Genomic DNA, 111803 nt, shown 5'->3' with positions numbered 1-111803 from the left:
AAGCTCTCCACCGCGAACTTGCGCGCCTTGCTGACCTCTTCCTCGGCGCGGCGGCGCGCGTTTTCCGCCTCGGCCTTGGCGCGCAGGAACTGATCGGCCAGGTCGGTGTTCTGTGCCTTGAGCGTGGCGAGCTCCTGGGTCAGGGCTGCCAGGGCGTCGGCCTCATTGGCCGCTTCGGCCGCCAGGGTCTCCTCCGGGCTGGCGGGCGTGTTCGGGTCGGGCGGGTTGTTGTGGTCAGGCGTCTGGCTCATGGGTAGTTGAAGTACGTGAAAACAAGGGCCAGCGGAGGCCATGCGCGACAGTTGGGGCCTGTGGCTGCGGATTCAAGGGGGTGGGTGGCGATTGACCACCAGGGAGGTGCCGGCGCTGTGAGCGGCGATCGGCCCGGAGCGGGGCAGGTGGGCCCCGGGGGGTGATTCTAAGTCCCGGCGGGGCGCGGGCTCGGCTGGCCGGCTGCCACGCGCGCCTGCTGGTGCGACCACTTGCCCGCGAACTGCTGCACTTCGGCCAGGCGGCGCGCCAGCTCGGCGCCCTGGGTGGTCAGGCGGTAGCCCTGGCCGCCGTGGTCGACCAGACGGGCCGCGCGCAGCTCCTTGATGCGGGTGTTCAGGGTATTGGGCGTGACGCCGCCCACGCTGTCCTGCAGCAGGCGGAAGGTCTGGGGGTGGCCGTCGCTCAGGGCCCAGATCACGCGCATGGCGTAGCGCGATTCCAGCAGGTCGAAGAGCTGCATCACGGCGGCATTGTCCTTGGCACTCATGCGCTGTCTCCTGGGTCGGCCCTGTTCCGGGCATTTCCACTATAGGCAGGAACGTCGCGCGCTACCAGTTTGCTAGCTGCGTGCATTGCAGCAATGTGGCGCAAAGACCAAGGCTACGGATTTACCCGGATTGCCGGGGCGGCCCGGGCGGCCTACGGGCGGTACACCTTGCGCAGCAGCCCGATGAGGACCTGCAGCTCCTCGGGCGAGAGCCGGCCCGAGACCTCGTGTTCGAGCATGGTGGCGGTGGCCTGGGCCTCACGGTACAGGCGCTGGCCGGCGGCCGAGAGGTGCAGGCCTTGCGCGCGCCGGTCGGTGGGGTGGGGCTTGCGCAGCACCAGGCCGCGTTTGTGCAGGCCCTTGACCAGGCCCACCAGGTTGGGTGGCAGGATGTCGAGCGCGGCGCAGATCTGGCGCGATGTGATGCCCGGGTTGTGCGCCACCACCGAGAGCACGGAGAAGTCAACAGGGCGCAGGCCGAAGGGCTCCATGCGGCGCAGGAACACGGTGATGACCGACAGCGCCGCACGCCGCGCGTTGTAGCCCAGCAGGGTTTCCAGGTAGGCGGTGTCGACCTCGGGCGCACCGCTGGTGGCGCCAGAGGAAGTGTCGGCGCCGTCGTTCTTGCGGGCCGCGCGCGGGCGGCGCAGGGCGTTGGCGGTCGAGGTCTCGGGCATGTTCAGAGCATAGCGTGGCGGTTCAGGCGGTTGCCAGGGTGCCGGCCATCATGGCCATGCGCATGTCGAACTCGGGCCAGACCCAGCGCCAGAAGGCGGCTTCGGCGGTGGCGTCGCCACCAGGTGCGGCCGCGATGCGCGACCAGGCCCAGGCCATGAGCAGCAGCGCCGTGGCGCGCAGGAAGTCGTCGGCCAGCCAGAACGGTCGCCCGGGCGGCGCGCCTTCGGTGGCGGCCTGCGGCAGCAGTTCGTCGCGCAGGAAGTTCTGAAGGCGCGCGATCGCGGCCCGCGTCCGACCGGCGCCGGGCAGGGCGGCCAGGTCGGTACCGAGTTCGCCCAGCAGCGCCAGCAGCGCGGCACCGCCATCGGGCAGGGTCTTGCGCAGCAGCAGGTCGATCGCCTGGATCTCGTTCGTGCCTTCGTAGATCATGGCCACGCGCGCGTCGCGCACGTGCTGCTCGATGCCCCACTCGCGCACGTAGCCGTGGCCGCCGAACACCTGCAGGCAGGCGCTGGCGCCGCTGAAGGCCTGTTCGGTCCAGGCGGCCTTGAGCACCGGCGTGACCAGGCTGCACCAGCGCGCGGCCGATTCGCGCCGTGAGGCTTCCGGGTGGTGTTTCTGGGCGTCGAGTTCGAGCGCGGTGCGGTAGGCGAGCACGCGCCCGGCGTCGATCCAGGCGCGCTGGGTCTGCAGGATGCGCTGCATCGCCGGGTGCAGGGCAATCGCGTCAGGTTCGCCGGCTTTGCTCGCGCTGCCGGGCGCGCGCATCTGGCGCCGTTCCTGCGCGTAGGCGTTGGCCTTCTGCCAGGCAGCGTCGAGCAGGCCGATGCCCTGCAGGCCGACCAGCAGGCGCGCGGCGTTCATCATCACGAACATGGCGTTGAGGCCCTTGCCGGGTTCGCCCACGATGTCGGCCCTGGCTTCGTCGAAGCGCATCACGCAGGTGGGGCTGGCGTGGATGCCCATCTTCTCTTCGATGCGCTCGCAGTGCACCGCGCTGCGCGTGCCGTCCTCGTGGAACTTGGGCACGAGGAACAGCGAGAGGCCCTTGGGGCCGGGGGGCGCATCGGGCAGGCGCGCCAGCACCAGGTGCACGATGTTGTCGCTCAGGTCGTGTTCGCCGCCCGAGATGAAGATCTTGGTGCCACTGAGCGCGAAGCGGCCGTCGGGCAAGGGCACGGCCTTCGTGCGCGCCAGGCCCAGGTCGCTGCCCGCGTGCGGCTCGGTCAGGCACATGGTGGCGAGCCATTCGCCGCTGGCCAGCTTCTCCAGGTAGCGCGCCTTCAGGGTGTCGCTGCCGTGGTGGCGAATGCATTCGTAGGCGCCATGCAGCAGGCCGGGTGCCATGGTCCAGCCGTGGTTGGCGGCGTTGAGCTGCTCGTGCAGCACCGCTTCCACCACGGTGGGCAGGCCCTGGCCACCGTCTTCCACCGCGCAGGCGAGCGAGGGCCAGCCGGCCTGCCAGAAGGCCTGGTACGACTCGCGAAAGCCCGGTGGCATGGTGACGACCCCGTCCTTCCACTGCGCGCCGGTTTCGTCGCCGTCGCGGTTGAGGGGCGCCACCACCTCGCCGACGAACCTGCCCGCCTCTTCGATCACCTGCGTGAGCAGGGCGGTGTCGGCGTGCTCGGCCAGCGCGGGCAGTTCGGCCAGGCGCTCGTGCGCGCGCAGCACGCCGAACAGGATGTGGGCGTGGCGTTCGGGCTGGGGCAGGTAGGCGTTCATCGGCGGGATCGGTGCTGATCAGCGGCAGCTGAAGCTGGTGGCGGATTCGACCGGGCCGCTGCCGTTGTAGCGCGCCACGCTAGGGTAGGCGCACAGTGGCCGGGTGCGGTCGGGCGCCCATGTGGCCGGCAGTTCGGCGTTGGCGCCGCCCGGGTTGCCCGCGCCGCGCGCGCTGGCCGTCACGGCTTGCGGGGCCACACCTTGTTCGACCCATTTCACCAGCGGCGTGAGCAGGTCGAACTGGTCGGTGGCCAGGCCGTCTCTGCAGTGGTTCATGCCGGGCACCGGGAAGTAGCGCGCGAAGTCGGGCTGGTTGACGCGTTCGACCCACTGGCGTGTGTCCTCGGCCGAGAAGATCGCGTCGCTCACGCCGTGGTACAGCACCATCTTCGCGCCGCGCGCGCGCAGCGGCAGCAGGCTGCCGGCCTGGTCGTGGCCGGGCGGGCTCATGAGCGAGAGGCCTGATTCGCGGTAGGTGTCGGTTGTGGCTGAGACCGCAGCCAGCAGCGCATCGATGTGGGCCGTGGCCGGGTTCACCGGCGCGGCCGGTGGTGCGGTGAACACCGTGCCGACCGAGAGCGGGTCCAGCGCCACCGAGTTGACGAACTTCCAGGTCGCCCAGTTGCTGCCGGCGATGCCCGCGTCGTACGGGAAGGCGCTGTAGATGGGCTGGCCGTTGGCGGCCTTGCCACCGGCCTGCACCTGGGCCAGCGTGCTCTTCTGCGCGGGGGTGAGGCAGCTGCCGTCGCGCGTGCCACCGCAGCTGGGCACGTCGCGCACCACGTCGAAAGCGGCCTGGCAGGCCTGGGTGGCCTGCACCATGCCGTCGCTCAGGCCGTCGAGCGCGTCGCAGCGGTTGAGGACGGCGCGTGCCACGGTCTGGCGCTCGGCGGCGGTGAGGGCGCTGGCCAGGTCGGGAATGTTGGCACTGGGGTTGAGCGGATGCTTCACCGTCGCGCCGGGCGTGGCCAGCGGCATCCAGCGCTGCGCGCCCCACAGTTGTGCCAGCGCCGCGTTGGGCAGGCGGTAGCCGGGTGCGCCGATCAGGTAGCCGTCGTACTGTTCACCCAGGCGAGCGGCCGCCACCATGGCGTGGCGCCCACCGTTGGAGCAGCCGCCGATGTAGGAGCGGTCCGGCGCCTTGCCGTAGGCGCTGGCGATCAGGGCCTTGGCCATGGGCGTGAGCTTGGCCACGGCCTGGTAGCCGTAGTCCAGCCGGGCCTGGGGCTCCAGGCCGAAGACGGTGGTCTGCGCGCCGGTGTGGCCGGCATCGGAGCTGATGACTGCGAAACCTTGCGCCAGCGCGCCGGTGAGCGGGCCGCCGCCGAGCGCGCCCTCGGCCGGGCGCACGGCACCGTCCAGGCCGCCGTTGCCCTGGTAGTAGAAGCGGCCATTCCAGGCCTGGGGCAGGCGCATCTCGAAGCCGATCGCGTAGTCGCGGCCGTCGCTGCCCTTGCGCTTGTGCATCTGGCCCTTGACCAGGCAGTGCGCCGCCACCGGCTGGCCGGCCTGCACGAGGCCGCCCGCGGCCACGGGCGCCGCGGAGTCGATCGCCGTCTGGTCGAAGCGGAACTGCGCCGGCAGCGTCTCGCACTGCCGCAGGCTCGCGCCCACGGCGGGCTTGAGCGAGGCCGGGGGCGACGAGCCCGGGGCGGTGGCGCAGGCGGCGAGCGCCAGGCCGAGCGCGGCGGGCAGCGTCGCGCGCAGGGCGGATGCGGGGGTCTTCATGGTGTGTCTCCTGGGGGGCTGTTGTGAACGGGATCCAATCAGGCGCTCTGGCGCGCGGTGCCGAGGTAGGTCTCGATCACGCGCGGGTCGCTGGCGAGTTCGCTGGCCGGGCCCTGGGCGCTGAGTTCGCCCATTTCCAGCACGTAGCCGTGGTCGGCCACCTGCAGCGCGGCGCGCGCGTTCTGCTCCACCAGCACGATGGTCACGCCGGTCTGGCGCAGGCGTTCGATGATGGCGAAGATCTCGCGCACGATCAGCGGCGCCAGGCCCAGGCTGGGCTCGTCGAGCATGAGCAGGTCGGGCGCGGACATGAGGGCACGGCCCACGGCCAGCATCTGGCGCTCGCCGCCCGAGAGCGTGCCGGCGAGCTGGGTGCGGCGCTCCTGCAGGCGCGGGAAGATGCCGTAGACGTCGTCGAGCCGGCTGCGCCATTTCGCATTGCCCAGGCGCATCTGGCGAAAGCCGCCGAGCAGCAGGTTGTCCTCCACCGGCATGGTGCCGAAGAGTTCGCGTTTCTCGGGCACCAGCGCCATGCCGTTCATCACGCGTTCCTCCAGCGTGAGGGTGGTGATGTCCTGCCCGCGGAACTCGATCGTTCCCTGGCCGGGCAGGATGCCCATGAGCGTGTTGAGCAGCGTGGACTTGCCTGCGCCGTTGGGGCCGATGACGGTGATCACGCCGCCGGGCTGGGCCTCGACGTCGATGCCGTGCAGCACCTCGGCGCGGCCGTAGCCGGCGCGCAGGCCCTTGACCTGAAGAATGGGTGGGGTGCTCATGTCAGTGTTCCGTTCCCAGATAGGCGGCGCGGACCTTCGGGTCCTGCTGCACCTGCGCGGGCGGCCCCTGGGTGAGCAGGGTGCCGAATTCCATCACCACCAGGTGGTCGCAGATCTGCATCACCAGGTCCATGTCGTGTTCCACGAGCAGGATGCTCATGCCTTCGCCTCTGAGCTGGCGCAGCACATCGGCCAGGTCCTGCTTCTCCTTGTGGCGCAGGCCGGCGGCGGGTTCGTCGAGCAGCAGCAGGGTGGGGTCGGCGCAGAGAGCGCGCGCGATTTCCATCAGGCGCTGCGGACCCATGGCCAGGTTGCCGGCCTGCTCGTGCAGGTGCTCACCCATGCCGATGCGCTCCAGCTGCCGTTGCGCCTCGCGGAACAGCTGCCGCTCCTCCGCGCGGTTGGCGCGCAGCATGGCCGGCAGCACGCCCTTGCGCCCGCGTGTGTGCGCGCCCAGGGCCACGTTCTCCAGCACCGTCATGTCCGGGATCATCTTGACGTGCTGGAAGGTGCGTGCCATGCCCAGGCGCGCGATCTCGCGCGAAGGCTTGCCCACGACGTTGCCACCCTGGAAGTGCACCGCGCCGCTGGTGGCCGGCAGCACGCCGGTGACCAGGTTGAAGGTGGTGGACTTGCCCGCGCCATTGGGGCCGATGAGGCCGACGATCTGGCCGGCATGGACCTGGAAGCTGATGTCGTTCACCGCCACCAGGCCGCCGAACTGCATGCGTGCGTCGCGCACGTCGAGCACCAGCGCTCCGGTGGCGGGCCGGGCGCGTTCGGGCAAGGCCGCGGCGTCCTGCCAGTCGACCTTGCGCGGCGGCTTCGGCACGAAGCGTGCGACCAGCGACCACAGACCGTCGGGCAGGTACTTGAGCACCACCACCAGCGCGATGCCGAACACGATCACTTCGTAGCTGCCACTGGTGCCCATCAGGCGGGGCAACAGCACCTGCAGCTGGTCCTCCAGCACGCGGATCAGGCCCGCGCCGACGATGGCGCCCCAGACGTGGCCCACGCCACCGATGACCGCCATGAACAGGTATTCGATGCCCATCTTCAGGCCGAAGGCCGAGGGGTTGACCGTGCGCTGGAAGTGCGCCAGCAGCCAGCCCGCGACCGAGGCGAACAGCGCGGCCAGCACGAAGATGGTGACCTTGTAGCGGAAGGTGCTGATGCCCATGGCCTCGGCCATCTGCGAGCCACCCTTGAGCGAGCGGATCGCGCGGCCCGCGCGCGAGTCCAGCAGGTGCAGCAGGGCGGCGGCGAAGGCCAGCAGGATGAACCAGGTGAGCACGAAGAAGGCGCGGCCCTGGCCGATGTCGAAGCCACCGATGGACAGGCTCTGGATGCCCAGCAGGCCGTCGTACTTGCCCAGGGCGTCGAGGTTGCCCATGAGGTAGTACAGCGACAGGCCCCAGGCGATGGTGGCCAGCGGCAGGTAGTGGCCCGACATGCGCAGCGTGATCAGGCCCACCAGCAGCGCGCTGCCGGCCGTGAGGCCCAGGCCGATGAACAGCGTGATCCAGGGCGACATGCCGAGGTTGAGCGTGAGCCAGGCGGTGGTGTAGGCGCCAATGCCGACGAACGCGGCCTGGCCGAACGAGGTCAGGCCGCCCACGCCGGTGAGCAGCACCAGGCCCATCACCGTCATGCTGTACATGCCGATGTAGTTGAGCTGCGCGATCCAGAAGTCGGGCAGCGGCAGCACCGCGACCAGCGGGATCGCGAGGGCCAGGATCAGCAGGCCGAGGTTGTGCAGCTTCGGCATGTCAGTGGTCCTCGTCGGCATGTTTGCTGCGCAGGGATCTGAACAGCAGGACGGGAAGAATCAGCGTGAACACGATCACTTCCTTGAAGGCGCTGGCCCAGAACGAACCGAAGGCCTCGATCACGCCGACGAACAGCGCGGCGATGAGCGCGCCGGGATAGCTGGAGAGACCGGCGGCGACGGCGGCGACGAAGCCCTTGAGGCCGATCAGGAAGCCCGAGTCGTAGAACACCGTGGTGGTGGGGCCGATCAGCAGGCCCGAGAGCGCACCGATGAAGGCGGCCATGGTCATGGTGAGCTGACCCGACGCCTGCGAGGAAATGCCCATGAGGCGTGCGCCGGTGCGGTTGACGGCGGTGGCGCGCAGCGCCTTGCCGCGCAGCGAGCGCTCGAAGTACAGCCACAGCAGCACGATCAGCGCCAGCGTGGCCGCGCCGGTGATGATGGCCTGGCCCGAGAGCATGACCGGACCGATGGTGTAGCGCTCGTCCCAGAAGGCGGGGTTGCGGAAGCCCTCGGCGCCGAAGAACACCAGGCCCAGGCCGGTCATGGCGAAGTGCACACCGACCGAGACGATCAGCAACACCAGCGGCGTGGCGCTCTCCAGCGACTGGTAGGCCACGCGGTAGACCAGCGGGCCATAGACGGTGACCACGGCCACGCTGAGCGCGGCCTGCGCGATCAGCGGGAACTGGCGCGGAGCGGCCCAGATGGCCAGCGCCGAGACCAGCAGCGGCAGCGCCAGCGTGCGCAGCGCCGCCTTGAAGGCAGGCAGGGCGCTGCGCTGGTGCCGCCAGCGTTCGGCCAGGTCCATGAGGGCCGCGAGGCCGGCCAGGAGCAGCAGCAACCACACGGTGCCGGGCACCTTGCCGGTCTGGAAGATGGCCAGGGTGAGCGCGCCGTACGCGACGAACTCGCCCTGGGGAATGAAGATGATGCGGGTGACGGTGAACACCAGCACCGTGGCCAGACCCAGAAGCGCATACACCGCGCCGTTGGTCAGGCCGTCGAGCAACAGAATGCTGGCAATGGAGAAGTCCATAAATAGCCTAACGAGAAAAGACAGCGCAGAAAAAACCTCAACCGGCGACGCACAAGATCTTCCGAAGAAAGACCCCCTTTGCGCCTGCCCCTCACCCTCCTTCGACAAGCTCAGGACAGGCCAAGCCTCTCCCCGAAGGGGCGAGGGAGCCAGAAGACCTCGTCACGCGTGACGTGCCTCCCTCCAGAGGCATCAAGGGTCCGGCTGCGCCGGCCCGAGATGCCGTCCCTCCTCGAAGCGCCGAAGGCGCGCCACAGAGGGGGGAAGCCGCGTCAGCGGCGCAGGGGGGAGCTCTCGATCATTCAACTTTGAACTTGCCGTCGACCACTTTCAGCATCACGCCGGTTTCCATCGTGTAGCCCCAGTGGTCGGTGGGCGTCCAGTTCATCACGCCATGCGAGAAGACGGTGCGGCCCATGGTTTCCATGCTGTCGCGCAGCGCGGCGCGGAATTCCGGCGTGCCGGGCTTGGCCTTTTTCAGCGCCATCGGGATCACTTTTTCCAGCACGATCTGCGCGTCGTACGAGTGGCCGGCGAACTGGTTGCGCAGGCCCACGCCCACGGCCTTCTCGTACTTCTGCACGAAGTCGATGGCGACCTTCTTGGACGGGTGGCTGTCGGGCAACTGCTCGGCGATCACGGCCGGGCCGGAGACCACGTAGGCGCCTTCGACGGCCTTGCCGCCCACGCGCATCAGGTCCTGCGTGGCCGCGGCATGCGTCTGGTAGATCTTGCCTTTGTAGCCGCGGTCGACCATGGCCATGTGCGGCATGGCCGCGCCGGAACCCGAAGCCACGATCAGCACCGCGTCCGGGTTGGCAGCGGTGATCTTGAGGGCCTGCGGCGTCACGCTGGTGTCGGTGCGCGCGAAGCGCTCGGTGGCGATCACCTTGATGCCGGCTTTCTCCAGCAGCGGCGCGCTTTCCTTGAGCCACTGCTCGCCATAGGCGTCGGTGTAGCCCAGGAAGCCGATGGTCTTGATGCCCTGCTTCTTCATGTGCTCGACCACGGCGTGACCCATCACGGTGTTGGACTGTGGCAGGCGGAACACCCACTTGTCCTTGCCGGGCGGCAGGCCCACGGGCGAACCGGTGAGCTGCACCGTGCCGGCCTCGGTGGCGATGTCGCTCATGGCGGCGGCCACGGCGGTGATGCTCGAACCGATGATCATGTCGACCTTGTCCTCGGTCACGAAGCGGCGCGCGTTGGCGGCACCCTTGCCCGGGTCGGTCGCGTCGTCGAGGATGATGAGGTTGACCTTCTCGCCGGCGATGGTCGGCGGGAACAGCTTGAACTGGTTCTGCATCGGGATGCCCAGGCCGGAGCCGGGGCCGGTGAGCGAGAGGCTCACGCCGATGTTGATGTCGGCCAGCGCGGCGGTGCCGGTCAGGGCCGTGATGGCGATGGTCACCAGCGTCTTTGCAATTTTCATGGAATGTCTCCTTCTGGGGTGGTTGGGGGGAACGGGGTCAGGAACAGGGTCAGGAACAGAGGGCCTTGATGTCCTCGGGCACGGGAATGGCCTTGATGCGCTCGGGTGCCTCGGGCGGGTGGATCACGAAGGCGCGCGTCTCGGTGCCCTCGCACAGCAGCTCGTCGCCGCGTTTCACCACATGCCTGTGCATGAACACCTTCTCGCGCCATTCGGTCACGCTGGTGTGGATCTGGATGCGCTCGCCATACGTGGCTGGGCGCACGAACTTGGTGTGGATCTCCAGCAGCGGCGTGCCGACGATGCCGCGCGTCTTCACCAGTTCGCGCCAGGGCGGCACGCCGCACTTGACGAAAAAGTTCAGCGAGGACGCGTCCATCCACTTCGAGAAATTCGGAAAGAACACGATGCCGGCCGGGTCGCAGTCGCCGAACATCACTTCCACTTCGTAGATCACGGTTTTTGTCATGAGAAGAATGGCTTTCGGCTCGGGGTGTCTGGTCGGGAGATACCGCAGAACCGGCTTTGCCGGGCTGCAGGTATCGCCCCCTTGAGGGGGTGACGCACCGAAGGTGCGGCGCGGGGGTGGTCCATTACCGGGGGGCCATGCGCAGGGCGCCGTCCAGGCGGATCACTTCACCATTGAGGTGCGTGTTGGTCACGATGTGCGCGGCCAGTTGCGCGAACTCCTCGGGCTTGCCCAGGCGCGACGGAAACGGGATGCTTGCCGCCAGCGAGGCCTGCACCGGCTCGGGCAACTGCTTCATCAGCGGCGTGCTGAACAGGCCGGGCGCGACGGTGCAGACGCGGATGCCGTGCTGCGCCAGGTCGCGCGCCATCGGCAGCGTCATGCCCACCAGACCACCCTTGGAAGCGCTGTAGGCCTGCTGGCCCACCTGGCCGTCGAAGGCGGCCACGCTGGCGGTGAACATCATCACGCCGCGCTCGCCGTCTTCCAGCGGATCGAGCTTTGCGCAGGCCGCGGCGAACAGGCGGCTGGCGTTGTAGGTGCCGATCAGGTTGACGTTGATGACTTTCGCAAAGTCTTCCAGCGGCGCGGGGTTGCCGTCCTTGCCGACCACGCGCTTGGCGGTGCCGATGCCGGCGATGTTCATCAGGATGCGCGCGGGGCCGTGCGCGGCGGCGGCCTGGGCCAGCGCGTTCTGCAGGCTGTCGGTGTCGGTGATGTCGCACTGGCACGCCACGCCGCCGATGTCGACCGCCACACGTTTCGCGTTGTCCAGGTTCACGTCGAGCACCGCGACCTTGGCGCCCAGCCGGGCCAGTTCGCGCGCGGTGGCCTCGCCGAGGCCCGAGCCGCCGCCGGTGACGAGGGCGGCGTGTCCTTGAATGTTCATGGTCCGATCCTTTCCTGTTTCAAGCCGATGTGTTTTCAATGAGCAGTGCCATGCCCTGGCCACCGCCCACGCAGGCGCTGGAGATGCCCCAGCGCTGGCCGCCGCGCTGCAGCTCGCGCGCCAGCGTGAGCGTCAGGCGCACGCCGGTGGCGGCCAGCGGGTGGCCCAGCGCGATGGCGCCGCCGTTGACGTTGAGCTTTGCGAGGTCCATGCCCAGTTCGCGCGCCACTGCCAGCGTTTGCGCGCCCTGCGCCTCGTTCACTTCGAAGCGGGCGATGTCGTTCATCGAGAGGCCGGTGCGCTCCAGCAGCAGGCGGATCGCCGGCGCCGGGCCGATGCCCATGATCTCGGGCGGCACACCCACCGCGGCGGCAGCGACCACGCGCGCCAGCGGCTGCTTGCCGTGCGCCTTCGCGTAGGCGCCCGAAGCCACCACGCAGGCCGCTGCCGCGTCCACCAGCGCCGAGCTGTTGCCACCGGTCTGCACGCCGCCCTCGAACACGGGCCTGAGCTTGGCCAGCACCTCCACCGGCGAGAGCCGTGGATGCGTGTCGGCAGCCACCTCCGTGAGCTTGCCCTGCAGCCGGATGCCGCGCGCCTTGTAGCCGGAGAGCTCGAACTTCTCGCTGACCACGGGAACGATCTCGCCGGCGAGAAAGCCGCTCTCCTGCGCGGCCACGGCCTTCGCGAACGAGGCCGAGGCGAAGGCGTCCACTTCTTCGCGGGTGATGCCGTATTGCTTCGCCAGGTTCTCCGCGGTCTGGATCATGTTGATGCCGGGCGCCGGGTCCTTCAGCGCCTCCCACATGTAGTCCTTGAAGCCCACCGGCGCGCCGAGCTTGAAGCCGGTGCGGTGGTCGAAGGCCGCAATGGGGTTGCGCGTCATGCTCTCGGTGCCCACCACCAGCGCCGCGTCGCAGGCGCCGCCCTGGATGTGCTCGCCGGCCTGGCGGAAGAGCTCGAAGCCGGTGCCGCAGATGCGCTGCGCCATGATGGCCGGCACCTCCACCGGCACGCCGGCGTACAGGCCGATGTGGCGCGGCAGGAAGAACTGGTCGAAGTCGCCGGGTGCCATGTTGCCGGTGACGACCGAGCCGATGTGATCGCCCGGCACGCCGGCGCGCTGCAGCGCTTCACGGGCGGCCTTGATGCCCAGGTCGGTGGGCGAGATGTGGCCGAGCGCCCCACAGTAGTCGACCATGGGCGTGCGCACGCCGGCCAGCAGCCAGACGTCGTCGAAGGCGTTGAAGAATCCGCGGGATGCCATGTTGTTTCTCTTTACTCGGGCTTGAGGATCGCGTGCAGCGTGTCGCTGTGCAGCTGCGCCACGGTTTCGGCGCGGTGCGTGAGCACGGCGCGCTGGTTGATCGAGCCCTTGTCGGTGATCTCGCCGCGGTCGATGGTGGGTGGGTCGGCCAGCAGGCACAGGCGCGCGATGCGGCTGGCGCTGCCGGTGGCGTTCTTCGCCAGCTCGTTGACCACGCGCTGGAAGTGTGCGAGCACCGGCGCGGCGTTGAGCACCTCGTGCATGGGCGCGTCGGCGCCCAGGCCGCTGAGCGCGCGAACCGCTGGTGTAGGGAACACCATGGCACCCACTTCCTTCATGTTCAGGCCGGTGAGCACCACGTCCTGGATGTAGGGCGCGCCGGCGGCGATCACCTTGGCGCGCAGCGGGCCCACGCTCACGAAGGTGCCGGTGGCGAGCTTGAAGTCCTCGGCAATGCGGCCGTCGAACTTCAGGCCCAGGTGGATGTCGGTCTCGTCGATCCACTTCACCGCGTCGCCGGTCTTGAAGAAACCTTCCTCGTCGAAGGAGTCGGCCGTCTCGGCCGGCATGCGCCAGTAGCCCGGCGTGATGTTCGGGCCCTTGTAGCGCACTTCCGTTTTCCCGTCGGTGTCGACGAGCTTGAGCTCCAGCCCGGGCGTGGGCAGGCCCAGGTCGCCGGCCTTCACGTCGGGGCTGGTGACGAAGATGCCGAAGGGGCTGGACTCGGTCATGCCCAGGCCGGTGCCCATGACGATGCGCTCGCCGATCTCGGCCTCCTGCACCGCGTGCAGGGCGTCCCACACCGGCTGCGCCAGTGCGGCGCCAGCGTAGAAAAACATGCGCACGCGCGAGAGCAGGGTCTTGCGCAGCGCCTCGTCGGTCTTCATCGCGTTGGCGATGGCCTCGAAGCCGGTGGGCACGTTGAAGTACACCGTGGGGGCGATCTCGCGCAGGTTGCGCAGCGTCTCGCCCATCAGCGCGGGCGTGGGCTTGCCGTCGTCGATGTAGAGCGTGCCGCCGTGGAACAGCACCATGCCGAAGTTGTGGTTGCCGCCGAAGGTGTGGTTCCAGGGCAGCCAGTCCACCAGCACCAGCGGGCTCTCGGCCAGCACCGGCATGGACTCGCTCATCTGCTGCTGGTTGGCGCACCACATGCGCTGGGTGTTGATCACGGCCTTGGGCATCTTGGTCGAGCCCGAGGTGAACAGGAACTTGACGATGGTGTCCGGGCCCGTGGCGGCCATGGCCGCGTCGACCGCTGGTGTGGGTTCGGTGGCCAGCAGCGCCGCGAACGAGGTGGTGGCGCGCCCGGGCACCGTGCCCTCGGTGGTGACGAGTTCCACGCCTTCGGCCACGGTGGCCAGCATGGCGCGGCCGTAGCGGCTCGCGTCGCTCGCGAACACCAGGCCGGGCGTGAGCGTCTTGACCACATGGTGCAGCTTGTCGAAGTCCTGGCTGACCAGCGAGTAGGGCGGGGAGGTGGGGCAGTAGGCCACGCCGGCATACAGGCAGCCCAGCGCCAGCAGCGCATGTTCGAGGTCGTTTTCGCTCAGGATCAGCACCGGGCGCTCGGCCGAGAGGCCGCGGTCGAGCAGGCCCTGGCCGATGCGCCGCGCGGCATCCAGCGCCTGCGCGAACGTGATGTGCCGCCAGTCGCCGGCGCTGCCATCAGGGTTCTTCACGCGGCGCGCGAACACCGTCTGCTCGGGGCGGGTTTTCGCCCAGTGCACCAGCCGGTCGGTGATGCGCACGGGGAAGGCGGGCAGGTCCTGCGCCGCGCGCAGGTAATGCACGCCGGGCGCGCCGTCGCGCAGGGTGGCGCGGGTGACACCGAACTTCAGGGGGCGGTACTTGGCTGCGGTCATGTTGTCTCTGGCGTGTTGTCGGTATGGATCCATGAAAGGGCTGGTCGGCGCGCGTGTCCTGGTCAAGAGATGCCGCGGAACTGGCTCTGCCATGCCGCAGGCATCGCCCCTGGGGGTGACGCCGAAGGCGGCGCGGGGGGAGCAGCGACCCTCAGTCGCGTTTCACCTTGTCTGCGCGCCCTTCGAGGAAGGCGCGCACGCGCTCCTTGGCCTCGGGCGCGTTCTGCACGATCGCGGCCATCAGCGCCTCGGTGAAGAAGCCGTGGTCGGCCGGTTGTTCGGCGATGCGCGGCAGTGCGTGCATCAGCGCGTAGTTGGTCAGCGGTGCGTTGCCCGCGATGCGCGTGGCCAGTTCCAGGGCCTTCTCGAAGGCCGTGCCCTGAGGCACCAGGTACTGCGCCAGGCCGATGCGCTCGCCTTCGGCGGCCTTGTAGACGCGGCCGGTAAGCATCATGTCGGTCATGCGCGCGGCGCCGATCAGGCGCGGAATGCGCACCGAGCCGCCACCGCCCACGAAGATGCCGCGCGAGCCTTCGGGCAGGGCGAAGAAGCTCGATTCGTCGGCCACGCGGATGTGGCAGGCGCTGGCCAGCTCCAGACCACCTCCCACAACGGCGCCGTGCAGCGCGGCCACCACCGGCACCGGGCCGGACTGCACGCACTCGAGCGCGGCGTGCCACATGCGCGAGTGGTGCAAGCCTTCGCCGGCGTCGCGTTCGGCCAGTTCGGACAGGTCCAGGCCGGCGCAGAAGTGCTCGCCCGAGCCGCAGATCACGGCGGCGCGCACGCCGTGCGGCATGCCCTGGAAGATGTCGCGCAGGGCGAGGATGAGACCGTCGTTGAGCGCATTGCGCTTGGCGGGCCGGTTCAGCGTGATCACGGCGACTTCGGACGATTCGCCTTGCAGTGTCAGGCTGATGTCGGTGGAATGGATGGGCATGGAGGTTCTCGGCTGTGCTCCGGGATGATCGGATTCCCGTGCTTGTTGGAAGCCGCCATTATTGTTATAAACAATAACCAAAACAAGCGTGCCGGTCAAAAACAGACCCCCGTGTTTACCCTAGGGTGCCAACGCACCCCGGCCTCATCCGGAGACATCCATGGACCACCAGAACCTCATCGCGATCGACATCCACACCCACGCCGAAGTGAGTTGTCGCAACCCCTTCGACAACTACGGCGAGGAGTACGACCGCGCGGCCGACAAGTACTTCGGCAGCAACCGCCGGCCCACCATCGCCGAGACCATTGCCTACTACCGCGAACGCAAGATCGGCCTGGTGATGTTCACCGTGGACAGCGAATCGAAACTGGGCCGGCGCCGCATTCCGAACGAGGAGATCGCGCAGGCGGCGCGCGAGAACAGCGACATGATGATTGCCTTCGCCAGCATCGACCCGCACAAGGGCAAGATGGGCGCGCGCGAGGCCGAGCGGCTCATCAAGGAGGAGGGCGTCAAGGGCTTCAAGTTCCACCCCACGGTGCAGGGCTACCACCCTTACGACAAGATGGCCTGGCCGCTCTACGAGGTGATCAACGCGCACAAGCTGCCCACGATCTTTCACACCGGTCACAGCGGCATCGGATCGGGCATGCGCTGCGGCGGTGGCCTGCGGCTGGAGTACAGCAACCCCATGCACCTGGACGACGTGGCCATCGACTTCCCGGACATGCAGATCGTGATGGCGCACCCCAGCTTTCCCTGGCAGGACGAAGCCCTGAGCGTGGCCACGCACAAGCCCAACGTGTGGATCGACCTCAGCGGCTGGAGCCCGAAGTACTTCCCCAAGCAACTGGTGCAGTACGCGAACACGCTGCTGAAAGACCGCATCCTGTTCGGCAGCGACTACCCGCTGATCACGCCCGAGCGCTGGATGAAGGACTTCGAGGTCGCCGGTTTCAAGCCCGAGGTGATGCCCGGCATCCTCAAGGGCAATGCGGTGCGCCTGCTGGGGCTGGACGTCGCCTGAGGCCAGGACTTCATGGACATGCAGGCTTTCGCCACCCTCGCCGACATCGAGCGCCTGGAGCAGAACGCGCGCGCCGTGGTGGCGCCCGAGCGCAGCCCGTATGCGCTGATCCGTGCCGCTGCCCTGCGCTTTCCCGCGCGCGAGGCACTCACCTTCCTGCCGGATGCGGGCCTGGACACCGCGCCGCGCCACGTGACCTACCGCGCGCTGCTGGCAGGCATCCACCGGGCGGCCAACCTGTTCCGCGCGATGGGTGTGGGCCCGGATGACACGGTTGCGCTGCTCGCGCCCAACACGCCCGAGGCGCACGTGGTGCTGTGGGGTGCCCAGCTCGCCGGGCGTGTGTGCCCCATCAACTACCTGCTGCAGCCCGAGCACATCGCGGCGCTGCTCAAGGCGTCGAACGCCACGGTGCTGGTGGCGCTGGGGCCCAGCGATGAACTGGCGGTCTGGCCGGTGGCCGAGCAGGTGGTGCGGCACCACCCGCTGCCGCTGATCCAGATCCGCGCGGGCGCGCACACCGAGCCCGGCGTCCCCGTGCTGCAGGACCTGCTAGCCACGCACGCCGATGATCTGGCGTTCGATCCCGATCTGCATCCCGACCGCGTGGTGGCACTGTTCCACACCGGGGGCACCACCGGCGCGCCCAAGCTCGCGCAGCACACGGCTGGCAACGAGGCGCACACGGCATGGTTCGCGCACGCCTTCTACGACATGGACGAAAACGCGGTCGAGATCAACGGCTTCCCGCTGTTCCACGTGGCCGGTGCTTTTGTCTACGGCCTGGCACTGCTGGCCATTGGTGCGCGCCAGGTTCTGCCTACGCTCACTGGCATGCGCAACACGGGCTTCGTGCGCCAGTACTGGGCATTCTGCGAGCGCGAGCGCGTGACCCACCTGGCCTGCGTGCCCACGGTGCTGGCCACGCTGCTGGGCGTGCCCATCGACGCCGACGTGTCCAGCGTGCGCGCCGCCTACACCGGCGGCTCACCGCTGCCCTCCGAGCTCGCACAGCGCTTCGAGGCCGGCACCGGCATCCCGGTGCGCAACATCCTGGGCATGACCGAATGCGCCGGGCTGGTCAGCATCGAGCCGCTGCATGGGCCGCGCACACCGGGATCTGCCGGCCTGCGCCTGCCGTACACCGAGGTGCACGCCGTGCCCTGGCGCGACGGCGAAGCGAAGCTGGACGAACGCTGCGCGCCGGGCGAGACCGGCGTGCTGGTGCTGCGCGGCCCGCACGTGAGCCCGGGCTACACCGATGCGGCGCGCAACGCCGGCCTGTTCGAGCAGGGCTGGATCGTCACCGGCGACCTGGGGCATATCGACGGCGCCGGTCGCATCCACATCACCGGCCGCGCCAAGGACGTGATCATTCGTGGCTCGCACAACATCGACCCCGGCCTGGTGGAGGAGGCGTTCCTGGCGCACCCGGCGGTGGGGCTGTGCGCAGTGGTGGCCGAGCCCGATGCCTATGCCGGCGAGGTGCCTGTGGCCTTCGTGACGCTCAAGCCTGGTGGGACCATCACTGCAGAAGACCTGCTCGCGGCGGTCGCGCCGCAGGTGTACGAGCGCCCGGCCGTGCCCAGACGCGTGGTGCTGCTCGACGCCCTGCCCATGACCGCGATCGGCAAGGTGTTCAAGCCCGAGCTGCGCCTGCGCGCGATCGAGATCAAGCTGTCCGAGACGCTGCGCGACTGGGCACCAGGTGTGCCGGCCACCGTGCAGGCGCGCGACGACGCGGGGCGCCAGCGCGTGCGCATCGCGTTCGCCGCACCTGCGGATGAGGCCCTGCGCGAGACCGTGCTCAAGGGCCTGGCGGCGATGGCTTTCGAGGTCGAGATCGTGTTTGCCTGAATCCGGGGCTCACCAGCCGCCGCGCGTGAGCCAGCGCTCGAGCTGATCCAGCTTGTCCACGCCCCAGAACAGCTCGCCGTCCACCACCACGGTGGGCGAGCCGAACACGCCGGCCTGGAGCGCGGCGTCCACTTCGCTGCGCAGCAGGGCAGCGGCTTCGTCGCTCGCGGCGGCCTCGGCGATGGTTGCGCCCACCAGCGGCAGCAGCGAGCCGGCCGTGGACAGGTCCAGCCCCTGGCCCCAGTACGCGGCGTAGAGGGCGTGCGCCACCTCGGCCGCGCGCTGCGGCTGGTGGCGGTTCACCCAGGCCATCGCGCGTGCGCAGGGCAGCGGGTTCATCACCGTGTCCATCGGGTGGCGCTGCAAGGCAATGCCGTGTTCACGCGCATGGCGCAGCACGTCGCGTTCGGTGTAGGGGCCCTTGAGCGGTGTCTCCATCAGGGGCTTGAGGCCCATCACCTTCATCACCGAGACGCCCAGCAGCATCGGGTGCCAGGCCACGCCCCGCCCGTGTCGCGCCGCGAGGTCTTCGATGCGCAGCGAGGCGAAGTAGCCGTAGGGCGAGATGAAGTCGAAGTAAAAGTGCAGCGGTGCGGCCATGCGGGGATGGTAACCAGCGGCCTTTCTTTTCGAGGTGCTGGGCCTTGAGCGGATTTCTCGCCTGCTTTGTGGGGAGGTCGGGTGGTCCGGTCATGCTGGCGCCGGCCGCTCGCGGACGTGTACCCGGGCGCGCTGCGACTGCTTCATCAACGCCGCGTGGGCGCACCGTCTTTTGTGGCAACCGCGAATTGGGCCAGCGCCGCCACCGGCCGGGCGCGAGGTCAAGGCGAGAAACGCAATGAGCGAGAAGGCCTCAACCCCAGACTTCCTGCGCCGTCTCCACCACCAGCGCCAGCTTCTTGCGCTGGTCTTCCACCGCGATGTTGTTGCCGTGCACGGTGGAGGAGAAACCGCACTGCGGCGACAGGCACATCTGGTCCAGCGGGGCGTACTTCGCGGCTTCCTCGATGCGGCGCTTGAGCGCGTCCTTGCTTTCCAGCTGGCCGAACTTGGTCGTCACCAGACCCAGCACCACGATCTTGTCTTTCGACAGGTAGCGCAGCGGGCGGAAGTCGCCCGAGCGCTCGTCGTCGTATTCGAGGAAGAAGGCGTCGAGCTTCATCTCGGCCAGCAGCGCCTCGGCCACCGGCTCGTAGTTGCCGGCCGCCGCGTGCGTGCTCTTGAAGTTGCCGCGGCACAGGTGCATGGCCAGCGTCATGCCCTTGGGCTTGTGCGCCACCACCTTGTTGATGAAACCGGCGTAGCGGTGCGGCAGTTCGTTCGGGTCGTCGCCGCGCTGGCGCGCGGCTTCGCGCATGCGCTCGTCGCACAGGTAGGCCATGTTGGTGTCGTCCATCTGCACATAGGTGCAGCCCGCGTCCGCCAGGCTCTGCAACTCGTCGCCATAGGCCTTGGCCACGTCGTCGTAGAACACCGGGTCGAGTTCGGGGTAGGCCTCCTTGCTGATGCCGGCGCGCCCGCCGCGGAAATGCAGCATGGTGGGCGAGGGGATCGTCACCTTGGGCGTGAGGCCCGGTCGGCCCAGGGCTTCGACCTGCGCCTTGAGGTACTGGAAGTCGGCCAGCTGGATGTTCTTCGCGTGGCGCACCTTGTCGATCACGCGGATCACCGGGGGCGCTAGTTCCTCGGTGCCGTCGGGCTTGCGGATGGTGACCGGGATGTCGGTCTTGACGCCACCGAGCTGTTCCAGGAAATCGATGTGGAAGTAGGTGCGACGGAATTCCCCGTCGGTGATCGAGCTCAGGCCCACGTCGGCCTGGAACTTGACGATCTCGGTGATGGCGCGGTCCTCGACCTTGCGCAGCTGCTCGGCCGTGATGCTCTTCTGGTTGAAGAACTGGTCGCGCGCTTCGAGCAGGTAGGCCGGTCGCAGAAAGCTGCCGACGTGGTCGGCGCGGAACGGGGGATGGGCGCGCAAGCTCATGGAAAGTCCTGTGGTGGTGGGCTGAAAAGAATGGGAATGCGCACTTTGCCAGCCTTTCATGAATACATGAACCTATGGAAAACCCCAATAAATGGTCAAATTCTCTTGAAAATGCCGGGTTTCTGTATACATTGCGTATCCATGAATACGACGCCATCCCATTTTCCGCTCAACGCCTGGTACGCCGCCGCCTACGACGTGGAAGTCGGCCGCAGCCTGCTGGCGCGCACCATCTGCAACCAGAAACTGGTGCTGTACCGCCAGATCGATGGCACGCCGGTGGCGCTGGAGGACGCCTGCTGGCACCGCCTGCTGCCGCTGTCCATGGGGCGGCTCGAAGGCGATGAACTGGTCTGTGGTTACCACGGCCTGGTGTTCAACGCCGAAGGCCGCTGCACCCACATGCCGAGCCAGGAGACGCTCAACCCCTCGGCCTGCGTGCGCTCTTTCCCGGTGGTCGAGCAGCACCGCTTCCTCTGGATCTGGCCGGGCGATCCGTCGCTGGCCGACCCGGCGCTGGTGCCCGACCTGCACTGGAACCAAGACCCCGAATGGGCAGGTGACGGCAAGATGATTCGTGTGCAGTGCGACTACCGGCTGGTGGTCGACAACCTGATGGACCTGACGCACGAGACCTTCGTGCACGGCAGCAGCATCGGCAACCGCGCCGTGGCCGAAGCGCCTTTCGTGGCCACGCACGGCGAGCGCACCGCCACCGTGACACGCTGGATGGAGAACATCGAGGCGCCGCCGTTCTGGGCCGGGCAGATCCAGCACGCACGGGGCCACGTGGGCCCGGTGGATCGCTGGCAGATCATCCGCTTCGAGGCGCCGTGCACGGTGACGATCGACGTCGGCGTGGCGCCCGCGGGCAGCGGCGCGGTGCCGCGCGGCGAGAACCCGGGCGATCGCAGCCAGGGCGTCAACGGCTACGTGCTCAACACCATCACGCCCGAGACCGGCAACACCTGCCTGTATTTCTGGGCCTTCGCGCGCAACTACTGCCTGGACGAGCAGCGCCTCACGCACCAGTTGCGCGAGGGCGTGGCCACCATCTTCCGCGAGGACGAGTTCGTGCTCGAGGCGCAGCAGAAGGCCATCGAGGAGCACCCGGACCACAAGTTCTACAACCTCAACATCGACGCCGGCGCCATGTGGGCACGCCGCCTGATCGACCGCATGGTGGACGCCGAGCGCAGCGACGCGCCGGGCGCCGGACCGACCGTGATCCCGATCCGGCGGGCGGGCTGAATATGGCGGCCGTCACGTCCAGCGCGGTGGAAGCCGCGCGCCCCGAAACCGGCACCGAAAGTGCCCAGGTGCGCGCGCTGCTGCAGCTGCGCGAACTCATCCTCTCGGGCGAGCTGGCGGGTGGCTCGCGCATCGCCGAGCTGGCCATCGTCGAGCGCCTGGGCGTCTCGCGCACGCCGATCCGCGCCGCACTGATGCGGCTGGAGCAGGAAGGCCTGCTCGAGGCCCTGCCCAACGGTGGCTACGTGGTGCAGACCTTCTCCGAGCGCGACATCGCCGACGCGATCGAACTGCGCGGCACCCTCGAGGGCCTGCTGGCGCGGCTGGCAGCCGAACGCGGCGCGCCCGGCGTGGTGCTGGGCGAGGCACGCCGCTGCCTCAACCGCATCGACGAGGTGCTGGCCGCGCCCGCGCTCAACGACGACGGCTTCTCCGACTACGTGGCGCTCAACAGCGAGTTCCACGCGCTGATCTGGGAGATGGCCGACAGCCCGACCATCCTGCGCCAGCTGGAAAAGGTGTTGAGTCTGCCGTTCGCCTCGCCCTCGGGCTTTGTCGTGATGCAGGCACATTCGCAGCGCGCGCGCGACATGCTGGTGGTGGCGCAGGACCAGCATCGCCAGGTGCTCGAAGCCATCGAGCAGCGCGAAGGCACGCGCGCCGAGGCCATCATGCGCGAGCACTCTCGACTGGCCCAGCGCAACCTGCGCGAGGTGCTCTCGGGTCACGCCACGGTGCATTCGCCAGCCTCCATGCCCGCCATCAAACTCATACGCCGCCGTTGATACCGACATGAAAAGCAACCCGAACTGGCAATCCGCGCGCATCCACGCCCTGCGCGACCTCACCCCCACCGTGCGCGAGTTCGTCATCGCACCGATCGAAGGCGCACCCGAGCGCTGGGCGCCCGGCGCCCACCTGCTGGTGCAGGTGATCCTGGGCGGGCGGCCGCAGACGCGCTCGTATTCGCTGGTCGGCCTGCCGGGCGAGGTGCCGGGCTACCGCATCGCGGTCAAGCGGCTCGACGATGGTCACGGCGGCTCGCGCGCCATGTGGCAACTGGCCGAGGGCGATGCGATCGAGATCGGCGCGCCGCAGAACCATTTCCCGCTCGGCCTGCAGGCACCGGCCACGCTGCTGGTGGCGGGCGGCATCGGCATCACCCCCATGGTCTCGATGGCGCAGGCGCTGGTGCGCCGCGGTCAGCCGGTGCGCCTGCTCTATGCCGCACGCAGCGAGGCCGAACTGGCGTACGGCGAGTCGTTGCGCGCGCTGCTGGGCGACGGACTGGTGGCTTGCGTCTCGGAGCGCGGCGAGCGCCTGGACCTGGCGGGCGAGATCGCCACGCTGGCACCGGGCGCGCAGGCGTATGTCTGCGGGCCGGCGGGCCTGCTGGGCGATCTGCGCGGCCTGTGGGCCGCCGCCGGGCGGCCTTTGCCCAGCCTGCGCTTCGAGACCTTCGGCAGCGGCGGGCGGTTGCAGAGCGCCAGCTTCCGGGTGGAGGTGCCGCGGCACAAGGCCCGCCTGGAGGTGCGGCCGGATCAGGCGCTGATCGACGTGCTCGAAGACGCCGGCATCGAGGTCATGAGCGATTGCCGGCGCGGTGAATGCGGCCTGTGCGCGATGGACGTGCTGGCGCTGGACGGCGAGATCGACCACCGCGATGTGTTCCTCAGCGAACACGAAAAGCAGGAAAACAAGCGCATCTGCGCCTGCGTCTCGCGGGTGGTGGGCCGCATCACGCTGGACACGGCCTGGCGGCCCGAAACGGTTTCATAAGATAACGGCATAACTGAAAGTCGGTTATTTGACTGGCAGAGTGGCCGGTGGACATGCACAGTGTGGGTTTCATCGAGTTCAAGCCCTGCCGGACCGGAGTGCGCCCACACGCTCCCGGCCCGGTGCATCACAACGGAACGGAGACAACCATGACTATCTTCAAACGCCGCACCGCCTTGCTGGCCCTGGGTGCCGTGGCTGCTGCCACGATGGCCGGGCAGGCCATGGCCCAGCAGGTCACCCTGCGCCTGCACCAGATGCTGCCGCCGCAAGCCACCATTCCCGCGCGCGCCATCGTGCCCTGGGCCCAGAAAGTGGAGGCCGAGTCGGGCGGCAAGATCAAGGTGCAGTTGTTCCATGCCATGCAGCTTGGCGGCGCACCCCCGCAGCTGTTCGACCAGGCCCGTGACGGCGTGGTCGACATCACCTGGACGGTGCTGGGCTATACCCCGGGCCGCTTCAACAAGGCAGAGGTGTTCGAGCTGCCCTTCATGAGCGGCTCGGCCGAAGCGTCGTCGCGCGCGTTCCAGGAGTACGTGGAGAAGCACGCCGCTGACGAGTTCAAGGACGTCAAGCTGCTTGCGGTGCACACCCACGGGCCCGGCCTGTTCCACACCAAGACGCCGGTGACCGGGCTGGAGAGCCTGCGCGGCATGAAGATCCGTGGTGGTTCGCGCATCATCAACAACATGCTGGTCAAGCTCGGCGCCACCCCGGTGGGCATGCCCGTGCCGGCCGTGACCGAAGCCCTGTCCAAGGGCGTCATCGACGGCACCACCATCCCGTGGGAGGTGACGCCCGCGCTCAAGGTGAGCGAGCTGGTGAAGAACCACACCACCTTCGCCGGCTCGACCGGCCTGTACACGCAGACCTTCGCGTTTTCGATGAACAAGGGTTCCTACGAGAAGCTGCCGGCGGACCTGAAGAAGGTGATCGACGCCAACTCGGGCATCGAGACCGCGGCCCTGTTCGGCCGCGCGATGGACGAAGGCGACAAGGCCGGGCGCGCAATCGCCGAGAAGGCGGGCAACAACATCATCGCGCTCGACGCAGCCGAGACGCAGCGCTGGCGCCGCACCGCCGCCACGGTGGAGACCGACTGGGTCAACGAGATGAAGGGCAAGAACATCGACGGCACCAGGCTCGCTTCCGAGGCCCGTGCCCTGATCGCGAAATACAGCAAGTGATTCCTTGCGCGTTCGCAAGGCCGCCCTCCGGGGCGGTTTTTTTTAGGGAGCGCCTTCGGTGCATCGCGATCAGAGTTCAACATGGGTAAATCGATTTACGTATACGAAACGATGAGCTATATTGCACGGTTTTTGCCGCGCAGGCCATGGGAGCAGCTTCTCTTGATGGCGGACAATCGCTCACCAGGGGCAGGCAGACACTTCTCGACGATGAAAGAGCGCTGAATGATTGGATTCATCTACCGGCTGGCCAAGTGGTCTGCCATCCTGGGCGGCATCACCCTGTGTGCGCTGACCCTCATGATCGTGGTGAGCGTGAGCGGACGTGCGCTCATCGACGTGGGCCTGGGACCGGTGCCCGGTGATTTCGAGCTCGTCGAGGTCGGCACCGCGATCGCGGTGTTCTTCTTCCTGCCCTGGTGCTACCTGCGCGGCGGCCACGCCACGGTGGACCTGCTCTACATGCACCTGCCCAAGTGGGCGCAGAAGACGGTGGAGCTCGTCAGCGACCTGCTGATGCTCGCGGTGTGGCTGGTGCTGACCTGGAAGCTCTGGGAGGGCATGCTGGAGAAGCGCCAGTACCTGGAGACCACCTTCATCCTGCAGATGCCGATCTGGTGGGCCTATGCCCTGTGCATGGTGGGCGCCGTGATTGGCTGCCTGAGCTACATCGCCAGGACCGCCACCCAGCTCGGGCTGGCCAGGGAGCCTGCCGGCTGGACCGTTGAATCGACTGGGGGACATTGATGTCAGGTATCGAACTCGCGGCCTGGTCGTTCCCGGTCCTGCTGCTGCTGATCTTCATCCGCATACCCATCGGGCTGGCCATGCTGCTGTGCGGCCTGGGCGGCGCCTGGGTGATCTACGGCAGCGCCGACCCCATCCTCAACCAGCTCAAGCAGGTGACCTACAGCACCTTCTCGAACTACAACCTCTCGGTCATCCCGCTGTTCCTGCTGATGGGCCAGTTCGCGGCGCTCGGAGGCCTTTCGCAGGCGCTGTTCAAGGCCGCCGAGGCCTGGATCGGCCACCGCAAGGGCGGTGTGGCCATGGCGGCGGTGGGAGCCTGCGCCGGCTTCGGCGCGATCTGCGGCTCTTCGCTGGCCACGGCGGCCACCATGGGCCAGGTGGCGCTGCCCGAACTCAAGCGCGCGGGCTACGCCGGCGGCATCTCCACCGCGGCGCTCGCTGCCGGGGGCACGCTGGGCATCCTGATCCCGCCCTCGGTGGTGCTGGTGATCTACGCCATTCTGACCGAGCAGAACATTGCCAAGCTGTTCCTGGCCGCCTTCGTGCCTGGCCTTCTGGCGGCCCTGGGCTACATGATCGTGATCGCGATCTACGCCCGCCTGCGGCCCAACGAAGTGGGCTCCATGCCGCCCATGCCGATGAAGGAGCGCTGGAGCGCCACCGCCAAGGTGTGGCCGGTGCTGGTGATCTTCGTGGCGGTGGTGGGTGGCATCTACACCGGCCTGTTCACGCCGACCGAGGGTGCGGCCATCGGTGCCTTCGGCACCGGCCTGGCGGCCTGGTTCGCTGGCGGCCTGAACCGCAAGACGCTGCTGGGCGCGGTGCTGGGCACGGCCATGGCGACCGGCATGATCTTCATGATCGTGCTCGGCGCGGGCCTCTACAACACCTTCCTGGCGCTGTCGCAGCTGCCGCAGGAAACCGCGCAGCTGGTGGCGGGCTCCGGCCTGAGCCCCTGGCTCGTGCTGGTCGGCATCCTGGTGATCTACGTGGTGCTGGGCTGCTTCATGGACTCGCTGTCCATGATCCTGCTGACCATTCCGGTGTTCTTCCCCATCGTCACCGTGCTGGACTTCGGCCTGACGCCCGAGGAGTTCGCGATCTGGTTCGGCATCCTGGTGCTGATCGTGGTGGAGGTCGGGCTGATCACGCCACCAGTGGGCATGAACCTGTTCGTCATCAACTCCATGGCCAAGGACATTCCGATCATGCACACCTACCGCGCGGTGCTGCCCTTCGTGGCCAGCGACATGATCCGCACGGCCATCCTGGTGGCGTTTCCCGCCATCACACTGTTCCTGTTGCGAATCTGACCCGCGCAGCTATCCTGTGCCAACCTAACTGAAAGGGCCTGCAAGGCATTGCAGGCCCTTTTGCACGGAACGACAGTTCGCGCCCCCTGATTGCTTCCGATCCAGCCGGAGGAAACCCTTGAACAATCCGCTCCTTGTCCCGCGTCGCGCACTGCTTGGCGTTGCCCTGTCCCTGGCCGCGCTGGCCACCATGCCGGCCCATGCCCAGCCTGCTGCGTTTCCCTCGAAAGGTCTGCGCGTCGTGGTGCCTTTCGGACCGGGCGGCGTGGGCGACCTCACCGCGCGCATCGTGGCCGAAAAACTCGGCAGCCAGCTCGGCCAGGCGGTGGTGGTCGAGAACCGGCCTGGCGCCGGTGGCGTGGTGGCGGCCGACTCGGTGGTCCGCTCCGAGCCCGATGGCCACACCATGTTCCTGATGTCCAACGGCACGGCCGTCACCGCTGGCCTGTTCAAGAGCCTGCCGTTCGACACCGTCAGGGATTTCACCCCGGTGTCCACGCTGGGCTACTTCGACATCGCCGTGATCGTGCCCGCGAACTCGCCGCACAAGTCCCTGCAGGAGCTGATTGCGTTCGCCAAGGCCAACCCGGGGAAGCTCAACGTGGGCAGCATCAACATCGGCAGCACGCAGAACCTGGCGGCCGAGCTGTTCAAGAGCACGGCCGGCATCGACGCGCAGGTCGTGCCCTTCAACGGCACGCCCGCGCTGGTTGGGGCCATCCGTGGCCAGCAGGTCGACGTGGCGGTTGAAATCCTCTCGCCCATGCTCACGCACATCAAGGCCGGCGCCTTGCGCGCGCTGGCCGTCACCGGCGAGAAGCGCTCCATCGTGCTGCCCGAGGTGCCCACCGCCGTCGAGTCGGGCGTGAAGGAGTTCGTCGCGTCGTCGTGGAACGCCCTGGCCGTGCCGTCGAAGACGCCGCGCGCGGCAGTGGACCGTCTGCAACGCGAAATCGCAGCCGCCCTGGCCGACGCCGGCGTGCGCGAGAAGCTGCGCAACCTGAACATCGACGCGCGCTCCAGCACGCCCGAGCAGACCGCCGCGCTGCTGGCATTCGACATCAAGCGCTGGAGCGACGTGATCGAGCGCGCAGGGATTCCCAAGCAGTAAGCACCCCCCGCCGCGCTGCACGCGTCCCCCTTGGAAAGGGGGCGCACCCTGGGACCGGCGGAGCCGGATCCTCGGGTGCCCTGGAAGGGCTGCGTGCGTCGGACCCTTTTCTTTTTCGTTTCTCTTCTTCGGGGCGCTCTCTTGCTCGACATCCTGGCCATCACCGGGCCGATCTACCTGTGCATCGCGCTGGGCTTTGCCGCCGTGCGCTGGCGTGTGTTCACGCCCGGCGACATGCGGGTGCTGGGCAGGTTCGTCATCCAGTTCGCGTTGCCGGCGCTGTTGTTCAGTGCCCTGGCTTCGCGCCCCATCGGTGACTTGCTGCAGCCGGCGTACCTGCTGGCGTTTGGTGTGGGATCGGTGATGTGGCTGCTGATCGCGCTGTGGAGCGCGCGGCGCCTGCAGCGGCGCGGCCTGAGCGAGAGCGCGTACATGGCCATGGGCATGACATGCAGCAACAGCACCTACATCGGCTACCCGGTGGTGCTGCTGGCGATCGGGCCGCTGGCGGGTGTGGCGCTGGCCATGAACCTGCTGGTGGAAAACCTGCTCAAGCTGCCCCTGCTCATGACGCTGGCCGACGTGGGCGCCTCGGGCGCGGCGCGCCTGTCGTGGAAAGACGCGCTGCGCCAGACGCTGGGTCGCCTGGTGCGCAACCCGATGATCGTCGCCATCGTGCTGGGTTTCGGGGTGGCGCTGGCGGGCTGGCAATTGCCGGCCGTGCTCGCACGCACCGTCAACCTGTTCGGCGCGGCCAGTGGCGGCCTGGCCCTGTTCATCATCGGCGGCACGCTGGTGGGCCTGCAGGTGCGTGGCCTGCGCCGGCAGGTGGCCCAGGTGGCCGCGGGCAAGCTGCTGCTGCACCCGGCCGCGGTGTGGGTGGCGGTCACGCTGCTGCCGCTGCTGGGTCTGCCCGCCCTCGATGGCGAACTGCGCGTGGCCGCCGTGCTGTCGGCCGCCATGCCCATGCTCGGCATCTACCCCCTGCTCGCGCAGCGCCACGGCTTCGAGGGCTTCACCGCCGCGTCCCTGCTGGCCACCACGGTGGCGTCGTTCTTCACCCTCAGCGCCATCCTCTGGATGCTCAAGGGCTGAGACCCCCCGCCGCGCGCAGCGCGGCGGGGGGTCAGTTCAATACCTGCCGGATCAGGTCCAGCGCGGCCTGCTGCGTGAGCGTGGCCGGGCGCTGCGAACTGGTGGCCAGGCACAGGCGGGTGCGCAGCGGTGGCTCGCTCACCGGTCGCATGCGGTAGGCCGAGGGCCGGATCGAACTGGCTACCGCGTTGCGCGAGAGCAGGGCGGCGCCCACGCCATCGGCCACCAGATCGAGGATGGCGGAGACACCATCGATCTCCAGCGCCACGTTGAGCCGGCAGCCGATGTTGGCCATCTCGGTCTCCACATGCATGCGGATGGCGTTGGGCCGGCTCGGGATCACCAGTGGCAGGGCGGCCACCTCGCGCAGGGGTATGGCCGCGGGTGGCGGGTCTTCGGGCAGGCCCGGCGGGCGCAGTTCCACCAGCATGAGTTCCTCGTCCTTCAACGGCTGGATTTCCAGGTCGGGTGAGGGCTGCGCGTTGTAGAGCACGGCGATGTCCAGCCGCCCGGTGCTGAGCCATTCCTGCATCGCGACCGACAGCCCCTCGCTGATCGACAGGCTGGCTTGCGGCAGTTGCTGGCGGAAAGCCCGCGTGAGCGGCACTGTGAGCACGCGCGCCAGACTCGGCGGCAGGCCGATGGCCACGCGCCCGGCGAGCGCGCCGCGCACGCGCCCGAGCTCCTCGCGCGCGCGCTCCACCTGGTGCAGGATGCCGCGCCCGTGTGCGAGCAGCAGCTTGCCGGCTTCGGTGGGCGTGGCGCCGCGGCCGTTGCGCACCAGCAGGTTCTGGCGCAGTTCCACCTCGAGCAGGCGCACCTGGCGTGAGAGCGCCGGTTGCGCCACGTTGAGCGCGGTGGCCGCGCGCGTGAAGCTGCCAAGTTCGGCCACGCGCACGAAGTATTCGAGTTGTTTCAGATCCATCGAAAGGCCCGGGTGGAAGCCATGATCATAGTTATGTAATTTTGTTCTAGCTGCTAGCGGTGGCTGCCGCTTTTCTTGAAGGGTGGTGGGGTCCACAATGCCAGGTCCTTCACGCATTCCCCCATGAGCACCGAGACAACCCCCACCCTCCGCGGCATTTCGTCCATGGCCACCCGACAGGTGCTGAACGAGCTGGGCAGCGCGTTCGGGCAGCGCTCCGGTTGTGCGGTGGCGATCGAATCGGTCGGTGGTGTCGACGCCGCAAAGCGCGTGGCGGCGGGCGAGGCCTTCGACGTGGTGGTGCTGGGCTCGGATGCGATCGACAAGCTGATCGCTGCCGGCCACCTTCACGCGGGCAGCCGCGTCGACCTCGTGCGCTCCAGCGTGGCGATCGCAGTGCGCGCGGGGGCTCCGGTGCCCGACATCGCCTCGGAGGACGCGCTCAGGCGCGCCGTGCTGGCCGCCAGGCACATCAGCTATTCCACCGGCCCCAGCGGTGTGGCGCTGGCCGCGCTGTTCGAGCGCTGGGGCATTGCCGACGCGGTGCGCGAGCGCACCGTGCAGGCCCCGCCGGGCGTGCCCGTGGGCACACTCGTGGCGCGCGGCGAGGTCGAGCTGGGCTTCCAGCAGCTCAGCGAACTGATCCATGTCGAGGGCATCACCCTGGTCGGTGGCATGCCGCCCGGCGTCGAGATCACCACCATCTTCTCCGCTGGCGTGCCCGTGGCGGCGGCACCCGGCTCGCCGCAGGCCACCCTGGTGCGCGCCCTGCTCGATTTCATGACGTCGCCCGAGGCGGAGGCAGCCAAGCGCCGCCAGGGCATGGAACCCGCCTGAACACCCGAACCACAGAGGAGAAAGAAGCACATGAGCCTGATCATCGATTGCCACGGCCACTACACCACCGCCCCCAAGGCGCTGGAGGCCTGGCGCAACCAGCAGATCGCAGGCATCAAGGACCCGGCGGTGATGCCGAAAGTCGCGGACCTGAAGATCAGCGACGACGAACTGCGCGAGTCCATCGAGACCAACCAGCTCAAATTGATGAAGGAACGCGGCAGCGACATCACGCTGTTCTCGCCGCGCGCGAGTTTCATGGCGCACCACATCGGCGATTTCAAGGTCTCCAGCACCTGGGCGGCGATCTGCAACGAACTCTGCTTTCGCGTCTCCACGCTGTTCCCCGATCACTTCGTGCCCGTGGCCATGCTGCCGCAGTCGCCCGGCGTGGATCCGGCGACCTGCATTCCCGAGCTGGAGAAGTGCGTCAAGGAATACGGCGCGGTCGGCATCAACCTCAACCCCGATCCTTCGGGGGGTCACTGGACCAGCCCGCCGCTGACCGACAGGCACTGGTACCCCATCTACGAGAAGATGGCCGAGTACGACCTGCCGGCCATGATCCACGTGAGCACGAGCTGCAACGCCTGCTTCCACACCACGGGCGCGCATTACCTCAACGCCGACACCACCGCCTTCATGCAGCTGATCCAGGGCGATCTGTTCAAGGATTTCCCGACGCTGAAGTTCCTGATCCCGCACGGCGGTGGCGCCGTGCCTTACCACTGGGGCCGCTTCCGCGGCCTGGCGCAGGAGATGAAGAAGCCCCTGCTGGACACGCACCTGATGAACAACGTGTTCTTCGACACCTGCGTGTACCACCAGCCGGGCATCGACCTGCTCAATACCGTGATCCCGGTCAAGAACGTTTTGTTTGCGTCGGAGATGATCGGTGCGGTGCGCGGCATCGACCCGACCACGGGCAACTACTACGACGACACCAAGCGCTACATCGAAGCGTCGAAGATCCTGAGTGCGGACGACAAGCACCAGATCTACGAAGGCAACGTGCGCCGCGTGTTCCCGCGTCTCGACGCGCGCCTCAAATCCAAGGGACTCTGACATGTACGAACTGGGCGTTGTCTACCGCAACATCACCCGCGCCGACCGCGCGACCGCCGACGGCCTGGCCGCGCTGGGCTCGGCCACCGTGCACGAGGCCATGGGCCGCGTGGGCCTGCTCAAGCCTTACATGCGCCCCATCTACCCGGGTCAGCAGGTCAGCGGAACGGCGGTGACGGTGCTGCTGCAGCCGGGCGACAACTGGATGATGCACGTGGCCGCCGAACAGATCCAGCCGGGCGACATCGTGGTGGCTGCGGTCACCGCCGAGTGCACCGACGGTTACTTTGGCGACCTGCTGGCCACCAGCTTCCAGGCACGCGGTGCGCGCGCGCTGGTCATCGACGCCGGCGTGCGAGACGTGAAGGAGCTGCAGAAGATGGGCTTCCCCGTCTGGAGCAAGGCCATCAGCAGCAAGGGCACCATCAAGGCCACGCTGGGCTCGGTGAACATCCCCATCGTCTGCGCCGGCATGCTGGTGACGCCGGGTGACGTGATCGTGGCCGACGACGACGGCGTGGTCTGCGTGCCCGCCGCGCGCGCCGCCGCCACGCTCGAAGCCGCGCGCAAGCGCGAAAGCTTCGAAGGCGAGAAGCGCGCCAGGCTGGCCAGCGGTGTGCTGGGGCTGGACATGTACAAGATGCGCGAGCCGCTTGAGAAGGCTGGCCTGAAATACATCGACTGAGAGCGACGCATGAGCAAACCAACTTCCGGCGGATTCACCAAGACCGACACCTGGCTCGACTGGTACGACGGCCCGAGCAAGCCACGCTTCCAGCTGCCTCCCGGCAGCGTGGACGCCCACTGCCACGTGTTCGGCCCGGGTGCCGAGTTTCCCTACGCGCCCGAGCGCAAGTACACGCCTTGCGACGCGAGCAAGGCGCAGCTGTATGCGCTGCGTGATCACCTGGGCTTCTCGCGCAACGTGGTGGTGCAGGCCACCTGCCACGGGGCGGACAACAGCGCGATGGTCGATGCCTGTGTCTCCAGCGGGGGCCGGGCGCGCGGCGTGGCCACGGTCCGGCGCAGCGTGAGCGATGAAGAGCTCCAGCGCCTGCATGCCGCGGGTGTGCGCGGCGTGCGCTTCAACTTCGTCAAGCGCCTGGTGGACTTCACGCCCAAGGAGGAGCTGCTGGAGATCGCGTCCCGCATCCATTTGCTGGGCTGGCACGTGGTCATCTACTTCGAAGCGGTGGACCTGCCCGAGCTCTGGGACTTCTTCACCGCGCTGCCCACCACCGTGGTGGTGGACCACATGGGCACGCCCGACGTGAGCAAACTGGTGGACGGCCCCGAGTTCGAACTCTTCCTCAAGTTCATGCGCGAGCACCCCAACGTGTGGAGCAAGGTGACCTGCCCCGAACGCCTCTCCGTCACCGGCCCCAGGGCGCTCGATGGTGAGCAGGCCGCCTACCAGGACGTGGTGCCGTTCGCGCGCCGGGTGGTCAGCGAATTTCCCGACCGTGTGTTGTGGGGGACGGACTGGCCGCACCCCAACCTCAGGAAGCACATGCCCGACGACGGCCTGCTGGTCGACTTCATCCCGCAGATCGCGCCCACGGCCGAGTTGCAGAAGAAGTTGCTGGTGGACAACCCCATGCGCCTTTACTGGCCCGAGGAGCACTGAACATGGCACTCGACAAACCCTACCTGGACGTGCCCGGCACGACCATCTTCGACGCCGAGCAGAGCCGCAAGGGCTACTGGCTCAACCAGTTCTGCATGAGCCTGATGAAGGCCGAGAACCGCGAGCGCTTCAAGAAGGACGAGCGCGCCTATCTCGACGAATGGGCCATGACGGAAGAGCAGAAGCAGGCCGTGCTGGCGCGCGACCTGAACTGGTGCATCCGCCTGGGCGGCAACATCTACTTCCTGGCCAAGATCGGCGCGACCGATGGCAAGAGCTTCCAGCAGATGGCCGGCTCGATGACCGGGATGACGGAAGAGGAGTACCGCAACATGATGGTCGCCGGCGGCCGCTCGGCCCAGGGCAACCGCGTGATCGGTGAAGACGGCGACGCCCAGGCCCACCGCCAACCGCAAGGCTCCGCAGGCCAGAAAGTGAACTGAAGAACATGGCACGCATCACCGCATCCGTCTACACCTCGCACGTGCCCGCCATTGGCGCCGCACTCGACCTCGGCAAGACGCAGGAGCCTTACTGGCAACCGGTCTTCCAGGGCTACGAGTTCGGCAAGCAGTGGATGAAGGACCACAAGCCCGACGTCATCTTTCTCGTCTTCAATGACCATGCCACGGCCTTCAGCCTGGACATGATTCCGACCTTTGCCATCGGCACCGCCGCCGAGTACCAGCCGGCCGACGAGGGCTGGGGCCCGCGCCCGGTGCCCGTGGTGAAGGGCCATCCGGAGCTGGCCTCGCACATCGCGCAGTCGGTGATCCAGCAGGACTTCGACCTCACCATCGTCAACAAGATGGACGTGGACCACGGCCTGACCGTGCCGCTGTCGCTCATGTGCGGCCAGCAGGACCCGGTGAAGGGGGCATGGCCCTGCCCGGTGATTCCCTTCGCGGTCAACGTGGTGCAATACCCCGTGCCCAGCGGGCGGCGCTGCTACAACCTGGGCAAGGCCATCGCCAAGGCCGTGGCGAGTTATGACGAGGACATCAACGTGCACATCTGGGGCACGGGTGGCATGAGCCACCAGCTGCAGGGGCCGCGCGCGGGCCTGATCAACAAGGACTTCGACAACGCCTTCCTGGACAAACTCATCGACGACCCCGAAGCGGCGGCGAACATTCCGCACATCGACTACGTGCGCGACGCCGGCAGCGAGGGCATCGAACTCGTGATGTGGCTGATCGCGCGCGGCGCGATGGCCGATGCGGCCGGTGGTCCCCGCCCGAAGGCCGTGCAACGCTTCTACCATGTGCCCGCGTCGAACACGGCGGTGGGCCACCTGATTCTGGAAAACCAATAACCTTGCGGGACAGACCGCCGCCGCTAAGCGGCAAGCTCTGTCCCCAACTGGAGTAAAGACATGAGCAAAACCATCAAAGTGGCGCTGGCCGGCGCCGGCGCGTTCGGCATCAAGCACCTGGACGGCATCAAGAACATCGACGGCGTCGAAGTGATCTCGCTGATCAGCCGCGACCTGGAGAAGACGAAGGAAGTGGCCGCCAAGTACGGCATCGGCCACGTCACCACCGACCTGTCCGAGTCGCTCGCGCTCAAGGAACTGGACGCCGTCATCCTCTGCACGCCCACGCAGATGCACGCCGAGCAGACAATGGCCTGCCTCAAGGCCGGCAAGCACGTGCAGGTGGAGATTCCCCTGGCCGACAGCCTCAAGGGCGCGCAGGACGTGATCGCGCTGCAGAAGCAGACCGGCCTGGTCGCCATGTGCGGCCACACGCGCCGCTTCAACCCCAGCCACCAGTACGTACACAAGGAAATCCAGGCCGGCAAGTTCAACATCCAGCAGATGGATGTGCAGACCTATTTCTTCCGCCGCACCAACACCAATGCGCTGGGCCAGCCGCGCAGCTGGACCGACCACCTGCTGTGGCACCACGCCGCGCACACGGTGGACCTGTTTGCCTACCAGGCCAACAGCCCGATCGTGCAGGCCAACGCCATCCAGGGCCCGATCCACCCGGTGCTGGGCATCGCCATGGACATGAGCATCCAGCTCAAGACCGCCAGCGGCGCGATCTGCACGCTCTCGCTCTCGTTCAACAACGACGGCCCGCTGGGCACCTTCTTCCGTTACATCGGCGACACCGCGACCTACATCGCGCGCTACGACGATCTGTTCAACGGCAAGGAAGAAAAGATCGACGTCTCGAAGGTCGACGTCAGCATGAACGGCATCGAGCTGCAGGACCGCGAGTTCTTCGCTGCAATCAAGGAAGGCCGCGAGCCCAATTCCAGCGTGGCGCGCGTGTTCGCCTGCTACGAGGTGCTGCACCAGCTCGAACAGCAGCTGAACGCGAACAGCTGAACGAACCGCACGCCAGATGCGCCTGGAAGTAACGGCGTGCCAGGCCGCCAACACCAAAGTATGGTTATACTGGCGTAACCATGAAAATAGTTCTGGACACCAGTGTGCTGGTCGCAGCGACGCGTTCGCGGCGTGGTGCCAGTTTTGAATTGCTGTCGCTGCTGCCCGATCCGCGTTTCCAGATAGCTCTTAGCGTGTCGCTTTATTGCGAGTGGCAAGACGTGCTGAGTCGACCTGAACACCTGCCGCCGGGCATGGAATCGGAGGATGCGAGGGGCTTCTTGCGCTACCTGGCGTCGATTGCTCATCTGCAGGACGTGTATTACCTTTGGCGCCCCTTTCTTCGCGATCCGAACGATGACATGGTGCTGGAGTGTGCGGTGGCTTCGGGAAGCCGCTTCCTGATCACGCACAACTTGCGCGATTTCCGCAGAATCACGGATCTGGGCGTCGAGCCGCTGACGCCCGCCGATTTTTTGACCCGCTTGAGGAGCACGCCATGACCGCCTTGACCATTCGCCTGCCGAATTCGCTGCACGCCAGGATTCGCGAACTGGCCGCGCGCGACGACATGTCAGTGAACCAGTTCATTGCCAGCGCTGCGGGTGAAAAGCTGGCTTCACTTCTCACCGTGGACTACCTCCGTGAAGAAGCAGCGAAGGGCCACCGTGTGGACTTCGATCGCTTCATGAAGGCTGTGCCTGATGTGGCAGATGAGGCCGACAAGGCCTGACTTTCCTTATCTCTGTTCTCAGAAGGCATCAACATGCAACAGCGCCAGCTCGGCCCCTTCACCGTCTCGGCCATCGGCCTGGGCTGCATGAACATCTGCCATGCCTATGGCGCGCCCGCGTCGAAGGAGCAGGCCGAGCGTGTATTGCTCACGGCGTTCGACGAGGGCGTGACGCATTTCGACACCGCGGCTCTCTACGGCTTCGGCGCCAGCGAAACCCATGTGGGCAATGTGCTCTCGAAGCACCGTAGCCAGTTCACGCTGGCCAGCAAGGGCGGGATGGCCGGCGTGCAGTTCGACGACGGCGTCAAGCGCGTGATCGACGGCCGGCCCGAGGCGATCCGGCGCAACTGCGAGGACAGCCTGCGCCGCCTCAAGACCGATGTGATCGACCTCTACTACCTGCACCGCTGGGACAAGCAGGTGCCGGTGGAAGACAGCGTGGGTGCGATGAGCGACCTGGTGCGCGCGGGCAAGGTGCGCACGCTGGGCCTGTCCGAAGTATCGGCCGCCACGGTGCGCAAGGCGCACGCGGTGCACCCGATCACCGCCGTGCAGACCGAGTACTCGCTGTGGACGCGCAACCCCGAGATCGCGGTGCTGGCCACCTGCCGCGAGCTGGGCATCACCTTCGTGGCCTTCAGCCCGGTGGCGCGCGGCTTCCTCTGCGGCGCCGACCTGGACGTGAGCAGCTTCGACGCCAAGGACATCCGCCGCGCCATGCCGCGCTTCACGCCCGAGCACTTCGCGGCCAACCTCAAACTGCTGCCGCCGTACCGGGCGATCGCCGACCGGGTGGGCTGCACGCCCGCCCAGCTCGCGCTGGCCTGGCTGCTGCACCAGGGGCCGGACATCCTGCCGATCCCCGGTACCGCGCGCGTGGAGCACCTGCGCGACAACCTGGGCGCGTCCGGTGTGAAGCTGGACGCCGCCACGCTGGCAGAGCTCGACGCGCTGATCAACCAGCAGACGGTGAGCGGCAACCGCTACAACGAGCAGTCGAGCCGCGAAGTCGATACGGAAGCGTACTGACGCACACTCAGGCGCCGCCACGGAACAGCGAAAAGCCCCAGGCCGTGAACTTGAACGGCAGGTGGTAGTGCTGCGACACGTCGGCGATGTGGAAACGGTAGGGCACCATTTCCAGGAAGGCGGGGTCGGGTACCGCCTTGCCCTGGCGGCGGTAGAAGTCGCCCACCTCGAAACGCACCTCGTAGCCACCGGCCGTGATGGCCTCGCCCATCAGCGCAGGGTGCTGCAGCACGCCGTTGCCACCGACGCGGCCTTCGGCCAGCACGGGCCCCGTCGGTTCGCCGTCCGGGCCCAGGCGCCTGAGCGACACCCGCAGTCCTTCGGCGACGCAGCCACTGGCCACGTCCACGCAATGAATGGAAAGTCCGGCTCCCATGGCGTTCAGTTCAGTCGCGCGCCGGACGCCTTCACCGCGGGCGTCCAGTCGCGCACCTGGTCGGTGACGAACTGGGTGAATTGCGCCGCGCTCATGGGCAGGGAGTCCACGCCGAGGTCGGAGAGGCGCTTGCTCACATCGGGCCGCGCCACCACCTCGCTCACGGCCTTGTTGATCTTGTCCACCACGTCGGCCGGCGTGCCCGCGGGCGCGGACACGCCCAGGAAGTTGTCGGCCACCAGTTTCGGGTATCCCGCTTCCACCACGGAGGGCACGTCGGGGGACATCGACGCGCGGGTGCGCGAGGTCACCGCCAGCCCGACCAGCTTGCCGTCCTTCATGTAGGGCACGTTCTGCGTCAGGGTGTCCACCGCGAATTGCAGCGTGCCACCCAGCAGGTCGTTGTGCATGGGCGACGAACCCTTGTAGGGCACGTGTTCCATGTTCAGCTTGTACTGCTGCTTGAACATCTCGCCGACGATGTGGCCGATGGAGCCCACGCCGCCCGAACCGTAGTTCACGGGTTTGGGTTGCGCGTTGATCCACTTCACGAGATCGGGCAGGGTGCGCGCCGGCACCGAGGGGTGCACCACGAACACATTGGGCACGGAGCCGATGTAGGCCACGTGGCTGAAGCTCCTGACCGGGTCGTAGGGCGCCTTGTCCATCATGAAGGGCGAGATGCTGATGGGTGCGGTGTTGGACAGCAGCAGCGTGTAGCCGTCCGGCGCGGCCCGGGCCACTTCGTTGGCGCCAATGGTGCTGCCCGCGCCCGGCTTGTTCTCCACGATCACCACCTGGCCCAGCTTCTCCTGCAGGCCGGGCTGCAGCAACCGAGCCACGATGTCGGAGGAGCCGCCGGGCGCGAAGGTCACGACGATCCTGATGGGCTTTTGCGGCCAGGCCTGGGCGTGCAGCGCCGGCACGGCCAAGCCCAGCAGGGCGCTGGCCAGCAGGACGCGGCGAAGTGGGTGGTGTTTCATGATGGGCTCTCCGATGGGGTTGATGTGAGCGTGTGGACGGCAGGGGAAGGGAAAGGGGTGACCGCGTTCGCAAGCCGGCCGCGCATCACTTCGCAGACCTGCTGCAAGGCGGTGCGCAACTCGGTCGTCTCGTCGTGCGCCATGCGCTGCTCGCCGTCCAGGAACACCGACGCCAGGGACGTGTGCAGCCGCAGGGCCACCACGAAGGGGTAGCCGAAGCGCTCCCGGTAGCGCCGGTTGATGGTTTCGATGCGAGCGACGGTGAGCGCATCCAGCGCCAGCAGGCCCAGGCGTCCCTGCTCACCCTGGGAGTCGGTGGTCATGCTGCCCGCGCGCGCTTCCTGGCCCGCCAGCTCGGGATGGCCGCGCAACAGCGCCAGCTGCCGCGGCGTGTCCGCGCCGTGGATGGCCAGTGCCAGGGCCTGGTAGAGCGCGTCCCAGTGCGCGAACGGCCGTGCCGACCACGCCGTTGCGGCCACCCAGGGCGCGTACTCGACCACCGTTCCCAGGCGCGCGACAAAGCCGGCTTCGTCCAATTCCTTGAGGGCGTTCCAGGGCAGGGGAGTGACGGAAAGTGCGTTCATGCTGGCTGCAGTCTGAGCCGCCGTTGCATTGCTGTCCATCGCATAATTCGGCATGTTGCATTCCAATTTTCAGAACGCATGAATCCCGCCAACCACATGCTGCATCCCAAGGCTCTGCGTTACGTGGCGGCGGTCGCCCAACTGGGCTCGGTGCAGGCCGCGGCGCGCGAGGTCTCCATCTCGGCCTCCGCGATCGACCGCCACATCCTGCTGCTGGAGGAAGACCTCGGCGTGCCCCTGTTCGAGCGACAGCCGCGTGGCATGCGGCTGACCGCGGCCGGCGAATTGCTGCTGGCGCTGGCCCAGCGCTGGAAGGCCGACCTCAACCGCACGCTCTCCGACATCAAGCACCTGCAGGGCGTGAGCCAGGGCCAGCTGCGGCTGGCCGCGATGGACAGCCACGTCAACGGCTTCCTGCCGGAATTCGTGCTCGCGGTGGCGCGCGAGCACCCCGGCATCGTGCTGGAAGTGGACATCGTCAGCCCGGACGAGGCGGTGCAGCGGCTGCGGGCGGGCGATGTGGACCTTGCGGTGGCCTTCAACCTCAAGCCCGGGCGGGACCTGCACCTGGTGGCCAGCGCTGAGCTGCCCCTGGGCTGCGTGGTGGCCCCCGGGCACCCCCTGGCCTCGCAGGCCCAGGCGTCGTTCAAGGAGGTGGTCGCCTGGCCCCTGGCCGCGCAGAGCCGCGCGCTGGCCATCCGCCGCTACCTGGAGCGGCGGCACAACTGGCTGCTGCAGGAAGCCCGTCCGCCGCTGGTGACCAACTCGCTGCAGCTGGTCAAGAGCCTGGTGCGCAGCGGCAGCCACGTGGCCCTGACGTCCGAGCTCGATGCCGGCCCGGAAATCCTCGCTGGCCAGTTGCGTTTCGTGCCATTGAAAGACAAGAACGCGCAGCCCCAGACCGTGGGCGTGGCCATCAGCGCGGGGCGCGCGTTGCCGCACATCGCGCGCATGGTGGCCGAGCGCCTGGGGGTGCATGTGGGCGACTACCTGGCCCGTGTGCGTGCGGCGGGCGCTGAAACAAAGCGAAAAAAACCGAAACCGCGCTGAGACCCCCGCCGCGACGCCGGGCGGCACCATGGCGGTCATGTTCAACAGTCCCATTGAAAGGACACCGTCATGAAACCCTGGATCAAGCGCTCGCTCATGGCCTTCACCGGCATCTCCATCGCCATCGGCGGCCTGGCCGCCTGCGGCTCGCGCGGCCACCACGCGCACGAACCCATGAGCGCCGAGAGGATGGCCGAGGTGCGCGGCAAGGTGATCAGCCGTGTCACCAGCAAGCTCGACCTCAACGCCGAGCAGCAGCAGAAGCTCAACGTGCTGGCCGACAAGATGCAGGCGCAGCGCGCGGCCTTCATCGGCCAGACCGCGGACCCGCGCGCCGAGCTGCGCGCACTGGTGGCGGGCGAGAAGTTCGACCGAGCCCGTGCGCTGAACCTGCTCGACGAGAAGACCCGCGTGGTGCAGGTGAGCAGCCCGGAGGTGATCAACGCCCTGGCGGACTTCTATGACAGCCTGAACCCGACGCAGCAGGCCGAGGTGCGCGAGCGCATGCAGAAACGCAAGGGCTGGTTCTCGCGCGGTTGAGCCGGGTCACTTCCATGTCACCCACGATTGCACCAATCGCCCAGCGCCTGCGCGACCACGGGCCGGCGTTGCTGGCCGGGGTGGACGATCCGCACGACGAGCTGCTCGCCCTGGTATGGGGTCCGCGCTTCGACCGCGAGCACGCGCTGGGCCTGTGGGCCCGGCTCTCGCGCCGCCAGCCCACCGAGGCGCTGCTCACGCTGCCGGCCATCCTCTCGGTGGCCGATCGATTCGACGGCCTGGACAGCGGCGGCCAGCAGCGCCTGCGCCGCCTCATCGAGCGCCACCGTGCCCTGAGCGCAATGTGACAATGCCGCATGCACCGCGCACTGCTCATTGACGACGACGAACAGCTCGGCCCGCCGCTGGCGACGTACTTCCAGCGCTTCGAGCTGGCGCTGACGCACGCGTTCAAGCCCAGCGAAGGGCTTGCGCGCTTGCGCAGCGGTGTGTTCGACGTCGCCATTCTCGACGTGATGCTGCCCGAGATGGACGGCTTCGAACTCTGCCGCACCATCCGCAAGGAAAGCGACATCCCCATCGTCATGCTCACCGCGCGCGGCGACGTGATGGACCGCGTGGTCGGTCTCGAGCTGGGTGCCGACGCCTACCTGCCCAAGCCCTTCGAGCCGCGCGAGCTGGTCGCGCACATCCAGACCGTGCTGCGGCGGCGCAACGGCGGCAATGGGCCGGCCGTGCAGGCCACCACCCCGCCAGGCCAGGACATGCTGCTGTTCGAGGGCCTCACCATCGACCCGGCGCGCCGCAGCGTGCTGCGCCAGGGCGAGACGGTGGACCTCACCAGCACCGAGTTCGACCTGCTGCACCTGCTCGCGCGCGAGAGCGGGCGCGTGTTCAGCCGCGACGACATCCTCAACCAGCTGCGCGGCCACGAGGCCGACCTCTACACCCGCGCGGTGGACATCGTGGTCAGCCGCCTGCGCAAGAAGCTCGAGCCGCTGGACTGCATCAAGACGCTTCGCAACGCCGGCTATTCGCTCGCGTTGCGCCGGCTCGCACCATGAGCACCGCCGCCACCTCGACGCCCGCGCCCTGGTACCGCCGCGCGCTGCATGCGCTGCGCTGCTCGCTCAAGTTGCGCATGGTGCTGGTGTTCCTGCTGCTGGCCACGGCCATGTCCTTCACCTTCATCAGCGGCGCGCAGAAGGCGTTTTCGGTCGGCTGGCGCGAGGCGGCGCGCCCCCTGCTCATGGACTATGTGGACCGGCTGGCGCACGAGGTGTCGGCCGGTGGTGGCGTGCCGAGCACCGAGCGCGCCCGGGCCATCACGCAGCGCCTGCCAATCACCATCGACATCATCGGCCCGCAGGTCAAATGGCGCTCGCACCCCGACCAGGAGCGCCCCCGCTGGCTGCGCGACCGACCGCAGGGCTTCGGTCGAGATGGCCCTGGCGATGACGCCGGCTGGGGCGACGACCAGGACTGGCAACAGCTGCTGCAGCGCACGACGGCCGACGGCCACCGCATCGAGTTCGGCCTGAACGAGGCCGCGTTCGAGCGCCGCCCCAAGCTCATTGGCTACACCCTCACCGCGCTGCTCGTCCTCACGCTGCTGGCCTACCTGTACGTGCGCCGCCTGCTGCGCCCGCTGGACGACATCCGCCAGGGCGCGCTGCGCTTCGGTGCCGGCGAGTTCGGCCAGCCCATTCCCGTGCGCCACCCCAGGGGCCCGGACGAACTGGGCGAACTGGCCGCCACCATCAACACCATGGGCCAGGACATCAACCAGATGCTCGAAGCCCAGCGCGCGCTGCTGCTGGCCATCAGCCACGAGCTGCGCAGCCCGCTCACACGCGCGCGGCTCAACACCGAACTGCTGCCCGAGACCGACGAGATCGCGCCGCAGCGCGAAGCCCTGCTGCGCGACCTGAGCGAGATGGCCCGCCTCATCAGCGACCTGCTGGAGAGCGAGCGCCTGGCCGGCCGCCACGCCGCGCTGCACCGCGAGCCCACCGACGCGGCCGCGCTCGCGCGCGAAGTGATCGACGAGCTGGCTGCCACCCAGCCCGCGGCGCGGCAGGGCATCGTCCTGCACGCGACCAGCGGCCTGCCCGCGCTGGCGCTCGACCGCATCCGCGTGCGCCTGCTGTTGCGCAACCTGCTGGGCAACGCCCTGCGGCACGGCGGCGGCGCGGCGCAGCCGGTGGAACTGCATGTGCGCCCATGGGCGGCGGGGCAGGGTGTCGAGCTCGAAGTGCGCGACCACGGCCCCGGCGTGCCCGACGACCAGTTGCCGCACCTGGGCCAGGCCTTCTTCCGCCCCGACACCGCCCGCACCCGCAGCGCCGGCGGCGTGGGTTTGGGCCTGTACCTCTGCCGCCTGGTGGCTCAGGCGCATGGGGGGACGTTTGCGGTGCGCAATGCGCGGCCGGGGCTGGCGGTGACGGTGGTGCTGCCAGGGGCTTGAGCGCGGCGGAGGTGTCTGTACCAGGCTCGCGGCCTTCAGGACGCCAGACCGCACGGCACGCCTGACGATCCGGACAAAGAAGAAGGGGGAGCCACTGGCTCCCCCTTCTTCTTTGATGCGACCGACAGCGGCCCGCTTACAGTGTGTCGATGAAGCTGCGCAGCTTGTCCGAGCGGCTCGGGTGCTTGAGCTTGCGCACCGCCTTGCTCTCAATCTGGCGGATGCGTTCGCGCGTCACGTCGAACTGCTTGCCCACTTCTTCCAGCGTGTGGTCGGTGGACATCTCGATGCCGAAGCGCATGCGCAGCACCTTGGCTTCGCGCGGGGTGAGGCTGTCGAGGATTTCCTTGACCACTTCGCGCAGGCCGGCCTGCATCGCGGCCTCGATGGGCGCGGTGTTGGCCTGATCCTCGATGAAGTCGCCCAGGTGCGAATCGTCGTCGTCGCCGATGGGGGTTTCCATCGAGATCGGCTCTTTCGCGATCTTCATGATCTTGCGGATCTTGTCCTCGGGCATCTCCATCTTCTCGGCCAGGATGGACGCGTCGGGCTCGAAGCCGAACTCCTGCAGGTGCTGGCGGCTGATGCGGTTCATCTTGTTGATGGTCTCGATCATGTGCACCGGGATGCGGATGGTGCGCGCCTGGTCGGCGATCGAGCGGGTGATGGCCTGGCGGATCCACCACGTCGCGTAGGTCGAGAACTTGTAGCCGCGGCGGTATTCGAACTTGTCCACCGCCTTCATCAGGCCGATGTTGCCTTCCTGGATCAGGTCCAGGAACTGCAGGCCGCGGTTGGTGTACTTCTTGGCGATGGAGATCACCAGGCGCAGGTTGGCCTCGATCATTTCCTTCTTCGCGTCGCGCGAGGTGGCTTCGCCCTCGTTCATCCGCTTGTGGATGTCCTTGAGGTGCGCCAGCGGCACGACCACGCTGCTCTGGATGTTGATCAGGCCCTGCTGCAGCTCCTGCACCGGCGGGATGTTGCGCTCGAGCACGACGCTCCAGGGCTTGCCGGCGGCGGCCTGCTTCTCGACCCACTTGAGATTGAGCAGGTTGGGCGGAAAGTCCTTGATGAAGGTTTCCTGCGGCATGCCGCACTTGTCCACGATGATGCGGCGCAGCTCGCGCTCTTTCTTGCGTACGTCATCGACCTGGCTGCGCATGGTGCCGCAGAGCTTCTCGATCGCCTTGGCGGTGAAGCGGATCGACATCAGCGTCTCGGTGATGGACTTCTGCGTCTTCAGGTAGGCCGGCGTGCCGTAGCCTTCCTTGTCGTAGGTCTTGTGCAGCTTCTCGAACAGCGCGCGCATGGCGTCGAAGCGGTCGAGCGCCTCGCGCTTGAGTTCTTCCAGCTTGCGGGTGAGCGCCTTGGAGCCGCCCTTGCCGTCGTCATCGTCGGCTTCGTCGTAGTCGTCGAAGTCTTCTTCGGCCACGTAGTCGTCGGCCTCGTCGGCGTCGGCGAATCCGTCGACCACGGTGGAGATGACGACCTTGCCTTCGCGGATGTCCTCGGCCATCACCAGGATCTCGGCGATGGTGGCGGGACTTTCGCTGATGGCGGCCATCATGTCGTTGAGGCCGCCCTCGATGCGCTTGGCGATCTCGATTTCGCCTTCGCGCGTGAGCAGCTCGACCGTGCCCATCTCGCGCATGTACATGCGCACCGGGTCGGTGGTGCGGCCGAATTCGCTGTCCACCGTGGACAGCGCGGCTTCGGCTTCTTCCTCGGCTTCCTCTTCGGTCGCGGCCGTGGGCCCGGTGTTGTTCAGCAGCAGGGTCTCTGCGTCGGGCGTCTGTTCGTAGACGGCCACGCCCATGTCGTTGAGCAGCGAGACCACCACTTCCAGCGTTTCGGCCTCGACCAGCTTGTCGGGCAGGTGGTCATTGATTTCACCGTGCGTGAGGTAGCCGCGCGTCTTGCCCAGCTTGATCAGGGTCTTGAGGCGTTCGCGGCGGTTGCGCGCTTCCTCTTCGGACAGGACGGTTTCATCCAGGCCGAATTCCTTCATCAGCGCACGTTCCTTGGCCTTGCTGATCTTCATGCGCAGCGGCTTGACCTTCTCGGTCGTCTGCGCGGTGGTGTCGACCACTTCGGCTTCGGTGTCGCCGGCCAGATCGTCTTCGATATCGCTCAGGTCGGTGTCGTCCAGGTCTGCGCCCGGCTTGCCCTTGGCCTTGGTGTCGGCCTTGGGCTTGCGGCCGCGCTTGGCGGCGGGCTTGTCTGCCGCAGCGGTCTTGGCGGGCGCGACTTTCTTCTTGCCTGCAGGCACTTCAAGCAGTTCGGTTTCCGCCTTGGCGGTGGACTTCTTGGCGGGGGCAGCTTTTGCGGGGGTCTTCTGGGTCACAGCGGTGGCTTTCTTCGGGGGCGAAGCCGGGGTGGAGGCACGGGCGCTGGCCTTCGGGGCGGTTTTGGTGCGGGACACGACGGGCGTACTGGATTTCTTCGCGGGCATGGGGACCTCAAAAAAATATCGAACTGGAACCGGCAGAACACACAAAAACCGCCTGAAGGCCGCCGCTGACGGCCAACCCCGGTGATTTTGTTGGGCACAACGCCTGCCTTTCGCCGGAAAGGGCAGGCCTGCAAGCTGTCGGGGCGAACATTTGGTGTGCAGCCCTTGCGGGGTTCCGTCAGGACCGGGCGGGTCGCTGAGGTGGCCAGGAAGGTGTTCCATCTAGCCCCGATGCGTGGGGGCCGGGCCGGTGCCGGAGGTGCTGCTGTCGCGCTTGCGGTGCAAAGCCTTGGATTATACCGCTGGTGCTGAATATTTGTCAGGTCAGGGTGTGGCGCTGGCAACGATGAGCGCCTGCAACTGCTCGCGCACGCGCTTGTAGTCGTCCATGGCGCCGCTGTCCCCCGCGGCAACGCGCTCGGCCAGTTGGCGGGCCTGTTCTTCCAGGCCGTCGCGGCGCAGCCGGTTCATTACGTCGGCCAGTTCGGAGAGTTCGGTGGCGGGGTCCGCGCCCAGGGTGACCTGCTCGGCCTGCGCGCAGGCAAAGGCCTCGTGCTCGTGTCCGCGCAAGGCTTCGCGCAGCGCGGCCCAGGGCTGGTGGCCGTGTTCGTGCAACTGGGCTTCGAGCCAGCCGAACAATGCACCGTGCGGCGCATCGAGATGGGCAAGCAGGGCGTGGTCGTCGGCCGACAGGCTGTCCCAGGCCGGGGCGTTGGTAAGCAGCAGGCCCACTGCGCGGTCGGCCCGGCTGCCGCCGGTGCGGCGCGTGCCCAGCATGCGCGGCGGTGGTGGCGGGGTTTTGCGCCACTTGCCGTACCCCTTGTTGCCATGGCTGCCACCGTCGCCGCGGTAGCCACTGCCGCCATACGCGCTGCCCGCCTGGGCGTAAGTGGCGCCACCGTCGTAACCCGGCTCGTGCGGCGCGTGGGAGGACGCGTGACCAGCGGCGCGTGGCGTGCGCGTGTCACCACCCGCCTGCTGCCAGAGCTGCAGCAGGTCCGCGCTGCCGATGCCGATGCCACTGGAGAGCTCGCCGATGAGCTGGCGTTTGAGCGCGCCGTCGGGCAGCGCGCTCCAGAGTGGTCGCGCCTGGCTGGCCATGCGGGCGCGGCCTTCTGCCGTGGAGAGGTCGCAGTCGGCACCGGCGGCTTCGACCAGGAAGCGCGAGAGCGGCGTGGCGTCCTTCACACACTGGGCGAAAGCGGCTTCGCCGTGTTCGCGGACGTAGCTGTCGGGGTCGTGTTCGGCGGGCAGGAAGAGGAACTTCACGTTGCGCGTGTCGGTCGCCAGGGGCAGGGCGGCATCCAGCGCCTTGCGCGCCGCACGCCGGCCGGCGCCGTCGCCGTCGAAGCTGAAGACCACGCTGTCGGTGAAGCGGAACAGCTTCTGCACGTGCTCGGGCGTGCAGGCCGTGCCCAGCGTGGCCACGGCGTTGGCAAAGCCGAGCTGGGCGAGCGCGACCACGTCCATGTAGCCTTCGGTGACGAGTGCATAGCCGGCGACGCGGATTGCAGTGCGGGCCTCGAACAGGCCGTAGAGTTCACGGCCCTTGCTGAACACCGGGGTTTCGGGCGAATTGAGGTACTTGGGTTCGCCCCTGTCGAGCACGCGTCCACCAAAGCCGATGCATTCGCCCTTGACGTTGCGGATCGGGAACATGATGCGGTCGCGAAAGCGGTCATACCGTTTCGCCTGGCCGTCAGCGCCCTTTTCGTCCTCGTGCTCGATCACCATGCCGGACTCGACCAGCAGCGGTTCCTGGTAGTCGGGAAACACGCTGGCCAGCGCGCGCCAGCCTTCGGGCGCGTAGCCCAGGCCGAAGGTCTTGGCGATGCGGCCGGACAGGCCTCGGCCCTTCAGGTAGGCCACCGCGCGCGGGGATGCCTTGAGCTGCTTCGCATAGGCCTGCGCGGCCTTCTCCAGCACGTCGGTGAGCGTGGCCTGCTTCTGGCGCTGCTGTGCGGCGCGCTCGCGGTCCTGCGGCGAGGCGTCGTCTTCCGGCATCTGCATGCCGGTTTGCTGGGCGAGGTCTTTCACCGCCTCGATGAAGCTCATGCCGGCGTGTTCCATCAGGAAGCCGATGGCGTTGCCGTTGGCTCCGCAGCCGAAGCAGTGATAGAACTGTTTCGTGGGGCTGACGCTGAATGAAGGTGACTTCTCCCCATGGAACGGGCACAGGCCCATCAGGTTGGCGCCGCCCTTCTTGAGCTGCACGTAGCGGCCCACCACGTCGACCACGTCGACGCGGTTGAGCAGTTCCTGGATGAAGGTCTGGGGGATGGCCACCGGGGTATTCTGACCGATGGCTCCCGGGCACGAGTGGCGGGTCAGTCGCCCGCGACGATGCCTTCTCGGCGTGGATCAGCACCCCCCAGCCATGCGCGCTGCCCGCCCTCACTGCCGCGCATGAGGGCCTGCAGGCCGCTGGGCAGCGCGGTCTCCACGACCGTGTGCCCACGTTGCCGCAGGTTCTGCACCGTGCTGGTCAGGAAGCGCTGCTGCTCCAGCAGCAGCGGGCCGCCCAGGGTGCCGAAGTTGGGCAGGTCAATGGCGGCCTGCGGTGTCAGGCCCCATTGCAATGCCCCGTGCAGCGTCTTGGCGGTGAAGTGGATGATGAGCGCACCGCCCGGGCTGCCGGTGCTCATGACCACTTCGCCACTGGCCTTGTCGAACACCAGCGTGGGCGACATCGACGAGCGCGGTCGCTTGCCGGGCTCGACCCGGTTGGCGATGGCGCGGCCCTGCGCATCGCGCGGCGAGAAGCTGAAATCGGTGAGCTCATTGTTGAGCAGGAAGCCGCCTGGGCGCTTCGGGTCGGTGGTGACCATCTGGCGCGAGCCGAAGGCGGCCTCGATGGTGGTGGTCATGGCCAGGGCGTTGCCGAAGGCGTCGACGATGCTGATGTGGCTGGTGCCGTGTTCGGGCTGATCGGGCATGGCCGCCCAGGCCACCTGGGCGCCGCCCGGTCGGCCTGCCGGTGCCTGTGGCATGCGCGCGGAAGTGATCAGCCGCGCGCGCTCGTCCAGGTAGCGCGCGTCGAGCAGGCTGTCCCAGCGGCCCGCCGGCGGGCTCACGAAATCGGGGTCGGCCAGATACAGGGCACGGTCCGCGAAGGCCAGCCGCGAGGCCTCGGCGTAGCTGTGCAGCCAGTCCGCCGAGGGCAGGCCGTTGACCAGCGGCGCCGCACCCTGCGGCGTGCGCGCCATCAGGCCCAGGATCTGACCGATGGCGATGGCGCCGGAGCTCGGCGGCGGAAAGCCGCACACGCGCAGCGCCTTGAGGATCACGGTGAGGTCGTGGCAGAGGGCTTCGCGCTCGCGCGGTGCATAGCGCCTGAGGTCGTCCAGGCTCAGCGTGCCGGGTAGCTCGGGGTGCCGGGCCACCTTGTCGACCATGGCGCGCGCCACGGGCCCTTCGTAGAACGCCGCCGGTCCGCTCGCGGCGATACCGCGCAGCACCTGGGCCAGTTCAGGGTTGCGCAACCGGTGGCCCGGCGGGTGGGGCTGGCCATCGGGCCGGTAGAAATAGGCCGCGGCCACGGGATCCTTGCGCAGCGCATTCTCGGCCAGCAGCAGCGCGTGCAGGCGCGGGCTGATGGCGAAGCCCTGTTCGGCCAGGGTGATGGCCGGTTCGAACAGGCGGGCCCAGGGCAGCTTGCCGTGTTGCCGGTGGGCCGCCGCGAGCAGGGCCACCGTGCCTGGTGTGCCCACCGAGCGCCCGCTGGCCACGGCCGTGTCGAAGGGCAGTGGTTTGCCTTGCGCGTCCAGAAACAGGGTGTCGTCCACGGCGGCGGGCGCGGTCTCACGGCCGTCGAAGGCCTGCAGCCGCTGGCCGTCGTGGTGCAGCAGGAAGGCACCGCCTCCGATGCCGCTGGACTGCGGCTCCACCAGGGTGAGCACCATCTGCACCGCGATCGCCGCGTCCATCGCGCTGCCGCCAGCGCGCAGGATCTGCGCGCCCGCCTCGGTGGCCAGCGGGTTGGCCGCGGCCACGGCCTGGCGCTGGAAGGTCCAGCCCGGCTTGGCAGTGAGGCCCGACGCGCCTTCTGGCTGTTGCACGGTCGCAGAGGGCGGAGCGGCGCAGGCGCTCAGCAAGACCAGGGCGGTGATCAGCGCAAGACGTCTCATGTGAAGCCTCATCCATGTCAACGAAGGGAAGCCCTTCGAGAACACCGCGGAACTGTCCTTCGACAGGCTCTGGACAGGCCACAGGTGTTGCCCCCGTAAGGGGTGATGCGCCGCAGGCGCGGCGCGGAGTGAGCTTACTTCGGTGCGAGGCGGATCGCACCATCGAGGCGGATCACCTCGCCGTTGAGCATGTCGTTTTCGATGATGTGTTTCGCCAGCTTGGCGTAGTCGTCGGGCGTGCCCAGGCGGCTGGGGAAGGGCACGCCGGCGGCGAGCGCGTCCTGCACTTCCTTGGGCATGCCGAACAGCATGGGCGTCCCGAAGATGCCCGGTGCGATGGTCATGTTGCGGATGCCGTTGCGCGCCAGGTCGCGCGCGATCGGCAGCGTCATGCCGACGATGCCGCCCTTGGAAGCGGCGTACGCAGCCTGGCCGATCTGCCCGTCATAGGCCGCCACGCTGGCGGTGGAAATCATCACGCCGCGCTCGCCCGTGGCCTCGGGCTCGTTCTTGCTCATCGCTTCAGCGGCCAGGCGGATCATGTTGAAGCTGCCGACCAGGTTGACCATGATGGTCCTGGTGTAGACGCCCAGGTTGTGCGCGCCGTTCTTGCCCACGGTCTTTTCGGCCGGCGCGATGCCCGCGCAGTTCACCAGACCCATGAGCTTGCCCATCGACACCGCCTGGGCCACCACGGCCTGGCCGTCGGCTTCGCTGCTCACGTCGCACTTGACGAAGGCGCCACCGATGTCTTTGGCCACCGCTTCGCCCTTGTCGGCCTGCATGTCGGCGATGACGACCTTGCCGCCGTGGGCCGCGAGCATGCGTGCCGTGCCTTCGCCCAGCCCGGACGCGCCGCCGGTGACGATGAAAACCTTGCCTTGGATGTCCATGGTGTGAGCTCCTGTGGGATGAGGGGTGTGACGTTGACGTAAACGTCAATTGACCGGTGATTATGCGACATGGTGGTGTCACGCCGTTGTCATGAACCCCGCCTAGCCTGAGCGCTTTGTCCCATTCACGGAGTCCCCATGTTCGACAGCCACGATGAGCTGATGCGCCGCATCCACACCGACCTCATGGACGGCTACGACGAAGAGTTGGAGATGGAGTTCGAGGACCGGCACCTGGACGCGTTGGCTCCCGCGGTTGACGAGGTGCAGCAGAAGGAAGCGCGCCGCGTCTACTTCCGCGAGCTGTTCCGCCTGCAGGCCGAACTGGTCAAGCTGCAGGACTGGGTGGTGGCCACCGGGCACAAGGTGGTGTTCGTGTTCGAGGGCCGCGACGCGGCGGGCAAGGGCGGGGCGATCAAGCGCATCACCCAGCGCCTGAACCCGCGCGTATGCCGCGTGGCCGCGCTGCCTGCGCCCAACGATCGCGAGCGCACACAGTGGTATTTCCAGCGCTACGCCGCGCACCTGCCTGCGGCCGGCGAGATGGTGCTGTTCGACCGCAGCTGGTACAACCGCGCCGGCGTCGAGCGCGTCATGGGCTTCTGTACCGACGAACAGTACGAGGAGTTCTTTCGCTCTGTGCCCGAGTTCGAGAAGATGCTGGTGCGTTCGGGCATCCAGCTCATCAAGTACTGGTTTTCGATTTCCGACGAAGAGCAGCACCTGCGCTTCCTGGGGCGCATCCACGACCCCCTCAAGCAGTGGAAGCTCAGCCCCATGGACCTGGAGAGCCGCCGCCGCTGGGAGCTCTACACCCAGGCCAAGGAAGTGATGCTGGAGCGCACCCACATCCCCGAGTCCCCGTGGTGGGTGGTGCAGGCGGACGACAAGAAGAAGGCGCGCCTGAACTGCATCCACCACCTGCTGCAGCAGATGCCCTACGGCGAGGTGGAGCGGCCGGCGATCACGCTCCCTGAGCGCGTGCGCCACGAAGGCTACCGCCGCCATCAGGTGCCCGGCGAAATTTACGTGCCCCAGGTGTTCTGACCGCCGCGGAAAAGAAAAGCCCCGTGTGAATGCACAGGGGCTTTTCTTCAGCCGAAGCACCTCAAGTCCAGAATGCCGCGGATCCGGCTCCGCCGGTCCGCAGGCATTGCCCCCTTGAGGGGGTCGCGCGAAGCGCGGCGGGGGGGTTACTTGTACCCGACGCGGTCCAGCATCTGCTGCACCTTGGTCATGTTCCTGGCGACCGCGCCCAGGGGCACGGTCTCGGCCTTGAAGTTGTCGCCACCCATGGCCTTGATGGCGGGGTTGGCCACTTTCAGATCCTTGACCGCCGGGAACTCGTTGTTGCCGTTGGCGAAGTAGTCCTGCGCGAACGGGCTGGCCAGGAACTCCATGAACTGAATGGCGTTGTCGCGGTTCTTGGCGTGTTTGGCCACGGCCGCGCCGGCGATGTTCACATGCGTGCCGCTGGTTCCCTGGTTGGGGAACACCACGCGCACCTTGTCCATCACCGCGCGGTCTTCCGGCTTGGAAGACTTGATCAGCCGTGCCACGTAGTAGGAATTGGTCAGCGCCACACCGCACTCGCCCGAGGCCACGGCCTTGATCTGGTCGGTGTCACCGCCCTTGGGTGCGCGGGCCATGTTGTCCACCACCCCTTTGAGCCACGCCTCGCCCTTCTGGTCCCCCAGACGCTCGACCACGGTGGAGAACAGTGAGAGGTTGTAGGGGTGCGAGCCCGTTCGCGTGCAGACCATGCCCTTGAGCTTGGGGTCGGCAAGTTGCTCGTAGGTGGCCACGTCGGCAGGTTTCACGCGCATCGGGTCGTACACGATCACGCGGGCTCGGGTCGAGAAGCCGGTCCAGGTCACACCATCCGGGCCGGCATCTGCGCGCAGGTTGGCAGGGATGGCCGCGTCCAGCTTGGCGGACTTGATGGGCTGGAACAGCCCCTGGCTGTCGGCCGACGCCAGGCGCGCTGCGTCCACCAGCATGATCACGTCGGCGGGGGAGGCCGCGCCCTCGGCACGCAGCCGCGCAACGATGCCGGCATCGTCCGCGTCGACCCGGTTGATCTTGATGCCGGTGGTCCGGGTGAAGGCCTCGTACATCGCCTCGTCGGTCTGGTAATGGCGTGCCGAATAGAGGTTGAGCACCTTGTCCTGTGCGTGCGCGACGGTCTGGGCGCCCAGGGCGGCAGCCAGGGCCGAGGCTGCCAGGGAGAACTTGAGGGTGTTGTGCATGTGAGGATCTTTCGGTGAGTGGATAGCGCCGAAGGCGTGGGAAGGCTCCTTACGGCAATGTGCGTTGCCGGCAGCGGAAAAATGGCTTCGTCATGCTAGCACAAACACGAATCGTTCTTAATAGGTTTTGCAACGCTTCCCGGGGAACCCGGGGCCGGGTGCGCACTGCGCGGTGACGCTGCGCGCGTGTCTGCGCTCGTCGCGCGCTGGCCGTCGGGGCATAAAAAAAGCCCTCACCTTGCAGTGAGGGCTTAAGGGGTCCGATGAAATCGAATTTCGAAAAGGACCCGAGGAGACAACCAGAAAAACAGACTTGAGGTTCAAGCGCTGCCTTGATGGGGGTCAGCGCGACGTGACTTGATACTAGTGTGGCCCCTTCGACGTGTGTCAAGCGGGCCGATCAACGGCACGATCGCGGTGCTGTTCAGCGCTTTTTGGCGGCCGACTTCGTGGCGCTCACGGCGGAGGACGTCACGGTGTTGAAGTTGGACTCGGCCATTTCGGTGGCTTGCTTGACGGCCTTCTGCACAGATTCCATGGCGTTGTTGGCGGCGGAGACAGCGCTCTTCATCACGGCCACGGCGGTCTCGGAACCGGCGGGAGCGTTCTTGGCGGCGTTGTCCACGACAGCCAGGAATTTCTTCTGGGTGTCGCTGGCTTGCGCTTCAGCGGCCTTGCCGAATTCGGCGGTGGTGCCCGAAGCGATGTCGTACAGGTGGCGGCTGTAGGCCACGGTTTTCTCGGCCAGAGGCTGCATCAGGTTGGCTTGCAGAGCCAGCAGTTCCTGGGCGTCTTTCACGCTCATCAGGGCCTGGGCGCTGTTGGCGGACTCGGACAGGGCGGCCTTGGTGGCCTGCACGTTCAGGTCAACCAGCTTTTCGACGCCTTCGAAGGCTTTCTGGGTCAGACCGAAGATGGTCTCGATGTTGGCTTTCTGGGCGGCAATCATTTGTTCGGCGGTCAACATGTTCAAACTCCTAAACTTGTAAAAAAACAGGGCTTAGTTGAAGGCTGCTGAGAACACCGCGCTGTCTGGACGCTGTTGTTTTCGTTCACTTTGCTGCGCTGCAACATGACCTGAATTATAGGGATAACCCGTGTCAGTGCAAGCCTTTTTTGCTGCAGTGCAGCATTCTAGGGATCGTGTTCTAAAAGTCGTGCGTGCCCGGCGGATTCGCGATCCGGACACAATGGGCCGTTACCTCTTCAGGCCCCTTGTGGGCACTGCCCCGTGCACGCCTACTACGCCGACCACTTTGTCCTTCCCCTGCCCAGTGGCCACCGCTTTCCCATGGGCAAGTACGCGCGCCTGCGCGAGCGATTGCGGGCGGAGTTGCCACAGGTGGAGTTGCTGGAAGCGCTGCCGGCCAGCCACGGTGAGCTGGCGCTGGTGCACACCCCGGCCTACATCGAAGCCGTCGCCCAGGGCAGCCTGAGCGCGGCGGCGCAGCGCGAGATCGGGTTCCCCTGGAGCCTGGCCATGGCCGAACGGGCACGGCGCTCGGTGGGGGCCACGCTGCTGGCCTGTCGCAGCGCGCTGGATGGCGCGGGGCTGGCGGCCAACCTGGCCGGGGGCACGCACCACGCCTACGCCGGCAAGGGCAGCGGCTTCTGCGTGTTCAACGATCTTGCGGTGGCCGCGCGCCTGATGCAGGCCGAATACGCGCGCACACGGCGTGCCCACGGTCCGCTGCGGGTGGCGATCATCGACCTGGACGTGCACCAGGGCAACGGTACGGCGCACATCTTCGCGCACGACGACACCGTGTTCACCCTCTCGCTGCATGGGGCGAAGAACTTCCCGTTTCGCAAGGAGCCGAGTGACGTCGATGTCGAACTGCCCGACGGCTGTGGTGACACGGAATACCTCGACGCCCTCGAGCGAGCGCTGGAGACAATGGAGCAACGCTTCGACCCCGGGTTGGTGCTGTACCTGGCTGGTGCCGACCCCCATGAAGGAGACCGGCTCGGCCGCCTCAAGCTCACGTTCGACGGGCTGGAAGCGCGCGACCGCCGGGTGATGGACTGGGCCTGGCGCCGCCGCATTCCATTGGCTTTTGCCATGGGAGGCGGCTACGGCCACGACCTGGAGGCCACGGTGCAGGTGCAGGTCAATACCTATGGTGCGGCGCTGCAGTACCGCGAGCGCTGGCGGTCGCAGGTGCCCGCGGGAGCGACAGGTGCGGGAGCAGGCCACTGGCACAATGCCGCCGCATGAACAACGCCAGCAATACGGCCGCGCGCCCACAGCCCTTGCCCCGCAGCGCCTACCGCGTGTTCCGACCTATCGGCACGCGCTGGAGCGACAACGATGTGTATGGCCATGTGAACAACGTCGTCTACTACAGCTGGTTCGACACGGCGGTCAATGCGCACCTGATCGAGCAGGGCGCCCTTGACATCCATGACGGCGCGGTGATCGGCCTGGTGATCGAGACGCAGTGCAACTATTTCGCGCCACTGGCTTTTCCGCAGACCGTGTGGGCAGGCCTGCGGGTGGCGCACATGGGCAGCTCCAGCGTGCGCTACGAGGTGGGGCTGTTCGCCGACGGTGAAGACGGGGCGGCGGCCTGTGGCCACTTCGTGCATGTGTACGTCGACCGCGAGACCCGCCGGCCGGTGCCACTGCCCGAGAAACTCAAACACACCCTGGAGAGCTTGCGATGACCCACAACCCCGCGGCCCGCGTCATGGATGCCGCCAGCGTCGATGCCGCCATCAACAGCCGCATGTCGGCCCGCGCCTTCCTGCCCGATCCCGTGCCGCGCGCCACGATCGAGCACCTGCTGGAGCTGGCCAGCCGCGCGCCCTCGGGCACCAACACCCAGCCCTGGAAGGTGTACGTGCTGAATGGCGCATGCCGCGACGGACTCGTGCAGAAGGTGTGCGCCGCGCACGATGCGTTGCGTGCCGATCCGTCGCTGGCGGCCGAGTACCGCGAGGAATACGACTACTACCCGGAAAAATGGGTCAGCCCCTACATTGATCGCCGACGCGAGAACGGCTGGAGCCTGTACGGGCTGCTCGGCATCACCAAAGGCGACAAGGACAAGATGCACGCGCAGCACCAGCGCAACTTCCGCTTCTTCGATGCGCCCGTGGGCCTGATGTTCACGCTCGATCGCATCATGGGGCGGGGCTCGCTGGTGGACTACGGCATGTTCCTGCAGACCATCATGGTGGCTGCGCGCGCCCATGGCCTGCACACCTGCCCGCAGGCGGCCTGGAACGGCTTCGCGAGAATCATCCTGCCGCACATCGGTGCTGGCGACAACGAAATGCTGGTCTGCGGCATGGCGCTGGGTTATGCGGACCCGGATGCGCCCGTCAACGGTTTTCACACGCCGCGCGAACCGGTCGGGTCGTTCACGACCTGGCTGGAATAATCGCGGCTTTCATTCGTTCCAAGGAGACACATCATGATCACCACCCCCAGCGGCCTGCAGTATGAAGACACCGTGGTCGGCAGCGGCGACGTGGCACAGGCCGGGCATCCCGTGCAGGTGCACTACACGGGCTGGCTCTACAACGACGGCGTGCAAGGCGCCAAGTTCGACTCCAGCAAGGACCGTGGCCAGCCGTTCGAATTTCCGCTCGGTGCGGGCCACGTCATCAAGGGCTGGGACGAAGGCGTGCAGGGCATGGCCGTCGGTGGCACGCGCCGCCTCGTCATTCCTGCCTCGCTGGGCTACGGCGCACGGGGTGCAGGTGGCGTGATCCCGCCCAACGCCACGCTGTTGTTCGAAGTCGATCTGCTGGCGGTCTGAGCGCCATGGCCCGATCCGCCATTCTCGTTTCGCGCAGGATATTCCCGGATGTGGTGGAGCACCTGCGCCAGCATTTCGACGTCGACCACAACGACGGCGACGGGGTGCTCACGCCCGCGCAGCTCATCGAGCGGCTGCAGGGCAAGGCCGGGGTGCTCACCACCGGCAGCGAGCGCATCGACGGCGCCATCGTCGCCGCGTGCCCGCAGTTGCGCATCGTGGCCAACATCGCCGTGGGCTACAACAACTTCGACCTGCCCGCGCTGAGTGCGGCCGGGGTGCTGGCCACCAACACGCCCGACGTGCTCACCGAGACCACGGCCGACTTCGGCTTCGCGCTGCTCATGGCCACCGCGCGCCGCGTGACCGAGAGCGAGCATTTCCTGCGTGCCGGCCAGTGGAATCGCTGGGCGCTGGACATGTTCGCCGGCGCCGAGGTGCATGGCAGCACGCTGGGCATCCTGGGCATGGGCCGCATTGGCCAGGCCATCGCGCGCCGCGGCGCGCTGGGCTTCGGCATGAAGGTGATCTACCACAATCGCTCGCGGCTGGACGCGACCACCGAAGCCGAATGCAAGGCCGGCTATGTGGACAAGGCCACCCTGCTGCGCGAGGCAGACCACCTCATCCTTGTGCTGCCCTACAGCGCCGAGAGCCACCACGCCATCGGCGCAGCCGAGATCGCGCAGATGAAGCCAACCGCCACGCTGGTGAACATCGCGCGCGGCGGCATCGTGGACGACGCGGCGCTGGCGAAGGCGCTGAAGGAGCGTCGCATCGCCGCCGCCGGCCTGGACGTGTTCGAAGGCGAGCCCAAAGTGCACCCGGATCTGCTCGCCGTGCCCAACGTGGTGCTCACCCCGCACATTGCCAGCGCCACCATCCAGACGCGCCGTGCCATGGCCATGCTGGCGGCGGACAACGTGATCGACTATCTCGTCAAGGGTCAGCCGCGCACGCCCCTCAACGCCGGGATCATCGGGAAGAACGCGCGCGCCTGATGAACACCTGGTTGCTCCTTGCCCTGCTGCTGCTCGCCGCTGCCGGCGTGCTGTTGCAGATCCTGCTGCTGCGCAGGCGGCCCGAACCCGATGCCGGCGAGCTTGCGCACCGGCAGGCGGTGCTGGCGCAGATGCAGCAGATCGCGCTGCGTGTGGAGCATGTCGAAGGCGAATTGCGCCGCGAGGTGGGCGACAACGCGCGCGCCGCGCGCCAGGAGCAGCAGCACAGCCTGAGCCGCTTCCAGGAGTCGATCACCGCGCAAGCGGCCGAGACCACGCGCACGCAGAACGCACAGCTCGACGCCTTCGCTCAGCAACTGGTGCAGTTGCGCGGCACCCTGGGCGATACGCTCACGCGCCAGCTGCAGGACATGGGCGAGGGCAACGCGCGCCGCCTGGCAGAGATTCGCACCACGCTGGATGCGCAGTTGCAGCAGCTGCAGCAGGGCAATGCCGCCAAGCTCGACGAGATGCGCGCCACGGTCGATGAAAAGCTGCAGAGCACGCTGCAGGCGCGCCTGGGCGAGAGTTTCAAGCAGGTGGCCGACCGGCTGGAGCAGGTGCACAAGGGCCTGGGCGAGATGCAGACCCTGGCGCAGGGGGTGGGCGACCTCAAGCACCTGCTGACCAACGTGAAGACGCGTGGCATGTTCGGCGAGGCGCAACTCGCGGCCCTGCTCGAGCAAGTGTTCGCACCCGACCAGTACGCGGTGCAGGTGATGACCAAACCGGGCAGCCGCTTCACGGTCGACTTTGCGATCAAGCTGCCAGGCCGCGGCGACGATGGCGTGCCATGCTGGCTGCCGATCGACGCCAAGTTTCCCAACGAGGACTACGAGCGCCTGCTCGATGCGCAGCAGCGCGCCGATGTGGAAGGCGCGGAGGCTGCGGGCCGGGCGCTGGAGCAGCGCATCCGCCTGGAGGCGAAGTCCATGGCCGACAAGTACCTGGAGCCGCCGCACACCACCGATTTCGCCATCCTGTTCCTGCCCACCGAAGGCCTGTACGCCGAGGTGCTGCGCCGGCCCGGTCTGATGGAGGTGCTGCAGCGCGAGCACCGCGTGACGCTGGCCGGGCCGACCACGCTCATGGCCATGCTCAACTCCCTGCAGATGGGCTTTCGCACCCTCGCGCTGGAGAAGCGCTCCAGCGAGGTCTGGCAGGTACTGGGCGCGGTCAAGACCGAGTTCGGCAAGTTCGGCGAGGTGCTGGCGCGCGTGAAGAGCCAGACCCAGACCGTGCTCAACACGCTCGACAGCGCCGAGACGCGCAGCCGCGCCATGGGGCGCGCGCTCAAGGCGGTGGAAGCCCTGCCGCAGGACCAGGCCAGTGCGCTGCTGCCGCTGGACCCTGCCGACAACGGAGACGCTTGAACCCCGCGCTGCGCCTGGATCTGGCGCGCCTGATCGCGGCGCAGATCAGCCTGCATGCCTGCATGACGGGCTTTCGCATGGCCGCACCGCTGATGGCATTGCGCGAGGGCTACAGCCCCGCGGCTGTGGGCATGCTGCTGGCGCTGTTCGCGCTCGCGCCGGTTCTCATGGCCTTGCCGGCAGGTCGGTATGCCGACCGGCGCGGTCTGAAGAAGCCGGTGGCACTGGCGGTCGGCACCGCGTCGGCCGGCGCGGCTCTGGCCGTGGCCTTTCCCGTCTTCGGTGTGCTGTGCTTCACCGCCTTCACCTGCGGCGCGGCCACGGGTCTGGCCATGATCGCGCTGCAACGCCACGTGGGACGCCTGGCGCACGGGCCGACCGAACTCAAGCAGGTCTTCAGCTGGATGGCCGTGGGCCCCTCCATCTCCAACTTTCTGGGTCCCTTTGCCGCGGGCGTGATGATCGACAGTTTCGGGTTTCGCGCCGCCTTCCTGTTGCTGGCCCTGCTGCCTTCGATGGCCTGGTTCTGGGTACGCCGCGCGGTCGAGAACGAGCCGGTCGCTCCTGCGCTGCGCCAGTCCAGCGGGTCGTCCTGGAACTTGCTGCGCGACAGGGCGTTTCGCCGGCTGATGATGATCAACTGGATGCTCTCGTCCTGCTGGGACGTGCACACTTTCCTGGTACCGGTGCTGGGCCATGAGCGCGGTCTGAGCGCCACCGTCATCGGCTCCATCCTCGGTGCCTTCGCACTGGCCGCTACCGCCATTCGCCTGCTCATGCCCTGGCTGGCAGCACGCCTGCGCGAGTCGGTGGTGATCGGTACGGCCATGTGCGCGACTGCGATGCTGTTCGCGGTGTATCCCCTGGTGCATGCGGCGTGGGCCATGGGCGCGCTGTCGGTGCTGCTGGGCCTCGCACTGGGTTCGGTGCAGCCCATGATCATGAGCGCGCTGCACCAGATGACGCCACCGCACCGCCACGGTGAAGCGCTGGGGCTGCGCGCGATGGCCATCAACGGCTCGAGCGTGGTGATGCCGCTGCTGTTCGGTTCCGTGGGCGCGGTCATCGGTGTGAGCGCCGTGTTCTGGCTCGTGGGGGCCACGGTGGGCGCGGGCTCGCCGCTGGCCTGGACGATGCGCACACCCCAAGCCGATGTGCCGCCGCAGCGCGAGGAGCCCTGAACGCGTCGGACAGGCGATCGTCAGGAAGGCGCTGCCGCGCTGCCTTTAGTATCGGGGGCTGTCAAAAAAGCCCGAAAGCGCTCCGTGCTGTTGCTCATCGTTCTGCTGCCGCTCTTGCTGGGAACCCTGTCCACGCTGTGGCTGGGGACCCGGTCCCGAACCCTCACCGCCGTGGTCGCCGGCCTTGTCACACTGGCCAGCCTGGCGCTGCTGGTGTCCCACGCGCCCGCCGTGATGGCGGGCGAGGTCGTCATGAACCGCTGGCAGTGGGTGCCCGAGATCGGTCTGGACCTCGTGTTCAAGCTTGACGGTCTGTCGCTGATGTTCGCGGGCCTGATCCTGTTCATCGGCCTGCTGATCGTCATCTACGCGCACTGGTACCTCAGCGCGAAGGACTCGGTGGCCAAGTTCTTCAGCGAAATGATGCTGTTCATGGCAGCCATGCTCGGTATCGTGCTGTCGGACAACCTGCTGCTGTTGATCGTGTTCTGGGAGCTCACCAGCCTGTCGTCGTTCTTGCTGGTGGGCTACTGGAGCCACCGGTCCGATGCACGCGCTGGCGCGCGCCAGGCGCTGGCCGTCACCGGCGGCGGCGGCCTGGCCATGCTCGGGGGTTTTGTGTTGCTCGGGCAGATTGCGGGCACCTACGAGATCAGCGCCATGCTCGGGCAGGTCGCACGCATCCAGGCCGACCCGATGTTCCTGCCCGCGCTGTTGCTGATCCTGCTGGGCTGCTTCACCAAGAGCGCGCAGTTCCCGTTCCACTTCTGGCTGCCCGACGCCATGGCCGCGCCCACGCCAGTGTCGGCCTACCTGCACTCGGCCACCATGGTGAAGGCGGGCGTGTTCCTGCTGATGCGCCTCTACCCCATCCTCGCGGGATCGGGCTGGTTCGAAGGCATCGTGGTCACGGCCGGCCTGGTGACCATGGTGTTCGCGGCCTTCGTGGCGATCTTCAAGCATGACCTCAAGGGTCTGCTGGCGTATTCCACGGTGAGCCACCTCGGGCTGATCACCTTCCTGGTGGGACTGGGTTCGCCGCTGGCCGCCGTGGCCGCGGTGTTCCACGTGCTCAACCACGCCACCTTCAAGGCCTCGCTGTTCATGATCGCGGGCATCGTCGACCACGAGACCCATTCGCGCGACATGCGCCAGCTCGGTGGCCTGTACCGCCTCATGCCCTGGACGGCCACGCTGTCCATGGTGGCCGCGGCCTCCATGGCGGGCGTGCCGCTGACCAACGGTTTCCTGTCCAAGGAGATGTTCCTCACCGAGGCGGTGGTGGGCACCTCGGGCTTGTGGGGATGGCTGGTGCCGGTGCTGGTGACGCTGGGCAGCATCTGCAGCGTGGCCTATTCGGTGCGTCTGGTGCACGACACCTGGTTCAACGGCCCGGTGGGCGACGTGCCCAACCCGCACCCGCACGAGCCGCCGCTGGGCATGAAGCTGCCGTCGATGCTGCTGGTGGCGATGTGCATCGTGGTCGGGCTGCTGCCCGCGCTCACCTTTGGCCCGCTGGTGCATGTGGCCGCCGGCGCCCTGGCCGGCAAAGCGCTGCCCGAGTACCACCTGGCGATCTGGCACGGTTTCAACCTGCCGCTGCTGATGAGCGCTGTCGCCCTGGCGGGTGGTGCGGCACTGTACCTGTGGCTCGCCCGCGGCAAGTGGCTGCACCGCATCAGCTCGGAGGCATGGTTCGGTCGAGCCACCGGGCGGCGGATGTTCGAGGGCTCGATCGACTCCCTGTTCGGCTTTTCAGGCCGCCTGTCCGGAGTGCTGGAGAACGGTGCGCTCCAGCGCTACGTTGCCTGGCTGCTGGGCGCGGCGATCGTGTTCGGCGCCGGACCCTTGCTGGGCAGCGGCATTGGCGCGGGGACGCGCGAACTGCTGCCGGCCTCGCCGCTGGCGGCGGCCATCTGGTTGCTGCTGCTGGCGACCTGCGTCGCGCTGGCCTTCACCCATCACCAGCGCTTCCAGGCCGTGGTGCTGGTGGGCCTGGTCGGTCTCGTGACCTCGCTGGCCTTCGTGAGCCTGTCAGCGCCTGATCTCGCGCTCACGCAGCTCTCGGTGGAGGTGGTGTCGACCGTGCTGCTGCTCATGGGGCTGGCCCTGCTGCCCCAGCATTCGCCGCGCGAGAGCAGCACCGCGCGCCGCACTGGTCACGCCGCGCTCGCGCTCGCCGGTGGTGGTGCCATCGCCTGGGTCGCCTGGGTACTGCTCACGCGCGATCACGATTCCATCAGCTGGTACTTCCTGGAAAAGTCGTTGCCCGTGGGCGGTGGCAGCAACGTGGTCAACGTGATCCTGGTCGACTTCCGGGGCTATGACACGTTTGGCGAGATCACCGTGCTCGGCATCGCGGCGGTGGGCGTGCTGGCCCTGATGGACGGTTTGCGCACGCGGCGCGCCCAGACCGACCCGCAGGGCCGTGCCTGGACCTTTGCCCGCCAGCCCTTGCTGCTGCGCGTGGCGGCCGCGGTGGTGCTGCCGCTGGCGCTGGTGTTCACCCTCTACATCTTCATGCGCGGCCACAACATGCCTGGCGGCGGCTTCATCGCCGGCCTGATCACCGCGGTGGCGCTGGTGCTGCAGTTCATGTCGCAGGGGCAGGGCAGGGCCGAGGCGCTGCTGCGTGCCCACGCCGGGCGCCGCTTCGTGCGCTGGGTCGGTGCCGGCCTGGGCATCGCCGGCCTCACGGGCGTGGGCGCCTTCTTCTGGGGTCGCCCGTTTCTCACCAGCGCGCACGGACACCCGCATGTACCGGTGCTGGGTGATCTGCCGCTGGCCTCGGCCGCGTTGTTCGATCTGGGGGTCTACCTCACCGTGGTCGGAGCGACCCTGCTGACCATCTCGGTGCTGGGCACCGTCTCGCGCGAGGTCGACGCCTCGTCCGTTCCTTCGTCCAGGAGCCTCACATGAGCATGGAATTCCTGCTGGCCACCGGCATCGGCATCGTGACCGCATGCGCCATCTACCTCATGCTGCGCGGCCGCACCTTTGCGGTGGTGCTCGGCCTGTCACTGTTCGGCTATGCCGTCAATGTGTTCATCTTCGTGATGGGCCGGCTGTGGACCAATGCGCAGCCCATCCTGGCGGGCAATACCACGGTGGCCGACCCGCTGCCGCAGGCCCTGGTGCTCACCGCCATCGTGATCGGTTTCGCCACCACGGGCTTCGTCATCGAACTCGCGCTGCGCAGCAACCACGAAAGCGGGAGCGACCATGTAGACGGGCACGAACCCCGGGCAGTGCAGGGCCGCAGGCCCGTCGCGCCACAGGCGGGAGGCGCCACCGATGTTTGACGCCATCGTCTCGTTCTGGCATTTGCACGCGCCCGTGCTGTCGGTGCTGCTGCCGGCGTTCACCGCCGTGGGCATGTTGTTGCTGGGCGACTCCTCCGGTCTGGCGGCGCAGGGCGGTGGCCATGGCAGCGCGCGTGTGCGCTGGCGCCGCAACCTGGCCATGGCCTCGGTGCTGCTGGGGCTGTTCATGGCGGTGCAACTGGTGCAGCGCGCGGCCGGTGGCGAGCTGCTGGTCTACCAGCTCGGCGAGTGGCCCGCGCCCTTCGGCATCGTGCTCGTGCTGGACCGCCTCTCGGCCCTGATGGTCCTGCTGACCTACGCCGTGGCCGTGCCCGCGCTCTGGTACGCCACCGGCGGCTGGGACATGCGGGGGCGCCATTTCCACGCCCTGTTCCAGTTCCAGCTCATGGGCTTGTGCGGCGCCTTCCTCACGGGTGACCTGTTCAACCTGTTCGTGTTCTTCGAGGTGTTGCTGATCGCGTCCTATGCCCTGCTGCTGCACGGCCAGGGGCGCGAGCGCTTCCGCATGGGTGTGCATTACGTGGTGCTCAACCTGAGCGCCTCCGGCCTGTTCCTGATCGGCCTGGCGATGATCTACGCCGTCACCGGCACGCTCAACATGGCCGACGTGGCGCTGCGCCTGGGGGGGCTCACGGGCGACGCGGCGCTGATCGCGCGCGCGGCCGCCCTGGTGCTGCTCGCCGTGTTCGGCCTCAAGGCAGCGCTCGTGCCGCTGTACTTCTGGCTGCCAGCCACCTACGCGGCTGCGAGCGCGCCGGTGGCCGCGCTCTTCGCCATCATGACCAAGGTCGGCGTGTACAGCATCATCCGCGTGCACTGGGTGGTGTTCGGCCCGCAGGCGGGCGAGGCCGCGCTGGCCGCGCAGGGCTGGCTGCTGCCGCTGGCGCTCACGACCAGCGTGCTCGGGGTGCTGGGTGCGCTGGCCGCGCACAGCATGGGCCGAATGGTGGCCTACCTCACGGTGTCATCGGTCGGCACCATCCTGGCGGGTGTGGGCCTGTTCACGCCGGCCACGCTGTCGGCGTCGCTGTACTACACGCTGCACAGCACGGTGGTGATCGCCGGCCTGTTCCTGCTCGTGGAGCTGATGGCTTCCCAGCGCGGCGAAGCGCTGGACCGCCTGCGCCCCGCGGTGGCGGTGCGCGAGCCGGTGCTGCTGGGCCTGATGATGATCTTTGGGGCCGCCTCGGTGGCCGGTCTGCCGCCGCTGCCGGGATTCCTGGGCAAGCTCATGGTGCTCGAGAGCGCTTCGGGCCTGCCCGCCCAGGCCTGGGTCTGGACGGTGGTGCTCGTGGTCGGTTTCCTCTCCATCGTGGGGCTCGCGCGCGCCGGTGTGATCGTGTTCTGGCACGTCGAGACAGAGCAAGCCGTGGGCGCGGCGTCCGGCTCCAGCGTGAAGCTGCTTTCCGCGGTCTGGGCCTTCATGCTGGTCACGGTCGCGATGGCCGTGCTGGCGTCGCCCGTCAAACGCTACACCGATGCCGCCGCCGCCCAGCTGGCCGATCAGGCCGCCTACGTGCGCGCCGTGCTCGGCCCGGACGCCTCGCGCCAGCCCACCACCCGGCCGTACGACGGTGTGGTGCCGGCACCCACCCCGAAGGAGCGCCCATGACCCCGGACAACCCACCCGATGCCGTCGCACGCAAGGACGGCTGGTTCAGCCACCCGGTGCTCTCGCTGCTGCTGGTCGCAAGCTGGCTGGCGCTCTCGCGCAGCCTGGAGCCGGTGCACCTGCTTTCGGCGCTGCTGATCGGCCTGATCGTGCCGCGCCTGCTGCGCCCGTTCCTCGCGCCGGTCAGCCGCGTCCGATGGGCACCGGCGATGCGCCTGACGGTCGTGGTGCTGCGTGACATCGTGATGTCCAACATCGCGGTGGCGCGCCTGGTGCTCGGACCGATGAGCCGGCCCCGGCCGGCCTGGCTACCGGTGCCGCTGGCGTGCGACCACGCACGCGTCAACGCCCTGTTCGCCTCCATCATCACAACCACGCCCGGCACGGTGTCGTGCGTGATCGACGAGCAGCGCCACCTGATCCTGGTGCATGCGCTCGACTGCGACGACGCGCAGGCCATGATCGACGACATGAAGGCGCGCTATGAAGCCCCGCTGATGGCCATCTTCGGACAGACACCCGTGGAAAGGACCCCGTCATGAACGTCCTCGACCTGGCCTTGAACATCGGCACGGCGGCGGTCGCGCTGGCCGTGCTGCTCTGCGGCTGGCGCCTGCTGCGCGGGCCCGAAATCACCGACCGCCTGCTCGCGATCGACACGCTGTACCTGAACACGGTGGCCCTGATCGTGTTGCTGGGCATGCGCTGGCAGACGGCCCTGCTGTTCGAAGCTGCTCTGCTGGTGGCCATGCTGGGCTTTGCCTCCACCGTGGCGCTGGCGCGCTACCTGAGTCGCGGCGACGTGGTCGAATAAGGAGTCCTTCTCATGCATCCTGTCATCGAATGGCTGGCCGCCGCCCTGATCTTGATTGCGGCCTTCTTCCTGCTGGTGGGCGCGATCGGCCTGCTGCGCCTGCCGGATTTCTACATGCGCCTGCATGCACCGACCAAGGCGTCCACGCTGGGCGTGGGCGGTGTCCTGATCGCTTCCATGCTGGTGGCCGCGGTGCAGGATCGCGCGGGGGTGGCCGAGCTGCTGATCACGCTGTTCGTGTTCATCACTGCGCCGGTGTCGGCCAACCTCATGGCCCAGGCAGCCTTGCACTTGCAACTGGCCTCGCGCGCGCCGGTGCCACCCGGTGCGGTGCCCGAGCGGCGGGAAGGGTGAAGCCCAGGCCAGCCAGGTAGGCGTCCACGGTGTGGCGCCCGCTCTTCATGAGGTCGAATGCCTCGGGGTCGAGCAGCCAGTTCTGGATCAGGCCGTCGATGATCACGTGCAGGCCGAGGGCCGCGGTGGCCACCGGCATGGCCAGCGCAATGTCCTCGCGCCGCACGGCCTCGCGCAGTGCTTCCTCGGTCATCGCCATGCACTCGTTGCGCACCTGCAGGTGGCGGTCGCGCACGGCCTGCATCTCGCTCACATACTCCACCTTGTGCGTGGCGACCTCGAATACGCGCCGCGTCTGCTCGTCGGTGGCGGTCTGTTTGAGCGCGCTCATCATCGAGTCGCGCAGCGAGAGCAGGGGGTTGACGGTGGTGCTGGCGGTGCGCGCCGTGCCCGCCAGGGTGGACTCCAGCGGCAGCGTGACGCGCTCCATCATGGCGTTGAACAGGTCGGCCTTGTCCTTGAAGTGCCAGTAGATGGCGCCGCGCGTGGTACCGGCCTCGATGGCGATGTCGTTGAGCGAGGTGCGCGAGACGCCGTGCGCCTGGAACAGATGCTCGGCGGCATCCAGCAGGCTGTTGCGTGTTGCCAGCGCATCGGCTTTGGTGCGTCGAACCATGATGTTTGTCTCCAGAATGAACGGCCCCGAGGCCTTGCAGGACTATACATACATTCTTGTATGTATGTATACTTTGCCGCTTTGCGGCAGCACGCCGACCAGGTTTTTCCGGTGGTCACGCGTCCCAAACCCCCTTCATACCCAAGGATTCCCATGCCAGCCTTGAGCCCCGTCAAGTCCGTGCCCGTGCGGCGCAACCGCCTTGCCCCCTTGTCAGCGGCCCGCCTGGCGCGCGGCACGTCTGTCCTTGCGTTGGCCGCGTTGCTGGCCGCCTGCGGCCAGTCCGAGCCGCCCGCGGGAGGGGCGCCGGGCGGCATGCCCGCGCCCGAGGTGGGCGTGATCACCGTGACCCCGGGCGACGTTGGGTTGCTGACCGAACTGCCCGGTCGCCTGGAGGCCTCGCGCGTGGCGCAGGTGCGCGCGCGCGCCGCCGGCATCCTGCAGGAACGCCTGTTCCGCGAAGGCAGCGACGTCAAGGCCGGTCAGGCGCTGTTCCGCATCGACGCCGCACCCTATGCGGCCGCGCTGCAGAGCGCCCAGGCCAGCCTGGCGCGCTCGCAGGCCAACCTCTCGCAGGCCGCCGCACTGGCCGAGCGCTACGCACCGCTGGTGAAGGAAAACGCCATCAGCCAGCAGGAATACGCCAGCGCCGTTGCGGCGCAGAAACAGGCCGAGGCCGATGTGGCCGCGGGCAAGGCGGCGGTGCAGACCGCCAGCATCAACCTGGGTTACGCGCGGGTGAATGCGCCGATTTCGGGCCGTATCGGCCGCGCGCTGGTGACCGAGGGCGCGCTGGTCGGGCAGGGAGAGGCCACGCAGCTGGCGGTGATTCAGCAGATCAACCCCATGTACGTGAACTTCACCCAGTCCGCGAGCGAGGTCTACAAGCTGCGCAAGGCCATGGACAGTGGGCAGCTCAAGGGTGCGGGCGCCCAGGCCGCGAGCGTGCAGGTGGTGATGGAGGACGGCAGCGTGTACGAACAGCCGGGCCGCCTGCTGTTCACCGATCTCACCGTCGACGCGGCCACGGGTCAGGTCATGCTGCGCGCCGAGGTGCCCAACCCCAAGGGCACACTGCTGCCGGGCCTGTACGTGCGTGTGCGCCTGGAGCAGGCGACGGCGGGCAATGCCATCACGCTGCCGCAGCAGGCGGTCACACGTTCGGCCCAGGGCGACAAGGTGTCGGTGGTGGGCGCCGACGGCAAGGTGGTCTCGCGCACCGTGAAGGTGGGTGGCGAGCAGGGCGGGCGCTGGGTCATCGTCGATGGCCTCCAGGCCGGTGAGCAGGTGATGGTCGACGGCTTCCAGAAGCTGCAGATGATGCCGCCCGGTACGCCGGTGAAGGCGGTGCCCTGGCAGGCGCCGGGCAGCGCACCCGCTGCGAAGGCGCCCGCAGCTCAGGCTGCGGACGCCGCGAAGTAAGGAGCGCCCGACATGGCGAAATTCTTCATCGAGCGGCCCATCTTCGCGTGGGTGATCGCGCTCTTCATCATGGTGATGGGCGCGGTGTCCATCACGCAGTTGCCGATCGCGCAATACCCACCGGTGGCGCCGCCGTCCATCGTGATCAACGCCACCTACCCCGGTGCGTCGGCGGCCACGCTGGAAGACAGCGTGCTCTCGGTCATCGAGCAGGAGATGAACGGCTCGCCCGGCCTGATCTACATGGAGTCGGTGGCGCAGGCCAACGGCACCGGCAGCATCACGCTGAGCTTCGAGACCGGTACCAACGCCGACCTGGCGCAGGTGGACGTGCAGAACCGCCTCTCGCGAGCCTCGCCGCGCCTGCCCTCGGCCGTGACGCAGCAGGGTGTGCGGGTGGACAAGTCGCGCAGCAACTTCCTGCTGTTCACCATGCTGGCGAGCGACGACCCCGCCTGGAACCCGGTGGCGCTGGGTGACTACGCCTCGCGCAGCGTGGTGCCCGAGCTGCAGCGTGTGCCCGGCGTGGGTCAGGCCCAGCTGTTCGGCACCGAGCGCGCCATGCGCGTCTGGATCGACCCGGCCCGCCTGCTCGGCTTCAACCTGAGCGCGGCCGACGTCACCGCCGCGATCCGCGCACAGAACGCGCAGGTCTCGGCCGGTGAAATCGGTGCCCTGCCCAACGTGGGCGGCCAGTCCATCGCGGCCACCGTGGTGGTCAACGGCCAGCTCGGCAGCGTCGAGCAGTTCGGCAACATCGTGCTGCGCGCCACCCCCGATGGCGCCACGGTGCGTCTGAAGGACGTGGCCCGCATCGAACTCGGCGCCCAGGCCTATGCCACGTCGGCGCGGCTGAATGGACAACCGGCGGTCGGCATCGGCGTGCAGCTATCGCCGAGCGGAAATGCACTGGCCACGGCCGAAGCGGTGCGCGAGAAGATGCAGGAGCTCGAGCGCTTCTTTCCCTCGGGCATGTCCTGGTCCATCCCCTACGACAGCTCGCGCTTCGTGAAGATCTCCATCGAACAGGTGGCCGAGACGCTGGGCGAGGCCATGTTGCTGGTGTTCCTGGTGATGTTCCTGTTCCTGCAGAACTTCCGCTACACCGTCATCCCGACCATCGTGGTGCCGGTGGCGCTGCTCGGTACCTTCGCGGTGCTGCTGGCCATGGGCTTTTCCATCAACGTGCTGACCATGTTCGGCATGGTGCTGGTGATCGGCATCGTGGTGGACGACGCCATCGTGGTGGTGGAGAACGTCGAGCGCATCATGAGCGAGGAGGGCCTGCCGCCGCTGCAGGCCACGCGCAAGGCGATGACGCAGATCTCCGGCGCCATCATCGGCGTGACGGTGGTGCTGGTCTCGGTGTTCGTGCCGCTGGCCTTCTTCGCAGGCAGCGTGGGCAACATCTACCGCCAGTTCGCGGCGGTCATGGGCGTGTCGATCGCCTTCTCCGCCTTCATGGCGCTGTCGCTCACGCCGGCACTCTGCGCCACGCTGCTCAAGCCTGTCGAGGCGGGGCATCACCACGACAAGAAGGGCTTCTTCGGCTGGTTCAACCGGGGCTTTGCGCGCACCGCCAAGGGTTACGAAGGTGGCGTGGCCAAGCTGCTGCCGCGCGCTGGCCGCACGCTGGTGATCTACCTTGCCATCGTCGCCGCGGCGGTGGTGGTCTACATGCGCCTGCCCACCTCGTTCCTGCCCGGCGAAGACCAGGGCACGATGCTCGTCAACGTGCAGTTGCCCCCGGGCGCCACGCAAGAACGCACGCTGGAGGTGATCAAGCAGGTGGAAGACTTCATCCTGAAGCAGCCCGAGGTGCAGAGCATGGTCGGTGTGCTGGGTTTCAGCTTCTCTGGCCAGGGCCAGAACGCGGCGCTGGCCTTCGTCACGCTCAAGGACTGGGACCAGCGCACCGGGCCCGGCAGTTCGGCCGAGGCGGTGGCTGGTCGCGCCTTCGGCGCGCTCTCCGGTATCCGCGACGCCTTCATCTATCCGCTGAGCCCGCCGCCGATTCCCGAGCTGGGGGCTTCCTCGGGCTTCAGCTTCCGCCTGCAGGACCGCGCCGGCCTGGGCCGAGCGGCCTTGCTCGGTGCACGCAACCAGTTGCTGGGCATGGCATCGCAAAGCAAGGTGATCACGCAGGTGCGACCCGACGGCCTGGAGGATGCCCCGCAACTGCAGATCGACATCGACCGCGACAAGGCCAATGCCCTGGGCGTGGGCTTCGATGCGATCAACGCCGCCATCGGCACCGCGCTGGGGTCCAGCTACGTGAACGATTTCCCCAACGCAGGACGCCTGCAACGTGTGGTGGTGCAGGCCGATGCGACTGCCCGCATGCAGCCCGATGACCTGCTGCGCCTGAACGTGGTCAACAACAAGGCCCAGGCGGTGCCGCTCTCTGCCTTTGCCAGCACGCGCTGGATCACCGGCCCGATGCAGACCGTGCGCTACAACGGCTACCCGTCCATGCGCATCAGCGGCAGCGCGGCACCCGGCTCCAGCACGGGCGCGGCGATCGCCGAGATGGAAAGGCTGGCCGCCCAGCTGCCGCAGGGCATCGGCTACGAGTGGACCGGCCAGACGCGCGAGGAAAAGCTCGCCGGTTCCCAGGCCATCATCCTCTACGCCTTCGCCATCCTGGCGGTGTTCCTGTGCCTGGCCGCCCTGTACGAGAGCTGGACCATCCCGCTGTCGGTGATCCTGGTGGTCCCGCTGGGCGTGCTGGGTGTGCTGCTGGCCACGCTGTTGCGCAACTACTCGAACGACGTGTACTTCCAGGTCGGCCTGATCACCATCATCGGCCTGTCGGCGAAGAACGCGATCCTGATCATCGAGTTCGCCAAGGACCTGCAGGCCCAGGGCAAGAGCGTGATCGAGGCCGCACTGGCCGCAGCGCACATCCGGTTCCGCCCGATCATCATGACTTCGATGGCCTTCACGCTGGGCGTGCTGCCGCTGGCGCTGGCCTCTGGTGCCGGTTCGGCGAGCCAGCGCGCCATTGGTACCGGCGTGATCGGCGGCATGCTCACCGGCACCGTGCTCGCGGTGGTGTTCGTGCCGATCTTTTTCGTCGTGGTGCGCACGCTGTTCAAGGGCAGCGAACGGCAGCACCGGCGCGATGCCGAGCAGGCCGCGCAACACCACGGAGTGCACACCGATGACTGACCTTGTGAATCTCCCTCGCGTCGCCTTTGTTCCGGATGTCTTGCCTCGGCGCTTGTCGCGCTTCGGCTTGACGCTGCTGGCCGTGGCCGCCATGTCAGCGTGTTCGTTCATTCCGAAGTACGAGCGCCCTGAGGCCCCGGTCGCGGCGCAGTTTCCTGGTCCGCAGCCCGCTGCGGCGGCGGATGCCAAGCCGGGCGCCGACATCGCCTGGCGCGAGTTCGTGGCCGACGCGCGGCTGCGCGAGCTGATCGAACTGGCGCTGGCCAACAACCGCGACCTGCGCGTAGCCACACTCAACATCGAGCAGGTGCGCGCGCAGTACCAGATTCGCCGCGCCGACCAGTTCCCCACCGTCAACCTCGCGGCCACGGGCAACCGGCAGCCCGATGGAACGGGGGGCATCACCAGCGTCTACAGCGTCGGTCTGGCGCTGAGCAGCTGGGAGATCGACTTCTTTGGCCGCCTGGGCAGCCTGAAGGAAGCGGCGCTGGCCCAGTACCTGGCGAGCGAGGAGGCGCGCCGCGCCGCCCAGACCAGCCTGGTGGCAGCCGTGGCCAGCAGCTGGCTGAGCCTGCAGGCCAACGACGAACTGCTGGCGCTCACCGAACGCACGCTGGCCACGCGCGAGGACTCGCTGCGGCTGAGCCGGCTGCGATTCGACAACGGCGCCACTTCGGCGCTGGACCTGCGCCAGGCCGAGTCGCTCACGGCGGCCGCGCGCGCCTCGCAGGCGCAGCAGCGACGCCTGCGCGCACTGGATCTGAACGCGCTCACGCTGCTGGTGGGTCAGGCGCCACCGGCAGCCTTGCTGCCGATAGCGACCGATCCGGCCACCGCGTCACAACTGCGTGAGGTGCCTGCAGGACTGCCCTCGGACCTGCTCACGCGCCGCGCCGACATCCGCCAGGCCGAACAGCAACTGATCGCCGCCAACGCCAACATCGGCGCGGCACGCGCTGCATTCTTCCCGCGCATTTCGCTCACCGCGAGCGCGGGCACGGCCAGCAGCAGCCTCTCGGGCCTGTTCAGGGACGGCAGCTGGGGTTTCACCCTCGCGCCGCAGGCCCTGCTGCCGATCTTCGACGCCGGCCGCAACCGCGCCAACCTCGAAGCGTCCAACGCCGCGCGCGACATTGCGGTGGCACAGTACGAAAAGGCAATCCAGACCGCGTTCCGCGAAGTGGCCGATGCGCTGGCTGGCAGCGCGACACTGGGCGATCAGCTCAGCGCGCAGCAACAGCAGGAGGCCGCCGAGGCCGAGCGCTTCCGGCTGGCCGAACTGCGCTACCGCAATGGCGTGGCCAGCTTCCTGGATGTGCTGGACGCACAGCGCTCGCTGTTCGCGACCCAGCAGGCGCTGGCCCAGACGCGGCTGGCGCAGCAGCAGAACCAGGTGGCGCTGTACAAGGCGCTGGGCGGCGGCTGGAAGCAGGAGGAGTAAACCTCCTGCGCCGCTGCGCGGCACAGGAGGGTCAGCCTTTCAAGTCGTAGAAGCGCAGGATGTGCTCCCATGCCGTCTGCGCATCGTCCACGTACTGGAACAGCTCCAGGTCCTCGGGCGAGATCGTGCCTTCCTCGACCAGCACATCCAGGTTGATCAGGCGCTTCCAGTAGTCCGAACCGAACAGCAGGATCGGCACTGGCTTGGACTTCTTGCACTGCACCAGCGTGATCACCTCGAACAGTTCGTCGAGCGTGCCGAAGCCGCCAGGGAACGCCAGCAATGCCTTCGCGCGCATCATGAAGTGCATCTTGCGCAGCGCAAAGTAGTGGAACTTGAAGCTCAGTTCGGGTGAAACATAGGGGTTGGCCGCCTGCTCGTGGGGCAGGGCAATGTTCAGCCCCACGTTGGGCGCGCCTTCGTCGTGCGCGCCGCGGCTGGCCGCTTCCATGATGCCGGGGCCGCCGCCGGTGCAGATGAAGAGCTGCTCGGCCTTGTCGCAGCGCTCGCTGTAGCGCGCCACCGTGCGTGCGAATTCGCGTGCGTGGTCGTAGTAGTGCGCGTTGCGCACCAGGGCGCGTGCGCGGGCGATCTCGCGCGCGTCGCCGCTGCGCTCGGCGCGCACCAGCTGTTCCTGCGCCTCACCGGCCTCGCGAAAGCGCGCGCTGCCGAAGACGACGATGGTGTTCTCGATGCCGGCCTCGCGCTGCGCCAGGTCGGGTTTGAGCATCTCGAGCTGCAGGCGGATGCCGCGCGTCTCGCGCCGCAACAGGAACTCGGGGTCGGCAAAGGCCAGTCGGTAGGCGTCGGCCTGCAGGGGCAGGCCTTCGTTGGCATGCGTCTGCAACTCGGCCCAGGCGTCGGCCAGGCGGCGTTCTTTCAGATTCTGTGCGGCTCCCATGGGGTGGACTCCTTGTGTGGTCGGTGAATGTGAACGCGGGCGCGCGGATCACAGGGACAGTGCCAGGGCCAGTGGCACGAAGACCACCGCCAGCGCGTTGCCCAGCATGATCATGGCGCCGACCTTGTCGGGCTCCTGGCGATAGCGCTCGGCCAGCATGAACTGCATCACGGCCGGAGGCAAGGCGGCGAACAGCAGCAGCTGGCCGCGCGCTGCGCCCTCCAGTCCCAGGGCCCACGCCAGCGGGATGCCGATGGCCAGGCCCATGAGTGGGCGGGCGAGCGCCCCCAGCATGCCCAGCGCCAGACCCGAGCGCGTCAGCGCCGTCAGGCGCACGCCGAGCGCGAACAGCATCATGGGCAGCAGCGCGTCGCCCAGCAGTTTCATGCCGGAGAGCAGCACCTCGGGTGGGCGCAGATCGGAGAGCGCGCTCATGAAACCCAGCGCGGTGCCGATCATCAGCGGGCTGGTGAGCAGGTCCCGCGTGCGCGCCAGGCGGCTGGTGATGCGCGCACCGAGCGAGAAGTGCAGCAGGTTGCTGACCGAGAACAGCGCCACGGCCGCCCCGAAGTGCGCCGGGCCGAAAGCCAGCAGGGCCAGCGGCAAACCCATGTTGCCGCAGTTGTTGAACATCACCACCGGCACCAGCGTGCGCGGCTGGGCGCCAAAGGCCCTCGCCAGCGGCCACGCCAGCAGGCCTGTGCCCAGGATCAGCACCGCGCCCCCCACCAGCAGCGTGAGGTGCTCGGTGATGACGAAGTCCTTCGAGGCCAGGGCCGAGTACACCAGCAAGGGCGCGAGCACGTCCAGCGCGATGCGGTTGAACACCGTCATGTCCAGCGTGCGGCGGCGGGCGTAGCCGTAACCGATGGCCACGATCAGGAACACCGGGATGATGACGTCGGCGATGCGGGCGATCAGGTCCATGCGTGTGTGCGGGGCGTTGAAAAGTGAAGAGGCTCCCGCGGGAGCCTCTTCATTCGTTGCGTCAGTCGGTTCGGCCCGCGCTCAGACGCGCTTGCGGTACTCGCCGGTGCGGGTGTCGATCTCGATCTTGTCGTCCTGGGCCACGAACAGCGGCACGGCCACTTCGAAGCCGGTGGCGATCTTGGCCGGCTTGAGCACCTTGCCGGACGTGTCGCCCTTGACGGCAGGCTCGGTCCAGGTGATGACGCGCTCGACGCTGGTAGGCAGTTCGACCGAGATGGCCTTGCCGTCGTAAAACACCACTTCCACGGTCATGCCGTCTTCGAGGTAGTTCAGGGCGTCGCCCATGTTCTCGGCTTCCACTTCGTACTGGTTGTACTCGGCGTCCATGCAGACGTACATGGGATCGGCGAAGTAGGAGTAGGTGCACTCCTTCTTGTCCAGGATGATCTGCTCCATCTTGTCGTCGGCCTTGCAGACGACTTCGGTGGCCATGTTGTTGAGCAGGGCCTTGAGCTTGAGGCGCACGGTGGCGGCGCCGCGGCCACCGCGGCTGTATTCGGTCTTCAGGACGATCATCGGGTCCTTGCCGTGCATGATGACGTTGCCGGCGCGCAGTTCTTGAGCGATTTTCATGAGGGTTCCAACGGTTGGGCCGCGCGCTCCCGGCGTGCGCTGGACACCCGGGAACTGAGCTGATGGCTGCGATCTGTGCGGCGAGGCAGATGGCTGACGGACAGGTGGATCCGGGGCGGACCCGGGCCGGTTTTCCGCAAAGCCTTGAATTTTATCGCTTTTCCCGCACGAAGCCAGTGAGCTGGCTGCACAGGTCGGGCTGCACAAGCAGTCGCTGGCGTGCGGCTTGCGTGCAGTCCCGCCAGCCGGCCAGTGTGGCCGCGTCGGGCCAGACGGGCGTGGCGGCGGTGATGCCGTTCCACGCGAGGTGGAATGCGCGCAGCGATGCCGGCGCCTGCAGCCAGTCCAGGAATGCGTGGAGCTTGGCGTGGTGCGCGTGGTCGTGCTGCGGATAGATGTGCCAGACGAAGGGTTGCCCGACCCACAAGGCGCGTGTCAGCGAATCCTCCCCGCGCACGAAGTTGAGGTCGCTGGCCTGGAGCAGGTGGTCGAATGCGGTCTGCGTCAGCAGGGGCAGGGCATGCAGGGCGCACCCTGTGCCGGGCGGGCCGTCGCGCCGCAGCGCTGCCTGCACCGCCGTCCAGGCGCGCCCGGACGTGACGAGCCAGTCGCTGGCCAGTTCGCAGGCGCCGGCCTGACGCAGCACCGCGGGCAGCACGTCGCTCTCGTAGCAGAACAGGCTCACGCGCCGGCTGCCCGGGCGCAGGGGCAGACCCAGCCCGGCCAGCCAGGCCGGTGCGTCGAATGCCGCTTGTCGCGCGAGCAGGTCCGCTTCACGCAGCAGGCCGCCGGTGCGTTCGGTGAAGCCCGGGTAGAAGAACCACTTGGTGAGGCCGCGCGCCGGCCCGCTCATGACCGGCGAGGGCAGACGGTGCGAGCGCTCCACGTACGGCTCGGCGCTGAGGTATTCGAGGTTGATCCACACCGGGGCGCGTTGCCCGGCGGCGACCCGGGCAGCGAGGGCATCGACGCATTCGCCGGGCGGTTCGCAGCCGAAAGCCTCGATCCATACGTCCGCCGGCGGAAGGCCGTCCAGCAGGTTGGTGGACAACGGCGTGGTCCAGTGCAGCACGTCGACCCCGGAGATCCGGCCTTCCAGCGCGCCGGGCGCCATCCAGCCCAGTGCCTGTGGGTCGTCAAGCCAGAGGCGTACCTGCTCGCCGCGCCGGGCCAGCTCGGCCGAGAGGCGCCAGCAGACGCCCACATCGCCGTAGTTGTCGATCACCCGGCAGAAAATGTCCCATTGCATGGCCGACATTGTCGGTGCAGGCCGCGCTGGCGGCAGGGGTTGCGATGCCGCGCACAATACCGGTCCATGTCCGACACGCATTCCGAACAACTGCTGAGCGAAGTGGCCGCGCTGCCCGGTCTGCCCGGCGTGTACCGCTACTTCGACGCGCAGGACCAGTTGCTCTACGTGGGCAAGGCGCGCAACCTGAAGAAGCGCGTGGCGAGCTACTTCCAGAAAAGCCACGATGGCACGCGCATCGGCCACATGGTGAGCCGGATCGCGCGCATGGAAACCACGGTGGTGCGTTCGGAGGCCGAGGCGCTGCTGCTGGAGAACAACCTCATCAAGACGTTGAACCCGAAGTTCAACATCCTGTTCCGTGACGACAAGAGCTATCCCTATCTCAAGATCACCGGCACGCGCGAGGTGTTCAAGCCCTCGGCGCGCGTGCCGTCGCCTTCGCTCGCGTTCCCGCGCATGGCCTATTACCGCGGCGTGGTCGATCGCCGCCACAGCTACTACGGGCCGTATCCCAGCGCCTGGGCGGTGAAAGAATCGATCACCCTGCTGCAGAAGGTGTTTCGCCTGCGCACCTGCGAGGACACGGTGTTCGCCAACCGCACCCGGCCCTGCCTGCTGTACCAGATCAAGCGCTGCAGCGGACCCTGCGTGGACCTGATCGACAGCGAGGCCTATGCGCAGGACGTGCGCGACGCCGAACGCTTCCTGCGCGGCGAGACCCAGGCCGTGCTCGATGCGCTGGAGCAGCGCATGCTGGCCCACGCCGACAAGCTGGAGTTCGAGCAGGCCGCCGAGATCCGCAACCAGATCAGTGCGCTCTCGCGCGTGCTGCACCAGCAGGCGGTGGACAACGTATCGGACCGGGACGTGGACGTGCTCGCGGTGAAGGTGCAGGGCGGTCGCGCTTGCGTGAACCTGGCCATGATCCGTGGCGGCCGCCATCTGGGGGACCGGCCTTACTTCCCGGCGCATGTGGAAGACGCCACCGCGATCGATCATGCGCTGGCCGTAGAGGGTGGCGGCAGCGCGGTGCAGGGCGACCCGGCCGATCGCGTGGCGGTGCAGGTGCTGGAGGCATTCATCGCGCAGCACTACCTGGGCGTCGCCATGCCGCACACGCTGGTGACCAGCCACCCGGTCGGCAAGACGCTGCTGGACGCGCTGACCGAGCAGATCGGCGCGAAGGTGAATGCCGTGCACCACCCGCGCGAGCATCGGCGCATCTGGCTGGAGATGGCGCAGAAGAACGCCGACATCGCACTGGCTCGCCTGCTGGCGGAAGAGGGCTCGCAGCAGGCCCGCACGCGCGCGCTGGCCGACGCGCTGCATCTCCCCGACGACCAGCTCGACGCCTTGCGCATCGAGTGCTTCGACATTTCGCACACCGCTGGCGAATCCACCCAGGCGTCCTGTGTGGTGTTCGAGGGCCACAAGATGCAGAACAGCCAGTACCGCCGCTACCGGATCGAGGACATCACCCCCGGCGACGACTACGCCGCCATGCGCCAGGTGCTGCTGCGGCGCTACGGCCGAATTGCCGAGGCACTGCGGGCGGACGAGGGCGCGGCGCCGACCATCGGCGCCACGGCCGATACCCCCGGCGCGCCGCAAGACCCAGCTGCCAGCGAGCCCACGGTCGAGTCCGTGGCAGGCCCGCGCATGCCCGACCTGGTGCTGGTGGATGGTGGCAAGGGCCAGGTGAGCATGGCGCGCGAGGTGTTCGAGCAGCTCGGCCTGGACCTATCGCTCATCGTCGGAGTGGAAAAAGGCGAGGGCCGCAAGGTCGGTCTGGAGGAACTGGTGTTCGCCGACGGCCGCGAGAAGGTGTATCTGGGCCACGACTCCGCCGCGCTCATGCTGGTGGCCCAGATCCGCGACGAGGCGCACCGTTTCGCCATCACCGGCATGCGGGCGCAGCGTGCCCGGGTGCGCACGGGTGGCAGCAAGCTCGAGGACATCCCGGGCGTGGGACCGAAAAAGCGCGCGCGCCTGTTGCAGCGCTTTGGTGGGGTGCGCGGCGTGGCCACCGCGAGCGTGGAAGATCTCGGCACGGTGGAGGGCATCTCGGCGGAGCTGGCCGATGCGATCTATCGCGCCCTGCACTGAAAGGCCCGCGCCGCGCGGGATGCCGATGCCCGACGCATAATCGCAGCCATGTTCTTCAACCTCCCCACCCTGCTCACGTGGGCCCGCATCGTGGCCATCCCGCTGATCGTGGGGGTGTTCTATCTGGAGAGCCTGAGCGCGAAAGAGCAGAACCTGGTGGCCACGGTGCTGTTCGTGGTGTTCGCGCTGACCGACTGGGCCGACGGTTACCTGGCCCGCAAACTCAACCAGACTTCGGCCTTCGGTGCCTTCCTCGACCCGGTGGCCGACAAGTTCCTGGTCTGCGCCAGCCTGCTGGTGCTGGTGCACCTGGAACGCGCCGATGTGTTCGTTGCGCTCATCATCATCGGCCGCGAGATCGCGATCTCCTCGCTGCGCGAATGGATGGCCATCATCGGCGCGACCAAGAGCGTGGCGGTGCACATGATCGGCAAGGTCAAGACCACGGTGCAGATGATCGCCATCCCCTTCCTGCTGTTCAATGGCACGCTGCTGGGGATCATCGACACGCTGCTCTGGGGCACCTGGCTGATCTGGGTCTCGGCGGTGCTCACCATCTGGTCCATGGTGTACTACCTGCAGAAGGCCATTCCCGAGATCCGCGCCAAGTCGCGCTGAGGGACTGGCGATGAACTCCCCGACGCAAGACAACGCGTGGCTGCGCGCCATGCCCTGGGTGTTCGTGCTGATCTGGAGCACCGGTTTCATCGTGGCGCGTTACGGCATGCCGCATGCGCCACCGATGAAATTTCTCGCGGTGCGCTACGCGCTCTCCATTGCATGTTTCCTCCCCTGGGTCGTTCTGGCGGGCGTGAAATGGCCGACCAGCCGCGCCCAGTGGTTTCACCTCGCCGTCACGGGCGTGCTGATGCACGCGGGTTACCTCGGGGGTGTCTGGGCGGCGGTGAAGGCCGGCATGGGATCGGGCCTGTCGTCGCTGATCGTCGGCATCCAGCCCGTGCTGACCGCGATCTGGCTGTCGGGCACCGGTTCGCGCGTGTCGAAACGGCAGTGGCTGGGGCTGGTGCTCGGTTTCGCGGGTCTGGTTCTGGTGGTTTCGCGCAAGTTCGGCGCGGGCGGGCCGGGCGACCAGGCCAACTGGCTCAACCTGTCCTTTGCGCTGGTGGCGCTGCTGGCCATCACGGTGGGCACGCTGTACCAGAAGCGCTATGTGGCGGCATGCGACGTGCGCACCGCCAATGCGGTTCAACTCATGGCGGCCCTGCTCGTCACGCTGCCGCTGACGCTGCTGGAAGCGGAGAGCATGCAATGGAACGCCGAGCTCATGGGCGCCATGGGGTGGTCCGTGCTGGGGCTCACGCTGGGTGGCAGTTCGCTGTTGTACATGTTGATCCAGCGCGGCGCGGCGGCCTCCGTCACCAGCCTGATGTACCTGGTGCCGCCCTGCACCGCGCTGATCGCCTGGGTGCTGTTTGCCGAACCCATCACCGCCATCACCCTGGCGGGCACCGCGCTCACCGCTTTTGGCGTGAGCCTCGTGGTGCGGGCGCCGCGCTGACGGGCTTCCAGGGCTGCTTGCGGAAGGCGTCGAGCAGAAAGTCCACCAGCAGGCGGATGCGCCTGGGGGTCTGGGGGCGGTAGGGTGCGAGCCAGTGGATGTCGGCGTCGGGCATCGCGAACGTGGGCAGCACCCGTACCAGTTCACCACTGGCGAGCTGGGGCCCGATGTCCCAGAGGCTGCGCAGCATGATGCCGTGTCCGCTGATGCACCAGTCGCGCACCAGTTCGCCCGAGTTGCTCGACAGCGGGCCGTTCACGGGCACATGCGTCACCTGCGCGTCGCCCGTGCGCTGCAGACGCCAGTGGTCGAAGCGTTGTCCCGGTCCCCCATCGTTTTCGCGCACCACCAGGCACGCATGTGTGGCGAGGTCCTGCAGCGTGCGTGGAGCGCCGTGGCGCTCGATGTAAACCGGTGCGGCCACCAGCACGCGCTGGTTGCCCGCCAGCCGGCGCGACACCCATTCGGCTGCGCGTTCGCGGGGCGCGTTCCAGAGCCAGATCGCGCCGTCGAACCCTTCCACCGCGAGGTCGGGCAACTGTTCCGTGAGCTGCAGCTGTACCTGTATGCCCGTGTGGCGCGCCTGGAACGCCGCCAGTGCCGGGCCCACCCACAGGCGGCCGAACCCAAAGGTGGCCGCCAGCCGGATCGGCCCGGCCGGTTCGGCCTGGCGCTCGCGCAACTCGGCCTCCACATCATCGAACGCGCGCAGCAGGTGCACCGCGCGTTCGCACAAGGTGTCGCCTTCTGCCGTGGGACTCACGCGCCGCGTGGTGCGCTGGAACAGGCGCAGGCCCAGGCGCGCTTCCAGCGCGGCCAGACGCTTGGTCACGGCCGAAGGCGCCACACGCAGCGCGCGCGCAGCCATGACCAGACTGCCGTGTTGCCGCACGGCGAGCACCAGTTCCAGATCAGGGCGGTCCAATTGTTTCCTTTTAGTAATTAATCAATTGACGGATTATTGCTGCAATGCGGGCTATGCTGGAGGCCATGCTGAATGAATTTGCATCCCGTACCGTGGACCGCGACGGCGTGGCCCTGCACACCCGCGTCGCGGGCGATGGGCCGCCCTTGTTGCTGTTGCATGGCCATCCGCAGTGCATGGCCATGTGGCACCGCGTCGCGCCGACGCTGGCCCGGCATTTCACCGTGGTGCTGATGGACCTGCGTGGCTATGGTGACTCCGCGCGGCCCGCACCCGATGCGGCGCACCACGCCCACAGCAAGCGCGAGATGGCGCTCGACGCAGTGGCTGTAATGGCCGCGCACGGTTTCGAACGCTTCGACGTGCTGGCGCACGATCGCGGCGCGCGCGTGGCGCACCGGCTCGCGGCGGACCATCCCCAGGTGGTGCGGCAGCTGATGCTGCTCGACATCGCGCCCACACTGGCCATGTACGAACAGACCAGCGAAGCCTTTGCGCGCGCCTACTGGCACTGGTTCTTCCTGATCCAGCCGCCGCCGCTGCCCGAGGCGCTGATCGAGGCCGACCCGGTGCGCTACGTGCGCAGCGTCATGGGCAGCCGGCACGCGGGCCTGGCGGCGTTCGACCCTGCTGCGCTGGCCGAGTACGAGCGCTGCGGAGCGCTTCCCGGCACCGCCGCGTCGGTCTGCGAGGACTACCGCGCCAGCGCCACCATCGACCTGGAGCACGATCGCGCCGACATCGCGGCGGGCCGGAGGCTGATGCAACCCCTGCGTGTGCTCTGGGGTGAACACGGTGTCGTGGCGCGCTGCTTCGACGTGCTGGCGCTGTGGCGCGAGCGCGCCACCCAGGTGTCGGGCCACAGCCTGCCGTGCGGCCACTACATCGCCGAGGAGGCGCCCGCGCGCCTGATTGACGAAGCCCTGTCATTTTTCCAAACCGACCCGAAGGACCATCCATGAGCAAACACCGCATCGCCGTCATCGCCGGCGACGGCATCGGCACCGAAGTCATGCCCGAGGGCATCCGCGTGCTGGAGGCCGTCGCCACGAAGTTCGGCCTGGATCTGCAGTTCGACCATTTCGATTTCTCGAGCTGCGACTACTTCGAGCGCCACGGCAAGATGCTGCCGGACGACTGGAAGGAGCAGATCGGCGGGCACGACGCGATCTACTTCGGTGCGGTCGGCTGGCCCGACAAGGTGCCCGACCACGTCTCGCTGTGGGGCTCGCTGCTGCTGTTCCGTCGCGAGTTCGACCAGTACGTCAACATCCGACCCGCGAAGCTCATGCCCGGCGTGACCGCGCCCGTGGTGCGGCGCGACGGCAGCCCGCGCGCGCCCGGCGAGATCGACATGGTGATCGTGCGCGAGAACACCGAGGGCGAATATTCCAGCATCGGTGGCCGCATGTACCCCGGCACCGAGCGCGAGATCGTGGTACAGGAAACCGTGATGTCGCGCATCGGCGTGGACCGCGTGCTGCGCCATGCCTTCGAGTTGGCGCGCTCGCGGCCGAAGAAGCACCTGACCAGCGCGACCAAGTCCAACGGCATTGCCATCACCATGCCCTACTGGGACGAGCGCGTGCAGGAGATGGCCAAGGCGTATCCGGACGTGAAGGTCGACAAGTTCCACATCGACATCCTCACCGCGCACTTCGTGCAACGCCCGGACTTCTTCGACGTGGTGGTCGGCAGCAATCTGTTCGGCGACATCCTCTCCGACCTCGGACCGGCCTGTACCGGCACCATCGGCATCGCGCCCAGCGCCAACCTCAACCCCACGCGCCAACACCCTTCGCTGTTCGAGCCGGTGCATGGATCGGCGCCGGACATTGCGGGCAGGGGTATCGCGAACCCGATCGGCCAGATCTGGTGCGGCGCGATGATGCTCGATTTCCTGGGCCACCGCGATGCGCACGACGCCGTGATGCAGGCGATCGAGGCCGTGCTGCAGCCCGGCAGCGGTGCGCCGCGCACGGCCGATCTGGGCGGCAGCGCAGGCACCCGCGACGTGGGCCAGGCCATTGCCCAGGCGCTGCGCGCCTGAGCAAACGCGCGCCTCGCACCGGCGAGGTGTGCGACATTTTGTTGCGCACGGTCCGGCCTGGATGAAAGCGTCTAGAATCTCGCCTCTTGCGCCGCCGGGACTGGGCCGGGTCCCCTCATGTATTGACAGGGGTTGTGCCCAGTGGGTCTAATCACCCAGCGTTTGCCACGGTGTTGGCATCGTCCTGCGGTCTAGAGCGATTCAGGTTTTTTGCCTGCGGCCAGCGCCGTCTCTGGAAAGAACCTGTCCTTACTGAACATTCAACTCAATCAAGAGGGGCTTTTTGTGAACAAAACCGAACTCGTCGAACACATTGCCAAGCACGCCGACATTTCCAAGGCGGCTGCAACGCGTGCACTGGATTCCACCATCACCGCCATCCGCACCACCCTGAAGAAGGGCGGCACTGTGTCGCTGGTTGGCTTCGGTTCTTTCGCCGTCACCAAACGTCCCGCTCGCAAGGGCCGCAATCCCCGCACCGGCGCTGAGATTAAAATCAAGGCCGCCAAGGTGCCGAAGTTCCGCCCGGGCAAGGCACTCAAGGATGCGCTGAACTGAATACAGTCCCCGGGTGCTTAGCTCAGTCGGTAGAGCGGCGCCCTTACAAGGCGTAGGTCGGCGGTTCGACCCCGTCAGCACCCACCACCAAAAGAAAGAGGCGAACCCGGGTTCGCCTTTTTTGTTGTTTGGCCGGGGAACCAGGTCATCCGGTTTTTGATGAAGTAGCAGGATTCAAGGCATGTTCGATTCCATCCGCACCCACAAGAAGTACCTCATGGGCTTCCTGATGATCCTGATCATCCCCTCGTTCGTGCTGTTCGGCATCGAGGGCTATACGCGCTTCAACGAAAGCAGCGAGGCGGTGGCCACGGTGGATGGCCAGGACATCACCAAGGCCGAGTGGGAACAGGCGCACCAGCAGGAGTCGCAGCGCCTGCGCGAGGCCATGCCCACGCTCGACGCCCGCCTGCTCGACAGCGAAGGCGCACGTTACGCCACGCTGGAGCGCCTGGTGCGCCAGCGCCTGCTGGCCACGGCCGCGAGCAAGCTCAACCTCTACACGAGCGACGCAAGGCTGGCGCGTGACCTGCAGCAGAACGAGTCCATCGCCATGCTGCGCAAGGCCGACGGCACGCTCGACGTCGAGGCCTATCGCCAGCTCGTTGCCCGCCAGGGCATGACGCCCGAGATGTTCGAGGCGCGTGTGCGCGCCGACCTCTCGCAGCGCCAGGTTTCGCAAGGCATTCTGGGCTCCGGCTTCGCACCCACGGCGCTGGCCTCCGTGTCGCTGGACGCCTTCTTCGAACGCCGCGAGATCCGCGTGGCGCGTTATGCCGCCACCGATTTCGTGGGCCGCGTGACGCTCACCGACGCCGACATCGAGGCCTTCTACAACGCCAACACCGCGCTGTTCCAGGCGCCGGAACAGGTCGACGTGGAATACCTCGTGCTCGACGCCGCTACGCTGCAGAACAAGGTGGCGCTCAGCGAAGCCGACGTGCGGGCCTACTACGACCAGAACGCCTCGCGCCTGTCCGGCACCGAGGAGCGCCGTGCCCGCCACATCCTGCTCACGGTGCCCGCTGGCGCGTCCGCGACCGACAAGGACGCGGTGCGTGCACGGGCGCAGGCCCTGCTGGCCCAGGTGCGCGAGAAACCCGCCAGCTTTGCCGATGTGGCCAAGGCGCAGTCGCAAGACCCCAGTTCCGCTGCCAATGGGGGCGACCTGGACTTCTTCGGCCGTGGCGCAATGGTCAAACCGTTCGAGGACGTGGTGTTCTCCATGGCCAAGGGCGCCATCTCCGACGTGGTGGAGACCGAGTTCGGTTTTCACATCATCCAGCTCACCGACATCAAGGCGCCACCGGTGCGCAGCTTCGAGTCCATGCGCGCCGAGATCGAGGCCGACCTGAAGAAGCAGCAGGCCCAGAAGCAGTTCGCCGAAGCCGCCGACACCTTCAGCAACACGGTCTACGAGCAGGCCGACAGCCTCAAGCCCGCGGCTGATCGCCTCAAGCTGGAGATCCGCGCCGCCAAGGGTGTGCAGCGCCAGGCCTTGCCCGGTGCCACCGGGGCGCTCGCGAACGAGCGGCTGCTGGCTGCGCTGTTCACTCCCGACGCGATCGAGAAGAAGCGCAACACGGAAGCCATCGAGACCGGTCCCTCGCAACTGACCTCGGCGCGGGTCGTCCAGCACGAGCCCGCGCGCACGCTGCCGCTGGCCGAGGTGCGTGAGCAGGTCCGCGCGCGCCTGGTGGCGCAGCGCTCGGCCGAACTGGCCCGTGCCGAAGGCGAAAAGCAGCTGCAGGCCTGGCAGGGTGGCGCAGCCGCCACCGGACTGGCCAACGCCGTGGTGGTGTCGCGCGAGAACGCGCAGGGGCTGGCGCAACCGGTGCTCAATGCCGCGCTGCGTGCCGATCCGAAGCAGTTGCCGGGCTGGGTGGGCGTGGACCTGGCTGATCAGGGCTATGCGGTGGTGAAGGTCGAGAAAGTGCTGCCACGCGACAAGCGCGACGCGCAGGCGCTGGCCCAGGAGGTGCAGCAGTACAGCCAGTGGTGGTCGTCGGCCGAAAACGAGGCCTATGTCGAAACCCTCAAGGAGCGCTACAAGGTGCGCATCCTCGTGCCCGAACCGGTGGCTGCCCCGGCACCGGCGCCGCGCTGATGAGAACGCCTTACTTCGAGGCTATAATCGTCGGCTTGCGGTGGCTGTAGCTCAGTTGGTAGAGTCCAGGATTGTGATTCCTGTCGTCGTGGGTTCGAGTCCCATCAGCCACCCCAGTTGATACAAGAGAAAAGCCCGGTCTCGACCGGGCTTTTTTTTTCCGTCGGGTCTTGCCGCGCCCGTCAGGCCAGGCCACGGTGCCCGAACATGTCCTGGGACTGCATCAAGGCCTGGTGTCCTCATATGGCCATTCGACCGCGCCCGAATGGGTGACCGCGCCTTGCCGGGCGGGGCGCACGACGATGGCGTACTTTTCAAGCACGCCGCCGAGCCGGGCGGGTGTGGGCGGTGTCCAGCGGGCCTTGCGGTCTGCCAGCTCTTGCGCGCTCAGCTCGAGTTCGAGCAGGCCTGCCGCTGCGTCGATGCGGATGAGGTCGCCGTCCTGGATCAGCGCGATCGGCCCACCCTGCGCGGCCTCGGGGCCCACGTAGCCGATGCACAGGCCCCGGGTGGCCCCCGAGAAGCGGCCATCGGTGAGCAGTGCCACCGATTCGCCCATGCCCTGGCCGTAGAGTGCCGCCGTCACGCTCAGCATTTCCCGCATGCCCGGCCCGCCCTTGGGGCCCTCATTGCGGATGACCAGGACCTCGCCCGGCCGGTAGATGCGCGCGGCCACCGAGCGCATGCAGTCTTCCTCGCTTTCGAACACGCGAGCCGGTCCGGCGAACTGCAGCGAGCGCAGCCCGGCGACTTTCAGCAGCGCGCCGTCGGGGCACAGGTTGCCCCGCAGCACGGTCACACCGCCGGTGGGAAGAATGGCCTGTTCGCTGGGGCGCACGATGATGCCGTCGGCATCGGGCCAGCGTTGCAGCGCGTCGGCCAGCAGTTCGCCATCCAGGGTCAGCACGTCGCCATGCAGATGGCCGGATGCCAGCAAGGTCTTGAGGATCATCGGCGTGCCGCCGACCTCGTGCAGGTCGCGCGCCAGGTACTTGCCACCGGGCTGCAGGTCGGCAATCAAGGGGGTGCGCTGAAAGACGGTGGCCACGTCGTCGAGCGAGAAGTCGATCCCCGCCTCGTGCGCAATGGCCGGGATGTGAAGCGCCGCGTTGGTCGAGCCGCCGGTGGCCGCCACGGCGGCGCAGGCGTTCTCCAGGCTCTTGCGCGTCACGAGTTCGCGGGGCAGGGGTCCGCCCCGTTCGATCGCACGCATCACGCCCTCGCCAGCGCGTTGCGCAATGGCCAGCCGTTCGCTGTAGACGGCGGGCATCATGGACGATCCCAGCGGAGACAGGCCCAGTGCCTCGCCCACCATTGCCATCGTGTTGGCGGTGAACTGGCCCGGGCAGGAGCCCGCCGTGGGAGTGCAGGTTCTTTCGATGCCCTGCAGGTGCTGCGGCGACATCGCGCCCGTCTGCACCGCGCCCACGGCCTCGATCGCTGTCAGGATGGTGGCCTGCTCGCCATGGGCATGCCCGGGCAGGGTGGCGCCGCCGTACACGAAGGCGGCCGGCACGTTGAGTCTCACGATCGCCATCATCATCGCCGGCAGGGTCTTGTCGCACCCCGCAAACGCCACCAGGCCATCGTAGGCGTGCCCGCGCACCGCAACCTCCACGCTGTCGGCGACGACTTCCCTGGACACCAGGCTCATGCGCATGCCGGCATGGTTCATCGATGTGCCGTCCGACACGGAGATCGTGGTGAATGTCACCGGCACGCCGCCACCGGCGGCGACGCCGAGCCGGGCGCGGTCAGCCTGAGGCGCCAGTCCCATGGAGCAAGGTGTGTTCTCGCCCTGCGTGCTGACGATGCCGACGATGGACTTGCCGAACGCCTCGTCGTCAAAGCCGGTGGCGCGCAGGAAGGCGCGATGGGGGGCGCGGGCGATGCCGTCGGTGACGGCTTTCGAGCGGTGCTTGTGCAAGGAAGGGGTTTTGGGTGGGGTCACGGTTCACCGGAGAAGGGATGGGGCGGAAGGCCGGGCGTCAGCGCGCGCAGTTCTGGGACAAGCGCTGGACTGAGGCACAGACCCCGGCCCAGGCAAACGGGTGTCGAGGCGGGTCGATGGTACTCCGCAGGGCATCGCCAGGCACCGCGGTTTGCCCGTTGTGGGGCGATGCGCTCATGTCGCGGCTGTGCCTGCTTCCAGCAGCGATGCCTGCAGGCGTTCGAGGTCGGCGGGCGCCAGACCGATGGGACCTGCCAGGTAGCGCGCCAGACCACCGAACTCCCGTTCGATGGTGGTGAACGCTGCTTCGAGGAAGGCGGGTTGCACGCTCCAGAGCACGTCCAGCACGTGCGCCGGGCCGCGCGCCTGCACCAGCGGGCTGCGGCGGTAGAGGCGGTTGGTGAGCAGGTAGTCCTGCACGATGTCGTCGTGCGCCACGCCCAGCGCGCCAAGCAGCAGCGCGGCGGCAAAACCGGTGCGGTCTTTGCCCGCGGTGCAGTGAAACACCAGCGGCGTGGGCTGTTCGATCAGATGCCGGAAAAAGCGCGCATACACCGGTGCACCCTCGCGCGCGAAGCCCTGGTAGGTCTGGCACATCAGCGCGACCGTTTCGGCTTCGGTGGGCACGGTGCCCGAGGCCAGCAGGGCTTCCACCCGGTGCACCACAGTGGGTTCGATCGACAGCGGCAGCGCGGTGATGCCGGCGATGTCCGCGGGCAGGGCTGCGCATTCGGCCACCCCGCGGAAGTCGATGCGGTGCGTCAGGCCCAGGCCCTGCAGCCGGCGCACGTCCTCTGGCGAGAGGCCCGCCAGATGGTCGGAGCGGTACACGCGGCCCTGCCGCACGCGGCGCCCGTCCAGGCCGATGTGGCCGCCCAGGTCGCGAAAATTGGAGGCACTCGGCAGCAGGCGGGCGGGCTCGCGCGCGCCGTCGGGCGCGGCGAGGGTGGGTGTGGAAGATGTCGTCATGGCCTGTCATTCTCGGTGCTTGGTGGGCAGGGGGCGTGACGCTGGCGCGACCGACGGAAAAGCGCCGTCGATAGAATCCGGGTTCCGAAGATGAATGGGTTCTTCATGCGCGATGTCCCCAGCGGAAAGGCCTTGTCGGGCACGATGGAGGTGAATGACGGGGCACTGGCACCGGGTGCACGCTGGGTCTCGAACGGCGACGGCTGCGTGCTGGAACTCCATGGAGCCTGGCGCGGGCGCCGCGCCGAGGTGTCTGCCCCGCCGGCCACGCGAGCCGCGGGCAACGTGCGCATCGACGCGACCCGCCTGCACTCGTGGGATGCCGGGCTGGCGTCGACGTTGTGGCATCGGCTCGAGCCGCTCGCACGCCATGAGGGCGACGTTGACCTCAGTGGCTTGCCCGAAGGCCTGAAGCAGATCCTGGCGCTCGCGCTGGCAGCCGCGCCGACTGCTGCCAACGTCACCAGGCTGCCTCCGCCGGGCCGCATGGCCCGGCTGGGCGCGTGGGTAACGGCCTCCTGGGCGCAACGCCGCAAGACATTCACCTTTTTGGGCGAGGTGCTGCTGTCGCTGGGGCGCTGGTGCCGTGGTCGCAGCGACATGCGTGCGGCCGACCTGGCCTGGCAGATCGAACAGACAGGGCCGCGCAGCCTGCCCATCGTGGCGCTGGTGTGTTTTCTGGTTGGCCTCATCGTGGCCTACATGGGCGCGGCGCAGCTGCAGCGATTCGGTGCGCAGAACTACATCGCGGATCTGGTGACGGTGGGCGTGGTGCGCGAAGTGGCGGCGTTGCTGGTGGGCATCGTGCTCGCGGGTCGCGTGGGTGCGGCCTTCGCGGCGCAGATCGGCAGCATGCGCGCCAACGAGGAGGTGGACGCGCTGGCGACCATGGGCGTGAATCCGGTGGATTTCCTCGTCCTGCCGCGTGTGCTGGCCCTGCTCATCGTGGGGCCGCTGCTCACCGCGTTCGGTGCCCTGGTCGGCATGGCGGTGGGCTGGCTGGTGGCGGTGCTCATCTATGGTGTGACGCCGCTGGAGTATGTGTACGCCAGCATGCAGGCGCTGACCTTGCAGCACGTGCTGGTGGGTCTGATCAAGGGCACCTCGTACGCGGTGCTGGTGGCCCTCGCAGGCTGTCTGCAGGGCATGTCGGCCGGACGCAGCGCGCAGGCCGTAGGCGATGCGACCACCGCATCGGTGGTACAAGCCATTGTGTGGATCGTCGTGGTCGCTTCCGTGCTCACGGTGGTGTTTCAACGCCTGGATATCTGATGCCCGACCTGCTCACCCCCGCCCGCTCACTCCAGCCCGCCGTGATCGACTCGCGACGCGAGCCATTGGTGCGCGTGCAGGGACTGACCATGGCTTTCGGCAGCACGGTCGTCCAGCGCGACCTGGACTTCAACATCCTGTCGGGTGAGGTGCTGGCACTGGCGGGTGGCAGCGGTTGTGGCAAGAGCACGCTGCTGCGCCATCTCATCGGTCTTCAGATGCCCGCCAAAGGGCAGGTGCTGTACGGCACGCAGGACCTGTATGCGGCCGACGAAGGCGCGCGGACCGCGTTGCTGCAGTCGTTCGGTGTCATGTTCCAGGCCGGCGCGCTGTGGAGCAGCATGACGGTGGGCGAGAACGTCATGCTGCCGATGCAGGTGCTGACGGACATGGACGCGTCGCAGCGCGAACAGGAGGCGCGCTTCAAGCTCGCGCTCGTGGGGCTGGCCGGCAGCTTCGATGCCGAGCCGGCCACGCTCAGCGGTGGCATGCGCAAGCGCGCCGCCATCGCCCGCGCGCTGGCGTTGAACCCGTCCCTGCTGTTCCTTGACGAGCCCTCGGCGGGCCTGGACCCACTGACCTCCGCGCACCTCGACGAGCTCATCCTGCACCTGCGCGACGACCTGGGCACCACCGTGGTGATGGTCAGTCACGAGCTCGAGAGCATCTTTGCGCTGGCAGACCGTCTGCTGTTCCTGGATGCACAGAGCAAGACCATGACGGCGCTGGGTCCGCCGAAGGAGCTGCGCCGCAATGGCCCCGAAGACGTGCAGCGCTTCCTGCGGCGAGGCGCGTCAGATCAAGGCAAGGAGGAAAGGGCATGAAACGCAAGGCCAACCCGACACTGATCGGTACCTTCGTGGTCGTGGGCATGGCCGTGATCGCGGTCGCCATCATCGCGCTCGCGGGCAACAACTACTTCAAGCCCAGGGAGCGCACGGTGATGCACTTCAGCGAGTCGGTGTACGGCCTGCAGGTGGGCGCGCCGGTGGTGTTTCGGGGCGTGCGGGTGGGCAGTGTCGAATCCATCGAGGTGGCCTATGACCAGGCCTCTGACAGCTTCTCGATTCCGGTGGTGGCCGTGCTCGACAGCGATGCCGTCAGGGGCCTGGATGGCGAGCGCACAGAGGGCAGCGCGAGGCCGGCACTGCCTGCGCTGGTCGAGCGGGGGCTGAGCGCGCAGCTCTCGATACAGAGCCTGCTCACGGGCCTGCTGTACGTCGACCTGGATCTGCGTCCCGGCCGCGCGGGCAGCTTGCGTGGCAGCCGCCAGGGCGCGACGGAAATCCCCACTTCGGCCACAGCGATCCAGAACCTGCGCGACCAGATCGAAGGGCTGGACCTGCGCCGCATCACCGACGACATCGCGGCCATCGCCGCGTCGGCGCGCGCGGTGCTTTCAGGCCCGCAACTGCTGCAGGCGCTGGACGATCTCGCCGAGACCACGGCCACGATCCGACGGGTGTCGACCCGCCTGGACCGGCGCCTGGACCCGTTGGCCGACGAGCTGCAGCGCTCGCTCGCCGCTACCCGGCGCGCCATGGACGGTCTCGGCCAGGCAGCGAACTCGGTGGACACCACCGCGATCGGCATGGGGCGCACATCCGATCGCGTGGCCGAGCTGATCGCACCGGACGCACCCCTGGTGCAGAACCTGCAGCGCGCGGCGGACGAGGTGGCACGCAGCGCCGCTGCGCTGCGCGAGACCACGTCGAGCGATTCCCGGCTCGCCCTGGGCGCGGACCGTGCGCTGGCGGATCTGTCGCGTGCGGCGCGTGCCCTGCGCGATCTGGCCGAGATGCTCGAACAACAACCGGATGCGCTCCTTCGGGGCAGAAAGGTGGCGGAATGAAGCGCCGTGCAACGCTGGCCAGCCTGTGCCTGGCTCCCTGGGTGCTGGCCGGTTGCGCGGGCACCACCGAGGCCACGCACTGGTACGAGTTGCGCGCCGAACCGCCGGAGCCCGCACCGGCAGCCCGGCCGGGCGATGGCACCATCTGGGAGATGGCCGGCGTGGTGCGCATGCCAGGCGCGCTGGACCGCGACACGCTGGTGGTCGCCAGCGGCGCTGCGACGCTGCTGCCTCTCGTGGGGCACCGCTGGGTCGAGCCGTTGCGCGAGAGCATTCCGGATCGCCTGGTGACAGATTTGGCGCGCTTGCGCGGTGAGGGGCTGGTCTGGCGCGCCCCTGCGCCAGCGGGCGTGGCGGTGGCCCGGCGCCTGCGGGTGCAGATCGATGCCCTGATCGCGGACGCCGCGCGGAGCTCACTGCACCTGAAGGCACGCTGGTGGCTGAGCGACGAGCGCGACGCCGGGACGCCCACCACGATGGGTGAGGCTGATCTCAAGGTGGCGCTGGCCGACAGCCTGGTGGACACGCTGGCTGCGGCCCACCGTCAGGCCCTCTGGCGTCTGGCCCGGCGCATCGCGGGCAACTGACTGGTCGCCCCGCATGCGCGGCTGGGTGTATGCCGGCTCTGATCGGGTTCTAGCGCGGTGTGGGCTCGCAGCCGATGCGCTGCAAGGTCCTGTCCACCCATGAGGTATCGAGTCGGCCGGCAGCGATGTCGGCCAGCGTTGTTTGCTCGGCCGTCACCTTCTGGCGCGCCGCCGCGAGGATGGTGTCAGCGTGCGCCATCGGTACGCACAGCATGCCGTCGGCGTCGCCGAGGATCAGGTCTCCAGGGTTGATCACCATGCCGGCGATCGCAATCGGCACGTTGATCTCGCCAGGACCGTCCTTGTAGGGACCACGGTGCGTGATGCCGGCGGCGTAGACCGGGAAGTCGCCGCTGCCGATGACGTCGATGTCCCGAATCGCGCCGTTGATCACAAAGCCGGCGATGCCTCGGGTGATCGCGAAGGTCGTCATCAGCTCGCCGATAAGGGCATTGGTGAGGTCCCCCCCACCATCGACCACGATCACGTCGCCGGGTTGAGCCATGTCCAGCGCCTTGTGAATCATCAGGTTGTCGCCGGGACGCGTTTTCACCGTGATGGCCGCGCCGGCCAGCCGTCCGGACCTGTGCATGGGGCGCAGGCGCGGGCCACCGGCGCTCATGCGTGTCATGCAGTCGCTGATGTTGGCTACGGGGATTTCACGAAAGGCCTTCACGTGATCCGCGGAGATGCATTGGGTGCGCTGGAGAATCTGCAGTCCGGTCATGGTCGGTACTCCGGTTGGGAAAAGGTTGCGTGGCTGATGAGGCAGTCCGGATCGAGCTGGTCAACAGCGGTGACGCCCAGGAGGGCCATGTTGCGCGAGACTTCTGCCTTGAGCAGGTCGATGGCGTGCAGTACGCCTGCTTCGCCAGCTACCGCGGCAGCAAAGCTGAACGGCCGGCCGACGAAGACGAACTTCGCACCCAGGGCGAGTGCCTTCAGCACATCACTGCCGCGGCGAACGCCGCTATCGAGCATCACGGGAATGTCGGGGCAGGCTTCAACGATGCGTTGCAGCACGCGCAGCGGCGCGACGGCGCCATCGAGCTGGCGTCCGCCATGGTTGGAGACGATCACGCCGTTGGCTCCTTCGTCTGCAGCGCGGCGTGCATCGCGCGCGTCGAGCACGCCCTTGACGACCAATGGTCCGCTCCAGTGCGCCCGGATCATGCGCAGGTGGTGCCAGTTGAGGTGACCCCGGTCCCCGAGGTTGCGCTCGACATTGGGCGAGAGAATGGGTGCGCCGCGCGTGGCGTAACTGTTCTCGAAATGCGGCATGCCGTGCTGAACCAACGTGCGCAGGAAGGTGCCGAACAGCCAGCGCGGGTGTGTCATGCCCTGCCACGCAAGGCGTACGCCGGGCCGCACGGGAATGGAGAAACCGGCGCGCACGTTGTTCTCCCGATTGGCCGCCGCAGGCGTGTCCAGGGTGATGACCAGTGTCTTGTAGCCCGCTTGGCGTGCGCGTTCGAGTAGCGCGAGCATGCCGGAATCGTCGCCCGGCAGGTAGGCCTGGAACCAGGCGTCGGGGTTGACCTTGACCACATCTTCCAGGCGGATGAGCGAGGAGCCGCTCATCACGAACGGAATGTTCTCGCGGCGCGCTGCCGCTGCGAGCACGATATCACCGCGGTATGCCGACAGTGCGGCCAGGCCCATCGGCGCGATGCCGAAAGGGGCTTCAAAACGCTGCCCGAAGAGGGTGATGCCTGTGTCCCGCCCCGTGATGTCGACCAGCACGCGCGGCACGAACTCGTATTGCCTGAAGGCTTCGCGATTGGCGTGAAAGGACTGGTTGGTTTCGGCGGCACCAGCGATGTAGCTGTACACCGGGAGCGGCAAGTGGCTGCGGGCTGCCTGATCGAAGTCGTCAAGACACAGAATGTGTCGCATGCGCGCCGCTAGGGCGGGCCGCGCGCCCATACCCGATCCGGGATGAGAAATGTTCACGGCAGGTGGGCTGGCGGTCGCGGCTGCGAGTGGGTGCGATGACATAGGTCCGCTTGTGTCGTTGTCTGCGCGCCGCGCGCTCAGGAAGGCTCGCGCTGCGCGGGGATGTCAAGACCGGCCTGCTGCTGCACCTGAAGCGCAAGCGCGCACCAGTCCCAGTCGCTGCGGCCGCCTTCGCACAGTGCGTCGAGCAGTTGTTCGGCGAGCGCGGCGGAGGGCAGTTCGGCGCCGCCGCTGCGGGCTGTTTCCAGCGCCAGGCGCAAGTCCTTGCGCATGAGATGGGCACGAAAGCCGGGGGTGAACTTGCCTTCGATGACGCGAGGGGCGTGCTTCTCCAGCGAGAAGCTGCGTGCTGCGCCACCCAGCAGCACGTCGCGCATCAGCATCGGGTCCACGCCCTGGACGCGCGCCAGCGTCAGGGCGTCGGCGACACCCAGCAGCGCACCGGCGACCGCGACCTGGTTGCAGGCCTTGATCGTCTGGCCGGCCCCGAGCGGGCCCGCATGCGTGATGGTCTTGCAGAACGCGCCCAGAGCCTCGCGGCTCGCGGCGAGGGCATCGGCATCGCCGCCGACCATGCAACCGAGCGTGCCGTCATTGGCGCCCGCCTGCCCCCCGCTCACAGGGGCATCCAGCAACCATATGCCTTGCGCCCGCAGGCGTGCGCCGAACTCGCGGGCCGAGGTGGCGGCAATCGTGCTGGTATCAACCACACAACTGCCCGCAGCCAGCGTCCGAACCAGGCCCTCGGGACCGAACAGCGCGTCATCTACCGCTGCCGCGTCGGGCAGGCTCAGGAAAACGAGTGACGCATGGCGGCCGACCGCCGCGGCGGATTCAGCGGCTTGGGCTCCGGCCTCCACCAGTGCCTGCACGGCTTCGGAATGGCGCGCGAACACGGTCAGCGCGAAGCCCCGGCGCATCACGCAGCGCGCCATGCCACCCCCCATGGCGCCCAGGCCGATGAAGCCGACGCGGCTGCCCGGAAGGAACGGTCCAGGCACACTCATTTGGCAATGGCCTTTCCGATCAGGTCATGGGCATCGACAATTTCCTTCTGGAACGCCGGTCCTTCGGCGTAGTCCTGTGTCAGGCCAGACTTGGCGACATAGTCTTTCCATTCGGAGGTCTGCATGGCCTTGCGGAACGCATCGTGCAAGTAACGCCGCACAGGATCGGGCAGGCCCGCAGGACCCATCAGGCCCTTCATGTTGTCCAGCGCCACCGGTACACCGAGGTCCTGCATCGTGGGTACATCGGGCAGCAACGGCAGGCGGGTGCGGGAGAAGAGCGCCAGTGGCCGGACGCGGCCAGAGTCGATCATGGCCCTCATCTCTTCATAGGCACCGAAGGCGCTGTCCACCTGGCCGCCGAGCAAAGCGGTCATCGAGTCCGCCGCGCCACGGTAGGGCACATGCAACAGCTTGACGCCGGCCTGCTTTTCCAGCACCAGGGCGGTGGCATGGAAGATGCCACCTTCGCCAGTGGAACCGTAGGAGATCTTTTCGGGCGACTGAAGGGCTTCTTCCAGCAAGGCCTTCATGGTGGTGAATCTGGAATCCGCCCGCACCGCCAGGATGCTGGGCGCGCGCGACACCTTGAGCACCGGGGTGAACGATTTGCGCGGGTCGTAGGCGAGAGGTCTGAAATGTCCGACCGATGTCGTCTCGCTGCCACCGCCCACGAAGAGCGTGTAGCCATCTGGCCGGGCTTCGGCGGTGGCTTGTGCCGCGATCGCGCCGGCTGCGCCGGCACGGTTGTTCACAACCACCGGGACCGGAATGATGCTCTTGGCCGCGAACGCCAACTGGCGCGCAATCTGGTCAGCCGAACCGCCCGGCGCGAAGCCCACCAGGATTGTGATCGGCTGGGTGGGCGTCCATTCCTGCGCCCAGGCGGGCAAGACCATGGCAGACAGGCCCAGCAACGTGAGCTGGCGCCGGGTAAATCGAGTGGCGTTCGTTGTCAAGATGTGTCTCCTTCGTCGTTGTTGCGGTCGGCTCACCGTATGAAAACGGTGTCCGATCCGGATTCTGCGGATATCGCTGGTTTAACAAAAGCGATAAAATTCGCACGTCAACGTTCGAATAAATGAAACATGACACTCAAGCAGCTGGAGGCGTTTTACTGGGCCGCGACGGCCGTCAGCTTCCTGGTGGCGGCGCAGCGCCTGCATGTGTCGCAATCCACTCTTTCCAAGCGGATCTCCGAACTCGAAGCCCAGTTGCGCCATGCGTTGTTCGATCGAAGCGGCCACCGGGCGACCCTGACCGAGGCGGGCGAACAGCTTCTGCCGCTGGCCCGGCGCATGCTGGGTCTGGCTGATGAAATGCGCGCCAGAGTCAGCGAAGGTGGTGGCATGCGCGGGCATTGCCGTTTCGGCGTGGGAGAACTCGCGGCACTCACCTGGTTGCCCGATTTCGTTGCCCAGGCTCGCTCGCTGTATCCCGATCTCGTGCTCGAACCCCTGGTCGATCTCGGGGCGGTGCTGGAGCAGCGTCTGGAATCCGGTGAGCTCGACTTTGCCGTGGTGGCGGGGTATTCGTCGCGCAGCACGATCGCCAGCGAGGCGATTGCAGAAGTGCGATTCACCTGGGCAGCTTCGCCGGCTCTTGTAGGCGACCAGCGCACGGTGAACGCGCGTCTGCTGCAGGACACGGCGCTCATCACCATGCCGCCAGCAGCGGGACCCACGCGCATGCTGGAACACTGGCTGGCCGTGAACAACCTGGAGGCCGGTCGCCGCCTCAGTTGCAACAACCTGACTGCCATCGCCAGTCTGATTGCTGCGGGCGTGGGCATCGGCCTGTTTCCCAACGGCTGGATGCGGCACATGGTGGCGCGGAAGGCGGTGGTGGAGCTGCGCGGCAGGCATGCGCTGCCGGCGCTGGAGTACACCTTTCAGCGCCGGCGCGACGACAGCCGGCCGTTGCTGGCGAAGATGCGAAACGTGGTGCTCGACACCGTGGACTTCTCCAAGCCCAGCCCCTTGTGGTGAAGCGCCTCAGTTCACCATCACCAGCTTGCCCTTGACCGAGCGCGACCCCATGATGGCGTAGGCCTTGTGCAGTTCGCTCATCGGCAGGGTCTGGTCGATCACCGGCTTGACCTGTCCCTTGGCGTACATCGTGGCCAGCGCCTGCATCATCTCGGCGTTGGCCTTGGGTTCGCGGCGCGCAAAATCGCCCCAGAACACGCCCACGATGCTCGCGCCCTTGAGCAGGGTCAGGTTCAGCGGCAGGGCCGGAATCGGGCCGCTGGCAAAGCCCACCACCAGGTAGCGCCCGCGCCAGGCAATGGAGCGGAAAGCCGGTTCGGCGAAGTCGCCACCCACCGGGTCGTAGATCACGTCCGGGCCCTTGCCGTCGGTGAGCTGCTTGATGGCGTCGCGCAGGCCTTCTTTGGGTGTGTGCACGCTGTAGTTGATGGTGGCGTCGGCGCCGAGCTGTTTGCAGAGTTCGCACTTTTCGTCGCTGGAGGCGGCGGCGATCACGCGCGCGCCCGCCGCCTTGGCAATCTGGATCGCCGCCGTTCCCACGCCGCCGGCCGCGCCCAGCACCAGCACGGTTTCGCCCGCCTTCAGTGCGGCGCGGTCCATCAGCGCGTGCCACGAGGTGGCGTAGATCATGATGAAGGCCGCCGCGTCCACTGCGGGGAAACCGGGGGGCAGCGGCATGCACAGCGCGGCCGGCGCGATGGTGTGCGTGCCGAAGCCGCCGGTGCCGCTCAGGCAGGCCACGCTCTGGCCCACCTGCAGGTGATTCACGCCGTCGCCCACGGCGCGCACCACGCCCGCGTATTCCGAACCGGGCACGAAGGGCAGGGCGGGCTTCATCTGGTACTTGTTCTGCACGATGAGCAGATCGGGGAAGTTCAGGCTCGCGGCCTGGATCTCGATCAGCACCTCGCCGGCCTTGGGCTCGGGTGTGGGCAGCTCCTTCCAGCTCAGGGCATCGACGCCCACAGGGTTTTCGCACAGCCAGGCATGCATGGTGGATTCCTCGTTCGGGTGGTCTGAAAGCTTTCCATGATAGGCAGCGCAGTGCCCGATCCGCAGCGGGTTGTCCCGCTGCATGTCACGGGCGTGACCTCGCGATCCACCTAGAATTGCCGCAATGAAAATACTCATCTCCAACGACGATGGTTATCAGGCACCGGGCATCGTGGCGCTGTTTGATGCCCTCAAGGGCCTGGCCGAGGTGGAGGTGGTGGCCCCGGAGCACAACAACAGCGCCAAGTCCAATGCGCTGTCGCTGCATTCGCCGCTGTACGTGCACACCGCGCACAACGGTTTTCGCTATGTGAACGGCACGCCCGCCGACTGCGTGCACATCGCACTCACCGGCCTGCTGGGCTACCGGCCCGACCTGGTGGTCTCGGGCATCAACAACGGCGCCAACATGGGCGACGACACCATTTACTCCGGCACCGTGGGGGCTGCGATGGAGGGTTATCTGTTCGGCATTCCTGCCATCGCCTTCTCGCAGACCGAGAAGGGGTGGGCGCATCTGGACGCCGCGGGTGACATGGCGGCTCGTCTCGTCTCGCAACTGCTGCCTTCGCTCCAGGACGGGCCACCGGACCAGCCCTGGCTGCTCAATGTCAATATTCCCAGCCGGCCGCTGGCCGACATCCGGGGCTTCAAGGTGGCGCGCCTGGGCCGGCGGCACGCTGCCGAACAAGTGATTTCGCAGACCAATCCGCGTGGTGACACCATGTACTGGATCGGCAGCGCGGGCAAGGCCAAGGACGATGCCGAGGGCACCGACTTCCACGCCTCGCTGCAGGGCTACGCCACCATCACTCCGTTGCAGGTCGACCTGACCGACCATGACCGGCTGGCCTACTGGGCACCCACCGCGGCCCGGATGTCACCGCCGCCGCCGCAGCCTGCCGCAGCGGCGGGGGGCAACGTCTCGTGAAGCCCCGGCCCGGATTTCCCGCCCGGTTGCCGGGCTCGGTGCCCACTCCCGCGGCGCGCGGCCCAGCCCAGCCGGTCGCGCGTGTCGCAGCGCGGAGCACGCCCACGCCGGCGCACGCTCCGTTGCCCAAGGCCGCGCCGCGAGGGTCACGACCTCCGCCGATGCCGACGGGTGTCGGCATGGAGTCGCAGGCGGTGCGCGCCGCGATGGTGCGCAAGATCCAGGGGCAGGGCGTGACACACCCGGGCGTTCTGGCCGCCCTGCAGGCGGTGGAACGCCATCGCTTCGTCGACACGGCGCTGGTCAACCAGGCCTATGAGGACACCAGCCTGCCGATCGGTCTCGGGCAGACCATCTCCAAGCCCGGGGTCGTGGCACGCATGCTCGAACTGCTGTGCCAGGGACGCACCGAGAAGCTCGGCCGCGTGCTGGAAATCGGAACCGGCTGCGGTTACCAGGCCGCCTTGCTGAGTCATCTGGCGCGCGAGGTCTACAGCATCGAACGGCTCAAGGGCCTGCACGAGAAATCGCGCGAGAACCTTCGCTGGTTCCGCCTGCCCAACCTGCACCTGCTGTTTGGTGACGGCATGCCCGGCTATGCCAGGGGCGCGCCGTATGCCGGCATCATCGCAGCGGCCGGGGGCAACGACATTCCGGCGGCCTGGATCGATCAACTCGCCGTCGGTGGTCGTCTGGTGGCCCCGGCGGTGACGGTCGCCGGGCGCCAGAACCTCGTGGTGATCGACAAGACCGCGGGCGGCGTCGTCCGTACCGAGCTGGAGGCCGTGCTCTTTGTGCCTCTAAAATCGGGTGTCGCATGACGTTGTGGCCGTCCAGCACGGCGCAGCGTGTCTATTTCGGAGCCCTGGCTGCAACGGCCGCCAGGGTTTCCAGCCTTTCGTGGGAGTTTTCATGAACGAACGTGTTTTCCATTGCGCGGAGGTGTCCCGCACGCCGGAGCGGCCAACGTGGCACGGCGGGGTGGTCATGTCGGTGCTGGCGGTGCTGATGGTCACGGCTGGTTGTTCCACCACCCGCGTGGCGGGCCCGGCCCCGGTGGAGGACCGCGGTGGTGCCGTGGCGCGCCCGGCCGACTTGCCGCCCCTGCCCGGGGCGGAAAATGCCGGCAAGGCCGGCTACTACACCGTCAAGCCCGGCGACACCTTGTTCCGCATCGCTCTGGAGAGTGGTCAGAACTGGCGCGACGTACAGGCCTGGAACAACCTGCCCAACCCGAACGCTCTGGAAGTGGGGCAGGTGTTGCGCGTGCTGCCCCCCACCAGCGGGACTGCCGCCGCTGCGCCCGCGGCACCCACCGGTCCCTCGACCAGTCCGGTGGCCAGTTCGGGTGTCGTGGCGCGTCCCCTGACCGAGAGCAGTCCGCCACCAGCGGCATCCAACTCACCCACCGTGCCTCCCGCCGCGCCACCCGCGCCCGTGGGGGCCGATGAGCTCACGTTCGTGTGGCCTGCACAGGGTGCGGTGATCACGCCTTTTGATGAAGCCAACAACAAGGGCGTGTCGATCGCCGGCAAGGTCGGTGACCCGGTGGTGGCCGCGGCCGATGGCCGTGTGGTCTACGCCGGCGCGGGCCTGCGCGGTTACGGCAACCTGATCATCCTCAAGCACAACAACACCTACCTCACCGCGTACGCCCACAACCAGGCGCTTCTGGTCCGCGAGGACCAGGCCGTGCGCCAGGGGCAGAAGATCGCCGAGATGGGCAGCAGCGATACCGATCGCGTGAAACTGCACTTCGAAGTGCGCCGGCTGGGCAAGCCGGTCGATCCGATCGGTCATCTGCCCAGGCGCTGATGTCCGCTGAGCGTCGGGCGTTTGGCGTTGAGTGCTGACGCTCCGCTTCACTCCCTGGCTCCAGATTCACGGTCCCGCTCCGAACACTCGACCCCCATGTCCTGGCCGGTCCTTGTCTTCGACATCGAGTCCATCCCCGACGTCGAAGGCCTGCGCGCCCTGCATGGCACCCCCGCCGATCACACGGACGAGCAGGTCTACGCAGCCTGGCTGGCCGAGCGCCAGGAAAAAGGCCAGAGCGATTTCATGCCGCTGCACCTGCAGCGCGTGCTCGTCATCAGCTGTGTGTTCCGCAACGCCGAGGGCCTGCGCATCCATTCCTTCGTGGACCGCGATGGACACAGCGAAGGCAAGGTGGTGCAGACCTTCTTTCACGCGGTCGAAAAACACACGCCCCAGCTGGTGAGCTGGAACGGCGGGGGCTTCGATCTGCCGGTGCTGCACTACCGCGGCCTGCGCCATGGCGTGGAGGCCAGCAAGTACTGGGACATGGGCGAGGACGACCGCGAGTTCAGGTGGAACAACTACATCGGCCGCTACCACATGCGCCACCTGGATCTGATGGACCTGCTGGCCATGTATTCCCCGAAGAACAATGCGCCGCTGGACGCCATGGCCAGGCTCTGCGGCTTTCCCGGCAAGCTGGGGATGGACGGTTCGCAGGTGTATGCGCAGTACCTCGCGGGGCAGACGGACGACATCCGCCGCTACTGCGAGACGGACGTGATGAACACCTATCTCGTCTACTGCCGCTTCCAGAAGATGCGCGGCGGCTTCACCGAGGCCGAGTACGGGCAGGAGATTGCGATGGTCAAGGAGACGCTGGGCAACCTGGCGCCGACCGAATCGCACTGGGACGAATATCTCAAGGCCTGGGCCTGAGACAATCGCAGGATGACCGCGTCATCCACCCACGAAAACAGCCTTCTCACCACAGCCAGCGCTCCCGCGCCCGACACAGATGCCGCGCATGCCTTGCCCGATGGCTGGCTGGCGGTGGAGTCCATGGACATCGATGCCCAGGGCATCGCCCACCGGCCTGATGGCAAGGTCGTGTTCATCGAAGGCGCGCTGCCGTTCGAGCAGGTCAGCGTGAACGTGCACCGCAAAAAGAACAACTGGGAGGCCGGCACCGTGACGGCGGTGCACCGCGAGTCCTCCCAGCGCGTGCGGCCGGGCTGCCCGCACTTCGGCCTGCACGCGGGGGCCTGTGGCGGCTGCAAGATGCAGCACCTGCACGAGGCCGCCCAGGTAGCGGTCAAGCAGCGCGTGCTGGAAGACAACCTCTGGCACCTGGGCAAGGTCAGGGCCGAAACCCTGTTGCGCCCGATCGAGGGCCCGGCCTGGGGCTACCGCTACCGCGCCCGCCTGTCGGTGCGCTACGTGCACAAGAAGGGCGAAGTGCTGATCGGTTTCCACGAACGCAAGAGCCGCTACGTGGCCGACATGCGCATCTGCCCGGTGCTCCCCGCCCATGTGAGCGCGATGCTGCTGCCTCTGCGCACGATGATTTTCGAGATGGACGCGCGCGAGACCTGTCCGCAGATCGAGCTGGCCTGCGGTGACGATGTGACCGCGCTCGTGCTGCGCCACCTCGAACCCTTGAGCGACGATGACCTGGCGCGCCTGCGCGCCTTCGGTGCCCAGCACGGCGTGCAATGGTGGCTGCAGGCCAAGGGGCCGGACACGGTGAAGTTGCTGGATGAGGGGGGGCCGGCGCTGTCGTACGCCTTGCCCGAGTTCGGTATCACCATGCCGTTCAGGCCGACCGACTTCACCCAGGTCAATCCCTTCATCAACCGCGTCCTGGTCGCGCGCGCGCTGCGCCTGCTCGATGCGCGGGCGCACGAGCGGGTGATCGACTGGTTCTGCGGCCTGGGCAACTTCACCCTGCCGATCGCCACCACGGCGGGCGAGGTGCTGGGTATCGAAGGCAGCGAGGCCCTGGTGGCCCGCTCGCGCGAGAACCTGGCGAGCAACCAGGCCGGTCTCGGCCGGGCACTGGCGCCCACGGCTTTTGCCGCGCGCAACCTGTTCGAGATGACGCCGGTGCAACTCGTGGGGGATGGCATGGCGCACAAGTGGCTGGTCGACCCTCCGCGCGAGGGCGCGTTCGCGCTGGCCAAGGCGCTGGCCGACCTGCACCAGAACCCCGCGCAGCGCGGGGCCTGGGAGCCACCCCGGCGCATCGTCTACGTGAGCTGCAACCCGGCCACGCTGGCGCGCGACGCGGGCCTGCTGGTGCACCAGGCGGGGTACCGCTGCGTGGCGGCGGGGGTGGTCAACATGTTCGCCCACACGGCGCACGTGGAAAGCATGGCGGTGTTCGAGCTGGACCCGGCGCGCGTGCCAGGGGCCCAGGCAGTCGAAGAAGCGGGTGGGGATGCGGGGTCCTGAGCGGGCTCAGGACTTCTGCGACCCGCCTGCGGGCCTGTCACCTTCGGCGGTCGCCGGCGCTGCGCCGGCCTCGGGCTCGGCGGGCATGCCGACCACGGCGTTGTCGCGCATGTACTGGTCCATCTCGCGCCAGCCGGCGAAAACGGCGGCCTTGCCCGCGCGCGGGTAGGCGCCAAAGCAGTCCTCGATGCTGCGCACCGCATGGCGGCAGGCGCTGCCGATGGCCTTGCCCTCGGCTTCTTTCTTCGCATTGATCTGCGTGGCCGTTTCGATGCCCAGCGCTTCGCACCCGGCCAGCAGGCTGGCGGCGGACACGAGGCAGAGGGTCAGGGCGGTGTGTCGCATGGCTGTTCGGGTCGGTTCTCACCTGTTTCGGCGGTTTGGGGCCGAACTTGACGCCCCGTGCCACAAAAAAGATCGCGACCACCGCAACAGGCAAAGAAAAAGGACCCGAAGGTCCTTTCTCGTCGGCGGGAGGGCCCGCTTAGTCGCGTTCGCCGCCGAACAGGCCCAGCAGCATCAGCAGGCTCTGGAAGATGTTGAACACGCTCAGGTACAGGCCCAGCGTGGCGGTGATGTAGTTGGTCTCGCCGCCATCGACGATGCGTTTGAGGTCGTACAGCAGGTAGAGGCTGAACACCATGATGGCCAGGGTGGCGATCACGGCCATGCCCGCCGGGCTGCCCACGAACACGTTGATGATCGCGCCGACCATGATGGCCAGGGCGCCCACGAAGAGCCACTTGCCCATGCCAGAGAGGTCGCGCTTGATCACGGTCGAGAGGTTGGCCATGATGAAGAACACACCGGCGGTACCACCGAAGGCGGTCATGATCAGGCTCGACCCGTTGGAAAATCCCAGCACCGCGGCCAGCAGGCGCGAGAGCATCAGGCCCATGAAGAAGGTGAACGCCAGCAGCACGGGCACGCCGGCGGCCGAGTTCTTGGTCTTCTCGATCGCGAACATGAAGCCGAAGGCGCCGCCCAGGAAGACGATCAGGCCCATGCCTCCGGTCAACCCGGCGGTGATGCCGGTCTGCACGCCGATCCAGGCGCCCAGCACCGTCGGCAGCATGGACAGGGCCAGCAGCCAGTAGGTGTTGCGCATGACTTTGTTGCGCAGTGCATCGGAAGAGACGGCGGTGCCGAAGCGCCCGCTGGTCTGTACGTGGTCGGTCATGGTGGTGATCTCCTTCATCATCTGACGCCTGGTGCCGGTCGCTGCGCGTCGGAATGACGCGCAACCGGCGAAATTGCATTGTAGGGGGCTGCAGCGGCCGGCGTGTGCGGAACGCGCCTTTTTGGTCAGGGCACTTGTGACTGGCGGGGCGCCAATGCACGCGTTATCGTTCCCGCAGCGCGCCGACGCGTTTAAGCTCCGGTCTGCAATCCTTCTCTGATCCACCAATTGGGACCAAGTTCATGAAAAACAAGGCAGTTCTGGAAATCGCCGACGTCAAACTCATCGCCGCCGCGGCCGAAGCCGAGGCGCTGAAGAATCACTGGGCGGTCACGATCGCCATCGTTGACGACGGTGGACACCTGTTGTGGCTGCAACGGCAGGACGGCGCGGCCGCCATCTCGTCGCACATTGCACCGGCCAAAGCCCATACCGCCGCCATGGGCCGGCGCGAGAGCAAGATCTACGAGGACGTGATCAACCAGGGGCGCACCTCCTTCCTGAGCGCCCCCCTGCTGGCCGGCATGCTCGAGGGAGGCGTGCCGATCATGAAGGACGGCCAGTGCATTGGCGCGGTGGGGGTGAGCGGGGTGAAATCCACCGAAGACGCGCAGATCGCTCGGGCCGGCATCGCGGCGATCGGACTCTGAGTCGCGGGAAAAAATGCCTGGCTACCGGGGCAAGGTGCCCCCTGGCTGGCCAAAAACGACGCGCGGGGAGCTGTGATCCCCGGGTCGCCCCACGATGGAAATTTGTTGCAACGCGCCGGGATGCCTTACTTGGTGAGGATCAGCTTGCCCTGGCGCGTGGTCTGCAGCCGGTAGAGCGATCCGTTGTGATCGATGGCCACCGCCTTCTGGCCGCGCAGCAGCTCGGCGCTGGGCAGCACCGGCACCGGGCCGTTGAGCTCGGGCGTGGCGGGTGCTGGCGCATCGCCTGCCAGGGGGGCCTGACGAGGGGTGGGCGTGGTGTTCATGGTGCGGGCTCGGTGATGAAGCCGATCTTGCGCACGCCGCTGCGCTGCGCGGTGGCCATGGCCTGCGCCACGCGTTCGTAACGCACCGCCTTGTCGCCGCGGATGTGAAGTTCGGGTTGAGGGTCCTGGGCTGCGGCCGCTTCCAGGCGAGCCGCGAAGTCGACGTCTTCGATGCGCTGGTCGTTCCAGTAGTAGACCCCGTCCGCATCCACGGACAGGCGGATGTTTTCGGGCTTGTCCTGCACCTTCTCGATGCTGGCCTGCGGCAGTTCGATGTTGACCGCGTGCTTGATCACCGGCACCGTGATGATGAAGATGATCAGCAGCACCAGCATCACGTCGATGAACGGGATCATGTTGATCTCGCTCATCACCTCGTCGCCGTCCTGTTGGGTTCCGATGGCCATGGCGCGACTCCTCAGGAGGCTTTCTTCATTGGCAGCACCTTGCCGTCAGCGGCGCCGGAGCTCACCCGGGCACCAGTGACGAAGTAGGCGTGCAGGTCGTGCGCGAAGCGGTTGAGCTGGTGGCTGATGCCCTTGTTGCCGCGCACCAGGGCGTTGTAGCCCAGCACGGCGGGAATGGCGACCAGCAGGCCCAGGGCCGTCATGATCAGCGCCTCGCCGATCGGACCCGCGACGCGGTCGATGCTGACCTGACCCGCCGCGCCAATGCTCAGCAGGGCGTGGTAAATGCCCCAGACCGTGCCGAACAGGCCCACGAACGGCGCGGTGGAAGCCACCGATGCCAGCACGGACAGACCACTTTGCGAGCGGGCAGTGAAGTCGTCCACGCTCTTGCGCAGCGAACGCTCGACCCAGTCGCTCACGTCAAGGCTGTCGTGCAACTGGCGCTGGGGCGGGCTGCCGTTGTGGCCGTCCTTGTGCAGGATGTGGCGCGTGGCCTCGCGGCCTTCCAGGGCCGCGGCGCGAAACGGGTTGCCCTCGACGGATGAGCCCAGCTTGTCCAGCCCTTCGGCGAAGTCGGCGCTGTGCCAGAAGCCTTCCACGCCCTTGGCCTGGGCGCGCTGGGCGCGCTGGTCGAGTGCCTTCCACAGGATGATGATCCAGGTGGCGAGCGACATCACCAGCAGCACCACGGCCACCGAGCGGATGACCCAGTCGCCCTGCGACCAGACGTGGGCGAGGCCCGTTGATGCGATTTGCGGATCCATGATTCTCTGACTCCAAGGGAAAGGGTTTATTCCAGAACGAAACTGATGGGGATGTTGAACCACATGGCTTCGGCCACCCCGGCGCGTTTGCCGGGCACGTAGCGCCAGCGCAGCACGGTTTGCAGGGCGGTCTGGTCCAGTCGGTCGTAGCCACTGGACGTGCGGATCTCGGCCTTGCTGGCCGTGCCATCGGTTTCGATGAACACGCGCACCACGACCTTGCCCTGCTCGCCCATGCGTTTCGACAGGGGCGGGTAGGGCGGGCGCGGGTTGTTGAGGTAGTCCGCGCTGCTGGAAGGCAGTTCGATGCGAGGGGGAGCCGGCGGCGCTGGCGGAGCGGGCGGCGCAGGCGCTGGCGTGGGCGCGCTCACGACCACGGGTGGCGCGGGCTCGGGGGGCGCGACGACCGGGGCCACCGGGGAGGGTTCGGGTTGCAGCACGGGCTGGGGCACCGGCTCGGGCCGCGCGGCGGGCTGGGGCCTCGGCTTGGGCCTGGGCGGTTGCACGACCGGTGCCGGTGGGGGTGGCTCCGGGGTGACCAGGGGTTGCGCGGGCTCGATCATCTCGGCCAGCACCTGGACCGGAATCACCATTTCCACGGCACGGCGCAGCAGACCGGTCTGCAGCGCCCACACGGCCAGCACATGAAAACCCACCACCGCACCCACCACCAGAATGCGGCGGTTGAGGCGACGCGGTTGCAGGCCGGATGGCGATGTCATGGGAGGCGCGAGACGGGCGCTGGCGGAAGGCATGGTCAGTGGGAGGGTAAGCGCTGCGGAACGGGATCGCGGGCCTGGGTTCAGGCCTTGTTATGAACTACCTGTGTCGAAAAATCCACCACGCGGCGAGCAGCATGAGCATGAGGCTGGAGCCGAGAACGGCGAGACCGGTGACCATGAGACTCCTTTCGCTTGGGCGGCGGATGCAGCGTGAGGCAGGAATGAGCAGTCATTCTAAACGAGAATCTTTCGCATTCTCATGATGCCCATGAAAAAAGGCCACATATCGACGGTCCCGACAGAGGCGCCGCGGGGGGTGCGCTACAACGGTGGGTCGAACCGGTAGCCGAGCCCGTAGACAGAATGGATCAGCTCCTGATCGGGCAGATGTTCGTCGATCTTGCGCCGCAGCTTCTTGATGTGGCTGTCGACCGTGCGGTCCGAGACGATGCGCTCGTCCTGGTACATGGCGTCCATGAGCTGTTCGCGCGAGAAGATGCGCCCGGGCCGCGCGCTGAGCACCTTGAGCAACTGATATTCCACGGCGGTCAGGCCCAGATCGTGTCCGGCGAGCGTGGCGCGCCAGGCCGCGTCGTCCAGTTTCAGGCCGTCGGGGTTTTCGTCGACCGGCACAACGGCATGCGTGCCGCGGCGCAGCACCGCCTTCACGCGGGCCACCACCTCGCGCGGGCTGAAGGGTTTGCAGATGTAGTCATCGGCACCGAGTTCCAGGCCAAGCAGGCGGTCGATCTCCTCCACCCGCGCGGTCACCATGATGATGGCCGGCGCCGGTTGTCCGGGCGCGCCGGCGCGCAGGGCTTTGCAGACGTCCAGCCCGCTCCTGCCCGGCAGCATCAGGTCCAGCAGCACGAGGTCGACCGGGTTGTGCTCCAGCCAGGCTTGCACCTCGTCGCCGCGCGTGAGGTGGTGCGTGCGAAAGCCCGACTGCGCCAGGTAATCCAGCAGCACGCTGGCGATCTTGTTCTCGTCCTCGACGATCAGGATGCGCTCAGCCATGCACCGCCTCCGGGTCCAGGGGCAGCCAGATATCCCAGCGCAGGCCACCGAGCGCGCTGGCCGACGCCCGCATGCGCCCGCCATGGCCTTCGACGATGGCACGCGCGATCGCCAGGCCCAGGCCCGAGCCGCCACTGGCGCTGGCGCGGGATTCGTCCACCCGGTAGAGGCGCTCTGTCAGGCGGTGCAACGCCTCGGGGGGGACACCGGGCCCGGTGTCTTCCCAGGTGAGCCGGGCCTCGGCGCCCTCGCGGCGCACCTGCACGTGCAGCGTGGCCGGCGCGCTGCTGTAGCGCTGCGTGTTCTGCAGCAGGTTGGACAGCACCTGGTCCAGGCGGTCGCCGTCGGCGCGGATTTCCACGCCTTCGTCCAGTTCGCTGCGCAACTGCAGCCGTTGGCCCGGCAGGCCAGCGGCGTCGCCCAGGTGGTGGTCCACGAAGCGGCCCAGGTCGACCGGCGCCAGGCGGTAGTCCAGCGCGCCGAGGTCGGAGAGCGAGAGCAGCCGCAAGTCATCCACCAGCCGCGTGAGCCGGTGTACCTCCTGCGCGAGCGAGTCCAGGTTGGCCGCGTCGGGGCGGCGCACGCCATCCTGCAGGGCTTCGATCTCGGCGCGCAGCGTCGCCAGCGGCGTGCGCAGCTCGTGCGCGATGTCGGCGATCCACTGCCGGCGGGCTTGCTGCGCGGCCTGCAGCGAGGTGGCCATGTGGTTGAACGCCAGGGCGAGCTGGGCCAGTTCGTCGTGGCCTTGGGCGGGCAGGCGCACGCCGTAATCGCCCTGGGCGATGGCGGCCGTGCCTTCGCCCAGCACGCGCAGCCGCCGCGAGAGCCAGCGCGCGATCAGTGCCGCGTTGAGCAGCACCGCCGCCAGCATGCCCAGCGCGATGGCGGCGAAGGTGCGCGTCTGCTGCGCAAGGAACACCCGCTCCAGCGAAGTCACCATCTGCAGGCGCGGCACGTAACCCAGGTAGCCTGCGAGGGTGTTGTCCACCAGGATGGGCTTGAGCACGGCCTGTTCCACCCGGTGCGTGGGGCCGATGAGCACCTGCCGAGCTGGGTCGAGCAGCAACAGCCGCGGGTCGATGGTGAGGGCTGGCGGTACGCGCGGCGCTTCGGTTCGGGCCTGTGGGGGTGGTTCGGGTGGGGTGGCTGGCAGGTCACCCGCCGCCACCGACGGCTCCGCCGCGCGGCGGGGAATGCGGCCAGTGCCCAGCACCTCGCGCGAGAGGTCCTGCCAGCGCTGGTGGTCCTGCGCGATCCAGTCCCAGCTGCCATGCTGGCGGTGGCCTTCGGCCAGCCGCACGATCAGGGGCTGCAGCCGGGCCTCGTCGGCCTGGTTCAGGTACTCCACCAGGCCTTTGTCGAAACTCCATCCGTAGATCAGGTAGGCGGTCATGACCAGCACGACGTTGGCACCCGCGATGGCCAGGAACAGCTTGACGCGCAGGGTATCGAAGCGCGAGAACCAGGCGCGGGCGGCGGAGGGCGATGCGGGGCGGTCGTTGCGCATGATGGGCCCGAGACTAAACCCAAATCTTTCAAACTTTGTGCAAGCGCCGATCTCGTACGTGCTCATTCCTTCCATATTTCTCGGGCAGTATCCAGCCTCATCCAGGGTCCATGCCCGTCACCAAGACAAGCGATATGAACGAAGTCAAAGTCCCCGTTGTCCGTCGCCGCAGCACCTGGCGGCTGGCCGTGCTCTTGCTGGTGGGGCTGGCCGTGCTGGGAGGCAGCGGGTACGCGTGGTACCGCTGGGGACCGGGTGCCAGAACCGAGAACGCCTACATCACCGCCACCGTGCAGCGCGGCGACATCGAGGACCAGGTCAGCGCCACCGGCTCGCTGCAGCCACGCGACTACGTGGACGTGGGTGCCCAGGTGTCGGGCCAGTTGCGCAAGATCCACGTGGAAGTGGGCAGCGAGGTGAAAGAGGGCGACCTGCTGGCCGAGATCGACGCCGAAACCTCGATGGCGCGCGTGGACGCCAGCCGCGCCCAGCTGCGCTCGCAGCAGGCCCAGATGGCCGAGCGCGAACTCACGCTGGCCAAGGCCGAACGCGACCTGCAGCGGCAGAAGAACCTGATGGCCGAGGAAGCCACCACGGTCGAAACCCTGCAGAACGCCGAGACGGCGGTGAAGACCGCGCGTGTGCAGATCCAGTCGCTCAAGGCGTCTATGCAGCAGCTGCAGGCCAGCATGCGGGTGGAAGAGGCCAACCTCAAGTTCACCCGCATCTACGCGCCCATGTCGGGCACTGTGGTCAGCATCACCGCGCGCCAGGGCCAGACGCTCAACACCAACCAGTCCGCGCCCACGCTGATGCGCATCGCCGACCTGTCGGTGATGACGGTGCAGACCCAGGTGTCCGAAGCCGATGTGAGCAAGCTGCGCGGTGGCATGCCGGTGTACTTCACCACGCTGGGCGGGCAGGGCAGGCGCTGGTACGGCGAGCTCAAGAAGATCGAGCCCACGCCCACGGTGACCAACAACGTGGTGCTCTACAACGCGCTGTTCGAGGTACCCAACACCAACCGCAGCCTCATGACCAGCATGACGGCGCAGGTGTTCTTCGTGGTGGCCGAGGTCCGGGACGTGCTGGTGGTGCCGATGTCGGCGCTGACGATCCAGCGTGGCACGCAGGGTGCACGGGGCGCTGCCGGGGGGCGGGGACCTGACGTGGCACCTTCGTCGCCGTCCACGCCGCAGCCCGCCGGCGCCGCGCCGCCAGCCGCAATCAAACCGGTGGCCGGTGCCACGCCTGAGGTCAGCGGCGAGCGCCCGCGCATGAGCCGAGAGGCGTTCCAGAACCTGAGCGAGGAAGAGCGCCAGCGCTTGCGCGAACAGCGCCGCAAGCAGCGCGAGCAGGCGCAGGCATCTGGCGGCGGGGAGGTTTCGACCGCGGTCAGCAACGGTATGCCGTCCGCGCAAGGCCGCGTGCCGCGCGGACCGCGCCAGGCCAGGGTCAAGGTGACGACCGAGGACGGCCAGATCGAGGAACGCGAGATCACCATCGGCATCA

108 protein-coding genes and 2 tRNA genes (1 of these 110 running past the window's edge) are annotated in these 111803 nt (G+C 67.7%); 63 read left to right on the top strand and 47 right to left on the bottom strand.

All coding sequences use genetic code 11. From position 1 onward, the window contains the following. The 14 genes from grpE to K5880_RS16090 form a co-directional block, all read right to left on the bottom strand. On the bottom strand, nucleotides 1-251 hold the start of the coding sequence (gene grpE / locus K5880_RS16155; protein WP_297654499.1) for a nucleotide exchange factor GrpE. 310 nt of this gene lie to the left of the window's left edge; only the first 251 of its 561 coding nucleotides appear in the window; it begins with the start codon at nucleotides 249-251; its stop codon lies off the left edge, out of view. 167 nt (nucleotides 252-418) lie between these two features. Beyond that, nucleotides 419-760: a winged helix-turn-helix transcriptional regulator gene (locus K5880_RS16150; protein ID WP_297654496.1), complete on the bottom strand. Its 342-nt coding sequence runs from the start codon at nucleotides 758-760 to the stop codon at nucleotides 419-421. A gap of 152 nt (nucleotides 761-912) precedes the next feature. Next, entirely contained in the window at nucleotides 913-1437 is a 525-nt protein-coding gene (locus K5880_RS16145) for a MarR family transcriptional regulator (RefSeq protein ID WP_297654493.1), read from the bottom strand. A gap of 22 nt (nucleotides 1438-1459) precedes the next feature. Beyond that, nucleotides 1460-3163, bottom strand: a complete 1704-nt coding sequence (locus tag K5880_RS16140) for an acyl-CoA dehydrogenase family protein (RefSeq protein WP_297654490.1) — start codon at nucleotides 3161-3163, stop codon at nucleotides 1460-1462. A gap of 18 nt (nucleotides 3164-3181) precedes the next feature. After that, nucleotides 3182-4891, bottom strand: a complete 1710-nt coding sequence (locus K5880_RS16135; protein WP_297654488.1) for a tannase/feruloyl esterase family alpha/beta hydrolase — start codon at nucleotides 4889-4891, stop codon at nucleotides 3182-3184. A 38-nt stretch (nucleotides 4892-4929) separates the two neighbouring features. Next, nucleotides 4930-5667: an ABC transporter ATP-binding protein gene (locus K5880_RS16130; RefSeq protein ID WP_297654485.1), complete on the bottom strand. Its 738-nt coding sequence runs from the start codon at nucleotides 5665-5667 to the stop codon at nucleotides 4930-4932. Nucleotide 5668: 1 nt separating this feature from the next. After that, on the bottom strand, nucleotides 5669-7438 hold the full coding sequence (locus K5880_RS16125) for a branched-chain amino acid ABC transporter ATP-binding protein/permease (protein WP_297654483.1): 1770 nt from the start codon (nucleotides 7436-7438) through the stop codon (nucleotides 5669-5671). 1 nt (nucleotide 7439) lies between these two features. Next, nucleotides 7440-8480 (bottom strand): branched-chain amino acid ABC transporter permease, encoded by a 1041-nt coding sequence (locus K5880_RS16120; RefSeq protein WP_297654481.1) that lies wholly within the window; start codon nucleotides 8478-8480, stop codon nucleotides 7440-7442. Between the two features lie 298 nt (nucleotides 8481-8778). Further along, entirely contained in the window at nucleotides 8779-9912 is a 1134-nt protein-coding gene (locus K5880_RS16115) for an ABC transporter substrate-binding protein (protein WP_297654479.1), read from the bottom strand. Nucleotides 9913-9961: 49 nt separating this feature from the next. Continuing rightward, the gene (locus tag K5880_RS16110; RefSeq protein WP_297654478.1) at nucleotides 9962-10381 is read right to left on the bottom strand and encodes an acyl-CoA thioesterase; all 420 of its coding nucleotides are present in this window, start codon (nucleotides 10379-10381) and stop codon (nucleotides 9962-9964) included. A gap of 124 nt (nucleotides 10382-10505) precedes the next feature. Then, nucleotides 10506-11270: an SDR family NAD(P)-dependent oxidoreductase gene (locus tag K5880_RS16105; protein WP_297654475.1), complete on the bottom strand. Its 765-nt coding sequence runs from the start codon at nucleotides 11268-11270 to the stop codon at nucleotides 10506-10508. A gap of 19 nt (nucleotides 11271-11289) precedes the next feature. Then, entirely contained in the window at nucleotides 11290-12537 is a 1248-nt protein-coding gene (locus K5880_RS16100; protein WP_297654472.1) for a thiolase family protein, read from the bottom strand. Nucleotides 12538-12548: 11 nt separating this feature from the next. Then, nucleotides 12549-14402: a feruloyl-CoA synthase gene (locus K5880_RS16095; protein WP_297654469.1), complete on the bottom strand. Its 1854-nt coding sequence runs from the start codon at nucleotides 14400-14402 to the stop codon at nucleotides 12549-12551. Nucleotides 14403-14553: 151 nt separating this feature from the next. Then, the gene (locus tag K5880_RS16090; protein WP_297654467.1) at nucleotides 14554-15342 is read right to left on the bottom strand and encodes a crotonase/enoyl-CoA hydratase family protein; all 789 of its coding nucleotides are present in this window, start codon (nucleotides 15340-15342) and stop codon (nucleotides 14554-14556) included. 160 nt (nucleotides 15343-15502) lie between these two features. Here K5880_RS16090 and K5880_RS16085 point away from each other — a divergent pair, with 160 nt between their 5' ends. Both K5880_RS16085 and K5880_RS16080 read left to right on the top strand, forming a co-directional pair. Continuing rightward, nucleotides 15503-16372, top strand: coding sequence for an amidohydrolase family protein (locus tag K5880_RS16085; RefSeq protein ID WP_297654464.1), 870 nt, complete (start codon nucleotides 15503-15505; stop codon nucleotides 16370-16372). A gap of 12 nt (nucleotides 16373-16384) precedes the next feature. Beyond that, nucleotides 16385-18229 (top strand): AMP-binding protein, encoded by a 1845-nt coding sequence (locus tag K5880_RS16080; RefSeq protein WP_297654461.1) that lies wholly within the window; start codon nucleotides 16385-16387, stop codon nucleotides 18227-18229. A 9-nt stretch (nucleotides 18230-18238) separates the two neighbouring features. Here the strand turns inward: K5880_RS16080 and K5880_RS16075 are convergent, their stop codons facing one another. Continuing rightward, complete coding sequence (locus tag K5880_RS16075; RefSeq protein ID WP_297654458.1) at nucleotides 18239-18829, bottom strand: 2-hydroxychromene-2-carboxylate isomerase; 591 nt, start codon at nucleotides 18827-18829, stop codon at nucleotides 18239-18241. A 253-nt stretch (nucleotides 18830-19082) separates the two neighbouring features. Next, a complete protein-coding gene (locus tag K5880_RS16070) occupies nucleotides 19083-20213 on the bottom strand; it encodes a 5-methyltetrahydropteroyltriglutamate--homocysteine S-methyltransferase (RefSeq protein ID WP_297654455.1) in 1131 nt (376 codons plus the stop codon). Between the two features lie 141 nt (nucleotides 20214-20354). Here K5880_RS16070 and K5880_RS16065 point away from each other — a divergent pair, with 141 nt between their 5' ends. The 8 genes from K5880_RS16065 to K5880_RS16030 all read left to right on the top strand — a co-directional run bounded on the left by K5880_RS16065 (nucleotide 20355) and on the right by K5880_RS16030 (nucleotide 28699). Then, the gene (locus tag K5880_RS16065; RefSeq protein ID WP_297654452.1) at nucleotides 20355-21464 is read left to right on the top strand and encodes an aromatic ring-hydroxylating dioxygenase subunit alpha; all 1110 of its coding nucleotides are present in this window, start codon (nucleotides 20355-20357) and stop codon (nucleotides 21462-21464) included. A 2-nt stretch (nucleotides 21465-21466) separates the two neighbouring features. Then, complete coding sequence (locus tag K5880_RS16060; protein WP_297654450.1) at nucleotides 21467-22249, top strand: GntR family transcriptional regulator; 783 nt, start codon at nucleotides 21467-21469, stop codon at nucleotides 22247-22249. Nucleotides 22250-22256: 7 nt separating this feature from the next. Next, a complete protein-coding gene (locus tag K5880_RS16055; RefSeq protein WP_297654447.1) occupies nucleotides 22257-23243 on the top strand; it encodes a PDR/VanB family oxidoreductase in 987 nt (328 codons plus the stop codon). A gap of 149 nt (nucleotides 23244-23392) precedes the next feature. Then, a complete protein-coding gene (locus K5880_RS16050; RefSeq protein ID WP_297654444.1) occupies nucleotides 23393-24430 on the top strand; it encodes a TRAP transporter substrate-binding protein in 1038 nt (345 codons plus the stop codon). A 225-nt stretch (nucleotides 24431-24655) separates the two neighbouring features. Beyond that, entirely contained in the window at nucleotides 24656-25177 is a 522-nt protein-coding gene (locus K5880_RS16045; protein ID WP_297654441.1) for a TRAP transporter small permease, read from the top strand. Then, nucleotides 25177-26493: a TRAP transporter large permease gene (locus K5880_RS16040; protein WP_297654440.1), complete on the top strand. Its 1317-nt coding sequence runs from the start codon at nucleotides 25177-25179 to the stop codon at nucleotides 26491-26493. Before K5880_RS16045 ends, K5880_RS16040 begins: the two co-directional genes overlap by 1 nt. Nucleotides 26494-26683: 190 nt before the next feature. Further along, entirely contained in the window at nucleotides 26684-27604 is a 921-nt protein-coding gene (locus K5880_RS16035) for a tripartite tricarboxylate transporter substrate binding protein (RefSeq protein WP_297654566.1), read from the top strand. Between the two features lie 141 nt (nucleotides 27605-27745). Next, entirely contained in the window at nucleotides 27746-28699 is a 954-nt protein-coding gene (locus K5880_RS16030; RefSeq protein WP_297654438.1) for an AEC family transporter, read from the top strand. Between the two features lie 31 nt (nucleotides 28700-28730). Here K5880_RS16030 and K5880_RS16025 read toward each other — a convergent pair whose 3' ends face one another. Next, complete coding sequence (locus tag K5880_RS16025; protein ID WP_297654435.1) at nucleotides 28731-29624, bottom strand: LysR substrate-binding domain-containing protein; 894 nt, start codon at nucleotides 29622-29624, stop codon at nucleotides 28731-28733. 123 nt (nucleotides 29625-29747) lie between these two features. Here K5880_RS16025 and K5880_RS16020 point away from each other — a divergent pair, with 123 nt between their 5' ends. From K5880_RS16020 to K5880_RS15975, 10 genes are all read left to right on the top strand, one after another. Further along, nucleotides 29748-30461 carry a substrate-binding domain-containing protein gene (locus K5880_RS16020; protein ID WP_297654432.1) on the top strand — a complete coding sequence of 238 codons (714 nt, stop codon included), beginning with the start codon at nucleotides 29748-29750 and terminating at the stop codon, nucleotides 30459-30461. A 30-nt stretch (nucleotides 30462-30491) separates the two neighbouring features. Continuing rightward, entirely contained in the window at nucleotides 30492-31526 is a 1035-nt protein-coding gene (locus K5880_RS16015; RefSeq protein ID WP_297654429.1) for an amidohydrolase family protein, read from the top strand. Nucleotide 31527: 1 nt separating this feature from the next. After that, complete coding sequence (gene ligK / locus K5880_RS16010) at nucleotides 31528-32211, top strand: 4-carboxy-4-hydroxy-2-oxoadipate aldolase/oxaloacetate decarboxylase (RefSeq protein ID WP_297654427.1); 684 nt, start codon at nucleotides 31528-31530, stop codon at nucleotides 32209-32211. A 9-nt stretch (nucleotides 32212-32220) separates the two neighbouring features. After that, nucleotides 32221-33153 (top strand): amidohydrolase family protein, encoded by a 933-nt coding sequence (locus K5880_RS16005; RefSeq protein WP_297654424.1) that lies wholly within the window; start codon nucleotides 32221-32223, stop codon nucleotides 33151-33153. A 2-nt stretch (nucleotides 33154-33155) separates the two neighbouring features. Then, nucleotides 33156-33596 (top strand): protocatechuate 4,5-dioxygenase subunit alpha, encoded by a 441-nt coding sequence (gene ligA, locus K5880_RS16000; RefSeq protein ID WP_297654421.1) that lies wholly within the window; start codon nucleotides 33156-33158, stop codon nucleotides 33594-33596. A gap of 5 nt (nucleotides 33597-33601) precedes the next feature. Continuing rightward, on the top strand, nucleotides 33602-34468 hold the full coding sequence (locus tag K5880_RS15995) for a class III extradiol dioxygenase subunit beta (protein ID WP_297654418.1): 867 nt from the start codon (nucleotides 33602-33604) through the stop codon (nucleotides 34466-34468). Between the two features lie 60 nt (nucleotides 34469-34528). Next, nucleotides 34529-35491, top strand: a complete 963-nt coding sequence (locus K5880_RS15990; RefSeq protein WP_297654416.1) for a Gfo/Idh/MocA family oxidoreductase — start codon at nucleotides 34529-34531, stop codon at nucleotides 35489-35491. Nucleotides 35492-35571: 80 nt separating this feature from the next. Then, entirely contained in the window at nucleotides 35572-35994 is a 423-nt protein-coding gene (locus K5880_RS15985) for a putative toxin-antitoxin system toxin component, PIN family (protein WP_297654414.1), read from the top strand. Then, nucleotides 35991-36224, top strand: coding sequence for a YlcI/YnfO family protein (locus K5880_RS15980; RefSeq protein ID WP_297654412.1), 234 nt, complete (start codon nucleotides 35991-35993; stop codon nucleotides 36222-36224). Before K5880_RS15985 ends, K5880_RS15980 begins: the two co-directional genes overlap by 4 nt. Nucleotides 36225-36257: 33 nt before the next feature. Next, nucleotides 36258-37256 carry an aldo/keto reductase gene (locus K5880_RS15975; RefSeq protein ID WP_297654410.1) on the top strand — a complete coding sequence of 333 codons (999 nt, stop codon included), beginning with the start codon at nucleotides 36258-36260 and terminating at the stop codon, nucleotides 37254-37256. 7 nt (nucleotides 37257-37263) lie between these two features. On the opposite strand, the gene K5880_RS15970 is transcribed toward K5880_RS15975, so the two are convergent. From K5880_RS15970 to uraD, 3 genes are read right to left on the bottom strand one after another with little or no spacing between them, the layout of a single operon-like run. Continuing rightward, nucleotides 37264-37632, bottom strand: a complete 369-nt coding sequence (locus tag K5880_RS15970) for a hydroxyisourate hydrolase (RefSeq protein ID WP_297654407.1) — start codon at nucleotides 37630-37632, stop codon at nucleotides 37264-37266. A gap of 5 nt (nucleotides 37633-37637) precedes the next feature. Beyond that, nucleotides 37638-38615 carry a tripartite tricarboxylate transporter substrate binding protein gene (locus tag K5880_RS15965; RefSeq protein WP_297654405.1) on the bottom strand — a complete coding sequence of 326 codons (978 nt, stop codon included), beginning with the start codon at nucleotides 38613-38615 and terminating at the stop codon, nucleotides 37638-37640. Then, the gene (gene uraD, locus K5880_RS15960; RefSeq protein ID WP_297654403.1) at nucleotides 38612-39199 is read right to left on the bottom strand and encodes a 2-oxo-4-hydroxy-4-carboxy-5-ureidoimidazoline decarboxylase; all 588 of its coding nucleotides are present in this window, start codon (nucleotides 39197-39199) and stop codon (nucleotides 38612-38614) included. The genes K5880_RS15965 and uraD overlap by 4 nt, the downstream gene beginning before the upstream one ends. 78 nt (nucleotides 39200-39277) lie before the next feature. Here uraD and K5880_RS15955 point away from each other — a divergent pair, with 78 nt between their 5' ends. From K5880_RS15955 to K5880_RS15935, 5 genes are all read left to right on the top strand, one after another. Then, on the top strand, nucleotides 39278-40249 hold the full coding sequence (locus tag K5880_RS15955; protein ID WP_297654402.1) for a LysR family transcriptional regulator: 972 nt from the start codon (nucleotides 39278-39280) through the stop codon (nucleotides 40247-40249). 69 nt (nucleotides 40250-40318) lie between these two features. Further along, nucleotides 40319-40789, top strand: a complete 471-nt coding sequence (locus K5880_RS15950) for a Spy/CpxP family protein refolding chaperone (RefSeq protein ID WP_297654399.1) — start codon at nucleotides 40319-40321, stop codon at nucleotides 40787-40789. 14 nt (nucleotides 40790-40803) lie between these two features. Continuing rightward, the gene (locus K5880_RS15945; RefSeq protein WP_297654397.1) at nucleotides 40804-41097 is read left to right on the top strand and encodes a hypothetical protein; all 294 of its coding nucleotides are present in this window, start codon (nucleotides 40804-40806) and stop codon (nucleotides 41095-41097) included. Between the two features lie 9 nt (nucleotides 41098-41106). Next, nucleotides 41107-41814: a response regulator transcription factor gene (locus tag K5880_RS15940; RefSeq protein WP_297654394.1), complete on the top strand. Its 708-nt coding sequence runs from the start codon at nucleotides 41107-41109 to the stop codon at nucleotides 41812-41814. Next, nucleotides 41811-43217, top strand: coding sequence for a HAMP domain-containing sensor histidine kinase (locus tag K5880_RS15935; RefSeq protein WP_297654391.1), 1407 nt, complete (start codon nucleotides 41811-41813; stop codon nucleotides 43215-43217). The genes K5880_RS15940 and K5880_RS15935 overlap by 4 nt, the downstream gene beginning before the upstream one ends. Before the next feature lie 136 nt (nucleotides 43218-43353). On the opposite strand, the gene rpoD is transcribed toward K5880_RS15935, so the two are convergent. The 4 genes from rpoD to K5880_RS15915 form a co-directional block, all read right to left on the bottom strand. Next, nucleotides 43354-45672, bottom strand: coding sequence for an RNA polymerase sigma factor RpoD (rpoD, locus tag K5880_RS15930; RefSeq protein ID WP_297654387.1), 2319 nt, complete (start codon nucleotides 45670-45672; stop codon nucleotides 43354-43356). A gap of 324 nt (nucleotides 45673-45996) precedes the next feature. After that, a complete protein-coding gene (gene dnaG / locus K5880_RS15925) occupies nucleotides 45997-47958 on the bottom strand; it encodes a DNA primase (RefSeq protein WP_297654384.1) in 1962 nt (653 codons plus the stop codon). A 41-nt stretch (nucleotides 47959-47999) separates the two neighbouring features. Then, complete coding sequence (locus K5880_RS15920) at nucleotides 48000-49799, bottom strand: gamma-glutamyltransferase family protein (protein ID WP_297654381.1); 1800 nt, start codon at nucleotides 49797-49799, stop codon at nucleotides 48000-48002. Between the two features lie 134 nt (nucleotides 49800-49933). Then, a complete protein-coding gene (locus tag K5880_RS15915; protein ID WP_297654378.1) occupies nucleotides 49934-50692 on the bottom strand; it encodes a 3-hydroxyacyl-CoA dehydrogenase in 759 nt (252 codons plus the stop codon). 138 nt (nucleotides 50693-50830) lie between these two features. On the opposite strand from K5880_RS15915, the gene ppk2 reads away from it, so the two are divergent. Next, nucleotides 50831-51739 carry a polyphosphate kinase 2 gene (gene ppk2 / locus K5880_RS15910; RefSeq protein WP_297654375.1) on the top strand — a complete coding sequence of 303 codons (909 nt, stop codon included), beginning with the start codon at nucleotides 50831-50833 and terminating at the stop codon, nucleotides 51737-51739. 146 nt (nucleotides 51740-51885) lie between these two features. On the opposite strand, the gene K5880_RS15905 is transcribed toward ppk2, so the two are convergent. Both K5880_RS15905 and K5880_RS15900 read right to left on the bottom strand, forming a co-directional pair. Next, a complete protein-coding gene (locus K5880_RS15905; RefSeq protein ID WP_297654373.1) occupies nucleotides 51886-52941 on the bottom strand; it encodes an extracellular solute-binding protein in 1056 nt (351 codons plus the stop codon). Between the two features lie 424 nt (nucleotides 52942-53365). After that, nucleotides 53366-53908, bottom strand: coding sequence for a phasin family protein (locus K5880_RS15900; RefSeq protein WP_297654370.1), 543 nt, complete (start codon nucleotides 53906-53908; stop codon nucleotides 53366-53368). Between the two features lie 264 nt (nucleotides 53909-54172). Here K5880_RS15900 and K5880_RS15895 point away from each other — a divergent pair, with 264 nt between their 5' ends. The 13 genes from K5880_RS15895 to K5880_RS15835 all read left to right on the top strand — a co-directional run bounded on the left by K5880_RS15895 (nucleotide 54173) and on the right by K5880_RS15835 (nucleotide 66366). Further along, a complete protein-coding gene (locus K5880_RS15895; RefSeq protein ID WP_297654368.1) occupies nucleotides 54173-55159 on the top strand; it encodes a histone deacetylase in 987 nt (328 codons plus the stop codon). Next, nucleotides 55156-55608: a thioesterase family protein gene (locus K5880_RS15890; RefSeq protein ID WP_297654366.1), complete on the top strand. Its 453-nt coding sequence runs from the start codon at nucleotides 55156-55158 to the stop codon at nucleotides 55606-55608. Before K5880_RS15895 ends, K5880_RS15890 begins: the two co-directional genes overlap by 4 nt. Next, nucleotides 55605-56327, top strand: coding sequence for a nitroreductase (locus K5880_RS15885; RefSeq protein WP_297654365.1), 723 nt, complete (start codon nucleotides 55605-55607; stop codon nucleotides 56325-56327). Before K5880_RS15890 ends, K5880_RS15885 begins: the two co-directional genes overlap by 4 nt. Before the next feature lie 33 nt (nucleotides 56328-56360). Next, complete coding sequence (locus K5880_RS15880) at nucleotides 56361-56708, top strand: FKBP-type peptidyl-prolyl cis-trans isomerase (RefSeq protein ID WP_297654363.1); 348 nt, start codon at nucleotides 56361-56363, stop codon at nucleotides 56706-56708. Between the two features lie 5 nt (nucleotides 56709-56713). Then, entirely contained in the window at nucleotides 56714-57709 is a 996-nt protein-coding gene (locus tag K5880_RS15875; protein ID WP_297654360.1) for a D-glycerate dehydrogenase, read from the top strand. After that, entirely contained in the window at nucleotides 57709-59082 is a 1374-nt protein-coding gene (gene rmuC, locus K5880_RS15870; RefSeq protein ID WP_297654357.1) for a DNA recombination protein RmuC, read from the top strand. The genes K5880_RS15875 and rmuC overlap by 1 nt, the downstream gene beginning before the upstream one ends. A gap of 8 nt (nucleotides 59083-59090) precedes the next feature. Beyond that, the gene (locus K5880_RS15865; RefSeq protein ID WP_297654563.1) at nucleotides 59091-60263 is read left to right on the top strand and encodes an MFS transporter; all 1173 of its coding nucleotides are present in this window, start codon (nucleotides 59091-59093) and stop codon (nucleotides 60261-60263) included. A gap of 84 nt (nucleotides 60264-60347) precedes the next feature. Beyond that, nucleotides 60348-63182, top strand: a complete 2835-nt coding sequence (locus K5880_RS15860) for a monovalent cation/H+ antiporter subunit A (protein WP_297654354.1) — start codon at nucleotides 60348-60350, stop codon at nucleotides 63180-63182. A gap of 2 nt (nucleotides 63183-63184) precedes the next feature. Then, the gene (locus K5880_RS15855; RefSeq protein WP_297654560.1) at nucleotides 63185-63565 is read left to right on the top strand and encodes a Na+/H+ antiporter subunit C; all 381 of its coding nucleotides are present in this window, start codon (nucleotides 63185-63187) and stop codon (nucleotides 63563-63565) included. After that, entirely contained in the window at nucleotides 63558-65198 is a 1641-nt protein-coding gene (locus K5880_RS15850) for a monovalent cation/H+ antiporter subunit D (protein ID WP_297654351.1), read from the top strand. The genes K5880_RS15855 and K5880_RS15850 overlap by 8 nt, the downstream gene beginning before the upstream one ends. After that, complete coding sequence (locus tag K5880_RS15845) at nucleotides 65195-65740, top strand: Na+/H+ antiporter subunit E (protein ID WP_297654348.1); 546 nt, start codon at nucleotides 65195-65197, stop codon at nucleotides 65738-65740. The genes K5880_RS15850 and K5880_RS15845 overlap by 4 nt, the downstream gene beginning before the upstream one ends. After that, nucleotides 65737-66012 carry a K+/H+ antiporter subunit F gene (locus K5880_RS15840; protein WP_297654345.1) on the top strand — a complete coding sequence of 92 codons (276 nt, stop codon included), beginning with the start codon at nucleotides 65737-65739 and terminating at the stop codon, nucleotides 66010-66012. The genes K5880_RS15845 and K5880_RS15840 overlap by 4 nt, the downstream gene beginning before the upstream one ends. 12 nt (nucleotides 66013-66024) lie before the next feature. After that, nucleotides 66025-66366 carry a Na+/H+ antiporter subunit G gene (locus K5880_RS15835; RefSeq protein WP_297654342.1) on the top strand — a complete coding sequence of 114 codons (342 nt, stop codon included), beginning with the start codon at nucleotides 66025-66027 and terminating at the stop codon, nucleotides 66364-66366. Here K5880_RS15835 and K5880_RS15830 read toward each other — a convergent pair. Then, nucleotides 66281-66982, bottom strand: coding sequence for a TetR family transcriptional regulator (locus K5880_RS15830; protein WP_297654339.1), 702 nt, complete (start codon nucleotides 66980-66982; stop codon nucleotides 66281-66283). The genes K5880_RS15835 and K5880_RS15830 overlap by 86 nt on opposite strands. Nucleotides 66983-67135: 153 nt before the next feature. Here K5880_RS15830 and K5880_RS15825 point away from each other — a divergent pair, with 153 nt between their 5' ends. From K5880_RS15825 to K5880_RS15815, 3 genes are read left to right on the top strand one after another with little or no spacing between them, the layout of a single operon-like run. Then, nucleotides 67136-68404, top strand: coding sequence for an efflux RND transporter periplasmic adaptor subunit (locus tag K5880_RS15825; RefSeq protein ID WP_297654336.1), 1269 nt, complete (start codon nucleotides 67136-67138; stop codon nucleotides 68402-68404). Nucleotides 68405-68416: 12 nt separating this feature from the next. Next, entirely contained in the window at nucleotides 68417-71575 is a 3159-nt protein-coding gene (locus K5880_RS15820; RefSeq protein WP_297654334.1) for an efflux RND transporter permease subunit, read from the top strand. Next, entirely contained in the window at nucleotides 71568-73016 is a 1449-nt protein-coding gene (locus K5880_RS15815) for an efflux transporter outer membrane subunit (RefSeq protein WP_297654331.1), read from the top strand. Before K5880_RS15820 ends, K5880_RS15815 begins: the two co-directional genes overlap by 8 nt. Before the next feature lie 31 nt (nucleotides 73017-73047). Here the strand turns inward: K5880_RS15815 and K5880_RS15810 are convergent, their stop codons facing one another. From K5880_RS15810 to earP, 4 genes are all read right to left on the bottom strand, one after another. Beyond that, complete coding sequence (locus K5880_RS15810; RefSeq protein ID WP_297654328.1) at nucleotides 73048-73917, bottom strand: TIGR00730 family Rossman fold protein; 870 nt, start codon at nucleotides 73915-73917, stop codon at nucleotides 73048-73050. Between the two features lie 48 nt (nucleotides 73918-73965). Beyond that, a complete protein-coding gene (locus tag K5880_RS15805) occupies nucleotides 73966-74844 on the bottom strand; it encodes an AEC family transporter (protein ID WP_297654325.1) in 879 nt (292 codons plus the stop codon). 81 nt (nucleotides 74845-74925) lie between these two features. Then, a complete protein-coding gene (efp, locus tag K5880_RS15800) occupies nucleotides 74926-75480 on the bottom strand; it encodes an elongation factor P (protein ID WP_297654322.1) in 555 nt (184 codons plus the stop codon). A gap of 151 nt (nucleotides 75481-75631) precedes the next feature. Further along, nucleotides 75632-76738, bottom strand: a complete 1107-nt coding sequence (gene earP / locus K5880_RS15795; protein ID WP_297654319.1) for an elongation factor P maturation arginine rhamnosyltransferase EarP — start codon at nucleotides 76736-76738, stop codon at nucleotides 75632-75634. A gap of 57 nt (nucleotides 76739-76795) precedes the next feature. Here earP and uvrC point away from each other — a divergent pair, with 57 nt between their 5' ends. The 3 genes from uvrC to K5880_RS15780 are packed head-to-tail and all read left to right on the top strand — an operon-like array spanning nucleotide 76796 to nucleotide 80357. Next, the gene (gene uvrC, locus K5880_RS15790) at nucleotides 76796-78838 is read left to right on the top strand and encodes an excinuclease ABC subunit UvrC (RefSeq protein WP_297654317.1); all 2043 of its coding nucleotides are present in this window, start codon (nucleotides 76796-76798) and stop codon (nucleotides 78836-78838) included. A gap of 48 nt (nucleotides 78839-78886) precedes the next feature. Then, nucleotides 78887-79456: a CDP-diacylglycerol--glycerol-3-phosphate 3-phosphatidyltransferase gene (pgsA, locus tag K5880_RS15785; protein ID WP_297654314.1), complete on the top strand. Its 570-nt coding sequence runs from the start codon at nucleotides 78887-78889 to the stop codon at nucleotides 79454-79456. Nucleotides 79457-79466: 10 nt separating this feature from the next. Next, the gene (locus K5880_RS15780; protein ID WP_297654312.1) at nucleotides 79467-80357 is read left to right on the top strand and encodes a DMT family transporter; all 891 of its coding nucleotides are present in this window, start codon (nucleotides 79467-79469) and stop codon (nucleotides 80355-80357) included. Here K5880_RS15780 and K5880_RS15775 read toward each other — a convergent pair. Beyond that, on the bottom strand, nucleotides 80314-81282 hold the full coding sequence (locus K5880_RS15775) for a LysR family transcriptional regulator (RefSeq protein WP_297654310.1): 969 nt from the start codon (nucleotides 81280-81282) through the stop codon (nucleotides 80314-80316). The genes K5880_RS15780 and K5880_RS15775 overlap by 44 nt on opposite strands. Before the next feature lie 65 nt (nucleotides 81283-81347). On the opposite strand from K5880_RS15775, the gene K5880_RS15770 reads away from it, so the two are divergent. The 6 genes from K5880_RS15770 (at nucleotide 81348) to K5880_RS15745 (ending at nucleotide 86113) form a co-directional block, all read left to right on the top strand. Beyond that, on the top strand, nucleotides 81348-82244 hold the full coding sequence (locus K5880_RS15770; protein ID WP_297654308.1) for an alpha/beta hydrolase: 897 nt from the start codon (nucleotides 81348-81350) through the stop codon (nucleotides 82242-82244). Then, entirely contained in the window at nucleotides 82241-83332 is a 1092-nt protein-coding gene (locus K5880_RS15765; RefSeq protein WP_297654305.1) for a tartrate dehydrogenase, read from the top strand. The genes K5880_RS15770 and K5880_RS15765 overlap by 4 nt, the downstream gene beginning before the upstream one ends. 285 nt (nucleotides 83333-83617) lie before the next feature. Continuing rightward, on the top strand, nucleotides 83618-83890 hold the full coding sequence (locus K5880_RS15760) for an HU family DNA-binding protein (protein WP_066158910.1): 273 nt from the start codon (nucleotides 83618-83620) through the stop codon (nucleotides 83888-83890). Between the two features lie 11 nt (nucleotides 83891-83901). Further along, nucleotides 83902-83977: transfer RNA gene (locus tag K5880_RS15755), tRNA-Val, on the top strand. 94 nt (nucleotides 83978-84071) lie between these two features. Next, nucleotides 84072-85997, top strand: coding sequence for a SurA N-terminal domain-containing protein (locus tag K5880_RS15750; protein ID WP_297654302.1), 1926 nt, complete (start codon nucleotides 84072-84074; stop codon nucleotides 85995-85997). A gap of 40 nt (nucleotides 85998-86037) precedes the next feature. Continuing rightward, nucleotides 86038-86113, top strand: a tRNA-His gene (locus K5880_RS15745). 107 nt (nucleotides 86114-86220) lie between these two features. Here the strand turns inward: K5880_RS15745 and ilvD are convergent. Together ilvD and K5880_RS15735 are read right to left on the bottom strand one after the other, a co-directional pair. Beyond that, on the bottom strand, nucleotides 86221-87948 hold the full coding sequence (gene ilvD / locus K5880_RS15740; protein WP_297654299.1) for a dihydroxy-acid dehydratase: 1728 nt from the start codon (nucleotides 87946-87948) through the stop codon (nucleotides 86221-86223). A 174-nt stretch (nucleotides 87949-88122) separates the two neighbouring features. Further along, complete coding sequence (locus K5880_RS15735; protein ID WP_297654296.1) at nucleotides 88123-88917, bottom strand: tyrosine-protein phosphatase; 795 nt, start codon at nucleotides 88915-88917, stop codon at nucleotides 88123-88125. 105 nt (nucleotides 88918-89022) lie between these two features. Here K5880_RS15735 and K5880_RS15730 point away from each other — a divergent pair, with 105 nt between their 5' ends. The 4 genes from K5880_RS15730 to K5880_RS15715 are packed head-to-tail and all read left to right on the top strand — an operon-like array spanning nucleotide 89023 to nucleotide 92628. Next, nucleotides 89023-90189 (top strand): ABC transporter permease, encoded by a 1167-nt coding sequence (locus tag K5880_RS15730; protein ID WP_297654293.1) that lies wholly within the window; start codon nucleotides 89023-89025, stop codon nucleotides 90187-90189. Beyond that, the gene (locus K5880_RS15725) at nucleotides 90189-91013 is read left to right on the top strand and encodes an ATP-binding cassette domain-containing protein (RefSeq protein ID WP_297654289.1); all 825 of its coding nucleotides are present in this window, start codon (nucleotides 90189-90191) and stop codon (nucleotides 91011-91013) included. Before K5880_RS15730 ends, K5880_RS15725 begins: the two co-directional genes overlap by 1 nt. Further along, nucleotides 91010-92041, top strand: coding sequence for an MlaD family protein (locus K5880_RS15720; RefSeq protein WP_297654286.1), 1032 nt, complete (start codon nucleotides 91010-91012; stop codon nucleotides 92039-92041). The genes K5880_RS15725 and K5880_RS15720 overlap by 4 nt, the downstream gene beginning before the upstream one ends. Continuing rightward, the gene (locus K5880_RS15715) at nucleotides 92038-92628 is read left to right on the top strand and encodes an ABC-type transport auxiliary lipoprotein family protein (protein ID WP_297654282.1); all 591 of its coding nucleotides are present in this window, start codon (nucleotides 92038-92040) and stop codon (nucleotides 92626-92628) included. The genes K5880_RS15720 and K5880_RS15715 overlap by 4 nt, the downstream gene beginning before the upstream one ends. Nucleotides 92629-92677: 49 nt before the next feature. Here K5880_RS15715 and K5880_RS15710 read toward each other — a convergent pair whose 3' ends face one another. The 4 genes from K5880_RS15710 to K5880_RS15695 all read right to left on the bottom strand — a co-directional run bounded on the left by K5880_RS15710 (nucleotide 92678) and on the right by K5880_RS15695 (nucleotide 96550). Next, nucleotides 92678-93355: an RraA family protein gene (locus K5880_RS15710; protein ID WP_297654278.1), complete on the bottom strand. Its 678-nt coding sequence runs from the start codon at nucleotides 93353-93355 to the stop codon at nucleotides 92678-92680. Further along, nucleotides 93352-94554 (bottom strand): alpha-hydroxy acid oxidase, encoded by a 1203-nt coding sequence (locus K5880_RS15705; protein ID WP_297654557.1) that lies wholly within the window; start codon nucleotides 94552-94554, stop codon nucleotides 93352-93354. Before K5880_RS15705 ends, K5880_RS15710 begins: the two co-directional genes overlap by 4 nt. A gap of 107 nt (nucleotides 94555-94661) precedes the next feature. Continuing rightward, complete coding sequence (locus K5880_RS15700; protein WP_297654275.1) at nucleotides 94662-95591, bottom strand: NAD(P)-dependent oxidoreductase; 930 nt, start codon at nucleotides 95589-95591, stop codon at nucleotides 94662-94664. Then, the gene (locus K5880_RS15695; protein ID WP_297654272.1) at nucleotides 95588-96550 is read right to left on the bottom strand and encodes a tripartite tricarboxylate transporter substrate binding protein; all 963 of its coding nucleotides are present in this window, start codon (nucleotides 96548-96550) and stop codon (nucleotides 95588-95590) included. The genes K5880_RS15700 and K5880_RS15695 overlap by 4 nt, the downstream gene beginning before the upstream one ends. A gap of 129 nt (nucleotides 96551-96679) precedes the next feature. Here K5880_RS15695 and K5880_RS15690 point away from each other — a divergent pair, with 129 nt between their 5' ends. Further along, nucleotides 96680-97579 (top strand): LysR family transcriptional regulator, encoded by a 900-nt coding sequence (locus tag K5880_RS15690; protein WP_297654269.1) that lies wholly within the window; start codon nucleotides 96680-96682, stop codon nucleotides 97577-97579. Between the two features lie 6 nt (nucleotides 97580-97585). Here K5880_RS15690 and K5880_RS15685 read toward each other — a convergent pair whose 3' ends face one another. Beyond that, nucleotides 97586-98572: an NADPH:quinone oxidoreductase family protein gene (locus K5880_RS15685; protein ID WP_297654266.1), complete on the bottom strand. Its 987-nt coding sequence runs from the start codon at nucleotides 98570-98572 to the stop codon at nucleotides 97586-97588. 124 nt (nucleotides 98573-98696) lie between these two features. On the opposite strand from K5880_RS15685, the gene surE reads away from it, so the two are divergent. From surE to rlmD, 5 genes are all read left to right on the top strand, one after another. After that, nucleotides 98697-99503 (top strand): 5'/3'-nucleotidase SurE, encoded by an 807-nt coding sequence (gene surE / locus K5880_RS15680; RefSeq protein WP_297654263.1) that lies wholly within the window; start codon nucleotides 98697-98699, stop codon nucleotides 99501-99503. Between the two features lie 122 nt (nucleotides 99504-99625). Then, entirely contained in the window at nucleotides 99626-100324 is a 699-nt protein-coding gene (locus K5880_RS15675) for a protein-L-isoaspartate(D-aspartate) O-methyltransferase (protein WP_297654554.1), read from the top strand. A gap of 187 nt (nucleotides 100325-100511) precedes the next feature. Continuing rightward, the gene (locus K5880_RS15670) at nucleotides 100512-101318 is read left to right on the top strand and encodes a peptidoglycan DD-metalloendopeptidase family protein (protein ID WP_366883112.1); all 807 of its coding nucleotides are present in this window, start codon (nucleotides 100512-100514) and stop codon (nucleotides 101316-101318) included. Nucleotides 101319-101414: 96 nt separating this feature from the next. Then, nucleotides 101415-102200 (top strand): 3'-5' exonuclease, encoded by a 786-nt coding sequence (locus K5880_RS15665; protein ID WP_297654257.1) that lies wholly within the window; start codon nucleotides 101415-101417, stop codon nucleotides 102198-102200. Between the two features lie 12 nt (nucleotides 102201-102212). Beyond that, a complete protein-coding gene (gene rlmD / locus K5880_RS15660) occupies nucleotides 102213-103715 on the top strand; it encodes a 23S rRNA (uracil(1939)-C(5))-methyltransferase RlmD (protein WP_297654254.1) in 1503 nt (500 codons plus the stop codon). A 6-nt stretch (nucleotides 103716-103721) separates the two neighbouring features. On the opposite strand, the gene K5880_RS15655 is transcribed toward rlmD, so the two are convergent. Together K5880_RS15655 and K5880_RS15650 are read right to left on the bottom strand one after the other, a co-directional pair. Continuing rightward, entirely contained in the window at nucleotides 103722-104060 is a 339-nt protein-coding gene (locus K5880_RS15655) for a hypothetical protein (RefSeq protein WP_297654252.1), read from the bottom strand. Nucleotides 104061-104199: 139 nt separating this feature from the next. Further along, nucleotides 104200-104895: a Bax inhibitor-1 family protein gene (locus K5880_RS15650; RefSeq protein WP_297654249.1), complete on the bottom strand. Its 696-nt coding sequence runs from the start codon at nucleotides 104893-104895 to the stop codon at nucleotides 104200-104202. 242 nt (nucleotides 104896-105137) lie between these two features. On the opposite strand from K5880_RS15650, the gene K5880_RS15645 reads away from it, so the two are divergent. After that, entirely contained in the window at nucleotides 105138-105545 is a 408-nt protein-coding gene (locus K5880_RS15645) for a heme-binding protein (RefSeq protein ID WP_297654246.1), read from the top strand. A 125-nt stretch (nucleotides 105546-105670) separates the two neighbouring features. On the opposite strand, the gene K5880_RS15640 is transcribed toward K5880_RS15645, so the two are convergent. From K5880_RS15640 to K5880_RS15615, 6 genes are all read right to left on the bottom strand, one after another. After that, nucleotides 105671-105871 carry a hemin uptake protein HemP gene (locus tag K5880_RS15640; RefSeq protein WP_297654243.1) on the bottom strand — a complete coding sequence of 67 codons (201 nt, stop codon included), beginning with the start codon at nucleotides 105869-105871 and terminating at the stop codon, nucleotides 105671-105673. Then, nucleotides 105868-106278 (bottom strand): biopolymer transporter ExbD, encoded by a 411-nt coding sequence (locus K5880_RS15635; RefSeq protein WP_297654240.1) that lies wholly within the window; start codon nucleotides 106276-106278, stop codon nucleotides 105868-105870. Before K5880_RS15635 ends, K5880_RS15640 begins: the two co-directional genes overlap by 4 nt. 11 nt (nucleotides 106279-106289) lie before the next feature. Further along, on the bottom strand, nucleotides 106290-107045 hold the full coding sequence (locus K5880_RS15630; RefSeq protein ID WP_297654237.1) for a MotA/TolQ/ExbB proton channel family protein: 756 nt from the start codon (nucleotides 107043-107045) through the stop codon (nucleotides 106290-106292). 26 nt (nucleotides 107046-107071) lie between these two features. Beyond that, entirely contained in the window at nucleotides 107072-107767 is a 696-nt protein-coding gene (locus K5880_RS15625) for an energy transducer TonB (RefSeq protein ID WP_297654234.1), read from the bottom strand. A 321-nt stretch (nucleotides 107768-108088) separates the two neighbouring features. Beyond that, on the bottom strand, nucleotides 108089-108784 hold the full coding sequence (locus K5880_RS15620; protein ID WP_297654231.1) for a response regulator: 696 nt from the start codon (nucleotides 108782-108784) through the stop codon (nucleotides 108089-108091). Next, on the bottom strand, nucleotides 108777-110291 hold the full coding sequence (locus tag K5880_RS15615; protein ID WP_297654228.1) for an ATP-binding protein: 1515 nt from the start codon (nucleotides 110289-110291) through the stop codon (nucleotides 108777-108779). The genes K5880_RS15620 and K5880_RS15615 overlap by 8 nt, the downstream gene beginning before the upstream one ends. Before the next feature lie 134 nt (nucleotides 110292-110425). Here K5880_RS15615 and K5880_RS15610 point away from each other — a divergent pair. Continuing rightward, nucleotides 110426-111803, top strand: a 1378-nt coding sequence (locus K5880_RS15610; RefSeq protein ID WP_297654225.1) for an efflux RND transporter periplasmic adaptor subunit, incomplete at its 3' end; no start/stop codon positions are given.

The organism is Hydrogenophaga sp. (assembly GCF_025699295.1).
In the GTDB taxonomy this organism is placed as follows: domain Bacteria; phylum Pseudomonadota; class Gammaproteobacteria; order Burkholderiales; family Burkholderiaceae_C; genus Hydrogenophaga.
The sequence above is the reverse complement of the archived record's forward strand: the minus strand, read 5'-3'. Positions and strand labels throughout refer to the sequence as shown.

Bases quoted from the DNA above. Each gene is read 5' to 3' on its own strand.
- K5880_RS15630 (WP_297654237.1), bottom strand. From the start codon at position 107,045: ATGGATCCGCAAATCGCATCAACGGGCCTCGCCCACGTCTGGTCGCAG.
- K5880_RS15765 (WP_297654305.1), top strand. From the start codon at position 82,241: ATGAGCAAACACCGCATCGCCGTCATCGCCGGCGACGGCATCGGCACC.
- K5880_RS16075 (WP_297654458.1), bottom strand. From the start codon at position 18,829: ATGGCCGCACCGCTGCACTTTTACTTCGACTTCATCTCGCCCTACGGC.
- K5880_RS15720 (WP_297654286.1), top strand. From the start codon at position 91,010: ATGAAACGCAAGGCCAACCCGACACTGATCGGTACCTTCGTGGTCGTG.
- K5880_RS15885 (WP_297654365.1), top strand. From the start codon at position 55,605: ATGACCCACAACCCCGCGGCCCGCGTCATGGATGCCGCCAGCGTCGAT.
- K5880_RS15715 (WP_297654282.1), top strand. From the start codon at position 92,038: ATGAAGCGCCGTGCAACGCTGGCCAGCCTGTGCCTGGCTCCCTGGGTG.
- K5880_RS15615 (WP_297654228.1), bottom strand. From the start codon at position 110,291: ATGCGCAACGACCGCCCCGCATCGCCCTCCGCCGCCCGCGCCTGGTTC.
- K5880_RS16145 (WP_297654493.1), bottom strand. From the start codon at position 1,437: ATGCCCGAGACCTCGACCGCCAACGCCCTGCGCCGCCCGCGCGCGGCC.
- K5880_RS15815 (WP_297654331.1), top strand. From the start codon at position 71,568: ATGACTGACCTTGTGAATCTCCCTCGCGTCGCCTTTGTTCCGGATGTC.
- K5880_RS15890 (WP_297654366.1), top strand. From the start codon at position 55,156: ATGAACAACGCCAGCAATACGGCCGCGCGCCCACAGCCCTTGCCCCGC.
- K5880_RS15700 (WP_297654275.1), bottom strand. From the start codon at position 95,591: ATGAGTGTGCCTGGACCGTTCCTTCCGGGCAGCCGCGTCGGCTTCATC.
- K5880_RS15915 (WP_297654378.1), bottom strand. From the start codon at position 50,692: ATGGACATCCAAGGCAAGGTTTTCATCGTCACCGGCGGCGCGTCCGGG.
- K5880_RS15735 (WP_297654296.1), bottom strand. From the start codon at position 88,917: ATGACGACATCTTCCACACCCACCCTCGCCGCGCCCGACGGCGCGCGC.
- K5880_RS16015 (WP_297654429.1), top strand. From the start codon at position 30,492: ATGAGCCTGATCATCGATTGCCACGGCCACTACACCACCGCCCCCAAG.
- K5880_RS16020 (WP_297654432.1), top strand. From the start codon at position 29,748: ATGAGCACCGAGACAACCCCCACCCTCCGCGGCATTTCGTCCATGGCC.
- K5880_RS15640 (WP_297654243.1), bottom strand. From the start codon at position 105,871: ATGAACACCACGCCCACCCCTCGTCAGGCCCCCCTGGCAGGCGATGCG.
- K5880_RS15835 (WP_297654342.1), top strand. From the start codon at position 66,025: ATGCATCCTGTCATCGAATGGCTGGCCGCCGCCCTGATCTTGATTGCG.
- K5880_RS15980 (WP_297654412.1), top strand. From the start codon at position 35,991: ATGACCGCCTTGACCATTCGCCTGCCGAATTCGCTGCACGCCAGGATT.
- K5880_RS16040 (WP_297654440.1), top strand. From the start codon at position 25,177: ATGTCAGGTATCGAACTCGCGGCCTGGTCGTTCCCGGTCCTGCTGCTG.
- rlmD (WP_297654254.1), top strand. From the start codon at position 102,213: ATGACCGCGTCATCCACCCACGAAAACAGCCTTCTCACCACAGCCAGC.
- K5880_RS16095 (WP_297654469.1), bottom strand. From the start codon at position 14,402: ATGACCGCAGCCAAGTACCGCCCCCTGAAGTTCGGTGTCACCCGCGCC.
- K5880_RS15750 (WP_297654302.1), top strand. From the start codon at position 84,072: ATGTTCGATTCCATCCGCACCCACAAGAAGTACCTCATGGGCTTCCTG.
- rmuC (WP_297654357.1), top strand. From the start codon at position 57,709: ATGAACACCTGGTTGCTCCTTGCCCTGCTGCTGCTCGCCGCTGCCGGC.
- K5880_RS16130 (WP_297654485.1), bottom strand. From the start codon at position 5,667: ATGAGCACCCCACCCATTCTTCAGGTCAAGGGCCTGCGCGCCGGCTAC.
- K5880_RS15635 (WP_297654240.1), bottom strand. From the start codon at position 106,278: ATGGCCATCGGAACCCAACAGGACGGCGACGAGGTGATGAGCGAGATC.
- K5880_RS15810 (WP_297654328.1), bottom strand. From the start codon at position 73,917: ATGGGAGCCGCACAGAATCTGAAAGAACGCCGCCTGGCCGACGCCTGG.
- K5880_RS15620 (WP_297654231.1), bottom strand. From the start codon at position 108,784: ATGGCTGAGCGCATCCTGATCGTCGAGGACGAGAACAAGATCGCCAGC.
- K5880_RS15940 (WP_297654394.1), top strand. From the start codon at position 41,107: ATGCACCGCGCACTGCTCATTGACGACGACGAACAGCTCGGCCCGCCG.
- K5880_RS15670 (WP_366883112.1), top strand. From the start codon at position 100,512: ATGGTCACGGCTGGTTGTTCCACCACCCGCGTGGCGGGCCCGGCCCCG.
- K5880_RS15650 (WP_297654249.1), bottom strand. From the start codon at position 104,895: ATGACCGACCACGTACAGACCAGCGGGCGCTTCGGCACCGCCGTCTCT.
- K5880_RS15855 (WP_297654560.1), top strand. From the start codon at position 63,185: ATGGAATTCCTGCTGGCCACCGGCATCGGCATCGTGACCGCATGCGCC.
- K5880_RS16115 (WP_297654479.1), bottom strand. From the start codon at position 9,912: ATGAAAATTGCAAAGACGCTGGTGACCATCGCCATCACGGCCCTGACC.
- K5880_RS15625 (WP_297654234.1), bottom strand. From the start codon at position 107,767: ATGACATCGCCATCCGGCCTGCAACCGCGTCGCCTCAACCGCCGCATT.
- K5880_RS16120 (WP_297654481.1), bottom strand. From the start codon at position 8,480: ATGGACTTCTCCATTGCCAGCATTCTGTTGCTCGACGGCCTGACCAAC.
- K5880_RS15950 (WP_297654399.1), top strand. From the start codon at position 40,319: ATGAAACCCTGGATCAAGCGCTCGCTCATGGCCTTCACCGGCATCTCC.
- K5880_RS16090 (WP_297654467.1), bottom strand. From the start codon at position 15,342: ATGCCCATCCATTCCACCGACATCAGCCTGACACTGCAAGGCGAATCG.
- K5880_RS15710 (WP_297654278.1), bottom strand. From the start codon at position 93,355: ATGACCGGACTGCAGATTCTCCAGCGCACCCAATGCATCTCCGCGGAT.
- K5880_RS16045 (WP_297654441.1), top strand. From the start codon at position 24,656: ATGATTGGATTCATCTACCGGCTGGCCAAGTGGTCTGCCATCCTGGGC.
- K5880_RS15770 (WP_297654308.1), top strand. From the start codon at position 81,348: ATGCTGAATGAATTTGCATCCCGTACCGTGGACCGCGACGGCGTGGCC.
- K5880_RS16105 (WP_297654475.1), bottom strand. From the start codon at position 11,270: ATGAACATTCAAGGACACGCCGCCCTCGTCACCGGCGGCGGCTCGGGC.
- K5880_RS15805 (WP_297654325.1), bottom strand. From the start codon at position 74,844: ATGGACCTGATCGCCCGCATCGCCGACGTCATCATCCCGGTGTTCCTG.
- K5880_RS16125 (WP_297654483.1), bottom strand. From the start codon at position 7,438: ATGCCGAAGCTGCACAACCTCGGCCTGCTGATCCTGGCCCTCGCGATC.
- K5880_RS15820 (WP_297654334.1), top strand. From the start codon at position 68,417: ATGGCGAAATTCTTCATCGAGCGGCCCATCTTCGCGTGGGTGATCGCG.
- K5880_RS16140 (WP_297654490.1), bottom strand. From the start codon at position 3,163: ATGAACGCCTACCTGCCCCAGCCCGAACGCCACGCCCACATCCTGTTC.
- K5880_RS15850 (WP_297654351.1), top strand. From the start codon at position 63,558: ATGTTTGACGCCATCGTCTCGTTCTGGCATTTGCACGCGCCCGTGCTG.
- K5880_RS15990 (WP_297654416.1), top strand. From the start codon at position 34,529: ATGAGCAAAACCATCAAAGTGGCGCTGGCCGGCGCCGGCGCGTTCGGC.
- K5880_RS16080 (WP_297654461.1), top strand. From the start codon at position 16,385: ATGGACATGCAGGCTTTCGCCACCCTCGCCGACATCGAGCGCCTGGAG.
- K5880_RS15975 (WP_297654410.1), top strand. From the start codon at position 36,258: ATGCAACAGCGCCAGCTCGGCCCCTTCACCGTCTCGGCCATCGGCCTG.
- surE (WP_297654263.1), top strand. From the start codon at position 98,697: ATGAAAATACTCATCTCCAACGACGATGGTTATCAGGCACCGGGCATC.
- uvrC (WP_297654317.1), top strand. From the start codon at position 76,796: ATGTCCGACACGCATTCCGAACAACTGCTGAGCGAAGTGGCCGCGCTG.
- K5880_RS16150 (WP_297654496.1), bottom strand. From the start codon at position 760: ATGAGTGCCAAGGACAATGCCGCCGTGATGCAGCTCTTCGACCTGCTG.
- K5880_RS15840 (WP_297654345.1), top strand. From the start codon at position 65,737: ATGAACGTCCTCGACCTGGCCTTGAACATCGGCACGGCGGCGGTCGCG.
- K5880_RS15945 (WP_297654397.1), top strand. From the start codon at position 40,804: ATGTCACCCACGATTGCACCAATCGCCCAGCGCCTGCGCGACCACGGG.
- K5880_RS15875 (WP_297654360.1), top strand. From the start codon at position 56,714: ATGGCCCGATCCGCCATTCTCGTTTCGCGCAGGATATTCCCGGATGTG.
- K5880_RS16055 (WP_297654447.1), top strand. From the start codon at position 22,257: ATGAAAAGCAACCCGAACTGGCAATCCGCGCGCATCCACGCCCTGCGC.
- K5880_RS15935 (WP_297654391.1), top strand. From the start codon at position 41,811: ATGAGCACCGCCGCCACCTCGACGCCCGCGCCCTGGTACCGCCGCGCG.
- ligA (WP_297654421.1), top strand. From the start codon at position 33,156: ATGGCACTCGACAAACCCTACCTGGACGTGCCCGGCACGACCATCTTC.
- ligK (WP_297654427.1), top strand. From the start codon at position 31,528: ATGTACGAACTGGGCGTTGTCTACCGCAACATCACCCGCGCCGACCGC.
- earP (WP_297654319.1), bottom strand. From the start codon at position 76,738: ATGTCGGCCATGCAATGGGACATTTTCTGCCGGGTGATCGACAACTAC.
- K5880_RS16110 (WP_297654478.1), bottom strand. From the start codon at position 10,381: ATGACAAAAACCGTGATCTACGAAGTGGAAGTGATGTTCGGCGACTGC.
- K5880_RS15920 (WP_297654381.1), bottom strand. From the start codon at position 49,799: ATGAGACGTCTTGCGCTGATCACCGCCCTGGTCTTGCTGAGCGCCTGC.
- K5880_RS16085 (WP_297654464.1), top strand. From the start codon at position 15,503: ATGGACCACCAGAACCTCATCGCGATCGACATCCACACCCACGCCGAA.
- K5880_RS16050 (WP_297654444.1), top strand. From the start codon at position 23,393: ATGACTATCTTCAAACGCCGCACCGCCTTGCTGGCCCTGGGTGCCGTG.
- K5880_RS15705 (WP_297654557.1), bottom strand. From the start codon at position 94,554: ATGGGCGCGCGGCCCGCCCTAGCGGCGCGCATGCGACACATTCTGTGT.
- efp (WP_297654322.1), bottom strand. From the start codon at position 75,480: ATGAAAATCGCTCAAGAACTGCGCGCCGGCAACGTCATCATGCACGGC.
- K5880_RS15900 (WP_297654370.1), bottom strand. From the start codon at position 53,908: ATGTTGACCGCCGAACAAATGATTGCCGCCCAGAAAGCCAACATCGAG.
- K5880_RS15730 (WP_297654293.1), top strand. From the start codon at position 89,023: ATGCGCGATGTCCCCAGCGGAAAGGCCTTGTCGGGCACGATGGAGGTG.
- K5880_RS15845 (WP_297654348.1), top strand. From the start codon at position 65,195: ATGACCCCGGACAACCCACCCGATGCCGTCGCACGCAAGGACGGCTGG.
- K5880_RS16070 (WP_297654455.1), bottom strand. From the start codon at position 20,213: ATGAGCTTGCGCGCCCATCCCCCGTTCCGCGCCGACCACGTCGGCAGC.
- ppk2 (WP_297654375.1), top strand. From the start codon at position 50,831: ATGTTCGACAGCCACGATGAGCTGATGCGCCGCATCCACACCGACCTC.
- pgsA (WP_297654314.1), top strand. From the start codon at position 78,887: ATGTTCTTCAACCTCCCCACCCTGCTCACGTGGGCCCGCATCGTGGCC.
- K5880_RS16135 (WP_297654488.1), bottom strand. From the start codon at position 4,891: ATGAAGACCCCCGCATCCGCCCTGCGCGCGACGCTGCCCGCCGCGCTC.
- K5880_RS15830 (WP_297654339.1), bottom strand. From the start codon at position 66,982: ATGGTTCGACGCACCAAAGCCGATGCGCTGGCAACACGCAACAGCCTG.
- K5880_RS15665 (WP_297654257.1), top strand. From the start codon at position 101,415: ATGTCCTGGCCGGTCCTTGTCTTCGACATCGAGTCCATCCCCGACGTC.
- K5880_RS15655 (WP_297654252.1), bottom strand. From the start codon at position 104,060: ATGCGACACACCGCCCTGACCCTCTGCCTCGTGTCCGCCGCCAGCCTG.
- K5880_RS16065 (WP_297654452.1), top strand. From the start codon at position 20,355: ATGAATACGACGCCATCCCATTTTCCGCTCAACGCCTGGTACGCCGCC.
- K5880_RS15825 (WP_297654336.1), top strand. From the start codon at position 67,136: ATGCCAGCCTTGAGCCCCGTCAAGTCCGTGCCCGTGCGGCGCAACCGC.
- K5880_RS16025 (WP_297654435.1), bottom strand. From the start codon at position 29,624: ATGGATCTGAAACAACTCGAATACTTCGTGCGCGTGGCCGAACTTGGC.
- K5880_RS15965 (WP_297654405.1), bottom strand. From the start codon at position 38,615: ATGAAACACCACCCACTTCGCCGCGTCCTGCTGGCCAGCGCCCTGCTG.
- uraD (WP_297654403.1), bottom strand. From the start codon at position 39,199: ATGAACGCACTTTCCGTCACTCCCCTGCCCTGGAACGCCCTCAAGGAA.
- K5880_RS15725 (WP_297654289.1), top strand. From the start codon at position 90,189: ATGCCCGACCTGCTCACCCCCGCCCGCTCACTCCAGCCCGCCGTGATC.
- K5880_RS15880 (WP_297654363.1), top strand. From the start codon at position 56,361: ATGATCACCACCCCCAGCGGCCTGCAGTATGAAGACACCGTGGTCGGC.
- K5880_RS15995 (WP_297654418.1), top strand. From the start codon at position 33,602: ATGGCACGCATCACCGCATCCGTCTACACCTCGCACGTGCCCGCCATT.
- K5880_RS16060 (WP_297654450.1), top strand. From the start codon at position 21,467: ATGGCGGCCGTCACGTCCAGCGCGGTGGAAGCCGCGCGCCCCGAAACC.
- K5880_RS15985 (WP_297654414.1), top strand. From the start codon at position 35,572: ATGAAAATAGTTCTGGACACCAGTGTGCTGGTCGCAGCGACGCGTTCG.
- K5880_RS15955 (WP_297654402.1), top strand. From the start codon at position 39,278: ATGAATCCCGCCAACCACATGCTGCATCCCAAGGCTCTGCGTTACGTG.
- K5880_RS15690 (WP_297654269.1), top strand. From the start codon at position 96,680: ATGACACTCAAGCAGCTGGAGGCGTTTTACTGGGCCGCGACGGCCGTC.
- K5880_RS16035 (WP_297654566.1), top strand. From the start codon at position 26,684: ATGCCGGCCCATGCCCAGCCTGCTGCGTTTCCCTCGAAAGGTCTGCGC.
- K5880_RS15780 (WP_297654312.1), top strand. From the start codon at position 79,467: ATGAACTCCCCGACGCAAGACAACGCGTGGCTGCGCGCCATGCCCTGG.
- K5880_RS16005 (WP_297654424.1), top strand. From the start codon at position 32,221: ATGAGCAAACCAACTTCCGGCGGATTCACCAAGACCGACACCTGGCTC.
- K5880_RS15685 (WP_297654266.1), bottom strand. From the start codon at position 98,572: ATGCATGCCTGGCTGTGCGAAAACCCTGTGGGCGTCGATGCCCTGAGC.
- K5880_RS15970 (WP_297654407.1), bottom strand. From the start codon at position 37,632: ATGGGAGCCGGACTTTCCATTCATTGCGTGGACGTGGCCAGTGGCTGC.
- K5880_RS15645 (WP_297654246.1), top strand. From the start codon at position 105,138: ATGAAAAACAAGGCAGTTCTGGAAATCGCCGACGTCAAACTCATCGCC.
- K5880_RS16100 (WP_297654472.1), bottom strand. From the start codon at position 12,537: ATGGCATCCCGCGGATTCTTCAACGCCTTCGACGACGTCTGGCTGCTG.
- rpoD (WP_297654387.1), bottom strand. From the start codon at position 45,672: ATGCCCGCGAAGAAATCCAGTACGCCCGTCGTGTCCCGCACCAAAACC.
- K5880_RS15905 (WP_297654373.1), bottom strand. From the start codon at position 52,941: ATGCACAACACCCTCAAGTTCTCCCTGGCAGCCTCGGCCCTGGCTGCC.